This is a genomic window from Corynebacterium sp. HMSC078A10 (genome assembly GCF_001811565.1).
GTDB lineage: Bacteria > Actinomycetota > Actinomycetes > Mycobacteriales > Mycobacteriaceae > Corynebacterium > Corynebacterium hesseae.
The window spans coordinates 52955-168297 of the sequence record NZ_KV805228.1 but is presented as its reverse complement, the minus strand read 5'-3'; the positions used below and the strand labels follow the sequence as shown (position 1 = coordinate 168297).

96 protein-coding genes and 1 tRNA gene (1 of these 97 cut by a window edge) are annotated in these 115343 nt (G+C 61.5%); 35 read left to right on the top strand and 62 right to left on the bottom strand.

Annotated features, from left to right (window positions below):
• Both ligA and HMPREF2808_RS12260 read right to left on the bottom strand, forming a co-directional pair.
• Positions 1–807 carry the start of an NAD-dependent DNA ligase LigA gene (gene ligA, locus HMPREF2808_RS12265; protein ID WP_070624920.1) on the bottom strand. 1218 nt of this gene lie to the left of the window's left edge, so the window shows 807 of its 2025 coding nt (coding positions 1–807); the start codon lies at positions 805–807; its stop codon lies beyond the left edge, outside the window.
• 53 nt (positions 808–860) lie between these two features.
• Complete coding sequence (locus tag HMPREF2808_RS12260) at positions 861–2120, bottom strand: ATP-binding protein (RefSeq protein WP_070525251.1); 1260 nt, start codon at positions 2118–2120, stop codon at positions 861–863.
• 145 nt (positions 2121–2265) lie between these two features.
• Between HMPREF2808_RS12260 and HMPREF2808_RS12255 the strand changes: the two genes are divergently transcribed.
• From HMPREF2808_RS12255 to HMPREF2808_RS12230, 6 genes are all read left to right on the top strand, one after another.
• The gene (locus tag HMPREF2808_RS12255; protein WP_070563067.1) at positions 2266–2937 is read left to right on the top strand and encodes a 3'-5' exonuclease; all 672 of its coding nucleotides are present in this window, start codon (positions 2266–2268) and stop codon (positions 2935–2937) included.
• Between the two features lie 63 nt (positions 2938–3000).
• Positions 3001–3516 (top strand): ArsR/SmtB family transcription factor, encoded by a 516-nt coding sequence (locus HMPREF2808_RS12250; RefSeq protein WP_070563064.1) that lies wholly within the window; start codon positions 3001–3003, stop codon positions 3514–3516.
• A complete protein-coding gene (locus HMPREF2808_RS12245; protein ID WP_070563061.1) occupies positions 3516–4514 on the top strand; it encodes a serine hydrolase domain-containing protein in 999 nt (332 codons plus the stop codon). Before HMPREF2808_RS12250 ends, HMPREF2808_RS12245 begins: the two co-directional genes overlap by 1 nt.
• A gap of 9 nt (positions 4515–4523) precedes the next feature.
• Positions 4524–4808, top strand: coding sequence for a hypothetical protein (locus HMPREF2808_RS12240; protein ID WP_070563058.1), 285 nt, complete (start codon positions 4524–4526; stop codon positions 4806–4808).
• Positions 4809–4812: 4 nt separating this feature from the next.
• The gene (locus HMPREF2808_RS12235) at positions 4813–5076 is read left to right on the top strand and encodes a FitA-like ribbon-helix-helix domain-containing protein (protein WP_070525241.1); all 264 of its coding nucleotides are present in this window, start codon (positions 4813–4815) and stop codon (positions 5074–5076) included.
• Between the two features lie 108 nt (positions 5077–5184).
• On the top strand, positions 5185–6315 hold the full coding sequence (locus tag HMPREF2808_RS12230) for an ATP-binding protein (protein WP_070525238.1): 1131 nt from the start codon (positions 5185–5187) through the stop codon (positions 6313–6315).
• On the opposite strand, the gene HMPREF2808_RS12225 is transcribed toward HMPREF2808_RS12230, so the two are convergent.
• On the bottom strand, positions 6312–7220 hold the full coding sequence (locus HMPREF2808_RS12225) for a uroporphyrinogen decarboxylase/cobalamine-independent methonine synthase family protein (RefSeq protein WP_070525236.1): 909 nt from the start codon (positions 7218–7220) through the stop codon (positions 6312–6314). The two genes, HMPREF2808_RS12230 and HMPREF2808_RS12225, sit on opposite strands and share 4 nt — an antisense overlap.
• 105 nt (positions 7221–7325) lie before the next feature.
• Between HMPREF2808_RS12225 and HMPREF2808_RS12220 the strand changes: the two genes are divergently transcribed.
• A complete protein-coding gene (locus HMPREF2808_RS12220; RefSeq protein ID WP_070525234.1) occupies positions 7326–7694 on the top strand; it encodes a PH domain-containing protein in 369 nt (122 codons plus the stop codon).
• A gap of 1 nt (position 7695) precedes the next feature.
• Here HMPREF2808_RS12220 and mnmA read toward each other — a convergent pair whose 3' ends face one another.
• Positions 7696–8781, bottom strand: coding sequence for a tRNA 2-thiouridine(34) synthase MnmA (gene mnmA, locus HMPREF2808_RS12215; protein ID WP_070563057.1), 1086 nt, complete (start codon positions 8779–8781; stop codon positions 7696–7698).
• A 102-nt stretch (positions 8782–8883) separates the two neighbouring features.
• Here mnmA and HMPREF2808_RS12210 point away from each other — a divergent pair, with 102 nt between their 5' ends.
• Positions 8884–9726 carry a spermidine synthase gene (locus tag HMPREF2808_RS12210; protein ID WP_070624918.1) on the top strand — a complete coding sequence of 281 codons (843 nt, stop codon included), beginning with the start codon at positions 8884–8886 and terminating at the stop codon, positions 9724–9726.
• Here HMPREF2808_RS12210 and HMPREF2808_RS12205 read toward each other — a convergent pair.
• The 12 genes from HMPREF2808_RS12205 to HMPREF2808_RS12150 all read right to left on the bottom strand — a co-directional run bounded on the left by HMPREF2808_RS12205 (position 9723) and on the right by HMPREF2808_RS12150 (position 26862).
• Positions 9723–10877 carry a glycoside hydrolase family 25 protein gene (locus HMPREF2808_RS12205; RefSeq protein WP_070624916.1) on the bottom strand — a complete coding sequence of 385 codons (1155 nt, stop codon included), beginning with the start codon at positions 10875–10877 and terminating at the stop codon, positions 9723–9725. The genes HMPREF2808_RS12210 and HMPREF2808_RS12205 overlap by 4 nt on opposite strands.
• A 220-nt stretch (positions 10878–11097) precedes the next feature.
• Entirely contained in the window at positions 11098–11610 is a 513-nt protein-coding gene (locus HMPREF2808_RS12200) for a hypothetical protein (RefSeq protein ID WP_070624914.1), read from the bottom strand.
• Positions 11611–11612: 2 nt separating this feature from the next.
• Entirely contained in the window at positions 11613–12065 is a 453-nt protein-coding gene (locus tag HMPREF2808_RS12195; protein ID WP_070624913.1) for a Panacea domain-containing protein, read from the bottom strand.
• Positions 12066–12270: 205 nt separating this feature from the next.
• The gene (locus HMPREF2808_RS12190) at positions 12271–17262 is read right to left on the bottom strand and encodes a DEAD/DEAH box helicase (RefSeq protein WP_070624932.1); all 4992 of its coding nucleotides are present in this window, start codon (positions 17260–17262) and stop codon (positions 12271–12273) included.
• A 50-nt stretch (positions 17263–17312) separates the two neighbouring features.
• Entirely contained in the window at positions 17313–19757 is a 2445-nt protein-coding gene (locus HMPREF2808_RS12185) for a bifunctional lysylphosphatidylglycerol flippase/synthetase MprF (protein ID WP_070624912.1), read from the bottom strand.
• Positions 19738–20991: an alpha/beta hydrolase gene (locus tag HMPREF2808_RS12180; protein WP_070624911.1), complete on the bottom strand. Its 1254-nt coding sequence runs from the start codon at positions 20989–20991 to the stop codon at positions 19738–19740. The genes HMPREF2808_RS12185 and HMPREF2808_RS12180 overlap by 20 nt, the downstream gene beginning before the upstream one ends.
• A gap of 90 nt (positions 20992–21081) precedes the next feature.
• Positions 21082–22218, bottom strand: coding sequence for a cysteine desulfurase family protein (locus tag HMPREF2808_RS12175; RefSeq protein WP_070624910.1), 1137 nt, complete (start codon positions 22216–22218; stop codon positions 21082–21084).
• Positions 22218–23177: an electron transfer flavoprotein subunit alpha/FixB family protein gene (locus HMPREF2808_RS12170; RefSeq protein WP_070624909.1), complete on the bottom strand. Its 960-nt coding sequence runs from the start codon at positions 23175–23177 to the stop codon at positions 22218–22220. The genes HMPREF2808_RS12175 and HMPREF2808_RS12170 overlap by 1 nt, the downstream gene beginning before the upstream one ends.
• A gap of 11 nt (positions 23178–23188) precedes the next feature.
• Complete coding sequence (locus HMPREF2808_RS12165; RefSeq protein ID WP_070624908.1) at positions 23189–23989, bottom strand: electron transfer flavoprotein subunit beta/FixA family protein; 801 nt, start codon at positions 23987–23989, stop codon at positions 23189–23191.
• Positions 23990–24023: 34 nt separating this feature from the next.
• Positions 24024–25175 (bottom strand): THUMP-like domain-containing protein, encoded by a 1152-nt coding sequence (locus HMPREF2808_RS12160; RefSeq protein WP_070624907.1) that lies wholly within the window; start codon positions 25173–25175, stop codon positions 24024–24026.
• An 11-nt stretch (positions 25176–25186) separates the two neighbouring features.
• Positions 25187–26014, bottom strand: a complete 828-nt coding sequence (locus tag HMPREF2808_RS12155) for an NUDIX hydrolase (protein ID WP_070531149.1) — start codon at positions 26012–26014, stop codon at positions 25187–25189.
• 50 nt (positions 26015–26064) lie between these two features.
• Positions 26065–26862, bottom strand: coding sequence for an ABC transporter ATP-binding protein (locus HMPREF2808_RS12150; RefSeq protein WP_371325879.1), 798 nt, complete (start codon positions 26860–26862; stop codon positions 26065–26067).
• A 132-nt stretch (positions 26863–26994) separates the two neighbouring features.
• Here HMPREF2808_RS12150 and HMPREF2808_RS12145 point away from each other — a divergent pair, with 132 nt between their 5' ends.
• On the top strand, positions 26995–29001 hold the full coding sequence (locus HMPREF2808_RS12145) for a maltotransferase domain-containing protein (RefSeq protein WP_070624930.1): 2007 nt from the start codon (positions 26995–26997) through the stop codon (positions 28999–29001).
• A gap of 106 nt (positions 29002–29107) precedes the next feature.
• Positions 29108–31228 carry a 1,4-alpha-glucan branching protein GlgB gene (glgB, locus tag HMPREF2808_RS12140; RefSeq protein WP_070624903.1) on the top strand — a complete coding sequence of 707 codons (2121 nt, stop codon included), beginning with the start codon at positions 29108–29110 and terminating at the stop codon, positions 31226–31228.
• Between the two features lie 91 nt (positions 31229–31319).
• Here the strand turns inward: glgB and HMPREF2808_RS12135 are convergent, their stop codons facing one another.
• The 21 genes from HMPREF2808_RS12135 to rho form a co-directional block, all read right to left on the bottom strand.
• Complete coding sequence (locus HMPREF2808_RS12135; RefSeq protein ID WP_070531156.1) at positions 31320–31718, bottom strand: arsenate reductase/protein-tyrosine-phosphatase family protein; 399 nt, start codon at positions 31716–31718, stop codon at positions 31320–31322.
• Positions 31719–31765: 47 nt separating this feature from the next.
• On the bottom strand, positions 31766–33343 hold the full coding sequence (locus HMPREF2808_RS12130; RefSeq protein WP_070624901.1) for a peptide ABC transporter substrate-binding protein: 1578 nt from the start codon (positions 33341–33343) through the stop codon (positions 31766–31768).
• Positions 33344–33548: 205 nt separating this feature from the next.
• A complete protein-coding gene (locus tag HMPREF2808_RS12125; protein ID WP_070624899.1) occupies positions 33549–34472 on the bottom strand; it encodes a tetratricopeptide repeat protein in 924 nt (307 codons plus the stop codon).
• Complete coding sequence (locus HMPREF2808_RS12120; protein ID WP_070525199.1) at positions 34469–34777, bottom strand: thiamine-binding protein; 309 nt, start codon at positions 34775–34777, stop codon at positions 34469–34471. Before HMPREF2808_RS12120 ends, HMPREF2808_RS12125 begins: the two co-directional genes overlap by 4 nt.
• Positions 34778–34787: 10 nt before the next feature.
• Positions 34788–35072, bottom strand: a complete 285-nt coding sequence (locus tag HMPREF2808_RS13855) for a hypothetical protein (RefSeq protein ID WP_083303765.1) — start codon at positions 35070–35072, stop codon at positions 34788–34790.
• A complete protein-coding gene (gene nucS / locus HMPREF2808_RS12115; protein ID WP_010187052.1) occupies positions 35072–35764 on the bottom strand; it encodes an endonuclease NucS in 693 nt (230 codons plus the stop codon). The genes HMPREF2808_RS13855 and nucS overlap by 1 nt, the downstream gene beginning before the upstream one ends.
• Before the next feature lie 23 nt (positions 35765–35787).
• On the bottom strand, positions 35788–36273 hold the full coding sequence (locus tag HMPREF2808_RS12110) for a DUF2550 domain-containing protein (RefSeq protein WP_070624897.1): 486 nt from the start codon (positions 36271–36273) through the stop codon (positions 35788–35790).
• 197 nt (positions 36274–36470) lie between these two features.
• Positions 36471–36839 (bottom strand): F0F1 ATP synthase subunit epsilon, encoded by a 369-nt coding sequence (locus HMPREF2808_RS12105; protein ID WP_046648936.1) that lies wholly within the window; start codon positions 36837–36839, stop codon positions 36471–36473.
• Between the two features lie 10 nt (positions 36840–36849).
• On the bottom strand, positions 36850–38298 hold the full coding sequence (atpD, locus tag HMPREF2808_RS12100) for a F0F1 ATP synthase subunit beta (RefSeq protein WP_070528745.1): 1449 nt from the start codon (positions 38296–38298) through the stop codon (positions 36850–36852).
• Between the two features lie 3 nt (positions 38299–38301).
• A complete protein-coding gene (locus tag HMPREF2808_RS12095; RefSeq protein WP_070531166.1) occupies positions 38302–39285 on the bottom strand; it encodes a F0F1 ATP synthase subunit gamma in 984 nt (327 codons plus the stop codon).
• Positions 39286–39341: 56 nt separating this feature from the next.
• Positions 39342–40982, bottom strand: a complete 1641-nt coding sequence (gene atpA, locus HMPREF2808_RS12090; protein WP_070528750.1) for a F0F1 ATP synthase subunit alpha — start codon at positions 40980–40982, stop codon at positions 39342–39344.
• Positions 40983–41042: 60 nt separating this feature from the next.
• Positions 41043–41858, bottom strand: coding sequence for a F0F1 ATP synthase subunit delta (locus tag HMPREF2808_RS12085; RefSeq protein WP_070563259.1), 816 nt, complete (start codon positions 41856–41858; stop codon positions 41043–41045).
• 6 nt (positions 41859–41864) lie between these two features.
• Positions 41865–42437 carry a F0F1 ATP synthase subunit B gene (locus HMPREF2808_RS12080; RefSeq protein WP_046648931.1) on the bottom strand — a complete coding sequence of 191 codons (573 nt, stop codon included), beginning with the start codon at positions 42435–42437 and terminating at the stop codon, positions 41865–41867.
• A gap of 45 nt (positions 42438–42482) precedes the next feature.
• Positions 42483–42725, bottom strand: coding sequence for an ATP synthase F0 subunit C (locus HMPREF2808_RS12075; RefSeq protein ID WP_010187073.1), 243 nt, complete (start codon positions 42723–42725; stop codon positions 42483–42485).
• A gap of 99 nt (positions 42726–42824) precedes the next feature.
• A complete protein-coding gene (gene atpB / locus HMPREF2808_RS12070) occupies positions 42825–43637 on the bottom strand; it encodes a F0F1 ATP synthase subunit A (RefSeq protein WP_070525178.1) in 813 nt (270 codons plus the stop codon).
• 447 nt (positions 43638–44084) lie between these two features.
• Positions 44085–44519, bottom strand: coding sequence for a Cg1360 family ATP-synthase-associated protein (locus HMPREF2808_RS12065; protein WP_070525176.1), 435 nt, complete (start codon positions 44517–44519; stop codon positions 44085–44087).
• A 16-nt stretch (positions 44520–44535) separates the two neighbouring features.
• Entirely contained in the window at positions 44536–45711 is a 1176-nt protein-coding gene (locus tag HMPREF2808_RS12060; protein WP_070624894.1) for an MraY family glycosyltransferase, read from the bottom strand.
• Between the two features lie 10 nt (positions 45712–45721).
• Positions 45722–46399 carry an L-threonylcarbamoyladenylate synthase gene (locus tag HMPREF2808_RS12055; RefSeq protein ID WP_070624892.1) on the bottom strand — a complete coding sequence of 226 codons (678 nt, stop codon included), beginning with the start codon at positions 46397–46399 and terminating at the stop codon, positions 45722–45724.
• Between the two features lie 54 nt (positions 46400–46453).
• Positions 46454–47350 carry a peptide chain release factor N(5)-glutamine methyltransferase gene (gene prmC / locus HMPREF2808_RS12050; RefSeq protein WP_070624889.1) on the bottom strand — a complete coding sequence of 299 codons (897 nt, stop codon included), beginning with the start codon at positions 47348–47350 and terminating at the stop codon, positions 46454–46456.
• A gap of 24 nt (positions 47351–47374) precedes the next feature.
• Entirely contained in the window at positions 47375–48451 is a 1077-nt protein-coding gene (prfA, locus tag HMPREF2808_RS12045) for a peptide chain release factor 1 (RefSeq protein ID WP_070624887.1), read from the bottom strand.
• Entirely contained in the window at positions 48451–50367 is a 1917-nt protein-coding gene (gene rho, locus HMPREF2808_RS12040) for a transcription termination factor Rho (protein WP_070624886.1), read from the bottom strand. Before rho ends, prfA begins: the two co-directional genes overlap by 1 nt.
• 467 nt (positions 50368–50834) lie before the next feature.
• Between rho and HMPREF2808_RS12035 the strand changes: the two genes are divergently transcribed.
• From HMPREF2808_RS12035 to HMPREF2808_RS12015, 5 genes are all read left to right on the top strand, one after another.
• Positions 50835–52586, top strand: a complete 1752-nt coding sequence (locus HMPREF2808_RS12035) for a long-chain fatty-acid--CoA ligase (RefSeq protein WP_070624928.1) — start codon at positions 50835–50837, stop codon at positions 52584–52586.
• A gap of 50 nt (positions 52587–52636) precedes the next feature.
• Positions 52637–53770, top strand: a complete 1134-nt coding sequence (moaA, locus tag HMPREF2808_RS12030; protein ID WP_070624885.1) for a GTP 3',8-cyclase MoaA — start codon at positions 52637–52639, stop codon at positions 53768–53770.
• Between the two features lie 10 nt (positions 53771–53780).
• Complete coding sequence (locus HMPREF2808_RS12025) at positions 53781–54998, top strand: molybdopterin molybdotransferase MoeA (protein WP_070624884.1); 1218 nt, start codon at positions 53781–53783, stop codon at positions 54996–54998.
• 128 nt (positions 54999–55126) lie between these two features.
• Positions 55127–55612, top strand: coding sequence for a cyclic pyranopterin monophosphate synthase MoaC (moaC, locus tag HMPREF2808_RS12020; protein ID WP_070563029.1), 486 nt, complete (start codon positions 55127–55129; stop codon positions 55610–55612).
• Between the two features lie 5 nt (positions 55613–55617).
• Positions 55618–56184, top strand: a complete 567-nt coding sequence (locus HMPREF2808_RS12015) for a molybdenum cofactor guanylyltransferase (protein ID WP_070624882.1) — start codon at positions 55618–55620, stop codon at positions 56182–56184.
• On the opposite strand, the gene HMPREF2808_RS12010 is transcribed toward HMPREF2808_RS12015, so the two are convergent.
• On the bottom strand, positions 56171–57559 hold the full coding sequence (locus HMPREF2808_RS12010) for a multicopper oxidase domain-containing protein (RefSeq protein WP_070624880.1): 1389 nt from the start codon (positions 57557–57559) through the stop codon (positions 56171–56173). The two genes, HMPREF2808_RS12015 and HMPREF2808_RS12010, sit on opposite strands and share 14 nt — an antisense overlap.
• The gene (locus HMPREF2808_RS12005) at positions 57540–58739 is read right to left on the bottom strand and encodes a beta-carotene 15,15'-monooxygenase (RefSeq protein WP_070624877.1); all 1200 of its coding nucleotides are present in this window, start codon (positions 58737–58739) and stop codon (positions 57540–57542) included. The genes HMPREF2808_RS12010 and HMPREF2808_RS12005 overlap by 20 nt, the downstream gene beginning before the upstream one ends.
• 93 nt (positions 58740–58832) lie before the next feature.
• Here HMPREF2808_RS12005 and HMPREF2808_RS12000 point away from each other — a divergent pair, with 93 nt between their 5' ends.
• From HMPREF2808_RS12000 to HMPREF2808_RS11985, 4 genes are read left to right on the top strand one after another with little or no spacing between them, the layout of a single operon-like run.
• Positions 58833–59093 carry a DUF2249 domain-containing protein gene (locus HMPREF2808_RS12000; RefSeq protein WP_070563016.1) on the top strand — a complete coding sequence of 87 codons (261 nt, stop codon included), beginning with the start codon at positions 58833–58835 and terminating at the stop codon, positions 59091–59093.
• Positions 59094–59114: 21 nt separating this feature from the next.
• The gene (gene modA / locus HMPREF2808_RS11995; protein WP_070624871.1) at positions 59115–59837 is read left to right on the top strand and encodes a molybdate ABC transporter substrate-binding protein; all 723 of its coding nucleotides are present in this window, start codon (positions 59115–59117) and stop codon (positions 59835–59837) included.
• A gap of 9 nt (positions 59838–59846) precedes the next feature.
• On the top strand, positions 59847–61577 hold the full coding sequence (locus HMPREF2808_RS11990; protein ID WP_246818583.1) for an ATP-binding cassette domain-containing protein: 1731 nt from the start codon (positions 59847–59849) through the stop codon (positions 61575–61577).
• A gap of 57 nt (positions 61578–61634) precedes the next feature.
• Entirely contained in the window at positions 61635–62333 is a 699-nt protein-coding gene (locus tag HMPREF2808_RS11985) for a helix-turn-helix transcriptional regulator (protein WP_070624867.1), read from the top strand.
• Between the two features lie 5 nt (positions 62334–62338).
• Here the strand turns inward: HMPREF2808_RS11985 and thrB are convergent, their stop codons facing one another.
• The 4 genes from thrB to argS form a co-directional block, all read right to left on the bottom strand.
• A complete protein-coding gene (gene thrB / locus HMPREF2808_RS11980) occupies positions 62339–63262 on the bottom strand; it encodes a homoserine kinase (RefSeq protein ID WP_070597084.1) in 924 nt (307 codons plus the stop codon).
• Between the two features lie 16 nt (positions 63263–63278).
• Complete coding sequence (locus HMPREF2808_RS11975; protein WP_070624866.1) at positions 63279–64601, bottom strand: homoserine dehydrogenase; 1323 nt, start codon at positions 64599–64601, stop codon at positions 63279–63281.
• A 151-nt stretch (positions 64602–64752) separates the two neighbouring features.
• Entirely contained in the window at positions 64753–66090 is a 1338-nt protein-coding gene (gene lysA / locus HMPREF2808_RS11970; protein ID WP_070624864.1) for a diaminopimelate decarboxylase, read from the bottom strand.
• 12 nt (positions 66091–66102) lie between these two features.
• Positions 66103–67764, bottom strand: a complete 1662-nt coding sequence (gene argS, locus HMPREF2808_RS11965) for an arginine--tRNA ligase (RefSeq protein ID WP_070624862.1) — start codon at positions 67762–67764, stop codon at positions 66103–66105.
• Positions 67765–68000: 236 nt separating this feature from the next.
• Here argS and HMPREF2808_RS11960 point away from each other — a divergent pair, with 236 nt between their 5' ends.
• From HMPREF2808_RS11960 to HMPREF2808_RS11935, 6 genes are all read left to right on the top strand, one after another.
• Positions 68001–69653 (top strand): L-lactate permease, encoded by a 1653-nt coding sequence (locus HMPREF2808_RS11960; protein ID WP_070624860.1) that lies wholly within the window; start codon positions 68001–68003, stop codon positions 69651–69653.
• Between the two features lie 324 nt (positions 69654–69977).
• Positions 69978–70763 (top strand): (Fe-S)-binding protein, encoded by a 786-nt coding sequence (locus HMPREF2808_RS11955; protein ID WP_070525136.1) that lies wholly within the window; start codon positions 69978–69980, stop codon positions 70761–70763.
• Positions 70763–72268 carry a LutB/LldF family L-lactate oxidation iron-sulfur protein gene (locus HMPREF2808_RS11950; RefSeq protein WP_070525134.1) on the top strand — a complete coding sequence of 502 codons (1506 nt, stop codon included), beginning with the start codon at positions 70763–70765 and terminating at the stop codon, positions 72266–72268. Before HMPREF2808_RS11955 ends, HMPREF2808_RS11950 begins: the two co-directional genes overlap by 1 nt.
• Complete coding sequence (locus HMPREF2808_RS11945; RefSeq protein ID WP_070624859.1) at positions 72265–72894, top strand: LutC/YkgG family protein; 630 nt, start codon at positions 72265–72267, stop codon at positions 72892–72894. Before HMPREF2808_RS11950 ends, HMPREF2808_RS11945 begins: the two co-directional genes overlap by 4 nt.
• Positions 72895–72998: 104 nt before the next feature.
• Positions 72999–74597 (top strand): alpha/beta hydrolase, encoded by a 1599-nt coding sequence (locus HMPREF2808_RS11940; protein WP_070624857.1) that lies wholly within the window; start codon positions 72999–73001, stop codon positions 74595–74597.
• Between the two features lie 137 nt (positions 74598–74734).
• Positions 74735–74808, top strand: a tRNA-Arg gene (locus HMPREF2808_RS11935).
• A gap of 202 nt (positions 74809–75010) precedes the next feature.
• Here the strand turns inward: HMPREF2808_RS11935 and HMPREF2808_RS11930 are convergent.
• The 8 genes from HMPREF2808_RS11930 to HMPREF2808_RS11895 form a co-directional block, all read right to left on the bottom strand.
• Positions 75011–75451, bottom strand: coding sequence for a hypothetical protein (locus tag HMPREF2808_RS11930; protein ID WP_070624856.1), 441 nt, complete (start codon positions 75449–75451; stop codon positions 75011–75013).
• A 308-nt stretch (positions 75452–75759) separates the two neighbouring features.
• Entirely contained in the window at positions 75760–75966 is a 207-nt protein-coding gene (locus tag HMPREF2808_RS11925; protein WP_154737117.1) for a hypothetical protein, read from the bottom strand.
• A gap of 182 nt (positions 75967–76148) precedes the next feature.
• A complete protein-coding gene (locus HMPREF2808_RS11920) occupies positions 76149–76442 on the bottom strand; it encodes a molecular chaperone GrpE (RefSeq protein WP_070624854.1) in 294 nt (97 codons plus the stop codon).
• Positions 76443–76508: 66 nt separating this feature from the next.
• Positions 76509–77018: a MarR family winged helix-turn-helix transcriptional regulator gene (locus HMPREF2808_RS11915; RefSeq protein ID WP_070624853.1), complete on the bottom strand. Its 510-nt coding sequence runs from the start codon at positions 77016–77018 to the stop codon at positions 76509–76511.
• A 24-nt stretch (positions 77019–77042) separates the two neighbouring features.
• Positions 77043–79619, bottom strand: a complete 2577-nt coding sequence (locus HMPREF2808_RS11910; RefSeq protein WP_070624851.1) for an AAA family ATPase — start codon at positions 79617–79619, stop codon at positions 77043–77045.
• Between the two features lie 2 nt (positions 79620–79621).
• Positions 79622–80746 carry a metallophosphoesterase family protein gene (locus HMPREF2808_RS11905; protein ID WP_070624850.1) on the bottom strand — a complete coding sequence of 375 codons (1125 nt, stop codon included), beginning with the start codon at positions 80744–80746 and terminating at the stop codon, positions 79622–79624.
• Positions 80747–80808: 62 nt separating this feature from the next.
• Positions 80809–81642: an SWIM zinc finger family protein gene (locus tag HMPREF2808_RS11900; RefSeq protein ID WP_070624848.1), complete on the bottom strand. Its 834-nt coding sequence runs from the start codon at positions 81640–81642 to the stop codon at positions 80809–80811.
• Positions 81643–84729, bottom strand: a complete 3087-nt coding sequence (locus HMPREF2808_RS11895) for a DEAD/DEAH box helicase (protein WP_070624846.1) — start codon at positions 84727–84729, stop codon at positions 81643–81645. It abuts the gene before it with no gap.
• 242 nt (positions 84730–84971) lie between these two features.
• On the opposite strand from HMPREF2808_RS11895, the gene putP reads away from it, so the two are divergent.
• From putP to HMPREF2808_RS11880, 3 genes are all read left to right on the top strand, one after another.
• Positions 84972–86534 carry a sodium/proline symporter PutP gene (putP, locus tag HMPREF2808_RS11890; protein ID WP_070624844.1) on the top strand — a complete coding sequence of 521 codons (1563 nt, stop codon included), beginning with the start codon at positions 84972–84974 and terminating at the stop codon, positions 86532–86534.
• Between the two features lie 325 nt (positions 86535–86859).
• Complete coding sequence (locus tag HMPREF2808_RS11885; RefSeq protein WP_070624842.1) at positions 86860–87402, top strand: HNH endonuclease family protein; 543 nt, start codon at positions 86860–86862, stop codon at positions 87400–87402.
• A gap of 47 nt (positions 87403–87449) precedes the next feature.
• Positions 87450–87893: a DUF2269 domain-containing protein gene (locus tag HMPREF2808_RS11880; RefSeq protein WP_070531213.1), complete on the top strand. Its 444-nt coding sequence runs from the start codon at positions 87450–87452 to the stop codon at positions 87891–87893.
• A gap of 112 nt (positions 87894–88005) precedes the next feature.
• Here HMPREF2808_RS11880 and HMPREF2808_RS11875 read toward each other — a convergent pair whose 3' ends face one another.
• The 6 genes from HMPREF2808_RS11875 to HMPREF2808_RS11850 form a co-directional block, all read right to left on the bottom strand.
• A complete protein-coding gene (locus HMPREF2808_RS11875) occupies positions 88006–90018 on the bottom strand; it encodes a DEAD/DEAH box helicase (protein WP_070624840.1) in 2013 nt (670 codons plus the stop codon).
• Between the two features lie 287 nt (positions 90019–90305).
• Entirely contained in the window at positions 90306–91484 is a 1179-nt protein-coding gene (gene hutI / locus HMPREF2808_RS11870) for an imidazolonepropionase (RefSeq protein WP_070624838.1), read from the bottom strand.
• Between the two features lie 21 nt (positions 91485–91505).
• The gene (locus HMPREF2808_RS11865; protein ID WP_070531219.1) at positions 91506–93182 is read right to left on the bottom strand and encodes a urocanate hydratase; all 1677 of its coding nucleotides are present in this window, start codon (positions 93180–93182) and stop codon (positions 91506–91508) included.
• A gap of 429 nt (positions 93183–93611) precedes the next feature.
• Positions 93612–95165: a histidine ammonia-lyase gene (gene hutH, locus HMPREF2808_RS11860; protein WP_070597104.1), complete on the bottom strand. Its 1554-nt coding sequence runs from the start codon at positions 95163–95165 to the stop codon at positions 93612–93614.
• Positions 95166–95347: 182 nt separating this feature from the next.
• Positions 95348–96076 carry an IclR family transcriptional regulator gene (locus HMPREF2808_RS11855; RefSeq protein WP_070624836.1) on the bottom strand — a complete coding sequence of 243 codons (729 nt, stop codon included), beginning with the start codon at positions 96074–96076 and terminating at the stop codon, positions 95348–95350.
• A gap of 37 nt (positions 96077–96113) precedes the next feature.
• Positions 96114–97460: a YjiH family protein gene (locus HMPREF2808_RS11850; protein ID WP_070624834.1), complete on the bottom strand. Its 1347-nt coding sequence runs from the start codon at positions 97458–97460 to the stop codon at positions 96114–96116.
• Between the two features lie 364 nt (positions 97461–97824).
• Here HMPREF2808_RS11850 and HMPREF2808_RS11845 point away from each other — a divergent pair, with 364 nt between their 5' ends.
• Genes HMPREF2808_RS11845 through HMPREF2808_RS11830 form a run of 4 tightly spaced genes read left to right on the top strand, consistent with a single transcriptional unit; the run spans position 97825 to position 103735 of the window.
• Positions 97825–99225: an amino acid permease gene (locus HMPREF2808_RS11845; protein WP_070624832.1), complete on the top strand. Its 1401-nt coding sequence runs from the start codon at positions 97825–97827 to the stop codon at positions 99223–99225.
• 2 nt (positions 99226–99227) lie between these two features.
• Positions 99228–100196, top strand: coding sequence for a formimidoylglutamase (gene hutG, locus HMPREF2808_RS11840; protein WP_070524967.1), 969 nt, complete (start codon positions 99228–99230; stop codon positions 100194–100196).
• Between the two features lie 33 nt (positions 100197–100229).
• Positions 100230–100622, top strand: a complete 393-nt coding sequence (locus HMPREF2808_RS11835) for a (deoxy)nucleoside triphosphate pyrophosphohydrolase (RefSeq protein WP_070524965.1) — start codon at positions 100230–100232, stop codon at positions 100620–100622.
• Complete coding sequence (locus HMPREF2808_RS11830; RefSeq protein WP_070624830.1) at positions 100619–103735, top strand: DUF3427 domain-containing protein; 3117 nt, start codon at positions 100619–100621, stop codon at positions 103733–103735. The genes HMPREF2808_RS11835 and HMPREF2808_RS11830 overlap by 4 nt, the downstream gene beginning before the upstream one ends.
• Positions 103736–104089: 354 nt before the next feature.
• On the opposite strand, the gene HMPREF2808_RS11825 is transcribed toward HMPREF2808_RS11830, so the two are convergent.
• Positions 104090–105325, bottom strand: a complete 1236-nt coding sequence (locus HMPREF2808_RS11825) for an MFS transporter (protein ID WP_070624926.1) — start codon at positions 105323–105325, stop codon at positions 104090–104092.
• A 106-nt stretch (positions 105326–105431) separates the two neighbouring features.
• Between HMPREF2808_RS11825 and HMPREF2808_RS11820 the strand changes: the two genes are divergently transcribed.
• Positions 105432–105953: a hypothetical protein gene (locus tag HMPREF2808_RS11820; protein ID WP_245168466.1), complete on the top strand. Its 522-nt coding sequence runs from the start codon at positions 105432–105434 to the stop codon at positions 105951–105953.
• Between the two features lie 36 nt (positions 105954–105989).
• Here the strand turns inward: HMPREF2808_RS11820 and HMPREF2808_RS11815 are convergent, their stop codons facing one another.
• From HMPREF2808_RS11815 to HMPREF2808_RS11805, 3 genes are all read right to left on the bottom strand, one after another.
• The gene (locus HMPREF2808_RS11815) at positions 105990–106841 is read right to left on the bottom strand and encodes an ECF transporter S component (RefSeq protein WP_070562927.1); all 852 of its coding nucleotides are present in this window, start codon (positions 106839–106841) and stop codon (positions 105990–105992) included.
• Positions 106842–106904: 63 nt separating this feature from the next.
• Positions 106905–107753 carry a DNA primase gene (locus tag HMPREF2808_RS11810; protein ID WP_070624828.1) on the bottom strand — a complete coding sequence of 283 codons (849 nt, stop codon included), beginning with the start codon at positions 107751–107753 and terminating at the stop codon, positions 106905–106907.
• Positions 107754–107829: 76 nt separating this feature from the next.
• Positions 107830–109551, bottom strand: coding sequence for a carboxylesterase/lipase family protein (locus HMPREF2808_RS11805; protein ID WP_070624826.1), 1722 nt, complete (start codon positions 109549–109551; stop codon positions 107830–107832).
• Positions 109552–109666: 115 nt separating this feature from the next.
• Between HMPREF2808_RS11805 and HMPREF2808_RS11800 the strand changes: the two genes are divergently transcribed.
• A complete protein-coding gene (locus HMPREF2808_RS11800; protein ID WP_070624824.1) occupies positions 109667–110428 on the top strand; it encodes a hypothetical protein in 762 nt (253 codons plus the stop codon).
• Positions 110429–110581: 153 nt separating this feature from the next.
• Positions 110582–114304: a multifunctional oxoglutarate decarboxylase/oxoglutarate dehydrogenase thiamine pyrophosphate-binding subunit/dihydrolipoyllysine-residue succinyltransferase subunit gene (locus tag HMPREF2808_RS11795; RefSeq protein ID WP_070624821.1), complete on the top strand. Its 3723-nt coding sequence runs from the start codon at positions 110582–110584 to the stop codon at positions 114302–114304.
• Between the two features lie 490 nt (positions 114305–114794).
• Here the strand turns inward: HMPREF2808_RS11795 and HMPREF2808_RS13850 are convergent.
• Positions 114795–115343, bottom strand: a 549-nt coding sequence (locus tag HMPREF2808_RS13850; RefSeq protein ID WP_246818582.1) for an LPXTG cell wall anchor domain-containing protein, incomplete at its 5' end; no start/stop codon positions are given.

Below are 115343 nucleotides of genomic sequence, written 5' to 3'. Positions count from 1 at the left end.
CCAGTAGGTCACGCGCTCTTGAACCTCCTTGGTGGTGGTGACCCGCTGGGTATAAGGCGACACCGGGAATCCCCATGCCTCCAAGGCCTGGTAGGCGTCGTGTTGCGAGGCTGGTTGGAATCCTTCGCGCGCGCCGATGCCGTGGCAGACCATGTGGAGCCGGCGCTTCTTGACGTCCTCCGGGTCCTTCATGCGCAGTCCGCCCGCGGCCGCGTTGCGGGGGTTGGCAAAGGTGGGCTTACCATCCTCGCGGCGTGCGGAGTTAATTTCCTCAAATTCATCCGGGCGCATGTACACCTCGCCGCGGACCTCTACCAGGGAGGGAACCGGGTATTCTTCGCTGCCCGTCAGCTCACGTGGGATATCGGGAATAACACGCGCATTAGCAGTGATGTCCTCACCCACGCGACCATCACCACGCGTGGCGGCCGTGGCAAGCTTGCCGTCACGATAGACCAAATCGATGGACAAACCGTCAATCTTGAGCTCGGTGAGATAGGCCTTTGCCGGGGTGCGGTCCAGCCAGTCCTGCAACTCGTCAGCGCTAAAAACGTTGTCCAAACTGTACAGGCGTTCCAGGTGCTCGATGTCAACGGCGCCCTCCGGGGCAGCGCCCACCTGCTGGGTAGGCGAATCCGGAGTTTGAAGCTCCGGGTGTTCCGCTTCCAGCGCCAGCAAGCGCTGGAAAAGGGCGTCAAAGTCCGCATCCGGGATCGCCGGCTCGCCGTTGTAGTACAGCTCGCGGTGCTTGCGCACTTCCTGGGCAAGCTCGGACCATTCGCGTTGGATATCTACTGCATCACTCACGAGTCACTAGTGTAGCGGGGCTGCCGGACACAGCATGTTCCTGGCCAAACGTCCTATCCACGCCACAAATATGACATCGGTAGCGCACAAAGTTTGTCTCCCAAGGGCTGCACATAGGGAATCGGAGCCAAGACAAATCCTCCACGGAAACGGGGCCCTAGTTTCTCGCTCAGTGCACGCAAATGCCGAACCTGTCCTGCCTTGACTGTCGCACCGGATTTAACCTCAAGCGCAGCGATGCTATTGTCCGCGAATTCGATGACAACATCCGCTTCCATCCCGGCACTATCACGCCAGTGGAGCAGCTGATGCTGACTTTCAGCCCAACCCTGCTGGGCAGAAAGTTCCTGAAGGACAAACCCTTCCACTAAATGCCCTAGATGCGACTGCACCAGCGGATTCATGAGCATGTCTCGAGTTTGCCCCGCTAACCAGGAAGCCAGACCGGAATCAGTGACCCAACTTTTGGGCTTGGATATTTCTCGCGACGTCAGATTTGATTTCCACGCTTTCACCTGTGAGGAAAGAAACAGCCTTGACAATGTATCGAGGTAGGAGCGGACAGTGGACGCTGGGATTTCCGCTTCACGTGCGAGCTTCGCCGGAACTAACTCCCCCGCCTGATGTGCTGCGAGTAGTCGCAACAACGATTGCAACCTTCCCGGCTGTGCGCTTTCCCGGGATAGGGTTTCTTCAATCACCGTCACATGTGAAACATAAGACTCGAACCAAGCTCGGCGCATCCGATCTTGCAGCTCTAATGCAACCGGATAGCCGCCCTTCAGCACTTTGTCCACCAAGCCAGCTCGATCTACTTGTTCCGTAGGAACAGAACGCACAGGCAATTCGACGAGCTCATCGAGCCTATCTACAAAGGCGCCGTCACTGACGGTTTCACAAATTTCTTGTTGGCTCAGTGGGTGCAAATGGAGATCAATAATTCTTCCTGCAAGGGAATCCTTCTTACCCACTCCCCGAGCAAAATCTGATGAACCAGTAATGATAAATCGACCTGGCCGGCGGTTCCTATCCACCTCGGCTTTTAACGGCAGTGTGAGCTCGGGAAGCCGCTGAATTTCATCAATAATCAGCGTTGCGTCACCACCTTGCTGCACAAAGGTCATCGGATCCTCTTCCGCTAGTGAGAGAGCAGCGGGATCATCCAGCGTTACATACACAGCACGTTCAAGGCCGAGATGCCTTGTCAACGTCGACTTGCCAACCTGCCGTGCGCCCGTGACGTGGACAACGGGTGAGAAGGTCAATGCTTCTCGGGCAAAACCTTCCATACCGCGTCTAATATACCGTTCCATAAATAGCACTCTACCTGCAGTTGGTCATTCTGCAAGGCTTTGTCCGTCATTCTGCAAGATATTGATCGTCATTCTGCAGTTCTATATCCGTCATTCTGCAGGACTTCCACAGTGCATGTCCGAGCCGGGCGCTAGAGTGTTGTCCATGAACTTCGACGCCACCCGTATGCTCTCCTTCGACCTCGAGACCACCTCCGTAAAGCCCAAAGAAGCCCGCATCGTCACCTCTGCCCTGGTTCGTATCGACGGGCGCGAGGTAGATAAGCGGGAAATGCTCGCTGACCCCGGAGTGGAGATCCCCGAGGAGGCCGCCAAGATCCACGGCATCACTACTGAGAAGGCCCGCGCGGAGGGTCGCCCGCACGACGAAGTCCTCAAGGAGACGGTCGATGCCATCTACCAGGCCTGGGAGGAAGGTCTTACGCTCATTGTCTACAACGCCGCCTACGATCTCTCTGTACTGCGCGCGCTGACCGGGGACTTCACGGTGAACGGCCCAGTATTCGATCCTTTCGTCATCGACCGGGTGAAGGACAAGTGGCGCAAGGGCAAGCGCACCCTGGAGGAGGTCTCTGCCCACTACGGCGTGGAGCTGAGCAACGCGCATGAGGCTACTGCCGACGCCCTCGCGGCCGCCCGCGTCGCTTGGAAGCAGGTGCGCCAGCACTTCCCCGAGCTAGCACAGATGGACACCAACGAGCTCATGGAATACCAGGCCGTCGAGTGGTACAAGGACCGCGAGTCCTTCAAGAAGTACCTGGAAGGACGCGGTCGGGATGCCTCGGATGTCTCCACCGCGTGGCCGATGATTTCTTAACTCCAGTACCCAATCCTCAACTAAGCCTTGCCAGGTTTCTAGATTTCTGGAATTCTAGATTCCATGGACACAACAGTCGAAGCACGCCTCGCCGAGCTTGAAGCGCGCGTCGCCGCGCTCGAGGGGCGCACGAACACTGCCGACGCCAGACCTACACCCACCACCACTGAAGAAGACTCGACCTACTGGCTGGTCGACGCCCTCGCACCCAACGAGCAGCTTCCCGACGGTTCCGTCATCTTTGGCGGCAACATAAACGTCGGCAAGCGCTCGTACGCCTACCAATGGCAGCGCCCCACCACGTTCGTTACCGATGAGAGCTGGGCGGAGAACCTCGAGCGTCTCTCCGCGCTGGCTCATCCCGTCCGCGGCGAAATCCTCCGCCGCCTCCTCGCCGCACCCGCCACCGCCGCCGAGCTTGTCGAAGAAAACATCGTCTCCTCCACCGGCACCGCTTACCACCACTTGAGCGCTCTAACTCATGCGGGCTGGACCACGAAGTCTGGCGGCGAATACTCCATCCGCCCGCCCCGCGTTATTCCCCTGCTCACCATTATCACCGCAAGCGAGGACCATTAATGCGCAAAATTGTCTTAGCCGTCATCACTGCTACTGCCGTTGCCGCCGTCCTGCTTGTCGCAGGCCCACAGAGAATTACGCTGGCACAAGACAAGACTGGCGACGAAAACCTAGCCACCCAGCTGGAACAGCACTCAGAGTCCGGCTTCCACAACCTCACCGCCTTTACCCTCCAGGACGGCAAGGCCACCTTCGCAGGACTGGGCAGCGACGAGCACACGGAGGTCGAAATTGGTTCCGTCACCAAGATGTTTACCGGCGAGCTGGCCCACCAGCTCGTCGAAGAGGGAAAGCTGAGAACTGACACCACTGTGGGCGAGGTCCTTGACGTCGGCGATGCACCCGTCGCTGACGTCACCGTAAGGGAGCTGCTCGACCACACCTCTGGACTACCCGCCGTCGCCAAAGCGAACGTCCTCAGCTTTTTCGCCTCAACGATCACCGGTTCGAATCCCTATGAAGGTGAGACCGTAGAGGACATCGTGGACGCTGCCACGAAGGCCGAGCTAAAGGACCGCGGCGAAGAATCCTATTCCAACCTTGGCTACGGGCTCTTGGGTCATATTTTAGAGACCGCCGCCGGGCAGCCTTATGAGCAGATGCTCAAGGAGCGCATCTTCGAGCCAGCTGGCATGACAGAGACCTACCTCATGACGCCGGGCTCTGTGCCTGCCGACGCTCCACGGGGACTTACCGCCACCGGCCGCCATGCTGAACCCTGGGAGATGGAAGGCTCCGCACCCGCGGGGGCGATCCGCTCCACGGCGAGTGACATGGCCAAATTCGCTGAGTGGTTTATGAAGAACGGCGATATCGACTACGGCTGGCAGCCTCCCAGCAAGGACAATGCTGGGTACTGGCACAACGGCGGCACCTACGGTTACTCGACCATGCTCATCATCGAACCAGAGACCAAGCGCGCCGCCTTCGCCAACAACGATTCCCTTGCCGGCACCGAAGACCTTGCCCAAGCTCTATTCGACGAGCTCGCATCTTAAGGAGTAACCATGTTCCTCACCGTAGCGCTCGCAGTCATCACCGCTTCGGAGCTTTGGGCCGCATGGAAGGCCCTGAGAAAGCCCCATTCCATTGCTCAAAGCATTGGCACCACGACGATTACGATCCTCACCATACTCTTCATCGGCTACGCCATGCCCTGGCATACCTCGGTCAGTTTTGGCTGGTGGTACGCCCTTGTCGCAGCCTGCTCGCTACACATCGGCGCGGTAGCTTGGCAGGCCGTGCAACCATCTAGCGGCACAGACGCTGGTCAAGAAGCTCCCGTACGATAGGACTATGAGCTCCTCCCCTACCTGCACCGTTGAAATCCAGGACGTAGACAGTACAACCATCGCAACCCTTCAGCACCGCGCCGCTACCGCTGGTGTTTCCCTCGAAGACTACGTGCGCAACATCCTCACCAGGGTCGCGTCGTCCCCATTTACCGCAAACAGAAAATCCATCGAAGAAAAGGCGGCCGAACTCTCCCAGCGTGCACCTATCGATGTGAAGGGAGACTTCGACGTCATCGCCGCAATCCGCGCCGGACGAGACACATAGAAGACTAAGGAGATCGTTGGTCTCCCTAGTCGCCGCCCTCAGAAAAGTCTCCCAAATCTCCCGAGTTTAAAAAGTCTCCCAAATCTCCCAATGCTCTAGGATGAGGCTATGTCCCCGCACGAGAATCCCTTCCGCCCCACCTTCGGCGTTCCACCACTATTCTGGGTCGGCCGCACGGCAGTGCTCGACACCTTCCGCGCAGCGCTTGACTCCCAACCAGGCAGCCCGGGCCGCTCGCTCATCATCAGCGGTGCCCGCGGTATCGGCAAGACGGTCTTGCTCAACGAGATAGAAGATATCGCTTCTAGTCGCGGGTGGATCACATTGCGAGCCTCGGGACGCAGCTCCATGGTTGACGAGCTCGTTGACACCACCATCCCGCGCATCATGGACAAGCTGGCCCCGGCGGACAAGCACAAGGTCAACCGTGTCGGCATTGGTGGTGTGGCAACCATCGGCATCCAGCACAACACCGAGGAAGCCTATAAACCCACGCTCAACACCCGCCTGCGCGAGCTTTTAGGCATGCTCAAAGGCACTGGCGTGCTGCTCACCATCGACGAAGTGCAGGACGCAGACGCCGAGAACCTAACTTCCCTGGCCGTGACCTACCAAGACTTGGTGCGCGATGAGCTCGACGTCGCTATTGTCGCCGCGGGCCTTCCACAAGGCGTCAACCGCCTGCTGGACCTGCCGGGTGTAACCTTCCTACGCCGCGCGCAGAAGTTCGTTCTGGGCCCGCTCTCCCCCGCGAACGCCGAGGTGGCCTTCACCGAGACCGCCGCACAGTCCGGGCTCGAGTTCACCGATGATGCGGTTGCAGCGGCGGTGCGCCTGTCGCGCGGCTACCCCTACATGGTGCAGCTGGTGGGCTCACTGGCTTGGGGAAAGGCGCAGCGCGAGGGTGGGAGCAGTATCGAGGAGAGTGACGTCGCAGCGGTGTCAGCCGAGGCTATCTCGGTTTTGGGCGCCCAGGTACACCAGCCCGCTACCCTTTCGCTTCCACCGGCCCAGCGCCTCTTCCTCGAGGCGATGAGCGCGGTCATGGAGGACGGCACGGCAGAAATCAAGAACATCGCCGCGCACCAGGACCGGACGGTGCGCTCCTTGTCGGCCACACGCCAAAGGCTTATCGACGCCGACCTCATCGAACCCACCGCCCATGGCCAACTCCAGTTCGTTATCCCGTATATGGAGGCCTACTTCACCACGACGGATAGCTTGGGGCGAGTTGACTAAAGGTCACCGGCATCGCGAGTGAGGATGCCGGCGGTCTCGGTTGCCGAGCGCAGGGATCTGGCGGAGGCCTTGACGGGATAGACGTCGAAACGGTCGACGAGCAGGTCGCGTGGCATGCCGATGCGGTCGAGGTGCCGGGCCAACGCGATAGCCTCCGCGCGGGCATCGGAACCTTCAATGCCCAGACCAATCCGGTGGCCCGCGTTAAGGTGTTCGCCCAAGCCATCAAGGTGACGCGGGGTCTCCAGACCGCGGAAATCCGTGAGGAAGGTCGTGGCAGCAGGCGCTAGCGACCACAGCGGTGGGGCGTGTAGGTAGTCTGCTTCGAAGGATTGTAGGAGGTCGAGCGCGACCTCATCCGGGACCGCCGGGATGGTATCGAAATCTGTGGTGCCAGGGACGCGGCCGGCGATGATATCGGCAAGCAGGGGCTCGTCGAGCTGGATAGCGACCTCCCCGTGGAAGCGGCGCGCGACATCCGCGGCGTGGACACGGACTCCGTAGAGAAGTGACTCCGCGAGCTCGTTAAAGGCGCCGCGGTCGGTGAGAACGCGGTGGCCGTCGGAAAGCTCAATGCTGGCCGCAAGCGACCACGGGCCGAGTGCTTGCACCTTGACGCGGGGCACGGTTTCGCCCCAGACTTCCTGGACCTCGTCGAGGTCGCGCTCCAAGCGGTCCCACGTGCGGCGGGTCAGCAGCTGCGGGCGCGCCGTCATGCGCCACGAGCGCGGGCCTCGGTCGATGGAGATGGCCTCCAGCATGCCGGCGGTGCGGCCCACCGCATCGGAGCCCAGCCCACGCTCGGGCAGCTGCGGGATGGCAGGAAGTTCGGTCTCCCCCATGATGATGTCCGCGGCCTCCGCGATGGAGGTACCGGGCATGGGGCCAAGGGCGAATCCCGTCATCTCATCTCCTTCCGAATTTTTTCTTTTAATACCGAATCAAAGACTACGGCGACATTTATAATGCAATTCACAAACCACTAAGTCGAAGAGGTAAAGGATACTCCTGTGGCACTTGAACAGTTTTCTGGCTGGACCTTCTATTCTCCTTGCGAGATTCCGAGCGACATTCCGTCAGTTCTCGCAGCCAACGAAAAGCCCATTTGCGCATTTAAAACTGTCCGAGACGCAGCCGTCTTCACTAGCCACCGATTGATTATCCGAGATTCTCAAGGTCTCACTGGAAAGAAAGTCGAAATCTATTCTCTCCCTTACTCCTCCATTAATATGTGGTCGACGGAGAATGCTGGAAAGCTCCTAGACGTAAATGCTGAACTGGAGCTCTGGACACGAGCTGGCCACTTCAAAATCAACATCGGGCCCAAAGTCGATATTCGGGCACTCGATCGACTCATCGCTGACTGTGTGCTTCGCTAAACTACTCGGTCCCGCAGATGGTGCCGGAGCCCAGGACAATATCGCCTAGCTCGTCCGGGCTCGGCAGGTAGAGCACGGCAGCCTGGCCACGAGCCACACCGGAAAGAGGCTCCTTCAGGTCCAGCGTCATGCGGTCGGCTTCACGGTCCACGTGAGCGTAGCAGTGAACGACGGAACCGTGGGCTCGCACCTGCACCTCGCAGTCGAAGTCACCTTCCATCGCTGGGTGCAGGTACTTTAGGCGGTCGGCCTCGATGCGGGTCACGGCCAGGTCTGCGCGCGACCCGACGGTGACGGTGCCGGTGGCCGCGTCGATGTCGGTGACGTAGCGCGGGGAGCCGTCGGCAGTCGGCGTCTTGATGTCCAGGCCCTTGCGCTGGCCGATGGTGTAGTTCCACGCGCCATCGTGTTCCTTGAGTTCGTTGCCCTCGGTGTCCACGATCATGCCTGGGCGCAGGCCGATGGAACGCCCCAGGAAGGCCTGGGTATTGCCGTCCGGGATGAAGCAGATGTCATAGGAGTCCGGCTTGGCCGCCGTGGAGAAACCATGGCGCTTGGCCTCCTCGCGGATTTGCGGCTTCGGGGTATCACCAATCGGGAAGAAGCAGTGGTCCAGCTCCTCCTTGGTAATAACACCCAGCACATAAGACTGGTCCTTGTTCTCATCCAGGGAGCGGCGCATGTAGCCGTCGGCGTCGATAGTGGCATAGTGGCCCGTAGCCACCGCATCGAAGCCCAGCGCCATGCCCTTACGGAGCAGGGCTGCGAACTTGATCTTCTCGTTGCAGCGCAGGCACGGATTCGGGGTCTCGCCGCGGGCATAGGAGTCCACGAAATCACCGATGACGGCTTCCTTGAACTCCTCGGAGAAGTCCCACACGTAGAAAGGAATGCCGAGCTTGTCGCAGATGCGACGGGCATCGGCGGAATCCTCCAAGGAGCAGCAACCGCGCGCCTTCTCACGGGTCTGCTGCGCATCCTTGTGCAGGGCCAAGTGCACGCCAATGACCTCGTGGCCCGCCTCCACCGCGCGTGCAGCGGCGACCGAGGAATCAACGCCGCCGGACATGGCTACCAATACTCGCATGCTTTCCCCTTCTTCCTTCTTTCGTCCACTTAGGCTAGTCGTGGTGTACCCCATACCCCAACACACTGAACTCACACTCTATTCCCTAAGCTAAAGGGCATTATGGGCAGGAAGCGCAACAAGACAGATTCAATCGCGGGCACCTACGAGATTTCCACCGGCGAGCTCGTCATCGAAGCCGACCCATTCCGCGATGGCGCCTTCATCCTCAACATCAACGGCGTGCCCTCCTCACACCTCATCCCCGAAGACCCACGTACCCTCGAATTCGAGTACATGCGTTGGATTGCTGCAGCGGTAGAAAACCTAGCGCCTGGCAAGCGCCTGCTCCACCTGGGCGGCGGTGGATGTTCTCTCCCCCGCTACTTCGCAGACCTGTGGCCGGATTCCCATAACACGGTGGTGGAGCTCGACTCGAAACTGGCCGAGCTCATCCGCGAGCTGGCCGATATCCCTGCCGCTCCCCGCGTGAAAATCCGCGCCGGTGAGGCACGCGCGGTGACGGAAGGCTTCCCTCCGAATCGCTTCGACGTCATCATCCGCGACGTCTTCGCCGGCGCCGTCACGCCGGAGCCTCTCACCACCCAAGAGTTCTTCCAGCACGCCCACGCCACGCTCACTCCGGGCGGGCTTTACGTTGCCAACTGCGGTGACCACTCCGACCTGCAAGGGGCGAAGGCAGAACTCGCCGGAATGGCAGAAGTCTTTGCGCACGTTGCCGTTATTGCCGACCCTCCCATGCTCAAAGGCCGGCGCTACGGCAACATTATCCTCATCGGCTCAGACACCGAGCTGCCTATCGACGGCTCCCCGCAAGCCGCCGCGCTTGCTAAACCGCTGCTCTCCGGTGCGGTGCCCGCGCAGTTTCGCGACGAGTCCTGGACCCGCCGCTTCTTCAAGGAGGCTAATCCGCGCCACGACGCCCCGTCACCGGGTAGCGATTAACGCAGACTATTGAGCAGATCCGCCACTTGCTTGGAGTCGAGATTAGGCACCGCAACGCCTGCGGCGTGACCAGCGCTGCGTGCGGCGCGGTCAGCATTTTCCACGTCCTGCTGGCTGACGTTATCGGCGTCAACGTCCTGGAGGTGCTGCGCGTTATCCAGGAAGATGGCTAGATCGCCGATGCTGGCGTCATTGTTGGCCATGTCCTTGAGGTCATCGGTGCTAATGGCGCCGTCGTTAAGCAGCTTTTCCGCCTGCTCAATGAGTCCGGTCGCATCGACATCGAGCCCCGCGTTCTTGGCGGCATCGGCGACGGCCGGCACGGCCACAGCACCCGCTGCCAGAGCCAGGATTCCAGCGATCAGCACGCCGGCGTCGTCGCCTAGGTCAATACCCGGGATGACCATGTCATCCAAGATGCCGCCGAAGTCGATGTAATTGCCGCCGGAGAAGGACTGCAGCTGTGCCTCAGTACCGTTAAAGAGGTTCATGTCAACATCGGTTTCGATACCGGCAACGCGGCCGCTGCCGGAGCGCTGCCAGAAGGCCAACTTGTCCCAGCCGCCGACTGGGTCCGGCGCGGTGTCCTGGTAGGCGGCCAGCCACAGAGGGTACTCGGAGAAGCGTGTGGAATTGCCCATCTGGCCCATCCAGAAGTATTTGTAGGTGTACAGCATCGGCGTGCGGCCGGTTAAGGTCTTTACCTCAGTCATGAAGGTGTCGATCCACTCCTCCAGCTGAGCAGTGCTCAGGCCCTCATCGACCTCAATGTCGAGCACCGGCGGCAAGGTTTGCGTCGGCACCAGTGCAATCTGGGAGGCAAAGCTGGCCGCCTGCTGCTTGGCGTCACCAGCCGGGCGCGCGTAGTGGTAAGCGCCGACCTTCAGTCCAGCCGCTGCGGCAGCATTGGCATCGCGTACGAAGTGGTTGTTAACAAACCCAACGCCTTCAGTGGCCTTCACAAAGGCATAGGACTGGCCATCAGACTTCACAGCGTCCCAATCGATTCCGCGAAGGGACGCGTGGTTATTTCCGGAGACATCCACACCGGAAGGTGCGGTGGACGGGATGGCAACGGCGGTGGATACGGACAGTGCCACGGCCGCTACGGCAGTAACGGCGGCGGTAACAAGGCGACGTGCATGGCTCATGCGCGCCACACTACCGCTTTAACAACATGAGTAACAGATGCAACACGCGAAACTTTAAACTCGTTTGCCACAGTTTTAACACCGCCACCAACGCCGTCCCGATAAACCGGTGCAGCAAAGGAACGGGCAATGCTTGGCGACGCCCCTCCAAAAGGTCCGGTCATCAGAACTAAGGGCTTCAACAAAGCTGTCAGCAATCGGAAGGCTGGAGCCGCTCCAGTTATGTGTGTCGCTTTTCGACCGGATAAACCTTGTGCTCCGGGTCATACCAGAGCACACGAAACAGGCTTCCTGAGCGGAACCCCCACAACCGGCAGGCACCACTCAGTCTAAAACGGAAGACTCGTTCTTCATTTTGGTCTAGCTGCCGTAGTCGATTCTGCGCAGCTTTACTCAATTCGTTGATTGCGTGATCATGGTTGCGCCGGTGCCCCTTGGCTCCTTCGTTTTCACACTCTGCCCAAGTCTTCTTAGTTAGATCATCAAGGAACTTAAGTAGTTCCACTGTCTCGTTGGCACTCAAATCCCATCGGCGTCCGTCACCATCGCCAGGAACCTCATCTATCTCCCTAGCCGTCCAACGAACTAATTCGTTCTTATATGAGGCATCTTGTGTTGCGCTCACCGGAACCTTTTTATCGTCAGCCGTGGCAACCAGCGGGGGCACGTACTTTCCACCAGCGTTATTCCTTTGGCGCGCAAGCTTCTTTTTCTTACGCTTTCCGCTGCCCATCGTTATGCGCTAGCCGCGGATTGCATGGCACTGTAAAAGTCTTGCATGACCTCTAGGCTGACTTCGTTCGTGGAGGGAGCGCCATCTGCAACGCCCACGCGCGCCTCGCGCCACGGACGTTCATTATGAGACAAATCGCTCAGCTGCTGACCGTTCAAGTGACCATAAGCAGCTAAGACTGCATCAATGGTGTCTTTCTCATCTGCAGTTAACTGAGTAGAGTCACCGGGAAACATGTCAGTGCTCGCGGTGAATTCTCCGCGGTGGCACCTATAAAGGTCACGGCAAACAGGACCGTTAGCCCATGCCTCTATGCGGGAATTGAACAAGGGCTTTTCATCCCACACGAGACTCCATGCTTGGGCGTAGTAAACGAGCTTCTGGAGCTTCATAGTGCTTACACCAGAATCAACGTTTTCCAGAATGTAACGAGCTACATCGTTGACGCGCGCCATATCCAGCTCCTTTCGCCCTTGTCCTGGTGCATGTTTCTACCCTTCACTTTCTATTATCCACCAGACTGCGCGTGCACCAACAGATACACGAGAAGTCTCGTGTGCGTCCCCCCATCAGTGTGGCATAGGCAAAGAGCCTACTCGCTTTACAAACACCACTTGACTCCTTATTACCATACATCTGGCGGACAAATTTGGCTCCCGACTACTTGGAATTCAATCCATCCACAATCCGTACCGTCTCCATGGCCACGCGCACGACTTTCCCGATCAGGTCCACGATGTAGCGCGGATTGCCTACCTCGTCGGCCCAATCGTTCGGGTCATTGACGATGCCCGAAGCCTTGTCTTTCTTGACCTGGTATCGGTCAATCAGCCACGCGACTGCCGAGCGCGAGCCCAGCATGTACTCATCCGCTTCTTCCGGGATACCGGCGATGGTCACGCGCTTGTTGTAGATCAGCTTCGTCACGTCATTGCCGTTCTTTCCCGTCTCCGGATCCTTGCGCTTGGCCCACTTCATCTTGAGCACGCGCCACGTCTCACGGTCGGTCTCATCACCCGTGACCTGAATGTCTAACGGCCACGGATCCACGGTCTCGTAGTTGACGTGAAGGGACATCAGCTCCTGCCCGGCAGCAGCAAACTTGTCGAACTCCGCACGCGAACTCGGTGTCTCGATATGCGGCAGCATCTTCTTCAGGTCAGCCGCGTACTTCGTGCGGTAGTCAGGGTCGTGCAGCTTGCCGTAGACAAAATGGAAGATGTCATCACCCGTAATGTCTGCACCCAGCGCGTCACGATAGAGAGCCTTGATCTCATCAGTGATGTTGTCCACTCGCACGTAGCCGTCGATGACCTCACCAATCGAACCGTAGACGCTGGCTTCGCCTTGCTTAACGACGCCTCCCTCACCGAACAGCCCACCGTCGTCGGCCTCGACGGCGGCCCAGGTGAAGCGGGGGAAGAATTGGCCGGTGTCCAGGGTGTGCAAGTTTGGTAGCAGGTCAGTTGCGATAAGACCGAAATCATAATGCGATGCAGACCCAGTCAATACAAAGCCAATGTTTCGGTGCTCTGGAGTTGGAAACATGACTGGAAGCTTGTAGGTCATGTCATTGAGCGACTGTTCGAAATACGCCCGTTGCTTGGTAAACGGACGATAAAGCGATCCAAAGACACGATCAGGCTGCACGAGAATTTCGGTATCTTTGGCTGCGAGATTTTTAAGCGTTCGATTCCATGACGCTTTCGTTGTATCTGCGTATTGTGGATGCACTCGCAGGAAAGCCGTTACGTCCTGTTCCTTAGGCTTCGTGTTCCCCTGGTCAGCTAACCATTTATGAAGCAAAGCTGTTGCCTCAGTGTATGTACCAGTCAAGACTCCCAACTTCGAGAGCAGTTGGCCGTCGGTGTGCGCATAAGCCCATGCGTCGCGAGCGGTAGAAAGACCACGAGAGTACACTTCAAAAATCCTTGTCGCGGCACCATTCTTCACGCTAATAGCTGGCCAGTTTTCAAATTCCTCTGATCGTTGGTTCAGCCAGTCGCCTTCCTTATTTGGCACGATCTCCTGCCAATCCAAGTACTCAACATTCGAGTTTTCGACAATCTCAAGCTTCTCATCACGGGTAGCGCCATCGGGGGTCTGTACATAGTGCAGGTTGAAGCCAGTCTTGTTCGGGTCCTTTACTCCGACAAATACAGCGATCGTGGTCTGCGATCCCGCCCCAAAAATCTGGCCTCCCTCTGCTCGCCAATTGGAGTTACGCATATTGCCACGAAGATTAAACACATAGAGATCCGTGAAATCCTCCGCCATCGACAAGCGAACTCCATCGCCGGTGTTGCCATCAATCCATCCACCATTAGAAACGAACGCAACGATGCCTTGGGCACCAATGCGGTCGGTGGCCCAGCGGAAGGCACGTAGGTAGGAGTCGTAGAGCGAGTTCTTATTGGTCGCGGTGGACTTTGCAGCGTAGGTCTCCGCAATCCGCTTATCTAGGCTCGGGTACTTCAGGTTTGCGTTGAGGTCGTTCGCGGACTTCTGCCCTGCGGAGTACGGCGGGTTACCAATCACAACGTTGATGGGTGCTTGCTTCTGGCGCTCAATGGTCTCGTTGTTCTCACGGAAGATGTTGAGGTCTGGGATATCGCCTTCCTCGTGGATTTGGAAGGTATCGGCCAACGCAATGTTGGTGAAGGGAACGTACTCGGGTGCAGGTTCGCCGTTGCGCAGGGCTGCCTCTTCGCGCAGGGCGTTGTAGGTGGTCTCAATGTTCACCGCTGAGACGTAATAGGCCAGCAACATGATCTCGGTTGCGAAGAGCTCATTGGCGTACTTGCGGGCGAGGTCTTCCGGTTTGATGAGTCCGGACTGCAGGAGGCGAACAGTGAAAGTAGAGGTGCCCGCGAAGGGGTCGAGGATGCACACTCCCTCATCGGTCAATCCCTTGCCAAAGTGCTTCTTGGATACATCGTCGGCAGCACGCAGGATGAAATCGACAATCTCGACTGGGGTGTAAACGATGCCGAGAGCCTCGGATTGCTTCTTGAAGGCTTTGCGGAAGAAGCGCTCGTAAAGCTCCTTGATGACTTGCTGCTTACCGGAGGCAGAGTTCACCTCAGAAGCACGGACACGGACGGACTCGTAGAACTTTTCCAGGGACTCGGTCTCGGTATCGAGGTTGGTCTTGGACAAGGCCTTGACCATCTTCTCCATAACTTGGGCCACGGGGTTGTGGGTGATGAAGTCATGGTTCTCAAAGAGCGCATTGAATACCGGTGCCGTAATCAGGTGCTGCGAGAGCATCGAGATGGCGTCCTCTTCGCTGATGCCATCGTTGAGGTTGTTGCGCAGGCCTTCAACGAAGCTATCGAATTCAGTGCGGAGGAAGCTATCGGCTCCGTCGAGAAGCGCCTTGATTCGGATGATTTGGTTCTCCGCGATGGTAGCGACATCGTCGGCCCAGTCTTCCCAGTACGTACGCGAGCCAACCTTGTCCACCAGCTTGGTGTAGATGGCTTCTTGCCACTGCTCCAAAGAGAACAAGGCAATCTGTTGGGTCACCGTCGAATTGTCGGCCAGTGGCTCTGGGGACTTGGTTTCATCCGCTTCCTTGAGCTTCTCAGCGTCGCTCTTCTCCTCATCTGCTGGCACGTGGACGACGTCAATGGGCAGGTCTTCTTGTCCCGCCGTGCCGTTAAGCGCGATGGAATTAATCTTCGCGTTGAAGCGGTCATCGTGGGCGCGCAGCGCGTTGAGGATTTGCCAGACCACCTTGAAGCGCTGGTTATCGTCGAGTGCTTTTGCCGGGGAGACGTTGCTGGCCACGGCCACGGGCAGGATGATGTAGCCGTAATCCTTGCCTTCGGACTTGCGCATGACACGGCCGACGGACTGGACCACGTCCACCATGGAGTTGCGGGGGTTGAAGAAGATAACGGCGTCCAGCGCCGGGACGTCTACGCCCTCAGAAAGACAGCGCGCATTGGTGAGCATGCGCGACTGTTGCCCCCCCCCCCCTGAAGGAGCCTCAAGCCAGGAAAGCTTGGTGCCTCGTTCCATGGCGTTCATGCCACCGTCCACGTGCTGGGCGGCAACGTGGAGGTCGACGTTGGTCAGGGAGACGTCGTTAAGCACTGCTTTTTCTTTGAGCAGTTCCTGGTGGGTACCGATGAGTGATGGGTAGGTCTCCGCAATGAGCTTCGAGGTCTTGATGTCCTTGGCAAAGGCCACGGCGCGCTGCATGGGCTGGGCGTCTTCCTCAAAACCGCCCTTCTTGCCCTGCAATTCGCCGGAGCGCTTGGCCAGGCCATTCCAGGCACCAATCATGGCGGAGGCGAGTGAAAGGTTGACCTGGTTGTCGTCACTGTGGGCCATGGCTTGGGCAGCCACGGATTCATCCACGGTCATGACGAGGACCTTGTAGTCTGTGAGCAGGCCCTTGTCCACGGCCTCGCCGAATCCGAGGCGGTAGAACTCCGGGCCGTAGATAGCTTCATCGTCCATGGAGGCCAGCTCCGCGGAGTGCTCTTCGGCCTTACCCTTGACGGCTTCGTCATAAAGGCGCGGGGTGGCCGTCATGTAGAGGCGCTTGGCGGCCCTGATGTAGTCGGCATCGTGGACGCGAACGAAGTTGCTGGCATCCTCCCCGGCCAAGGTGATGCCGGTGGTGCGGTGGGCTTCATCGCAGATGACGAGGTCGAAGTCTTCGAGGCCCACCTGTTGGGCATCGTGCACCGCCTGGATGGACTGGTAGGTGGAGAAGACGATGTTGAGGCCCTTGGCGCGCTTGCCGGATTCAAAGCGCGTCGTGATGTCCTTGCCTTCGGTAGAAACTGGGACTTCAAGGTCATAGACGGCGATGTCCTCGGCCTTCTTGGAGACCTTGCTATCGGAGCACACCGCGAAGGCACGCATGTCGAGGCGGCCCTGGGCGGTCCACTCCTTCAGGGTTTGGGACAGCAATGAAATTGAGGGCACGAGGAAAAGGATGCGGGCCTTGCCGCCGTTGTCTTCAGCAACGCGTTCCGCTAGGCGCAGGGCGGTGAAGGTTTTGCCGGTGCCGCAGGCCATGATGAGCTTGCCGCGGTCATGAGTCTTGAACCCTTCGATGGCTTTGTCGATGGCCGCCTGCTGGTGTGGGCGGGGCTCGAAGGTCTCGCGCTGGGAGAGGTTGATCTGGATGGTTTTATCGCGTACTTCCGAGCCAGGGAAGGCCACGTCCCAGTTGATGGGTGATTCCGCGATGGCGGAGATGCCAATGCGGCTGGTCGGAATAATCTGGTTGGCCAGCGCATCTTCTGCATGGGAGGACCAGTGGTCCGTGGTGGAAATAATCAGGCGGCTGCCGAAGTGCTGGCGGCCTTCTTCCGTTTGGAAGGAATGACCAGAGGCTTCGAAGAAGGAATCCAGGTGGGACTTCTGAATGCGCGCCTTAGAGTCATAGAACTTGCACTGGATGGCGGTCCACGTGCCGTCATCCACGCGGCGGGCCACCAAGTCGATGCCGGTGTCAGCCTTGCCGCCGTTGTAGCGCCAATCCGTCCAGCGGCAGACCTCATCGAACTGGTTCTTTAAGGTCGGGTCGGTCTTGAAATAGTTGACCATCAGCTTCTCAAAGGCAATGCCGTACTTTGCCTTCGGTTGGTTTTCGCGCAGCTGGTCTAGGACCTCAGAGAACTTCGACATGAGAACATTGTGCCCGAAGGTGTGCACGAGGTTCTGTCAACACACTGGTCTTAGCGTGGATCTGCTTTGCTGGGTTCCGTTGCGCTTTGCTCCGCTTTGGCTTGTTTACGCTCAGCCAGCCAGGTCTTCACAGCTCGGGCGGCGTCGGCTGCGCGCATGTCGGGCACATAGGCGTGAACGACGGCGAGTCCAATGGCGGGCAGTGCCAGCTCATCGTTGTAGGCCAGGTACCACTTGTGCTCTTCCGGCTGGAACTTGCGTTTGGAGGCAGCCAAGCTGCGGAAACCGTAGAGGGGTTCCATTTCTTCGCCGAGGCGGGTGAGGAGGGCGTCGAGAAGCCCGGGTTCCTCTGGTGTACCTGACAGGGGCGCGCCGGAGAGCGAAATCCAGGCGCAGCCTTCGCCGGCGGCGATGATCATAGCCTCAGAGATGAGTAGCTCGATTGCCCCCTTGAAGCCGTGGTCGGCGCGGCGCATGACGTCGAGGGTGTAGCCCACCACGCTTCCGTTCTCACGAACAGGGAGCCAAGATGTCACGCCGTGCAGCGTGCCGTCCTCCCCCAGCGCGAGCAGTAGCTTGGTGCCTTCCTCCCGCAGCTCGTTAACACCGCCCAAAGTAAAGCCCATCTCTGGGAGAGCTTTGTCAGAGACCCATTCTTCGGAGAGCTCGGCAATTTTGTTGCGGGTGGCAAGATCGAGGTCCTTCCACTCCGTCCACAGCGTGGTGACGCCCTCTTTGCCGGCCTTGTTGCGGGCGGTGCGAATGTTCTGGAATTTCTTGCCTTTGAACTCCGTGTTAGAGGTGTCCAGGACGGCCTCCTCAGCTACTTCGAGGCGGCGGAAGCCGGGACGGGTAAAGCTTTCCCGTACCGAGTACCAGGCCGGGCGCCAGCCTTGTTCGCGGGCGAATTCTTCGAAGGCCGCTGCGGTGGCCTGCGGGTCATTGCCCGCCGGCTCGCCGAGGCTGAGTGCAATGCCGTTGTGGACGCGGTAGGCCACGTAGTTGCTGTCGTTAAAGAAGTAGCGGTTCCCCTTCCACAGGGTCATAGCGGAGAGGTGGTCACCACTGCCCTGCTCCAGGATGGCGCGAGCGTGGTCACGAACCTCAGCGGCCTCGGGGTTCGCAGGAGTAGCGAACATGCGATAGACCACCCAGGAGGTGTACATCCAGAACAGAGTGCCGACCCACTCGTAGAAAGCCCACGTCAACCAGGTGGTCGGCGCGAGCTTGAGCGGAAGTAGCGTAGCCACGACTGGCGGGACATAGCGCAGAGGGAGTTCGGCCAGGATCGATCCGGCAGTGGCTGTCTCGACGAAGCCGTCCTTGAAAAGTAGTGCGCCAACGCCCCAAAGAGCGGCCGTGATGACAAAGGCAGCTGCGATCTTTCCTGCGGCTCGGCCCAGCGCGCGCACACTTTCGTGGATGTGGAACACGCGGCGGTTCCAGATGAGCACGACGAAGCAGGTGGCCCAGGGCAGGACCACAGCGGCGAGATTCACGCCGTAGAGCACAAGGCCTTCTTGGCTAAAGTCCCACAGCTGAGCTAGAAGCACAGCGATGACGAGTACCTGGGTAAGGACGGATAGCAACCACGCAAGACGGCGTCCGCGGATGAGGCCGAAGCACAGTACGAGTTGGATGATGAGCGGCATGACGCTGGCGATGGCCGGACCCACGCCGTGGACGCGGGCGAAATCAAGGGCAGCTTGGCAGGCCTGGCTTGTGGGGTCAGCCTGGCAGATCTCAGTGGCGTGATAAGCAGCAGAGCTGAAGGACCACATCAGCCGGGTGACTGGGCTGAAGGGCCCTTCCGCCAGTGGGTCGAGCGCCACGAAGGCTGGGCCGATGGCTACCACTCCCACGATGAGCGCGGTGAGAACTCGGCGCTCGGGCACCGAGGCACGATGGAAAGCGGCTGGGCGCTCCGCGCTCGTGCGGGGCACAAAGACACTCCATGCGATACCGGCCGCGATGGACAGCACCGAGGCGCTCACGCCGAGGACATCGCTCAAAGTACCGCCATACAGGGCCATGGTGAGCGTCAGGGCGAGGATGCTGAGGCGTACGCGGCGCTGCCAGAGGCGCGGCATCCACGCAGAAGCGAAGCCGGCTGTGCCCACTATGAAACCGATGGGTGATAAATCAGTGGAGCTCAGAAGATCATCACCCCAGCGGTTGAGGCCGATTTCTTCGATCCCGTGGGCGGCCACATAGGCCACGGGAACGGAGATAAGCTGCGCGGCAATACCAACGGCAAGTGTCCGCACGGAGCCCAACCGGTATTCCGAAGGAAGAACGAAAGCTAGGGCCATGAGGGTGAGTGCCACAACTGCGCCGAAAGTACGGCCGGTCAGGCCGATCGTTTGCGTAATGCCCGCCAGCCCTGGAACCGCGTAGGTCACGATGATCAATACCCACATCAGAAGGATCAACACCCACGTCACCGGAATGCGCCGCGCGAGGTGTCGGAGGTTGTTAGCGCTGAAGATCTGCATCTTGTACTCCATCGAAAGAATCGGTGAGGTCTGCCAGCCCGCCCCGGCGGGCAACCCAGGCAAATACTTCGCGCAGGGCGGGACGCCACACCTCGAAGGAATGGCCGCCCGGGCGGGAAGTGTAGTAGGTGGCCATGCCGGCGCCTCGTGCGGCGTCGTTCAGTTGGCCGAGCGCTTTCACCGCAGCAGTATCCCGGTTACCGGCGATGAAGATGGCCTGGTGATCGGGGTACTTTTTCGTCGCCAGCAGGTGTGCAGGATTAGCGGCTTGGTAGGCGGCTTCATCGCCACCATAGAACTTGGACACGGTGGCGGCGTGGTTTCCAATAGTGGGTTCGGCCTCGCCGGAGATGTCCACTGCCTGGCCATAGGCTTCGGGATGATTGGTGAGGATCTGTAGTGAACACGTCCCTCCGTATGACAAACCAGCGACGGTCCAATGTTGTTGATTCTCGTCGACACGGAAAGCGGTCTTGATTCCTGTCGGCACGTCGGTCGTTAGGTAGGTCATGACCTTGGCCACGGAGGTGTCCGCGCAGATGGGGTTGGCGGTCTCACTGCCGGTGGCATCGACCGCCACGACGATGGGGCTTAGTCCCCCATTGGCGCGTTGGAAGGCATCGGCGGTTTCGGCCGCCTCGCCGGAGCCGAACCACTGCTCCGGACCACCCGGGTTGCCGTGGAGCAGGACTAGAACGGGAAGGTTTATATCCTTTTTGCTCCAATAGGCCGGCGGGATGTAGGCAATGGCCTGGCGCGCGCTGAACCCTGAGATGGCACCCGGAAGATCCACGTGCACAATCGCAGCGGAATCCGAGGATTTCATGGCCTTGAATTGGCTGTAGTCCATCTCTTGGGCCACCGGCGTGGGATCGAGCGAGGCGATGTCCGGATAGGACTGGTACTCTATATTGGCCAGACCGGCTACCGCAAGTGCCGAGAATGCCGCAATCACGGCCATGAGGACTCGTCGGCCCGCATGGTGAATGAGGGAGATGAGCGCTGCAATGGGGACAAGCCCGGCAACAAAGAGGTAGAACGGGACGTCCCAGTGCTTGAGCACGAAGAATGCTACGGTGGCAATGACTGCGGCGAGAAGGAAGGACACGACATCGCGTTTGCGCAGGCGCCACGCAATGAGCAGCGCACTGATGACCAAGATAGCAATGTAGATCCCACCGTTCACGGGGTCCGTCAGCGGTAGGCCTAGCACAGACTGGATGAAGTTATTCACGGATTAAACATAGACCCACGCCGTGGCGAAAGCGCTGTAGTCTCCCTGTGAATATGCCCGAATAGCTGTGATCTTGATTGAATACTTGCGCTAAACCGAACGAGCGCGACGAATGATCTCCGGAAGCTCTGCCAGGACCACGTCAATGTCCTCTTCGGTGGTGAGGCGTCCCAGGCTAAAGCGCAGGGAGCCGCGTCCGTGTTCCTCGTCGATGCCCATGGCCTCGAGCACGTGGGACATGCGGTTAACACCCGCGTGGCAGGCGGAGCCGGCGGAGGCTTCGATACCGGCGGCATCCAGCAGCATGATGAGGCTGTCCCCATCCGTGCCAGGGAAGGACACGTGCAGGTGGGAAGCCAAGGTGGGCTCGACGGAGTTGATGATGACGTTGTCGATACTGTCCTCAATGCCGGCCTTGAGCTTGTCGCGGAGTGCGCTCAGGCGAGCGGTCTCCTGCTCCATGTCCGCGACAGATTCACGCAGGGCCGCGGCGAGTGCGCTCGCGCTGGCCACGTCCACGGTTCCGGGGCGGATGCCGCGCTCCTGGCCGCCACCGAAGGCGATGGGTTGAGGCGCCGGGGTGCGGCGCGCGAGCAGCAGGCCAATCCCGCGCGGCCCGCCGAACTTGTGGGCGCTGGCCGCCAATGTGGTGGCACCCAGCTCATGGAAATTGATGGGCAGCTTACCGGTGACCTGCACGGCGTCGATGTGCACAGGGGTGTTCTGCGCGGCGGCGCGCTGGATAATGTCCCCAACCGGCTGGATGGCGCCGGTCTCGTTGTTGGCCCACATGCAGGTGGCCACCGCGGCCGGGGTATCCAGGGCTGCGAGGTCGCTGACGTGGCCGGTGGAATCAACCGGAAGCAGGTCAACGGTAGCGCCATGCTCAGCGCGCAGCTTGTCCACGGTCTCGAGGACGGCGGGGTGCTCGATGGGGGTCGAGATGATGTGCTTCTCCGCCTCCGGTGCTGCGCTTTGCGCAGCACGGAAGAGACCCTGGATTGCGATGTTGTCGGCCTCCGTGCCGGAGGAGGTAAAGACTACCTCGATGGGTTCGCAGCCCAGCAGCTCGGCGACGGTTTCGCGGGCGTCATCCAGCACGGAACGTGCCTGACGCCCTGAGCCATAGGCCGAGCCCGGGTTCAGGGCCCCGGAGGCGTTGACCCAGGCGTCGATAGCGCACTGGCGCATGGGCTGGGTGGCTGCGTAATCGAGGTAGCGAGGCATTAGTTGCCGGCCCCCTTGCGGGCCTCGAGCTCCTTAGCCAGGGCCGGGGCGATCTCGTGGAGGTCGCCCACCACGCCGAGGTCGGCGATCTGGAAGAACGGCTCGTCCTGATCCTGGTTGACCACAACGATGGTCTCCGAGGTCTGCATGCCGGAGGTGTGCTGGATAGCGCCGGAGATGCCGAGGCCGATGTAGAGCTTCGGGGAGACGGTCACGCCGGTCTGGCCCACCTGGTGGGCCGGGTCGTAGAAACCTTCGTCCACGGCGTCGCGGGTGGCGCCGACGGCGCCACCGAGGACGTCGGCAAGCGGCTCCACCACGTCGGCGAACTTGTCGCCCACGCCGCGGCCGCCGGCGACGACGACCTTCGCGGAGGTCAGCTCCGGGCGGGCGGTCTTCTCTGCCGGGGTGAAGGAGGTGACGGTGACGTCCTTCGCGGTGGCGGTTGGCAGCTCGAAGGGAGCCGGTGCAGCGGTAACCGGCTGGGGTTCAGCAGCCACGGAGCCAGGACGCAGGGTGTAGACCACAGAGCCGGTAGCCGTGGAGGAGGTCTCGTAGGAGCCGCCGAAAATGGTGTGGTGAGCGGAGCCGTCAGCATTGATGCCGTCGACGTTGACCAGGGCGCCCGAGCCCAGGCGGGCGGCGAGGCGGCCGGCGATCTCGTTGTTGGTCGGGGTGGCTGCCAGCACGATGGGCGCCGGGTTATTGGCGGCCAGGGCGTGGAGGGCGTCGACCTCCGGGGTGACGATGCGATGCTCATAGTCCGCGGCGGTGGCCTGAACTACCTGGGCTGCACCGAGGTTGCCCAGCTCGGCGTCGAAGGATGCGGCGGTGGCGGCATCCTTGGCCACGACCACGGCGGAGACGGTACCAAGTGCGCGGGCAGCGGTGATGAGCTCGCCGGTAACGGGGCTGAGCTGTTCTGCTTCGTGCTCAACTAGGACATAAACGTGAGACATGTGTTTTCTCCTTAACCCTCGATGAGATTCTTGGCGGCCAGGAAGTCCGCGACCTTGGCGGCAGCCACGGCTGGATCAGGATCGGTGATGACCTCACCGGCGGTGCGGGCCGGGCGCTGCGCGGAGGCGGTCACCGTGGTGGTGGACGGCACGCCGTCGATGCCTAGGTCCGCCACGGCGAGAGTGGTGACCTCAGCCTTCTTGGCGGCCATCAGACCCTTGAAGTTGGGGAAGCGCGGCTTGTCGGCCTTGTCAGTAAAGGACAGGATGGCCGGAAGATTAGCGCTAAGTTCCCAGTGGCCGTGGGCGTCCTCGCGGGTGCCGGTGGCGGTGGCACCGGCCAGGGAGGCTGCCTTGAGCTCGCTGAGCGCGGGCAGCTGGCGGTACTCGGCCAAGAGCCCTGCGATAAGCCCGGTGGAGGCGTCCGAGGAATTATTGCCCAAGGTGATGACCTGGACCTCACCGAATTTCTCAGCCACCTTGTTGATCGCGGCGTTAAGAACCCAGGCGGTGGCCAGAGCGTCGGCGCCAGCGAGGGCGTCATCCGTCACGTGCACGGCGTGGTCCGCGCCCATGGCCAGGGCCTTGCGCAGGGCCTCGTCGGCTGCCGCCGGGCCCATAGTAAGCGCCACGACCTCGTAGCCGGCATCAGCGTTATCGTCGCGCAGGCGCAGGGCTTGTTCGACGGAGTACTCGTTGACCTCATCGATGACGTTATCCACCGAGGTGCGGTCCAAGGTGTGGTCCGCCTCGAGGGTCTTGGTTGACCACGTATCCGGTACGTGCTTGACCAGAGCCACAATGACTGGCATGTGGGCACTTCCCCTTCCGTAAATTTTGAAACTATTAGGGTGCGTAATTACCTTCGGACGATACTACTCGCGGTCCACACAACACCGCGACTCCCTTCGCCCCGATGCGCGTGACCACGAGGGTCTTGGCCGTTGAACCCTTCAGCTTGAGCTTCTTGCGCAACTGATCCGGGTTGACATCTTGCCCGCGTACCAGGATTTCCAGCGAGCCAACATCGTGGGCAACCATGGCCGCCTTGAGCTTCTTCATGGGGACCATCTCGATGAATTCAAATCCGGACGTGCCGTTAGGCAGGCGGTCACCGGTGAGGTAGGCAATGCGCGGGTCCAGTTGGTGCAGGCCTTCCCGCGCGGCGTAGTGGCGCACCAGCCCGGCGCGCACGATGGCGCCGTCGGGGTCGATGAGAAAGCGGCCGATGGGGCCGGCCTCAGGTAGCTCGTGCTCTGCAACGCCGTCATCAATGACGTCCGTGTATATTCCTTCGGGCGTGGTGTTGAGGACCACCGCCCTCTTCCCCGTTCCCAGCCCCGGGGTATACAGACACGTTTCCTTCACCCCGCCATCGAGGCTAGCCACGCAGGCCAGACCTTCCCATTCGGAGTGGTCGATTCCCGGCGCGCATTTGATGGCCATCTCACCGTGGGTGTCCAGGAGGTCTGCCGGTGGTGGTAGCAGTTGGTCCAGGCGGGTAATGCGGTTACCACCTTGGCGCCGGGCGGGATCGGCGATGCAGACCTGGGCGGTCGTCGTTGTTGTCAGCGCATCTGCGCGAAAGACGGGATGCTTAATGTTGTGCCGCGCCATGGCCACGCGCGAGGCGTCAAGGTCGCTGCCCACATAAGCACCGGGGCGATAAGCCTGCCCCTCGGTGCCGATGGAGCAGGTGAGGTCGTGGACGAGGTCCACGTTGCGCTCATGGAGGAATTGTGCGCGGTAGGCCGCAACTGCGGGTGGAGTGGCCTGTTGTGCAGAGTCGTGGTCCATAAGCCAGTCTTGCGGCAGCTTTCCGGAGCTGCGGGCTTGAATGAGCTCGGCCACGGCGCGCCCATAATCACCGAACTGGGCCTGCAGCTTGGCGACGTCCCTCAGGTGCGCCTTCTTTGATCCCTCCAGGTCCGCCGCGGCGGCGTCGATGGCGGCTGCATTCTCGCGCAGGAAGGCGACTTCGTCCAGGGTGTAGCTCATGGTGTGCTTTTCTAGATGCGGTTAACGGGAAATGTGGTGAAGTACTCGCGGTAGCGTTCATCGTCCCGGGGATCCCCGATGATGGGGCGCAGATCGGAGAAGGAGGCATCGTCCAAGACTTCCTTGACGCTGGAATAGGACGTGAGGCGCTTGAGCTGCGCCCAGGTGGGGATGGCTAGGCGCACCAGCCCGGCGCGCCAGCCGTCGAGTACCAGTTGTGGGTCGAACCAACCGGCGTCATCGGCCTCCCCTGTTTCGCCATCCGGTTCTTGGCCCTCGGGAAGCACACCGATGAAGAAGAAGGTGTCGAACCAGTGGTTATTGTCCTCGCCTGCCCAGCGGGACCAGGGAAGGAACATGTCGGCGTCGACACGCATGCCGTTGTGTTCCAGGAATTCGGTAAAAGAAATCTCGTGGGATTCCAGTAATTCGCGTTCGCGGTGATAGCGCGAGGCATCGGAGACTAGGCCGTCTTCGCGGATGGCCAGCAACGTGCCGGCCTCTTCGAAGAGTTCACGGGCGGCGGCGAAGACGAGGGCGTGGGCCTTGTACTTGGTGACACCCATGCGGCGTGCCATGGAAACCACTGAGCGGCCTGCCCACAGTTCGCCGGAGTCCCAGGTGCGGGGTGGGAAGTCACGCGGGTCTACCCCGCCGCCGGGAAACACGACGTGGCCGGGGTAATTGCGCATGGTGCGCACGCGTTCCTGGATCCACACGCGCAGACCCTCTGCGGTATCGCGCAACAGGAGGACGGTAGCGGCCAAGCGTGCCCCATTGAAGCCGGTGGTTTCGCCAGGGTCGATGGCGTCAAGGCTGTCGTGGATGGACTGACTCATGCAACTTTCCGTGTCCGCGAAGGAGCAGAATTCTTGGGGTGTACTAGAGATTAGCGGGTGCGCCGGGCGAAGTACCGCTCCCCAATGCGGTCCACCTGGATGGGCTGGTGGAAGGCCTTGGAGAGGTTTTCCGACGTCAGGACAGAATTAATGAGTCCTTTGGCCACGACCTTACCCTCATCCAGGAGCATCGCATGCGTAAACCCGTAAGGTATTTCCTCCACGTGGTGGGTGATCATGACAATCGCCGGGGCATCCGCATCGAGTGCTAGGTCCCCGAGGTAGCCCACCAGGTCCTCGCGTCCACCCAAGTCCATGCCGGCGGAGGGCTCATCCAGGATGAGCAGCTCCGGGTTGGCCATGAGCGCGCGGGCGAGGATGACGCGCTTTTTCTCACCTTCGGAGAGGGTGCCCCAGGTGCGCTTGGCCAAGTGGGATGCGCCGACCTGAGCCAGGATGTCATCGGCGCGGGAGAAATCCATGTCTTGGTAATCCTCACGCCAGCGGCCGAGCACGGCATAGCCGGCGGAGACCACGAGGTCATCAACGCGCTCATTGTCCGGGATGCGGTGCTGGACGGCGGCTGAGGAAATGCCGATGGCGGCGCGCAGATCACGCATATCCGTCTTACCCAGGCGCTCCCCCATCAGGTATGCCACGCCGGTGGAGGGAAACTCTTCGGCGGCGGCCATCCGCACCAGGGAGGTCTTGCCCGCACCGTTGGGGCCGATGATGACCCAGCGTTCGTCGAGCTCCACCTGCCAGTCGATGGGCCCCACCAGCGTGCGCCCACCCCGTCGCAGTTCGACGCCGCGGAAGTCAATCAACCAATCTTCGTCGGTGTCCATAAGTTCAGGGTTTTGCTGGCTTTGTTGCTCTGGAGTGTTCACACGCACCATTGTGGCCGAAACCTTCCGCCCCCGGTGAAACTGACACAGCCTTCCCCGGTGAAACTGCCACAGCTGCATTATTCTATGGGCATGACTCAACGCCTTGGTATCGACGATGTCCGCCCCTCCCTCTCCGGTAATGCAGCCTCGAAGGCCGTTGTCGGAGAGGTCGTTCCTGTTACCGCGCTGGTGTGGCGTGAGGGCCACGATGCCGTCGCCGCGACGCTGTCGGTGTGGAACACTGACTCCCCGTCCACTTCTGCCGTGACCATGACGGTGGATCCGGAGAACCCGGATCGGGTCCACGGCGTGTTTAGCCCGGCCACTGCCGGCCGCTGGTTCTTCCGCGTCGACGCCTGGTCCGATCCAATGTCCACCTGGCGCAACGCGGTGGTCAAGAAGATGGAGGCCGGGCAATCCGCACAGGAGCTCAGCAACGATCTCTTGCACGGCGCCGAGCTCTTCGAGGAGGCGGCAATCCAGTGCCCGAGCGACAAGGCGGATCTGCTCTTTAAGGCGGCGAAGGAGCTGAAGGATGAAACGGGGGACGTCGACAAGCGCGTGCGCACCGCGCTGTCCGACGAGGTCGCGGACGTCCTCCACCACCACCCCCTGCGGCACCTGCTGGTGGAGGGTGACATTCACGAGGTCCTCGTGGAACGCCGCGAGGCCCTCTACAGCTCCTGGTACGAGCTCTTCCCACGCTCGACCGGCGGTTGGGATGCCGAGGGCAACCCCGTGCACGGCACGTTTAAGACCACGGCACAGGCGCTCGAGCGCGTTGCAGCCATGGGTTTCGATACCGTCTACTTCCCGCCCATTCACCCCATTGGCAAGGTGCACCGCAAGGGCCGCAATAACTCGGTGGTGGCTGAGCCCGGTGATGTGGGCTCGCCGTGGGCCATCCAAGATCACTCCACCACGCACCCGGACCTGGGCACCATGGAGGATTTCAAGGAGCTGGTTAAGAAGGCCGACGACTTGGGCCTGGAGGTGGCGCTGGACCTGGCGCTGCAGGCCTCCCCGGACCACCCGTGGGCTAAGACCAATCCGGAATTTTTCACCGTCCTGGCCGATGGCACCATTGCCTACGCGGAGAACCCGCCGAAGAAGTACCAGGACATCTACCCGCTGAACTTCGATAACGACCCGGATGCCATCTACGCGGAAATCTATCGCATCGTCATGATCTGGATCGAGGCCGGCGTGCATACGTTCCGCGTGGACAACCCGCACACCAAACCAGCTAACTTCTGGAACTGGCTGATTTCCAAGGTGCATGTGACTCACCCGGAGGTCATCTTCCTCGCCGAGGCCTTCACCCGAGCCCCGCGCCTCTTCGGTCTGGCCAAGGCAGGATTTACGCAGTCTTATACCTACTTCACGTGGCAGACCTCCAAGCACGAGCTCACCGAATTCGCGCAGATGCACGTGGAGCAGGCCGATATCTGCCGACCCAACCTCTTTGTCAATACCCCGGATATCCTCCACGAGTCCCTGCAGACCGGCGGGCGCGCCATGTTCGCCATCCGCGCCACCCTGGCGGCTACCCTGTCCCCGCTGTGGGGCGTGTACTCCGGCTTCGAGCTCTACGAGCACCAGGCCGTCAAGCCGGGCAGCGAGGAGTACCTCGACTCGGAAAAGTACGAGCTGCGCCCGCGCGACTTCCAGGCCGCCGTCAAGTCCGGTGATTCCCTGGAATCCTATATCCGCCTGCTCAACCTCATCCGCCGCGAAAACCCGGCCCTCCAGCAGCTGCGCACGCTACGCTTCCACAACACGGATAACGAGGCCATCATCGCCTACTCCAAGGCCGATCCCGCTACCGGCAACGTAGTGCTCGTGGTGGTCAACCTGGATCCGCGCAATGCTCAGGAGGCCACGGTCTTTGTGGATCTGGCCGCCGTGGGCCGCCACCCGGGTGAACACTTCACGGTGCAGGACACCATCAGTGGTGCCGCCTACGAGTGGTCCGACCGCAACTTCGTGCGCCTGGAGCCGCTGCGTGACGTCGCCCACATCTTCATCCTCCCGCCAGCCCACCATGACCTGCAGGAGCGCATTGCCTGGCGCCGAGTGAACGACTACCGCGCCTAGGTTCTTAGGCCCCTGAAACCCCACGCTGAACCAGTACCCCCTTCATGGGTAGCGCGGGGTTTCTTTTCTGCCCCGCGAGCGGGTGTTGTTCGGTAATTTGGTCTTTATGAACATCCCGGCCCCAGACCTCGAACGCCTTAACAACTGCCGCCACCACGCGCCCCATGATTTCTATGGCTGGCACGACGGAACCGTCCGCACTCGCCGCCCCGGTGCCGAAGCCGTCGAGCTCGTCACCGCTTCCGGCACCACCGCGATGCGCGCGGTTGGGGATGATATCTGGGAGGCCCCGCTTACCGAAGAAGCAGACTACCGCCTGCGCATCACCTACCCGGGCCAGCCCGCCATCGAGGTAGCGGACGGCTATCACTTCCTGCCCACCTTGGGAACATTGGATCAGCACCTCATCGGGGAAGGCCGCCACGAGCGCCTCTGGGAAGTACTGGGCGCAAATCTCAAGAGCTACACCACCGACCTGGGTGAGGTCGAAGGAACCGCATTTGCCGTATGGGCGCCCAACGCAGAGGGCGTGGCCGTGGTCGGTGACTTCTGCGGCTGGAACCCTACCCAGTACCCCATGCGCAGCCTCGGCTCCACGGGCATTTGGGAGGTCTTCATCCCCGGTGTGGGCGAAGGCGAGCGCTATAAGTTTGCGGTCCACGGCAAGAACTCCCCGCGCATTGATAAGGCGGATCCCCTGGCCAAGCGCACCATTGCCCCGCCGGAAACCGCCTCTGTGGTGGCCCGCTCCAGCTTCGAGTGGAGCGACGAGGAGTGGATGAGCAAGCGCACCGGGGACCTCGACGTCCCGATGAGTGTCTATGAGCTCCACGTCGGCTCATGGAAGGTAGGCGCCAACTACAACAGCTTGCGTGAGGAGCTCATCCCTTACCTGGTTGAGCACGGCTTTACCCACGTGGAGCTGCTGCCCGTGGCCGAGCACCCCTTCGGCGGTTCCTGGGGTTACCAGGTCTCCGGCTACTACGCTCCCTCCGCGCGCTGGGGCTCCCCGGATGAGCTGCGCGCGCTTATCGACGAATTGCACAACGCTGGCATCGGTGTTTTCATCGACTGGGTGCCCGCGCACTTCCCCAAGGACGAATGGGCGCTGGGCCGCTTCGATGGGCAGGCACTCTACGAGCACCCCGACCCGCGCCGCGGTGAGCAGGCCGATTGGGGCACCTACGTCTTCGACTTCGGCCGCAACGAGGTTCGCAACTTCCTCGTGGCTAACGCCCTGTACTGGGCCGAGGAGTTCCACGTCGACGGCTTGCGTGTCGACGCCGTTGCTTCCATGCTCTACCTGGACTACTCCCGCGAGGAATGGCTGCCCAATATCTACGGCGGGCGCGAGAACCTGGAGGCAGTCCAATTCCTCCAGGAGACCAACGCCACGCTGAACCGTAACCACCCGGGCGTGCTGACCATCGCCGAGGAATCCACCTCCTGGCCAGGTGTGACCGCCCCGACGCATGAGGGCGGCCTAGGCTTTAGCCTGAAGTGGAACATGGGCTGGATGAACGACACCCTGGAGTACTTCAAGCACGAGCCGATTCACCGCCGCTACCACCACGGCGAGCTCACCTTCTCTATGGTCTACGCCTACTCGGAGCGCTACGTGCTCCCGTTTAGCCACGACGAAGTGGTCCACGGCAAGGGCTCCTTGTGGGAGCGCATGCCGGGCGATGACTGGAATAAGGCCGCGGGCCTGCGCGCGCTGTACGGCTACATGTTCTCCCACCCGGGCAAGCAGCTGATGTTCATGGGACAGGAGTTTGGCCAGACCACCGAATGGGCAGAGGGCCACTCCGTAGACTGGGCCAACTTGGAGGGCTGGGGCAACGAGTGGCACCACGGCATCAAGCGTCTGGTGCGCGACCTCAACGCGGTGTACAAGCAACAGCCGGCCCTGTGGACACAGGACTTTACACAGGATGGCTTCCAGTGGGTGAAGGCTGACGACGCCAACAACAACATGCTCGGCTACGTCCGCTATGGCAAGGACGGCTCCGCCGTGTTGGCAGTGTGCAACTTCTCCGGCAGCTCGGTGCCGAACTACGACCTCTGGGTACCGCGCGATGGCGAGTGGGAGCTAGTCATCAACACAGACGACGCCGTCTACCAAGGTGCTGGCAACGACCTTGCCCACCGCGTGCGCTCCGAAGACAACCACGTACAGCTACACCTGCCGGCCAACTCGGTGCAGTGGTATGCCTTCCGCGGCTAGTTTCTAAGAACACAACTGCCCGACCTGCCAAAGATCACCGCTGAGATCGAATTCCAGCCGCTAGTTTTGGCAACTCGGGCAGTTGCAGTTTTCAGTCTTGTGCGTGAGTATCGAGGAAAGCTCTTACGCGAGCATCAATGTCATCGCGCAACGCATCCATTCGCTCCCCTCCCTCTAGACCACGCACGGACGGGTCCTCAATCTCCCAACGCTCAGCCACTCCGTCATAGTCGGCATCACCAACGATGATGACGTGATCCACCGAAGACGCGAGGCCGGCATCAAGCAACGTTGGCGTTCCTGACATGTCGGCGCCGACCTTTGCAAGAGAGGCCTGCGCCTCGGCGTTCACGCCCTGCGCACGATGCTGTTCAGTGGTCTTTACGCCTGCGGAGTGAACTTCCCAATCGGGCGCATGCTTCTTAGCTAAGGCAGCCGCCATCTGAGACTTACCGCGGTTGGTATTGCAAAGGAAAAGTACGGAGGTCATGCCTCCGCACTTTAGTCATATTTCGGTGTGCCTGTAGGGCCAGATCCCTAGTTCTTCTTCACCGCGTAGTACACCGGCAGGGACTTCCAGTTGAACGTCACGTCCTGGACGTTCTCGGACCAGCCGCCGACCACGTTCGGGTAGAACAGCGGGATTGAGGGAAGGTCACGCAGCAACAGCTCCTGCGCCTGGTTGTAGAGCTTCGCGGCTTCCTCCTCATTCGCGGCGCCGTTGGCCTTCACAATCAGTTCATCGAACTCCGGGTTGGAGTACTTCGAGTCATTGGAAGCTACACCCGTGGTGAAGTTCGGGCCAAGGAAGTTACCCATCGAGGGATAGTCAGCGAACCACGCCGTGCGGTAGGCGCCATCCATACGCTCGGTGCGGTAGGCATCGCGGAAGGACTTGAAGTCCGGGTAAGGGTTCCCCACGGCTTGAATTCCCAGCGTATTGCTGATGTTGTTGGCCACGGCATCGGCCCAGTCTTTGTTGTCGCCATCGGTGTTGTAGTTGATCGGGAACGAGCCTTCAAAAGCACCGTACTTCTTATCGGCCTCCGCCCACAGCTTCTTCGCCTCCTCCGGGTTATAGTCCAGGTTTTCCGAACCCGGAAGGCTGTCGTTGTAGCCATTCAGCACCGGTGACGTGAACTCCCGGGCCGGTGTGCGGGTGCCATGGAAGATGGTCTCCGCGATCTCCTCACGGTTGATAGCCATCGAGATTGCCTTGCGGCGCAGCGTGCCCTCTTCCCCACTAAAGTGCGGGGTCTCCATGTGGATGGACATTTCCAGGTAGGTAGCAGCCGGCTTGGTTTCTTGGCGGCCGGCCAGGTCCTGCTCATAACTACCGAAGGCAGACGAAGGAATGGCTTCGAGGACATCGAGGTTATTCGCTAACAGGTCCATGTAGGCTGCGCTGGAATCGGCGTAGAAGGCGAATTCAATGCCGTCGTTCTGCGCTGCGCGGTCTCCCTTATACTCCGGGTTCGGTTCGATGATCAGGTTCTGGTTGTGGTTCCATTCCTTGATCTTGTAGGGACCGTTCGACACCGGGGATTCGCCAAAGCCCTGCGGGTCCTCCAGCGCGGCCGCGGGGACTGGGAAGTAGGCGTTGTAGCCTAAGCGGCTCGGAAAGTCACTTTCCGGCTGGGTGAGTTCGATGGTGAAGGTGCGCTCATCGATGACCTTGAGGCCTTCCATTTCTTTGACGCCTTCCCCGTAGCCCTTGATGGAGGAGAAGAAGCTCTCATTAAGTTGTTCATTGGCCACCGCGTAGTTCCACGTATCGACGAAGGAATCGGCCGTCACGGCTGAGCCATCAGAGAACTTCAGGTCAGGCTTGAGCGTGACCTTGTAGGTCTTCTCCCCTTCCTTGTCGATGGACTCCGCCATCTCGTTGTGCACATTGCCGTCGGCGTCGTAATACACCAATCCGGAAAACAGCATGTCGACGATGCGTCCGCCGCCGTTCTCATTCGTCATCGCGGGAATGAGCCCCTGCTGCGGTTCGGTACCGAGCACGCGAACATAATTGGAGCTGGCGGCACTATCGGAGCTATCGCTTCCGCAGGCGGTAAGGGTAAGAGCAAGAGAGGCGGCGCCAACGACGCCGAGGAGCTTGCGCATGAGAGTCCTCCTGAAAGAGTCAAACAACCATTGTGCCGTATCGCACAAAAAGGAATTTAACATGCCGTACGTCACATCATTGCTTAAACGCAAAAAGACCCCCAGGAGAGGACTCAACTGAGCCATCCTGAGGGTCCAGCCCGCGACAGTCCGGGAAGGTCGCTCTCGGACCCGGCACAACTTGGGTCCTTTTACTACGCCGTCTTTAGTACAACGCGCTGGCCAGCTTCGTGCGCGCGGCCAGTACGCGCGGGTCACCGGAATCGAAGAGACCAAAGAGCTCCAAGAGGCGGGTCTTGAGCTGTTCCTTCTCATCCCCAGCGGTGCGCTTCATGGCCTCAATGAGGCGCTCGAAGGCGCGGTCGGGGGCACCGGCGACGACCTCTGCGTCGGCGGCGTCGAGTTGCTTTGCCACGTCCTCCGGGGCAGCATCCGCAGCGAAGATGGGATCCTCACTACGGTTAGCCGGGTCCAAGCGCTTGAGCAGCAGAGTGGTGTCGCGCGCCTGCTTAATCTCCGCATTATCCGGCTCAGCGGCCAGAATCTCCTCGTAGGTAGCGATGGCAGCGTCGAAATCGCCACGGTTGAGCGCGTCCTCAGCCAGGCCCAGGCGAGGATCTGCTGCTTCTTCCTCTGAGCTCTCCCCCGCCACATCTTGGTCAGGCAAGCCCTTGAGCTGGGGGCCGAGCTTGTCGACGATCGCCGCTACCCACTGCTCCAGGTTCTCGCGCGGCTGTCCGCCCTCGAAGTTGGTGACGGGCTGGCCGGCTGCGATGGCAACGGTGGTCGGCAGATTCTGCACGCCGAAGACCTGCGCCACCTGGGGCACGACATCAGCGTTGATATAGCCGACGATGAACTTGAGCCCACCGGCAGCCGCCATCTCCTCGAAGTCCTTCTTAAGCTGCTCGGAGGCCGGGGAGCGCGGCGAGCCGATCAGGGCGATGACGGGCACCTCGGCGGAGCGGCGCACCAAGTCATTCTCGAAGTTCTGCTCGGTGACCTCAAAGAAGGGCTGTACACCTGCCGAGGCACCAGTAGTACCCTGTTCCTGTGCTTTCGCCTTGGCCTCTGCCTGCTGCTTGATGGCGCCGAGGTCGAGGGCTCCTCCTACGTACGGTCCGGTCACTTATTCTCCTCCAGGTAACGATTAACGGAATCTACTTTTTGGGTTATCTGCCCGGTCACGCCTTCGCGGATATCGGCTTTAATCACCAGGCTGGTGCGGGGCGAAACCGCGCGCACGGCATCGGTGGCTTCCTTGATAACCGCGAAGACCTCATCCCACTCGCCTTCAACAAGGGTAAACATGGCATTGGTCTCATTGGGCAGGCCGGAAGCCCGGACCACACGCACGGCTTCGGCGACGGCCTCGGACATCTCAGCGCGTTCATCGCCCACGACGGAGGGGGCTACGGAAAAGGCAACAATCATGCCCGCTATCCTACCGCCGCTCCCAGCAGTGCCGGTGCCAATGGCGACGGTCGTCAGCGCGCCCACCGGTATCCCGCGGCCACGCCACGATGTGCGCCACCCCGGGAGGTATGTTCTGGTTGCATCCCGGGCACACGTAGTACTTCTGAGCGGCCGCGCTGCCGACGTGTCTCATAACGAAAGGCTCGCCATGGGTCCAGCTCGGCCCTGGTACCGTCTGCGAGCCGAGGAAGGCACTGCCGTCGCGCGGCAGTGACCGTGCCTCTTCGCGGATCCTACGATTGCGGCGCGGCACTAGAACAACCGCAGCTCGTTGGACTCGATGCCGCGCAGCTCTTGGTAGTCCAGGACGACGCAACGGATACCGCGGTCTTCCGCCAAGGTCCGCGCTTGGGGCTTGATTTCCTGCGCTGCGAACACACCGTGGACCGGTGCTAGCAAGTCGTCGCGGTTGAGCAGCTCAAGGTAGCGCGTGAGCTGCTCGACGCCATCAATTCCGCCGCGGCGCTTGACCTCGACCGCTACGAATTCATTCTTGGAGTTCTTGGCCATGATGTCTACCGGACCAATCGCGGTGGGGTACTCGCGGCGCACCAGTGAGTACTTCTCCCCCAACGTTTCGATATGTTCCGCCAACAGCTCCTGCAAGTGGGCTTCCACGCCATCCTTGACCAAGCCGGGGTCTTCTCCCAGATCCATGTCAATCTCCTGGTGGATCTGAGCGATGGTGATGCGCAGCTGCTCACCTTTCGGATTTTCTACCAGCCACAGTTTCTCTCCTGTGTCCTCGCCGTCGATATCCTCAATCGCCGACTCCTCAAAGGTGCACGGCGGAGTCATCCAGTTCAGCGGCTTATAGGCACGGTCATCCGCATGGATGGACACCGAACCATCGGCTTTGATGAGGATGAGACGGTCCGCCATGGGAAGGTGGGCGTCGAGGCGGCCTACGTAATCTACGGAGCATTGGGCGATGACAACACGCATGCCCTCTACCCTATCGTTGGGCGCTACTTCTTTGGTAAGCGGGTAGCTCGCTGGCGCATCTGGCGATAATCCAACTTCTCTTGGCGCTTCGACGGCGCCGATTCCACCCACGCATTCAACGCCATGATTCCGTGCGCATCAGAGGCAATCTCATAGTCCCGCCCATCGATGCTAATACGGATGATCTGGTGACCAGAGGGCATAAAAGAAGCCTCGTCATCATCCATTGGGCGGGTGCTGCCCAGTTCGATGTCGAGGCGATTAAAGCGTTTGTTGGCGCGCGGCAATACGGAGCGAAGCTTGAAGTACTCCATATACTCGCCGTCATAGCGCACGAGGCCGTGACGCCACGTATGGGAGTCCTTCGAAGGAAGCCGGCGCAGAAGGATGCTCGTTCCGCGGGAACGCACCGTAAAAAACCGAACTGCGGCCAGAATGACGACAACCAGAAGAATCAGTGCGCACAGACCTAAAAGAATAGATAGCCCTTGGAGCACCTGAGAGTTCATGGGTTGATTTCCTTCACCGCGAGTAAGAAACGTTGCGTTGATTCTACCGCTCGCGGAGGAGACAATGCTAGTCCTTGCTTGACCTTTGGCGCAGATCACGAAGGAACCCCACCCCCTCTTAGCGAGGGCGTGGGGTTCCTAGGTGAGAGTGGGAAGGGCGGTCATTGCTGCCCGTCGTTTCCCTCTCCGCTCATCCGTTAGCTGTTGAAGCGGCGGGCGGCGCGCAATGCGGCATCGCCACGGGACCTCGTCAGCTCGCGCTCAGACTTCAGGTCTTCCTGTGCCTGTGCTTCATCGACCTCCGAGGCCCAGATGGCCCAATCGGCGAGGACGGTGATCTTGTTCTCGGACACGGAGAGGAAGCCACCCTGGACAGCGGCGACGCGACGCTCGCCGTCTGCCGGGTGGATGGTCACTACACCATTGTCGATCAACTGACCGACCATGGGCTCATGGCCAGGAAGCACGCCGATCTCACCCTCGGTGGTTTCAGCCGTCACCATGGTGGCCTTTCCGGTCCACAGCAGGCGCTCGACGGAAACCAATTCGGCGGTGATGTCAGCCATGTGCCTCTCCCTACTTCTTCTCGGTCAGCTTCTTGTACGCAGCCTCGACGTCGTCCAAGCCACCCAGGCCGTTGAAGGCCTGCTCCGGGTAGTGGTCGAATTCGCCGTTGCAGATGCGCTCGAAAGCATCGATGGTATCGGCCAGCGGCACGTAGGAGCCCGGCAGGCCGGTGAACTTCTCTGCGACGAAGAAGTTCTGGCCCAGGAAGCGCTCGATGCGGCGAGCACGCTGAACGGTGATCTTGTCTTCCTCAGACAGCTCGTCCATACCAAGGATGGCGATGATGTCCTGGAGCTCCTTGTTCTTCTGCAGGATACCGATGACACGCTGTGCCACCTCGTAGTGGCGCTCGCCCACGATGGACGGCTCCAGAATACGAGAGGTAGAGGTCAGCGGGTTCACTGCCGGGTAAATACCCTTCGAAGCAATACCACGGTCCAACTCGGTGGTGGCATCAAGGTGGGCGAAGGTGGTCGCCGGAGCCGGGTCGGTGTAGTCATCGGCCGGCACGTACACGGCCTGCAGGGAGGTAATGGACTTACCCTTGGTGGACGTAATACGCTCCTGCAGCACACCCATCTCATCAGCCAGAGTCGGCTGGTAACCCACGGCAGAAGGCATACGGCCCAGCAGGGTCGACACCTCAGAACCGGCCTGGGTGAAACGGAAGATGTTGTCGATGAACAGCAGCACGTCCTGGTTCTGAACATCGCGGAAGTACTCCGCCATGGTCAGGCCGGACAGAGCCACGCGCATACGGACTCCTGGCGGCTCATCCATCTGGCCGAAGACAAGTGCGGTGTCTTGAAGAACGCCCATCTCCTCCATCTCGAGGAAGAGGTCGGTGCCCTCACGGGTGCGCTCGCCGACGCCGGCGAAGACGGAGGTACCGGAGAACTCGCGTGCGATACGAGTAATCATCTCCTGGATAAGAACGGTCTTACCCACACCTGCACCACCGAAGAGGCCGATCTTGCCGCCCTTCACGTACGGGGTCAGCAGGTCGATGACCTTAATACCGGTCTCCAGGATCTCGGTCTTACCCTCCAGCTGGTCGAATGCCGGCGGCTCGCGGTGGATGCCCCACTGCTCGCCGTCGCGGCCCAGACCCGGCTGGTCAAGGCAGTCACCGAGGGCGTTAAAGACGTGGCCCTTGACCACATCGCCAACCGGGACGGAAATCGGCTTGCCGGTGTCGGTCACGGCGGCACCGCGGACGAGGCCGTCGGTCGGAGCCATGGACACGGCACGGACGAGGTTGTCACCGAGGTGCTGAGCGACCTCAAGGGTGACGGTCTTTGCAACAGCCTCGAGGGAAACCTCGACGGTCAGTGCGTTGTACAGTGCCGGCAGCCCGCCACGCGGAAACTCCACGTCGACGACCGGACCGATGACACGCACCACACGGCCGGCGGTAGCCGACGACTGTGTGTTCTGCTCTTGCAGAGCTGTAGTCATAATCTAGTCACTTTCTGCGCTTTCGGCGAGCGCCCCAGCGCCACCGACGATCTCTGTGATTTCTTGGGTAATCTGCGCCTGACGGGCCTGGTTGGCCACGCGCGAGAGGTCCTTGACCAGCTCGGTTGCGTTGTCAGTTGCAGACTTCATTGCGGTACGGCGTGCGGCGGACTCGGAGGCCGAGGACTCCAAGAACATCGCAAACAGGAGGCGGGACACGTACTGCGGAAGCAGTGCGTCCATGAGGGTGTCCGCATCCGGCTCGAAGTCGTAATCAGGAGTGATCTGATTGTTCGGCTCGGCGTCGGAAAGCGCGGACTCACCCATGTTGTAGTCCTCTTCCTCGATAACCGGTACCACCGGCAGCAGCTGCTGCACACGCGCGGTCTGGGTCAGCATGGACTCGAACTCGGTGTACACAACGTGGACCTGGTCGAAACCGCGAACGGTCTCGCCCTCCACGTGAATACCCTCGCGGGTCTTGGCCTGGCCATTCGAACCGGCAACGAAGCCGTCGATGATGTGGCGGCGCACGTCGTGCGTCTTCTCCCAGGTTGGATCCTGCGAGAATCCAGTCCAGCTGCCTGCGACCTCGGCCTCACGGAACTTGTAGAAGCCAACGCCCTTGTTGCCGGTCACGTAGCGGACGGTCTCGAAACCCTCACTCTTGAGCAGGGCTTCCAGCTCGGCCGCCTTCTTGAAGATGTTGTTGTTGTAGCCACCGCACATACCGCGGTCCGAAGAGACCACGAGAATGGCGGCCACCTTTGCATCTTCGCGTTCCCGGAGCATCGGGTGATCCAGGGACGTGTGCGCCGCCAGCTTGTTGAGCACGTTAGACAGTTCACGTGCATAAGGCTGGGACGCCTCTACCCTGGCCTGAGCCTTGGTAATGCGCGAGGTAGCAATGAGCTCCTGTGCCTTGGTGATCTTCTTGGTGGAATTGACGGACCGGATACGGTCACGCAGTTCACGAAGATTAGCCATGGTGTTCGCTCCTCCCTTCTTTATCTAGACGGTTAATTCTTAGAGCGTGCGAAACTCTATTTGGCCGTCTTGCGGGAGACGTTGAGCTCGGTCTTATTCACGTCATCCGCGGCGAGCGGGTCAACCGGTGCCTCGGTGCCGAGGTTGTTGCCCTCGGTCGTGCGGAAGGACGGAATGAAGTCCTTAGCAGCTGCAACAAGTGCATCCTTGGACTCGTCGGTCAGAGCGGTACCGCCCTGGATCTGCTCGAACACCTGCGGGGTTGCAGAGTTGAGGTGATCGTGCAGCTCCTTCTCGAAGCGGCGTACGTCCTCGACGGGAACGACGTCGAAGATGCCCTGGTCTGCGAGGAAGATGGACACCATCTGGTACTCGACAGGCTGCGGGGAGGACTCGGACTGCTTGAGCAGCTCGACGAGACGCTCACCGCGCTCCAGCTGAGCCTTGGAGGCCGGATCCAGGTCGGATGCGAAGGCCGCGAAGGCCTGCAGATCGCGGTAGGCAGCCAGCTCAAGACGCAGGTTACCGGCGACCTTCTTCATACCCTTGGTCTGTGCGGCACCACCAACACGGGAGACCGACACACCGACGTTAATTGCCGGACGGACACCCTGGTTGAACAGGTCGGACTCCAGGAAGACCTGGCCGTCGGTAATAGAAATAACGTTGGTCGGAATGAAGGCGGAGACGTCGTTCGCCTTGGTCTCGATGATCGGCAATGCCGTCATGGAACCTGCACCCATGTCGTCGGAGAGCTTCGCAGCGCGCTCCAGCAGACGGGAGTGGAGGTAGAAGACGTCGCCCGGGTAAGCCTCGCGGCCCGGCGGACGGCGCAGAAGAAGGGAAATCGCACGGTAGGCCTCAGCCTGCTTGGTCAGATCATCGTAAATGATCAGGACGTGGTTGCCCTGGTACATCCAGTGCTGACCCAGAGCTGCACCGGAGAACGGTGCCAGCCACTTGAAACCGGCGGCGTCGGATGCCGGAGCCGCCACGATGGTGGTGTACTCCAGTGCGCCGTGCTGCTCCAGGGTGTGGCGCACACCAGCAATGGTGGAGCCCTTCTGGCCGATGGCGACGTAGATGCAGCGGACCTGCTTGTTCTTGTCGCCAGATTCCCAGTTAGCCTTCTGGTTCAGGATGGTGTCGATACAGACAGCGGTCTTACCCGTCTTACGGTCACCAATGATCAACTGACGCTGACCGCGACCAATCGGGGTCATCGCGTCAATAGCCTTGATGCCGGTCTGCATCGGCTCTTCCACCGGCTGACGCTGCAGCACGGACGGTGCCTGCAGCTCGAGGACGCGGTCCTCTTCAGCGGTGATCGGGCCCATGCCGTCGATCGGCTGGCCCAGGGGGTTAATTACGCGGCCGAGGAATTCCTCGCCCACAGGGATGGAGAGAACCTCGCCGGTCCTCTTGACCTCGTCGCCTTCTTTAAGCGACTCGAAGTTGCCCAAGACCACGACACCGATGGAGTTGGTGTCAAGGTTCTGTGCGACGCCAATCACGCCGCCGGGGAACTCGAGCAGCTCATTCGCCATGACGGACGGCAGGCCCGAAACCTGCGCAATACCGTCAGCTGCCGAAATGACCACGCCGACCTCCTCACGGGAGGCCTCCGCGGAGTAGCTCGAGGTGTAGTTCGCAATCGCGCTACGGATCTCGTCGGAGGAGATCGTCAGCTCCGCCATGTTCTTCCTGCTCTCGGTAGTATCTTCCAGCAATTACTTAATCGTTTCTGTCGTTTCGGCTTATGCCATCTGCGCACGAAGGCGAGCAATCTTGCCTGCCGTCGAGCCATCGATGACTTCGTCGCCGACGCGGATGGTCATACCACCGAGGAGGCTGGTGTCAACCTCAGAGTGGATGGACATCGCACGACCATAAATTTTGCCCAGCTTTTCAGCGAGTGCTGCCCGCTGGCTATCGTTCAGCTCACCCGCGGTGGTCACTCGCGCGATGGTACGGCCCTGCAGCTTGGCTGCGGTGTCCGCCAAACCGGCGAGATCATCAATCGGGTTCTGCTCCGGGCGGCCAATGGCCTGCAGCGCAAGCGCCTCAGTAACCATCGTGACCTTGCCGTAGAGCACGCTTGCCAGCAGCCCGACCTTGCGATCGGACGTAGCAGTACGGTCTGAAAGCAGCTGGGTCAGTTCGCCTTCGCGGTCAAGCACGCGCGACAGGGAGAAGAGCTCGTCTTCCACCTGGCCCAGCTTGCCCTCAAACTCAGCGCCACGCAGCAGAGCGCGGCGGCCGAGGATGATGAGGCCACGGGCGATATCACGCGGCGTCGACCACTGTGCGGCGGCGGCCTCCTGCAGCACCTGGAGTGCAACCGGGGTGACCTTTCCACCGAAAAGGGTCTGGGCCAGGGACTTGCGCTCCTCGGAGGTAGCGGCGTCGTCGGTCAGCGCGACACGCAGTTCGCGGTCACCGTCGAGGACGCGGACCACCTCGAAGAGGTCCTGGCCTGCCTGGGTAGCAGTCGCCACCGAGCGGTCGCCGGAGAGGAACTCATCCAGCTTGGACTCAACGGTAGCGAGTGCTTCGCGGCTAGCTGCCTTCATCGTTGCCTACTTTCCGGCCGGTGCCACAGTGTCGAGCTCGGACAGGAAGTTATCAATCGTGGAGGACTGCTTGGTGGCGTCCGAAAGTTCGCCGCCGAGCAGCTTCTCTGCCAGGTTGATGGAGTTCTGTCCGATGTCGGAACGCAGCTCAGACACGACCTGTGCACGGGAAGCTTCAAGCTGCTTCTCGCCGGCGGTCAGGATGCGACGAGACTCTTCCTCTGCAGCTTCCTTAGCCTCTGCCTCGATCAGCTTGCCGCGCTCGCGCGCCTGCTCGCGGATCTCCGCAGCCTCTGCTCGAGCATCAGCGAGCTGAGCATTGTACTTTTCCAGAGCGGCCTTTGCTTCGGCCTGCTGAGCCTCCGCACGCTTAAGGCCACCTTCGATCCGGTCTTCACGCTCCTGCAGCATCTTGTTGTATGCCGGAAGAACAAGCTTCCAGAACACAATCAGGATGATGGCGAACGGAATGATCGACCAGACCAAGTCGTACATCTTGGGCAGAAGGATGGAGTTGCCGCTCTCCAGCGGCAGGTGCTCACTTCCCTCTGCTGCAAGGTAGTAAATGACGTTGTTCATGGGGCTCCGTTCTTAAAGTTCGATTTACTTTGTGTAAAGCGCTCTTTAGAACAGGAAGCCTGCAACGAGGCCGATAAGTGCCAGGGCCTCAACGAAGGCGATACCCAGGAACATGGTGGTACGCAGCTGGCCGGCCATCTCCGGCTGGCGAGCCATGCCCTCGACGGTCTTGCCGACGAGGATACCGATGCCCAGACCCGGGCCGATGGTTGCGATGCCGTAGCCGATAGCGCCGAGGCCCTTGAGGGTGGACTCGTCAGCAGCCTGAGCAAGAATGATTTCGTTCATGATGAAAGTCGTTCCCTTTCAATGTTTTCCCGCGAATTGTTCCGCGGGGGAAGTGGTGATTTCTGGGGTATTTAGTTAACCGCGAGGTTCGCGTTGTTGTTAGTGCGAATCTGCATGCAGCGACAGTTCGATGTATACCGCCGTCAGCAGGGCGAAAATGTATGCCTGCAGGAAGATGACGATAATTTCGTACAGCGTGAACAGAACCGCTGCGACCAGAGTGAGGCCACTCAGTGCGGTCCAACCGTTGAACTGGAAGAAGAAGAAGTTCGTTGCCGAGTACAACAGGACCAAAATGAGGTGGCCAGCCAGGAAGTTCGCCATAAGACGAAGAGCCAGCGTGACTGGACGCATGACAAACGTAGAGAAAGCCTCAATCGGTACAACAAGCACGTGCAGCAACGGCGGAAGGTTAGGAATAACCACCGAGGACTTGACGAACTTGCCGAAGCCAAAGCGCTTTGCGCCGGCGTAAATCATGGCGATGTACGCAACGACTGCCAGCACGATTGGCATACCAATACGAGCATTCGGAGAGATGTTTAGGGCTGGAACAATAGTTGCTACGTTCCAGAACAAAACACCGAAGAAGATCGTGGCCAGGATCGGAAGGAAACGACGTCCTTCCTTACGGCCCAAAATGTCTTCTGCGATGTGAATTCGTACGAAGTCAATCGCATGCTCCGCTACGTTCTGCAATCCTTTAGGAACCAGCTTCGGGTTCCTGAAGGCGACAACAAAAAGGAGCACCAAGATAGCCGCCATAAACAGGCGGACCAGCATGATGCGATCCAAAGCGAACCAACCGTTGGCGAAATCGGCGAAAAGAAGATCGACGACTCCACCATCTTCGGTTACGTGCCCCGGGAAAAATTCTGGATCCAGTTCGGGTGCGTGAAACTCACCCTTCATGGCCAATGTCGTAACGCTCAGCGTTCTCTCCCGTGTTCGGGCCACACAGCTTGTCGAAGGCTATGTGGTGCGATGGACGTCTCAAGCTCTTTGCCCTGCTCACGGACTCCGTCGCACATCAGCGTAAACAGGGCAAGGATAAACCGTACTTTTTCGGGATAGCATGACGCTAACCCGCGGTAACCCGAAGAGAATGCTATCAGTTCGCCCTCAAGTTTTCGCACGTGGGGGCAGCGTTGTGAACCTAAAGGCACAGCCCAGCGCCGTGCGGCCGCATAAAACGCCCACATTCTGCCAAAACCCTACTAAGTGTATTTGGTCACACACCCGCGTTTTCCCACCTTGACGGGGGTAATGAGCGCCCGAAGCGGCGTCATTTCGCTACACAAAAAGCCACCCTCCCGGGGTCACCGGGAGCAGTGGCTCACTGAAAAAGGTCGAGAAAGGCTAAGACACGTAGGTCACGTTGGAGGTGACCACACCCCATACCTCAGTTCCCAACGTCACCGCCAGCGCCAGTAGGACGGTGACGAAGAGGGCCATCGTGTCGTAGAACTCTAGGTCCTTGATCAGCAACAACACCATGATGAGGATGACGACCTTAAGCAACCAGCCACCTAGGACCACAGCCATCGTCGTCGAGGGTGTCGTGCGTGCGGTAATAAGCACCGAGGCCGCGGTAAAGAGCACGAAGCCGCCGCCGATGGCCGCACCGACGAGTACTCCCCAAATTCCGGGCACCCCGCGAACGCCACCCCAGATGGATAAGGACGCGATGGTTACGACGATAAGGCCGATGACCCCGAGGCGCAGGGCGCGCTTCAGGGGGCGACGATGATCGTCGTAGGGCGAAAGCTCTTCGGAGGTCGTTGAATCAGTCACAGCCCCATACCCTACCTCAGGAAGGATCAGTTTCCAGCACCACACTGGTAGCCCGCGGCCGACGCCCAATCTTGCCCTGGCGCAGCGGAATCAGGGTCACACCGAAGGCCACGCCAAGCGCGAGAACCGCCAAAGCCACGGCCGCAGGGGCCGGAACGATAGAAAAGGAGACGGCCCCAAACGCCACCGCGGAGACCCATAAATAAAGCACCAGTACTGTGCGTCGGTGCGTGTGCCCCAAGGAGAGCAGCCGGTGGTGAATGTGTGCCTTATCGGCAGCGAAAGGCGAGCGCCCCTGCGATACGCGGCGAATGACCGCCCAGACAAGGTCCAAGACTGGAATAAAGACCGCGGCGACCACGACGATGACGGGTGACATCAACGCCACAATATCCACGGTGCCGTACAACGACATGTTGATCTTGCCGGAGGCGGACGTCGACGCCGCCGCAAGGAGCAAACCAATCAGCATCGCACCGCTATCCCCCATGAAGATGCGGGAGGGCTCAAAGTTGTGAGGGAGGAATCCGGCACACACTCCAACAAGCGCGGCGGCGATAATCGCCGGCGGATACGCAGACACCGCACCGCCCTGGTCGTGCAAAACCGTCAGCGAGAAGACCAAGATGGCGCCGCCGGCGATCATGCCCAGCCCGGCCGCCAAACCGTCGAGCCCGTCGACGAAGTTGATGGCGTTAATGAGCAGCACGGTGAAGAATGTGGTCAAGAGTGTCCCCTGGACCTGGTCCAGGATGACCGTAGTTCCATCACCAAAAGGCAAGAAGAGAAGCGTCCACGTCAGCCCCAATCCGCTCATGATGGCCGCGGCCACGAGCTGACCGATGAGCTTGACCAGAGCGCTCAGCTCCACCAAGTCATCCACCACGCCCACGAGGACAATGGCTGCGGCTGACCACAGCACGGCGTTCATCTCAGGCGTGACGGGCATAAAGCCGCGAGTCAAGGCTGGAAGCTGGCCTGCGAGATAGACGGCGGCCGCAAAACCCGTGAACATCGCCACCCCGCCGAGCTGCGGTGTTGGCTGGGAGTGACTATCGCGCAGGCGAATCTCCGCCACCTGTCCGATGCGCACTAAGAAGGTACGCACCAGTCCGGTGGTGAGGTAGGTAAACGCCGCCGCGACAAAGATCACCAACGCTAGCTCGCGCAGCGGCACTCCGGTTCCAGCCACTGATGTCTCCTTAAGAGGATTGGGCGCTCGGGCGGGTGCGCAAGGACTCTGCGGATACTCCGATGACCTCTCCGATCTGCTCAGCGCTCAATGCGCCTTCGCGCAAAAGATAAGGGCGGGAGCCAGACAGATCGATAATGGTGGATGGCTTTCCTACCTCTGCTTCTCCCCCGTCGAGGTAGACGGTGACGGCCTTACCCAGCTGCTGCTTGGCGGCAATCGCCGTGGTGGGTGGGGTTTGGCCAGAGATATTCGCGGAGGACACCGCCATGGGGCCGACCTCACGCAAAAGCTCGATGGCGATGGGGTGCAGCGGCATGCGCAGCATCACCGTGCCGCGGGTATCGCCCAAGTTCCAGGGAAGCGACGGCGCCTGCGGGACGACGATGGATAGTCCGCCCGGCCAGAAGGCCTCGATCAGCGTTTGGGCGGTATCATCCAACGACGCGACGAGGCCTTTGACGGTATCCCAGGAGCCCACGAGCACCGGTACCGGCATGTCTGGGCCGCGGTGCTTGGTGGCCAGCAGGCTAGCCACGGCGTCGTTATCAAAGGCATCGCAGCCCAGCCCGTAGAGCGTATCGGTGGGCATGACCACGAGCCGCCCCGACTTGGCTGCCTTGACGGCAAAAGCCATTCCTTCTTCGCGCTCGGCGGCGTCCGCACAGTTATAAATCTGTCCCTGCATTGGTCTCTCCTTTAATCCCGTTCGTGTCGGCTTGTCGACCAATCTTCGACCACTCTACTGTACTCCCCGCTGTGCCGTGACAAAGCGGGCGGTGCCAGTGAGATCCTTGAGCACCTCGATGTGGCTAAATCCTCCATGCGCGCGCAGGGCTTCCTGCACCTGTTGGGAGGTGTCGTCGTCGTGCTCGATGCCCACGCGGCCACCGGGGCGCAGCAGCGCAGCGATGGTCGGGATCATCGCGTTGATGGTTTCCATGCCATCTACTCCCCCGAACACTGCCTCGTGAGGATCCTGGTAGACCTCCGGTTCCAGGTCCGGGGTCTCCGGTACGTATGGCGGATTCGTCAGCACGAGGTCAACGGTGCCGTGCAGCTCCGACAAGAGGTCCGCCTCGGTGACATCCCCTTGGACCACGTGTACGGTTCCCGCCCCGCCGTGCACTGCGGTTGCGGCGTTGCGGCGGGTGTAGGCCAGGGAGGCGTCGGCAAGCTCCACCGCCCACACCTCGGCCTGTGGCACGTAGTGCGCAACGTAGAGCGCGAGCGCTCCGGACCCAGCGCACAAGTCCACGACGCGGGGAGGCTGCGAGTTAAATTCCTTTGTCCCGTACGAGTTAAATCTCTTCAGAGATTTAACTCCCCAGTCGGCGAGCACTTCCGTTTCCGGGCGTGGAATGAACACGCCCGGGCCAACCTCAAGCTCGAGCGGACCAAACCACGCGACGCCCAGGATGTGCTGGAGTGGTTCGCGCGCTTCACGACGCCCCACCAACGCCCCATAGGCCACGTCAAAACCGGGGATCGGTTGCTCGTCGAGGGGGATGTCCATGTGCCCGCAGTGGATGAGGTGGGCGGCCAACAGGCGCGCGTCCCATTCGGGTGAAGGCACCCCGGCAGCGCGAAGGCGCTCCGTGGCATCACGAAGCGCCTCCCTATAGGTGTGAAAAGTCACCGCTAATAACCGTGCCTTGGCCTTCTATCCCTCGGCCTCGAGGCGCTCGGCGCGCTCCTGGGCCTGCAGGGCCTCGATGAGGTCGTGCATGTCGCCGTTGAGAACGGAGTCGAGGTTATTTGCCTTGTAGCCGATGCGGTGATCGGTAATGCGGTTCTCCGGCCAGTTATAGGTGCGGATGCGCTCAGAGCGGTCCATGGTGCGCACCTGGGATGCACGCTGCTCGCCGGCCTCGGCCTCGCGTGCCTCGCGCTCCATTTGATCCAGGCGGGCTTGCAGCACCTGCAGGGCGCGCGCCTTGTTCTGGATCTGGGAGCGCTCCTTCTGACAGGTCACCACCAGGCCCGTGGGCAGGTGGGTAATGCGCACGGCGGAGTCGGTGGTGTTCACGCCCTGGCCGCCCTTACCGGAGGAACGGTAGACGTCAACGCGGATGTCCTTGTCATCGATGTTGACTGCTTCGACTTCTTCCGGCTCCGGGTAGACCAGCACACCGGCTGCGGAGGTCTGGATGCGGCCCTGGGACTCGGTCACCGGAACGCGCTGCACGCGGTGGACGCCGCCCTCAAACTTGAACACGCTCCACGCGCCATCACGAGACGGGGTCTTGGATTTGAAGGAGATGGACATGTCTTTGACGCCACCGAGGTCGGACTCGTTGAGGCCCAGGACCTCCCACTGGAAGCCGGCCTTGTCGGCGAAGCGCTCGTACATGCGGGCTAGGTCGCCAGCGAAAAGTGCTGCCTCTTCGCCGCCGGCACCGGCCTTGATCTCCATGATGATGTCCTCGGAGTCCTGCTCATCGCGCGGAGCAAGCAGATCCGCGAGCTTCTCCTCCAGTTCCACGACGAGCGGTTCGAGGCGCTCAACCTCGGGCTGGAACTCGTGGTCCTCATAGGCCATCTCTTTGGCGTCGGCCAGGTCTTGGCGGGCCTGGACAAGATCATCGTTGACAGCAACGATGGGGCGCAGTTCAGCGTAGCGCTTGGACAGCATGCGGAACTGCTTCTGATCTCCGGCTACGTCCGGGTCAGCCATCTGCATCTCGATGCCCTGGTACTCGGAGACGATGTCATCAACGAGGGAAACCTGGTTCGACATTATTTGTAGTCCTCCTCATCCATATCTGCCGCCATGGGCGCAGACGAGGCCACCTGCATGAGGAATTCGCCGTTGGAGCGGGTCTTCTTGAGCTGCTTGATCAGCAAATCGATGGCAGCAAAGGAATCCAGGCCGGAAAGGATGCGGCGCAGCTTGGTCATGATGCGCGCCTCCTCCGGAACCAGGAGGAGTTCGTCCTTGCGGGTGCCGGACGGGTTGACGTCCACGGCCGGGAAGATGCGGCGCTCGGAGATGGCGCGGTCGAGCTTGAGCTCGGCGTTGCCGGTGCCCTTGAATTCCTCGAAGATGACCGTGTCACCGGTGGAGCCGGTTTCCACCATCGCGGTGGCGATGATGGTCAGCGAACCACCATTTTCGATGTTGCGGGCAGCACCCAAGAAGCGCTTCGGCGGGTACAGGGCGTTGGAGTCCACACCACCGGACAGGATGCGGCCCGACGCCGGGGAGGAGTTGTTGTAGGCGCGGCCCAGGCGGGTGATGGAATCGAGGAGGACGACGACGTCCTTGCCCTGCTCCACCAGGCGCTTGGCGCGCTCGATGGCCAGCTCCGCCACGGAGGTGTGCTCTGACGGCGGGCGGTCAAAGGTGGAGGCGATGACCTCACCGTTGACGCTGCGCTGCATGTCCGTGACCTCTTCGGGGCGCTCGTCCACGAGGACCACCATGAGGTAGCACTCCGGGTTGTTCGTGGCGATGGCGTTGGCGATGTTTTGCAGGATCGTCGTCTTACCGGCCTTCGGCGGGGAGACGATCAGCGCGCGCTGGCCCTTACCAATCGGCATGATGAGGTCGATGACGCGGGTGGTGAGGATCTTCGGGTCCGTCTCCAAGCGCAGGCGCTGGTTCGGGTAAAGCGGGGTGAGCTTGGAGAAGTCCGGGCGGTCCTTCGCAGTCGACGGATCCAGTCCGTTGACGGTGTCGACCTCCACCAGCTGGTTGTACTTGCGGCGGTTGCGGCCGTTGCCGTGGGTGTGGGTCGGGCCAGAAACCTTGACCTTGCCGGTCAGCGCGTCGCCAGAGCGCAGCCCCAGGCGGCGCACAAGGTTGTTGTTAACAAAAACATCGGAGCTGGCCGCGCGGTAGCCGGTGGTGCGCAGGAAGGCCACGTTGTTGTCCACGACCTCCAGGATGCCGCCGACTACCTGTACTTCATCGCCCTCGCGGATCTGCAGATCGTTGCCACCATTGCCGCCACCATCGCGGTCACGCCCGCGGCGGTTACGGCGGTTGCGGCGGTTGCGGCGGCCGCCACCATTGTTGTCATCGTCGTTGCGGTGGTTGTCGCGGCGGTTATTATTGTGGCCGCCACCGTTATTGCCACCATTATTGCCATTGCCGCGATCGCCGTTATCGGAGTTGTTTCCACCGCGGGACTGGTTGTCCTCGGACTTGCCGTTATTGGCCTCGGCCTCGTTGCTATTTCCGTTGCCGTTGCCCTTGGCCTCTTCGCGGGCCTCGCGCTCCTGGCGGCGGGCGCGGTTGCGGCGGGCGCGGCGAGCCTGGGAGCGGGACTCGTAGCGGTACTCGTCGTTACCGTCGTTGTGCTCGGACTTATCAGCCTTGTCAGATTTGGCAGCTTCATCAGTCTGCTGCTTCGGCTGGTCCTGCTTGCGCTTCTTATCCTGCTCCGGCTGCTCGGAGTCCTGGTCTGCGGCGCCGGCAGGGCGAGAAGCCTTGCGGGTAGCGCGGCGCGGCTGTTCGTCCTTCTTGGGCTCCGCTTGGGCAGCGGCCTTCGCGCCGCGCGCCGGCACTTGGCCGGTGGTCAGTGCGGTGATGAGATCCCCCTTGCGCAGTCCGGAGACGCCGCGAAGTCCGCGCTCCGCAGCCAGCTTGCGCAATTCCGGCAGCTTCAGGGACGCGAGATCCTGTGCTGCGGTCTTGTCCGTATCGCTCACGGATATCCTTTCGTCGCTTCACCAACGCGCGCCGTCTATTCAGCCGCACCCGCACTGTGCGTGGTGCCGCTCCACGTGGGCGTTGGAAGCCAGTGTGTAATTGAGATGGTCCGCCGCCACCAGCGAGTTCACGCAACCGCGATCCCCGTGGGCGGTGGTTTTCTTTGGCTCTCCCCCCTCTCCGGCCCTGCGGAGCAGAACGTGAAGAACTCCTTGCTGCACTCCGAAAAGAACTCAAGGAAGCGGCCGCGGGTCAATCGCGGGGAGATATTTTAAGAAGGCGACTGCGAGCGTATCTCTACCCTCTCATTGCCGCGCGCACCGTTGGACTGCCATGAGTTTTTCACCGCAGGTGTGCACGCCGTGGAGGGAGCTCGGAGGTGCGAGGAAGGCTTTCCCCGCCAGTCGCGAACAACTATACCGCATCCATCCACCGCGCTCACACTGACACGGCTAAAGTGGTGCGCATGCTCTCCACAATGCAGGATATCCCGCTGTCCCTCACCCGCATCCTGGAGTACGGCTCCTCCGTCCACGGCCAAACCCAGGTAGTCACGTGGCACAGCGCCAATCCCGGCAACGAACGCGAAGAGACAACCTTCGCCGATATCGGTGCACGCGCCGCCGCTTTCGCCCACGCCCTGCATGACACGCTCGGCATCACTGGTGATGAACGCGTGGGTTCCCTGATGTGGAATTGCGCCGAACACCTCGAGGTGCTTTTCGGAACGGCCTGCAAGGGAGCGGTGTTCACGCCGCTCAACAAGCAGCTCATGAATGATCAGATCCGGCACATCATCAACCACGCCGAGGTTCGCGTCATCGTCGCAGATGCCCGGTTAGCGAATCAGCTCGCGCGCGTATTAGACGGCGTGGAGTGCGTGCGCGCGGTGGTGTTCACGGGCGTCGACAAGCCCAGCATTGCCCTGCCGGGCAACGTTGAGGTTTATAGCTACGAACAACTTCTGGATGGGCGCTCCACCGTGTACAACTGGCCGGTGTTGGATGAGCACACCGCTGCCGCCCTGTGCTACTCCACAGGCACCACCGGCGCTCCGAAAGGTGTGCTCTACTCACACCGCGCCCTGTTTTTGGAGGGGATGCAGTTGCGCTCCTCCGACTCCCTGTGCGTGACCCATGGTGAGACCTTCTTGTGCTGCATTCCCATCTATCACGTGTTGAGCTGGGGCGTTCCCTTTGCGGCGTGGATGACGGGCACGCCGCTGGTGCTTCCCGACGCCGACGTCTCCCCCGCCACCCTGGCCAAGGTCATCGCCGCCACCTCCCCGCGCGTGGCGCATGGCGTGCCCACCATTTGGATTCAGCTCTTCGTGCACTACCTCAAGAACCCGCCGGAGCGCATGACGCTGACAGAGATTTTCGCCGGCGGATCGCCTGTCCCGCCGCAGCTCATCAAGAGCTGGGAGGAGCGCTATGGCGTGGACGTGGTTCACGTGTGGGGCATGGCGGAAACCACCACGGTGGGTACCGTGGCGCGCCCGCCCTCAGGCGCCTCGGGCGAGGCCCGGTGGGCCTACCGCATTTCCCAGGGGCGGTTTCCTTCCTCCCTGGAATACCGGGTGGTCAATGACGGCCACGTGGTCAACACCACGGACCGTAATGCCGGCGAGATCCAGGTGCGCGGCAACCTGGTGACCGGCTCCTACTATCACTCACCCACCTCAGAGGACGGCGGCGCCGCCCACGAATTCCGTGGGAAGGACGTCGAAGATGCGGCCTCCAAGTTCACGGCCGACGGCTGGCTGCGCACTGGTGACGTCGGATACGTCAACGAGGATGGCTTCCTCACCGTGGAGGATCGCGCGCGCGATGTCATCCGCTCCGGCGGCGAGTGGATCTACTCCGTCCAGTTGGAAAACCTCATCATGGCCAACCCGGTGGTGCTCGAATGCGCCGTCATTGGCTACCCCGACAAGCAGTGGGTCGAGCGCCCGCTGGCCGTCACCGTTCTTGCGGCGGATATCAGCCCCACGATTGAAACCGCCGAGCGCCTGCGTGACGGGATGCGCTCCGAGCTGCCCTCCTGGATGTTGCCGGAGTACTGGACCTTCGTAAAGTCCATCGACAAGACCTCGGTGGGCAAGTTCGACAAGAAGGATCTTCGTGCCCATCTTGCCGAAGGCGCCTATAACATCATCCGGCTGAAGGGCCCGGGCGAGGCGCAGCGCCTCGATACCGAAGAGGGCTCACCGCAATAAAGGGGCCGAGCGACTATAGATCTGCTATTACTCCGGCTAAAGTGTGGTTAATGTCTGATCGCGTCTTTCTGCCTACGCCCTCCCCGCGCGGGACCACCCGCCGCGGGGCCGACGCAACGCCTCCGGACCTCCCGCCTGCATTAAGCGATGGTCGCCGAAAGCTGTTGGACCGTTATGGGCGCCAAGCACGCGACCTTCGTGTCTCGCTGACGGATCGCTGCAACCTGCGTTGCACGTATTGCATGCCCGCCGTGGGCCTCGAGTGGATGCCCACTGAACAGACGCTCAGCGATGACGAGACCATCCGCCTCATCAGGATTGCCGTAACCCAATTGGACATCCGCCAGGTGCGCTTTACCGGCGGCGAACCATTGCTGCGCAAGTCACTCGAGAAGATTATTGCCGCCACGACACAGCTACGCACAGACGAAAAGTTGGTCCCCGCCACCGCCCTGACCACTAACGGCCTGGGACTCCCCCGCCGGCTGGACAGTCTTATTGAGGCGGGACTGGACCGCGTTAACATCTCCCTAGACACCATTGATCCTGAGCTTTACGCCCGCCTCACCCGGCGCGACAGGCTCGGCGATGTCTTCGCCGCCATCGAAGCCGCCACAACCGCCCACCGCGAAGGGCGTCTGGGCACGGTCAAAGTTAATGCCGTAGTTATGCCCGGAGTAAATGAAGAGGACATCGTCCCCTTGGCACGCTACTGCCTCGAGCGAGGCGCGCAGCTGCGCTTCATCGAGCAGATGCCGCTGGGCCCACGCGAAGAATGGGATCGCTCCCGGATGGTGACCGCGGAGGATATCTTGGCTCGTTTGGGTGAAGAATTCGAGCTCACACCTGTGCAGGGTCCCCGCGGCTCAGCCCCCGCCGCGCTGTGGAACGCACAATCGCGCGATGGCTTAATACCGGTAGGCCGAATCGGCGTCATCGCATCCGTGACAAGGCCTTTCTGCGGCAATTGCGACCGCACGCGACTCACCGCGGACGGCGCTGTACGTAATTGCTTATTTGGAAACTCAGAGACGTCCTTGCGGGACTTGTTGCGCAGCGGCGCTAGCGACGCGGAACTCGCCGCCGCGTGGGCGGGCGAAATGTGGAAGAAGCTGCCGGGCCATGGTGTGGATGATGAAGGATTTCTCCAGCCCGATCGCCCGATGTCCGCCATCGGCGGCTAGATTGGGTGCAATGACAAGCACTGGGACTGACTTAAGCATCGAGGAGTATTTCGACCGCCTCCACGCATTGGTTCGCGCCCTGCCTGCGGAACGCGCTCCCCTTGTACAAGGCCGCGTTCTGGCCGAGCCACTCTTCGCCCGTCTTCCCCTCCCGCCGCAGGATAATTCGGCGATGGACGGCTTCCTTGTCCCAACTCCGGCGTCACCTGATGACTTAACCACCCCATTCACGCTGCCTGTTATAGGTGATGTCCCAGCAGGCTCACCCGCCCAGGTCCCGCGTCCTGGGACCGCGGTGCGAATCATGACTGGCGGGGAGGTTCCGGAGGGTTTTGATGGCCTGGTCATACCAGTAGAAAACACCGATGTGTCCCCGGGGCCCGGACCTGTGCCTGAAACCGTCACGGTGCACCACCTGCCCGACCGTAACCATATACGGCGGCGCGGCTCCCACATCGACGCCGACCACCAACTCGCCGGTTCTGCCACGCTTGTCGACGCCCCCCTTATCGCCGCCGCCCTCTCCTCCGGTGTTGACAGCGCCGTGGTTCACCGCATCCCACGAGTGACCATCATTGCCACGGGTGAGGAGCTGATCAACGGCCAGCTTTCCGATTCGAATGGGCCCATGCTTGAAGCCCTTATTTCTTCCACCGCTCTCTGCGAGATCACCCGCACGGTCTGTGGAGATTCCCCCATTGAGCTACGCCGTCGCTTCAACGCGGCCGTTGCGGATTCCGATCTCATTGTCACCACCGGCGGCGTCTCGGCCGGCGCCTTTGACGTAGTCCGCGCCGTGATTGAGGATGCCGTGGAACGCGATTCTTACTGGTTCGGCCACGTCAACCAACGGCCCGGCGCGCCTCAGGGCCATGCGCTCTGGGACGGTATCCCCGTGGTGTGTTTGCCGGGCAACCCGGTGGCGGCGTTTGTCTCCGCACACCTCTACCTCACCCGACTGCTGCGATCTCTGCGCGGACTGCCCCGCCCCACGGGTGTCAAGGACCGTCCGTGCCTCACGGCCGTCGCCAGTGCGGACTTCCCCGAACCGCACCACCCGCTCATTCAGCCGTGCTCCATCACCATGGCGGAAACCATTACCGCAAGCCCACCGCCGGGTCCGCGTATGCGCAGCCACCACGTTGCCGCCCTTCCGGGCACACACGGCTTTGCGCTGCTGACGAGTCCGGTCGCCGCCGGCGAGCAACTTACCGTCTACCCCTACTAGCTTCACAATCCACCTCCACATCCCCCACCCCTCCGTTGCTGCCAAAGATCGCGCATCTGAACACCCAGATCGGTCCACTCTTCGTCAGCTAGGCTAGGTCCACGCTAGGAAAGGATCCCTGTTTAGACATGAAGTTCACTCACCTCAACGACGCCGGCTCCGCCTATATGGTGGACGTCACCGAAAAGCAGCCCACGGTACGCACCGCTACCGCCCAAGGCGAGGTCGCGTGCTCACCAGAAGTTCTCACCGCGCTGCGGGAGGGAACCGTGCCTAAGGGGGACGTGCTTGCGGTTGCGCGTGTGGCTGGCATCGCGGCGGCCAAGAAGGTTCCCGATCTCCTTCCGTTGGCCCACACCATTGGGGTGCATGGCTGTGCGGTGGACATTGAGCTGCGTGAAGACCACGTCTTCATCGAAGCCACAGTGCGCACCGCTGACCGCACCGGTGTGGAAATGGAGGCGCTCACCGCGGTGAACATCGCCGCCTTGGCGGTCATTGACATGGTCAAAGGCGTCGACCGCTCCGCCTATATCCGGCGCTGCGGCATCACCGCGAAGTCCGGGGGCCGCTCCGGTGATTGGTCCCGCGAGCTGCCCGGAACGAAAGGTTAAGCAAAGTGCCAGGTGTCATTGTTTTGGCCGGCGGGCGCGGCCAGCGCATGGGAGGCGTGGACAAGGCTAGCGTGAGGCTTGCCGGTGAACGCCTCATCGACCGGCTACTGCGCCAGCTTCCTTATGGCGCGCCGATAGCGGTCGTCTCGCCCTATCGTTTAGGCATGCCCCAGGTGTGCGAAAGCCCCCTCTTCGGCGGGCCAGCTGCAGGTATCGCCGCGGGCCACGCCGCACTGGCTGGTGAAGCGAGGGCTACCACAGCAGTCTTTGCCGTCGATGCCCCGGATTCCCCGCAGGTACTGCCTGCCCTCCACAAGGCTCTGGGTAGCTCGGGCGCGGATGTCGCTGTGGCTGCCCTCGACGGGAGTCTACAACCGCTGTGTGCGCTGTGGCGTACTAAGGCCCTCACCCGCGCGCTGGAGGAGCTCGGAGATCCACGCAACAAGCCGGCCATGCACTTACTGAGGCTCGCGGGCACCATCACTGAGGTCGAGGCAACGCCCGCGGTGCGCGATATCGACACCTTGGAGGAATTACGTCTACGGCGCGAGCGCCTTGCTACTCAACGATAATCTGGCCGTGCTGGCCCTTCTCCGCGTTCGTCATGAGGTGGTTGACAAAGGAGTAGGTCCCCGGCTCGTTGAAGGTCATCTCCACGAATCCGCCCTGGGCCGGTAGAAGGTCCAGCGCCTGGGAACCGGAATCCTTCGCGCCCTTAATCAGGTAGGCGCCTTCCTTGTACACGGTGTCGAACTGCTCGCCCACGACGTGGAAGCTCAACGGCAGATCCGGGCCGAGGTTGACCACCCAGATGCGCACGGTATCGCCCACCTTGGCGCGCAGCGGGGCAACATCATACTGGTTGGGATAGTAATTGAAGGCCGTGAGGTCATAGTCGCCGTCGCTGACGCGCTGCGCATCCGCCCCCTCTGCTTCTTTGCCCGCGGAGGCCAAGAAGACCTCGTTTGACGTCATGACATACTCCGCATCAACGTCTGCCAGGGCATCTTCACCGCGCGGATCAATGATGACCGCGCCCGCCATACCGTTGGCAATGTGCAGGCTCATCGGCATGGTGGAGCAGTGATACATCCAGATACCTGCCCGGTGAGCCACGAATTCATAGGTCAACGATTCGCCCGGCTGGATCGTCTTCATGTTCTCATCCGGGTTGACCTCACCGGCGTGAAAGTCCACCGAGTGCCCCATCGAGCCCTCATTCTTGATGGTGATGCGGAACTTATCCCCTACCTTGCCGCGCAAGGTAGGCCCGGGTGCTTGCCCGTTGAAAAGCCACCGGGTTTGGCGCACGCCTGGGGCAACCTCGACTTCTTCCTCGGTCATCGCCCACGTTTCCTCATGGAGGTCCCCTTCGGCGGGGGCAAGGGAGGCATCAAAAGCCTTAAAGTTCTCGCGGGCTGCCATGCGCTCGGCGGCCGAGGGCACCGTCGCCGGTGCGCCGGCGGAGCCGGTGCTTTCCGACGCCCCCGCATGATCATGCTCACCGGATGCTGACTCGCCGGATGCTGACTCGTCGACGTTGACCATGAACGTCATGCCCTGCATCTTGTGGCCGGCGATCGTGCAATAGCCTTCCACGGACTCCTCGATGATTCCAGCATCGAGCTGCACCGTTTCGCCCGGTTCCACCCGGCCCGTCTCCTCGCGCCCAATCTTCAGGTCATGAACTTGGTCACCAGTGTTGGTGAAATTCACTACGAGGTGACTGCCCGCTGCCACGTCAATGGAGGACGGGACAAAGGCCATGCCGTCCACGGAGACGTCAACGGTCACGGCGTCGGCGGATGCCACCATAGCTGGGTCCTGCTTACCTGTGGTCGAGTTGAACACAGCCAGCCCAATGACTGCGAGGAGCGCGACGATGATGATGAGCCAGGACGCCCACTTCTTGTCGGAATGCTCCTTCTTAACGGGCACGCTTGACATGAACTTCTCCTTGAGATGATGCGACGGCCCATGCCAGGGCCGCACTATTGGCGATGAGTCCAAACCCCATCATGATAAGCCCGGCCACAGACACACCGGCAATGCCGAGGAGGCTGAGCACACCGCCCACGTTAATGAGCCCTACTCGCAGGAACCCGGCAATATGCCCGTGCGCGGGACGGGCCGCCCCGGCCAGGATGGGCAGCATGTGATGGAGCACCCCGGTGACCAGCTGCAGCAGGCCGGCGCCCAGAAACGCCGGCATGAGCAGTAACGTGACCGCGCGTGGGTAGGCCCCTGCGATGGTGGCCGCGGCGTCACCGGCGCAGAGCGCCACCATCCACACCAGCCCCGCCATCGCGGACACACTAGCCGTGGTCTTCTCGCCACCAAGTGCACCGGCCAGCACTGGCTGGATGATGAGCACGGCAGCAAGCACGGTGAGCAGCTGCGCCATACCGGCGGCGCGGGTGAGCCCGGAGGCGTCGGCAAGCATGGCCACCCCCAGCCCCACGCAATGCACGGTCAAAGCCCGGCTGCACCGCGCCCGAGCAACCGCTGAGATGGGGGTCCGGGTCAACGTGGGCAGCAGCGTAATGACCGTGCCCAGGATGGTAAGCAGGCCAAAGCCCCACACCATTCCGCGTGAGTGCGCGGCCACCAACAGCGAGTAATTCCCTACCCCGTGCGCAGCCAGAATGACCAGTAGCACCGAGAACACCATGAAGCAGGCCGCCGCCAGACAAAAAGGCACGGTCACGGCGAAAGAACCAGACAAAGAGCCCCGGAGCGTGGTCCACAGCGCCCACAGGTGCCACGAAACGGCAGCGATGACGAGAGCGGAGCCGATATCCGCAAGCACGCCCCAGTCATAGCCCGCGCGATCAACAAGGAGAAGAACCAGCCCTACCTGAACCAGCCCTACCCGCGCGCCCACCCCGCGGAAACCGGCAGCCGGAGTGCGGGTGAGCGCCTCCGTGAAGTGGGTACTGAATACGAGGATCGCGGTGGTCAGCGCCCCGAGGGTAAATGGGTGGATGAGGTCCCACCACACGACGGGTGCTCCCCAAAAGCTTGCCACGGTGATTCCCACGCCGACCGCGATCCAGAACGCGACGAGGCTAAAGGCAAGGGTGTGCCAGCGCCGGCGCGAAGCCAGGGAGACATCACGCAGAGACATATCTGACATACTTATTTGCACGGATATAATCGTAGTAAATTAGTTGCACGGGTAGCAACGCCCGCCGCCCTAGAACTCGAAAGGAATCCATCAATGAACTTGCCGCTTGTCGACACTTCCAAGGGCCGCGACATTCCCACCCTTAACGCGTCCGAAATCCCTCATGCAGTGCGCCACGGCGCCATCCATGGAGCCCTGGGCACCCTCAACGTGGGCGAATCCATGATTCTCATTGCTCCACACGACCCGCTTCCGTTGCTCACAGAGGTGGACCAGCGCGAAGAATCCTTCGACCGTGAATACCTCAAGAAGGAACCAAAGGAAGTTCACATTAAATTCACGCGAACCGCGTAGAGGAGCCGTAAGGTACTAAGCATGCGCCTTCTCAAAATTGCTGTCCCCGCTCTCGCCGCCGCGCTGACTGTCGCCGGCTGCACCTCCAGCTCCGATGAACCGTTGCAGGTTTTCGCCGCCTCCTCTACGCGTGTGCTTAATGACGACCTCTCCGGCGCAGCCGAAACCCCGCTGGCGTTTAACAACGGCGGCTCGTCCGCCCTAGTTCAGCAAATCAATGAAGGCGCTCCCGCGGATCTGCTCCTCACGGCTTCCCGGGAGACCATGGATGATGCGACTGCTCAGGGCACCGTCGACACCCCCGTGACCTTAGCCAGCAACGTTATGGTCATGGTGGTGCCGAAGGGCAATCCCTTGGGACTGCGCTCCGCAGCCGACCTGGATCCCTCGGCACGCCTCGTGCTCTGCGACCCAAGCGTGCCCTGCGGCGCCATCTCCACGCGCATCATGGAGGCCAACAACTGGGACCTGCACGCTTCCTCCCTGGAGGGACAGGTAGCTGACGTCCTGGGTAAGGTCGCCTCCGGTGAGGCGGACGCCGGATGGGTCTATTCCACCGATGCCGCTGCTAGTGAGGACGTCGAGGCCATCCCGCTGGACCACGCGGAAGACTTCCGCAATGAGATCATGGGCGCGGTGGTAACTGATTCACCCCGGCACGACGAAGCCCAGGATGTCCTCAACCTCCTCGATTCGGATTTTGACAGCACCTGGGAAAAATACGGTTTCACCCCGGTGGACTAAGTGTCACGCGTGATTTTGCGCGAACAGCGCCCGCGGACAACGTGGCCGGTCATCGCCGCCGGCGTGCTCGCTGCGGTCTACATCCTTGCCCCGGTGCTCGCCCTCGGGCTGCGAGTGCCCTGGCCGAACCTCGCCGACACGCTGAGCGCTCCGGCGACCCATGACCTTCTCCGCGTCAGCCTTTCCGCGGCGGCGTTGTCTACCTTGCTATCCACGATCCTGGGCACTTGTCTGGCTCTGTGGCTCCAGCAGCTACGCCGCGTGTCTCACCTTGTGCGTCTGGTGGTTTATCTTCCTTTGGCCATGCCTCCCGTGGTGGGCGGGTTGGCACTCACCGCACTGCTCGGGCGCCGCGGACTGCTTGGTCCGGTTTTGGAGCAAGCTGGGCTGCACGTGTCTTTCGCCTTTCCCGGTGTTGTGGCAGCTCACTTATTCGTCACCCTGCCCTTCGTGGTGGTGGCGGTAGATTCTGCGCTGCGGCAGCTCGACCCCGAAGTCGTGGCCAGCGCGCGGGGCATCGGCCTGAGCACACGAACCATCCTTCGGCGCATCATCCTGCCCGCAATCCTCCCTGCCGTGTTCACCGGCGGTGCTCTGGCGTTCGCCCGTTCGCTGGGTGAATTCGGAACGACGATCACCTTCGCCGGATCCCTGCCCGGTTCTACCCAAACCATGCCCAGCGGCATCTACCTTGAGCGTGAGGTCAGCGCGGACAATGCCTATGCGCTTTCGGCCGTGCTGATTGGGATAGCCATCCTCACGCTCACCGCCGCCGGAATGCCCCTGCTGCTGCGCCGCCGCCGCGAGCAAGCTGTGCGCGCTTTGCAGCCGATGGACACGGCTAAGCTCCGCACGATGACCTCCCCGCAGGACTCTCCCCGCGATCTCTTAGCCACGGTCGGCGACACCACCACGACGTTCCGTGGCGGGCGCGTGACCGCTGTGGTTGGCCCCAACGGGGCTGGCAAGACCACGTTGATGCGTTTCATTAGCGGGCGCTTACAGGGAGCCCAGACAAATGCCGAGCGTGTGGTCATGCTCTCCCAAGACCCCGGGCTGCCTCCCACCGCCACAGTGGAACAAGCTTTGACCATGGTGACCAAGGATGGACAAAGCACCCGGCAGTTGCTCAACGCAGCCGGATTGCAGGAGCTGGGCCATGTTTCCGAGCTTTCCGGCGGGCAGGCCGCGCAGGTTGCCCTCCTGCGCGCGCTTGCGGCGCGCCCGGAGGTCCTGGTCGTGGACGAGCCTTTTGCCGCCATGGACGTCGAATCCGCCGCCCGGTGGCGCCACCTGTTGCGCCTCTCGGCGGCCGACCGCACCACCATCATTGTCACCCACAACCGCGTGGACCTCACCACGCTGGCAGACGACATCGCTGTAATGGAAGCCGGCGAGGTCATCTCCCAAGGACCCGTGTCCCTGCTATTGGAGCAGCCCACCACTCATTTCATGGCAGAGCTATCAGGCGTTAATCTGCTACGAGGTAGCCTCCGCGATGGAGTGTTCACTCCTGCTCGCAGCGGTGACCACTGGGCGGCCTTCCCCCACAGCGCTCTGCGCTTCGACCCTGCCGGGGCACTGAGCGCCACAATTCTTGCTGACTTAGGCAGCTCAACCCTGGTAGAGATCGATGGCCAACGGGTGACTCTAGACCAACCGGCACACAGCAAGGCCCCCGGTGAGGTTGTGCCTGTGTTCCTCGATTCCGCTGCTTTAAGGCTTTATGCACTGAAATAGGGAAGAGCTGCGAGCAGATGTAAGATCCTCGTAGCATTGTCCAAGGAGAGGCCGTTTATGTCTACGTCATCTGCGCATAGCCCGCGCTCGTCTACTGAGCTTTTTCCCGACACGATGAAGCTCTCCCCCAAGCAGAGCGAGGTTCTCTCAACCCTGCAGACATTCCCGCAAGGAGCACGCGCCGCCGAGATCGCACAGGAACTGGGGATGCACGTTAACACCGCGCGCGGCCACCTAGATGAGCTCGTTAACGCCGGCGCGGTGCGGGTAGTTACCGCCCCAGCGCACGGGCGCGGGCGCCCCTCCCTGATCTTCCAAGTACGTGTACCCGATAACCGTTCGGTGGCGGAGGAATACGTCACGCTAATTAGCGTCTTAGTCGCAGCGCTGGCGGATAAAGAGCAGCTCAATGACTTTTCATCCGAGCAAGCGCGAGAGATCGGCCGCGCGTGGGCTAAAGCCACGGCGAACAGCCGCGGTGCTGAGGCGCTGGCACCTCTCTACCAGACGATGCGCGATATGGGCTTTGACCCGGTAACTTCGGTGGAGCAATTCGCCGAAGAAGGCCGCACCACAGTGCAACTCCACGCCTGCCCGTTCGTCACGGCCGGAATTCAGCCCTCCCCCTTCGTCTGCGCCATCCATGATGGCTACCTCGACCAAGCGGCAGCCGATTCCGGCGGGCGGCTTAGCCTGAAGCTCATACCCAAAGCCGGAAACGGCGTGTGCCGAATCGACGTGGAAGAGAGCAGCTAGCTAGGCTAACCGCGCTCGACGGTGACCGGCCCGGCGACCTCCAGCTCCAGCACGCGCAGGTTCTGCCCGCGGGCATCATCGAGGATCTCCTCCTCGATGGGCTCGGTGTGCAGGACCATGACAGTGGGGCCAGCGCCGGACAGATAGGCGGCGTAGCCGCGGTTGCGCAGGCGGTTCACCCACTCCGCGGTGACCGGCAGAACGTCAGCGCGATAGGGCTGGTGCAGGCGGTCGCGGGTACCCTCCCACAGCAGGTCCGGGTAGGTGGTCAGCGCCGCCACGTTTACTGCGGTGCGGGAAACGTTAAAGGCGGCGTCGGCATGCGTGACGTGCGAGGGCAGAACGCGGCGCACGGCCTGCGTCGACGCATGGAAATCCGGGACCAAGGCCGTGGCCTTAATGCTCGGGTGCACGTCCAAGGTCGCGGCACGGTACTCCGGCAGCGAGCGGCCGTCGACAGGCACGGTGGTCCAAGAGACCACGGCGTTGCCCAACACAGAGGCAGCTGCGTTATCCGGATGCCCTTCGAACGCCGAGGACAGCTGCACAACCTGCTGTTCCGAAAGCGGGAATCCCGCCAGGCCATTGCCCGCGGCCACGCCGGCCACCGCGGCGGACGCCGAGGAGCCCAGGCCACGGGACTGCGGGATGTTGTTCGTGCACACCACGCGCAAGCCGGAGACCTCCACGTCGGCAGCCTTCAGCGCTGAGCGGATGGCCTTGACAACGAGGTGGGAGCCATCGCGTGGCAGCTCGTCAGCGCCCTCGCCGAAGATCTCCACCTCCAGGCCGGAGCGGGTGACCTCCACCTCCACGGTGTCGTAGAGACTCAGCGCAATACCCAGGGTGTCGTAGCCCGGGCCCAGGTTGGCCGAGGATGCTGGGACCTGGACGGTGACCTTGGTGCCTACTTCGATATCGATACTCATTGTTCTCTCTGAGTCCCTATACGCCCAGGCGGATGACGGAGTGAACGGCCTTGACCTCATCGAGCTCGCCGAGGGCTGCGACGATCTCCTCGAGCACCGCTTCCTTCGCTGCGTGGGTCACCACGATGAGGCGAGCGGTGGCATCGCCGTCCTCCTGGCGCACGGTGCGCAGTGACACCCCGTGGCGGGCAAAGACACCGGAGATGGCAGAAAGCACGCCGGTGCGGTCTTCAACTTCCATGTCGACGTGATAACGAGTTTCCACTTCTCCGAACTCCGCAATAGGTAGGTTGGCGTAGGTGTTCTCCCCCGGCGCTTGGCCGCCGTGGACAATGTTGCGTGCGGCGCCGATGACGTCACCCAGCACAGCCGAAGCCGTCGGGTTGCCGCCGGCACCGTTGCCGTAGAACATCAGGGAACCGGCGGCCTCCGCCTCGACGAAGATGGCGTTGTAGGACTGGCTAACCGACGCCAACGGGTGATCCTTCGGGACCAGAGTCGGGTGCACGCGGGCATTGACGGATTCCGCGCCGGTTTCCTCATCAACCAAGCGTTCACAAATAGCGAGCAGCTTGATGGAATAACCGGCTTGGTTGGCGGCCGCGATATCGTCCGCGGTGATCTTGGAAATGCCCTCGCAATAGACGTCGTTGAAGGTCAGGCGGGTGTAGAACCCCAGGGAGGCCAGGATGGCAGCCTTAGAGGCGGCGTCGTGGCCCTCCACGTCCGCGGTGGGATCGGCCTCGGCGTAGCCCAGACGGGTGGCCTCAGCCAGCGCGTCCTCGTAGGAGGCGCCGGTGGTCTCCATAGCGTCCAAGATAAAGTTGGTGGTTCCGTTTACGATTCCGGAGATGCGCTGGATCTTGTCACCGGCCAGGGAACGGCGCAGCATGCCGACAACCGGGATGGCGGCGGCCACCGCAGCCTCGAAATAAAGGTCGACGTCAGCGCGCTCAGCAGCCTCCGCCAGCTCATCCGCGTGCGCGGCCACGAGGGCCTTATTGGCGGTGACCACGGATTTACCCGCATTAAGGGCGGCGAGGACGAGCTCGCGCGGGAAGTCAATGCCGCCGATAACCTCGACGACGAGGTCGATATCATCGCGCAGGACGAGCGCCTTGGCGTCGTCCGTCAGCAGCTCCTTCGGCACGCCCGGACGAAGCTTGTTCTTGTTGTACACGGCTACGCCGCGGATCTCCACCGGGCCGCCGATGCGGTGCGCAAAAGCGTCCGCATTCTCCTGCACGAGGCGGAAAACCTCGGCGCCTACGGTGCCAAACCCAAGCAGCGCAATACCTACTGGTTCGCCTTCGGGCTTCTTGCTACGGTTCGTCGTCATGGTGTCCCTTTGTTGATGTTGCGTTTGATTCTTACGTGCTAGCCCATCACTATACAGAACGAGCTGTCTATTTCTATACAAAATGGCCGGCACTGGGCGCGACCGGCCATGTCATAGTGAATAAAATACGGTGAGCTGTGACAACGCCGCGCTAATCGACGTCCAACGCCAGCAAGTCCTCCACCGTCTCCCGGCGCAGCATGAGCTGGGCCTTGCCGTCGCGCACGGACACAACCGCCGGGCGCAAAGCGCCGTTATAGCGCGAAGCCATCATGTACTGATAGGCGCCGGTGGTGGCGAAGGCGAGGAGATCACCGGTGGTGATATCCGAGGGGAAACGGCGCTCGTTGACCAGGATGTCGCCAGATTCGCAGTGGAAGCCCACTATGCGTGAATCCACCGGCTCACCCTGGGTGCGGCGGTTAACCACGCGCACGTCGTACTCAGAGCCATAAAGCGCTGGGCGGATGTTATCGGACATGCCGCCGTCCACGGAGAGGTAGCGGCGCATCGGCAGATCCGCCTTGCCGGTTTCTACGTCCTTGACCGTGCCCACGCGGTACACGGTGACCGCAGAGGCACCCACCAGGGAGCGGCCGGGTTCCACCAGCACGAAGGGCGGCGTGATGTCGAGCTCGGTGGCGGTGCGTTCCACGGCGTCGAGCAGATCCTTGGCCAGCGTGGCGACGTCGAGCGCTTCCTCGTATTCCATGTAGGGAATACCGAAGCCGCCGCCCAAGTCCAGCTCATCGAGGGCAACGCCGAGCTCGGAGTGGATGCGCTTGTACAGGCTGAGCACACGCTCGGCGGCCAGCTTGAAGCCATCGGCATTAAACACCGAAGAACCCACGTGGCAGTGCAGGCCCACGAGCTTAAGGTTGGCGGATTCCAGCACCTTCTGTGCGGCGTTGAAGGCTGCACCGGTGGACAGGGAAATGCCAAACTTTTGGTCCTCATGAGCCGTGGCGATGAACTCGTGGGTATGCGCATCCACGCCAGGCTTAACGCGGATCATCACCGGCTGCACGCGGCCGGCGGACGCCGCGATGCTGTTGAGGCGCGAGAGCTCCTCCTCGTTGTCGAGGACGACGTGCCCGATACCTTTGTCCACGCACAGCTGCAGGTACTCGTCTTCCTTGTTGTTGCCGTGGGCGGTCATGCGCTCCGCAGGGAAACCTGCGGCCAGCGCCAGCTTGGCCTCATTGAGGGAGGCCACGTCGAGGCACAGGCCCTCCTCATCTACCCAGCGCACGATGCGCTTGGTAATGAAGGCCTTGGAGGCATAGTGCACGTGCTCAGGCCCGCCGAAGGCTTGGGCCATATCCCGGCAACGCGAGCGGAAGTCCTGCTCGTCGAAGACGTAGAGCGGGGTGCCGTATTCGGCGGCCAAGTCCGTCAGCGCTACACCGCCAATCGAGACCACACCATTCGAGTCTCGAGCGGCGTTGCGCGGCCACACGTGGGCCGGCAGAGAATTGAAATCAGTCATCGATACCTTTTCTTACATCTTCTCCGGCGCGCTCACACCCACCATGGTCAAGGCATTGGCCATGACCTGGCGGGTGGCTGAAGCCAGGGCGAGGCGCGCGGAGTGGATCGGCTCGGTCTCCTCGCCTGCCTTCGGCAGCACCTGGCACTGGTCATAGAAGCGGTGGAACACGGCGGCGAGCTCCTCGGCGTAGCGTGCGATGCGGTGCGGCTCACGCAACGTGGCGGCGGTGGCCACCACCTCGGGGAACTCGCCCAAGGTGCGGATGAGGTCGCCTTCCTTGTCGTGGGTGAGGAGGTCAAGGGGGGCGTCGCCAAGCGCGGCGGTGTCGAAGCCCAGGTCCGTGGCCTTGCGCAGGATCGAGCAGATGCGGGCGTGGCCATACTGCACGTAGTAGACCGGGTTATCGGACGACTGGGAGGCCCACAGGCCCAAGTCAATGTCCAGGCTGGAGTCCACGGAGGAGCGCACCAGCGAGTAGCGCGCGCCGTCCACACCGATGGCCTCGACGAGGTCATCCAAGGTGATAACGGTGCCCGCGCGCTTAGACATCTTGACCGCCTTACCGTCGCGGACCAGATTCACCATCTGACCGATGAGCACCTCGACGGCCTCCGGGTCATAGCCCAAAGCCTGGGCCGAGGCACGCAAGCGGGCGATATAACCGTGGTGGTCAGCGCCCAGCATGTAGATGGCTAGGTCGTGGCCGCGGTCGAATTTATCGGCCACATAAGCGATATCACCGGCGATATAGGCGGCATTGCCATCGGACTTGATGACCACACGGTCCTTATCGTCGCCGTATTCGGTGGACTTCAGCCACCACGCACCCTCGGCTTCGTAGAGTTTGCCGTTGTCCTTGAGCGTCTGGATAGCCTTCTCCACGGCACCGGATTCGAAGAGGGAATTCTCGTGGAAGTACACGTCGAAGTCCACGCCGAACTCGTGGAGGGACTCCTTGATCTGGGCAAACATCATCTCCACGCCGTCAGCGCGGAAGTTCTCCTGGACCTCGGCATCGCTGCCCTCGAGAGCCTGCGGGTTCTTCTCCACTACCGCCTGCGCGATGTCCTTGATGTAGTCTCCGCCGTAGCCATCCTCCGGGGTCGGCTCGCCCTTGGCTGCGGCCACGAGGGAGCGAGCAAAACGGTCGATCTGTCCGCCGTGATCGTTGAAGTAGTACTCGCGGGTCACGTCCGCGCCGGAGGCCTCGAGCACGCGGCCGAGTGAGTCACCCACGGCGGCCCAACGGGTACCACCCAGGTGGATGGGACCAGTCGGGTTCGCGGAGACGAACTCCAGGTTGATCTTCTTTCCCTGGTAGGTGGTGTTGCTGCCGAACTCTGAGCCGGCGTTAAGAACCTGGGCCACGATGGCACCTTGTGCGGCGGCAGCGAGGCGAATGTTGAGGAATCCCGGGCCCGCCATGGACGCTTCATCGATGGCGTCATTGCCGGCGAGAGCATCCGCCAACCACTGCGCCAACTCGCGCGGCTGGGTGCCAGCCTTCTTAGCAACCTGGAGGGCCAGGTTGGTGGCGTAATCGCCGTGCTCCGGGTTGCGCGGGCGCTCCACGGTCACGGTCTCTGGCAGGACTGAGGCGTCTAGCTCATGCTCGGTGAGCACGGCGGCAGCGGTGTTCTTGATCAGGACGGAAAGATCTTCAGGATTCATAGGGCCAAAGTCTATCGTCCCCGCCGCTGGGAGGCACTATCAGGTCGCGGACGTTAGCAAGGTCCCCCACCCCCGTAGTGTGAATCCGGCGACACAAGCACTCGCATGGTTTTACCCTAAACTTGATATCTGAACCGATTTATTCTTTCGCCTCTCTCGCCCGGCCGAAACTTGTGGTGCCACACCGCGGGGACCACCGCAGGGACGCCGGCGGGACTCAACCTGAAGTGAGCGTTATGTCTACATTCACAATCACCACCGACGCCATCGCTGGCAACGTCGGGCTTACCGCGCTGGTGTCCACGCTGCCGCTCATCGCGTTCTTCATCATGCTCCTGGGGATCAAGGCCCGCGCCCACGCCTCGGGTGCGGTAGCGCTTCTCGTAGCGGTTCTCATCGCCATTTTCGGCATGGGCATGCCAACCGGCATGGCTTTGTCCTCCGCGGTGCGCGGCGGGCTCTTCGGCCTCTTCCCCATCGTCTGGGTGATCATCACCGCCATCTGGTTCTACGAAGTGACCGTGGCTTCCGGACGATTCAATGACCTGCGCAAGACCTTTGACTTGCTGGGCGATGGCGATATCCGCATCCAGGCCATCCTCATCGCCTTCTGCTTCGGCGGCCTGCTGGAGGCCCTCGCCGGCTTCGGCGCCCCCGTGGCGATTACGGCGACCATGATCCTGGCCTTGGGTGTTAAGCCGCTCAAGGCGGCCACCACGGTGCTCATTGCCAACACCGCGCCCGTGGCCTTCGGCGCGGTGGGCATCCCAGTCACCACCGCGGGCTCGGTCGGCGGGCGCACCGCCGAGCAGACCGCTGACATCGCCGCGTTGATTTCCCTCCAGGTCCTGCTCATTGCCGCCGTCGTGCCTTTCTTCATCCTCTTTATCCTTGACGGCATGCGCGGTGTTAAGGAGGCCGGCCCCGCCGCGGCCGTCATCGGCATCTCCTTCGCCATTGCCCAGTGGGCCGCGGCTACCTTCTTCGCCTACCAGCTCACCAACGTCGTGGCCTGCATCGTCTCCCTCGGCGCGGGCTTCATCTTCCTGCGTGTGTGGAAGCCCAAGGGTGTCGACAGCCTGCGCGAGCGCATGGAGCTGCCCGCCCAGGAGGAGGTCACGGATCTCAACAGCAGCCGCATTTGGATGGCCCTGCTGCCCTATGCCGTGGTCACCGCTGTCTTCGCCATCGCCACCGCATGGCCGGCCATCTTCGGCTTCCTCCAGGTCAACGTTGCCTGGCCGCTTCTCGACGGCACCGTCTTCGACGCCGAAGGCCACGCCATGGACACCGCCTTCACGTTCAACGTGCTGGGCAACCCGGGAACCCTACTGCTGATTTCCGGCATCATCGTGGCCCTTATCTACATGACCTTCAACGAGAACGGCCGCTACAAGCTGGACGCCTCCGCGCCGCTGACCAAGTTCGGCGAGGTTGTCTCCCGCATGAAGTTCTCCGCGCTGACCATCATCCTGGTCCTCGCACTGGCCTACACCATGAACTACTCCGGCCAAACCATCTCCATCGGCCAGTTCGTGGCTTCTGTCGGCGGCATCTTCGCGCTCTTCTCCCCCGTCCTGGGCTGGATCGGCACCGCCGTCACCGGCTCGGATACCTCCGCCAACGCACTCTTTGCCAACCTGCAGGTCACCGCCGCCGAGCGCATCGGCGTCAATCCGGACCTCATGCTGGCCGCCAATACCTCCGGTGGCGTTGTGGGCAAGATGATCTCCCCGCAGTCACTGGCCATCGCCGCCACCGCCGTGCAGATGGAGGGCGAGGAATCCCGCATCTTCAAGGCGGTCGTGGGCTACTCCGTGGCCTTCCTCGCCGTCGTGTGCGTCATCGTCTTCCTCATGACCAACGTGCTGGGCTTCTTGGTCCCCTAAAAGGGTTTAGCCATAAAGTTCTACACCACTAACTACCCCCAGATTCGGGCGTCTTCATCGCCCAGTCTGGGGGTTGCCTCATATCGGCCGCGACCGCTGCGACCATCACCGCACGTTAGGAATTTCACAACATTAGTGTTGCGATAAAAAGCCAGGTAGGAGGGGTAATCCTGTGTCGATAATGTGAGTTTTGGGCGGTAGGCTCAAAGGTACACACTCGAAAAATGCCCAGTGCGGCTGTCCTGGTAGCGCGCATCCGAGCACAACTCCGCTGTGCACAGCACGGGACAAGCCACATGGAGGCAGATTAAGGAGCGCTCACAAATGCGAATAGCATTGTTTTCCACCTGCATCGGTGACTCACTTTTCCCCGATGCCCACAAGGCCACGGCCCTGATCCTCTCCCGCCTGGGCTACGACGTCGTCTTCCCCGAGGAACAGACTTGTTGCGGCCAGATGCACATCAACACCGGCTACCAGGAGCAGACCTTGGGCATGATCCGCACCTATGCGGACGCCTTCGCGGATCCCTCCATTGATTACGTGGTTTCTGCCTCCGGCTCCTGCGTGGGCGCCGTGCGCGAGCAGCACGAGATGATCGCAAACCGCTTCGGCACCTCCGCCGATGTGGACGGCGCCAAGAAGGCTGCCGGCAAGACCCTGGACTTGCCGGAGTTTCTTGTCGACGTCGCCGGTGTCACCAACGTCGGTGCCTTCTTCCCCCACCGCGTGACCTACCACCCTTCGTGCCACGGCCTGCGCTTCCTCAAACTGGGTGACCGCCCCTACCAGCTTCTTAAGGAGGTCGAAGGAATCGACCTCGTCCAGCTGCCTAATGCCGAAGAGTGCTGTGGTTTTGGCGGCACCTTCGCCCTCAAGAACGCCGAGGTTTCTGCAGCGATGGTCGGTGACAAGACCCGCCACATCCGTGAAACCGAGGCCGAATATATTACCGGCGGTGACTCCTCCTGCCTGATGAACATTGGAGGCGCTCTGGCTCGCCAGCGCTCCGGTGTTCGCGCTATCCACCTGGCGGAAATCCTCGCCTCCACCAAGGAACACCCGTGGACTCCCACCTCCGCGGCCTACTCCAAGGAGAAGATGCTCTAATGACTTCCTTCCTCGACACCACCCCTCCCCGCGCCCCAGAAGGCTACGGCAACCTGCGTGGTTCGAAGGCGTTCGTGCCGCTGGCACACGTTGGCCTCAATAACGCCACCCAGCGCCGCAACCTGCACCACGCCACCACCACCATTCGCAACAAGCGCCAGCACGCCGTGGACGAAACCCCGGACTGGGAGCAGCTGCGCGACGCCGGCTCCGCACTCAAGGATGACGTTGCTGTCCGCATGGGCGAGCTGCTGCTCCAGTTCGAAGAGCAGGTAACCAAGCGCGGCGGCATTGTCCACTGGGCACGCGATGCCAAGGAAGCCAACAAGATCATTGAGGGCCTTATCCGCGAAACCGGTGAGACCGACGTGGTCAAGATCAAGTCCATGGCCACCCAGGAAATCGCGCTCAACGAGCACCTGGAAGAGGTCGGTATCCACGCCCAGGAGACTGACCTGGCGGAGCTCATCGTCCAGCTGGGTGAGGATAAGCCTTCTCACATTCTGGTCCCGGCCATCCACCGCAACCGCGCGGAGATTCGGGACATCTTTGTCAACAAGATGCCGAACACCGATGACTCCCTCAAGGCCGAGCCGGCGGAGTTGGCTGAGGCTTCCCGTAGCTTCCTGCGCGAGCAGTTCATGAAGGCCAAGGTCGCCATCTCCGGCGCTAACTTTGGTGTGGCTGAGACCGGCACTATCAACATCGTGGAATCCGAGGGCAACGGCCGCATGTGCCTGACCCTGCCGGAGACCCTCATTACCGTGATGGGCATTGAGAAGCTGGTCCCGACCTTCCAGGACCTCGAGGTCTTCCTGCAGCTGCTGCCCCGCTCCTCCACCGCTGAGCGCATGAATCCGTACACCTCGATGTGGTCCGGCGTGACCGAAGGTGACGGCCCGCAAAACTTCCACATCGTGCTTCTGGACAATGGCCGCACCGCAGCCCTGTCCTCCCCCAAGGGCCACGAAGCACTCAAGTGCATTCGCTGCTCTGCCTGCCTGAACGTCTGCCCGGTCTACGAGCGCGCTGGCGGCCACGCCTATGGTTCGGTCTACCCCGGCCCGATCGGTATTTCTCTGACGCCGCAGCTGACTGGTATGAAGGACCACAATGATCCGTCGGCAAGCTTGCCCTACGCCTGCTCCCTGTGCGGCCGCTGCGACGAGGTGTGCCCGGTGCGCATTCCTCTCTCCCAGGTCATTCTGGAGAACCGCTATCAGAAGGTCACTAACGCCACCCCGCCGGTCGAAGAGAAGCTCTTCCAGGTCGTGGAGCTGGTGTGGAAGAACCCGAAGATTTGGAACCAGATCACCCACATGGTGGCGCTCGGCCGTGTCCTCGGTGGTTTCAACGGAGTCATCGACAAGCTACCGCTGTTCATGTCCGGTTGGTCCGAGGTACGCGATACCGCTGTTCCGCCGAAGAAGTCCTTCCGCCAATGGTTCAACTCTGACGAAGCTCAAGAACTCCTCGCCCAAGCCAAGAAGGAGGGCATCAAGTGACCACCGCCAAAGAGGAAATCCTCAACCGCATTGCCGCCGCCCAAAAGCAAGCCGGTTTGCCGGACCACGTAGACATCCCGCGCGAGTACCAGAAGGAAGGCACGCTCAACGAAGATGAGCTGCGCGAGATGCTGGTGGACCGCCTCGAAGACTACAAGGCTGATGTGCACGTCACCGATGAGTCCGGCCTGAACTCCACCCTCGTGGACATCCTCAAGGAGCGCGGCTGCTCGAACGTCGTTTACGCACCCGGCATGGACGCTGGGCTTCTCGACGGCTTCGAAGGCACCATCACCCCAGATGACAACGCCAAGGACCCGCGTGAGCTCGACGCTGTCGACGCCGTGGTGACCGAATCTCACGTCACCTCCGCGCAGACCGGCACCATCGTGCTCGAATCCAATGAGACCTGTGGCCGCCGCGCGCTGACCTTGGTGCCGGACCGTCACGTGTGCATCGTGCGCAAGGACCAGATTGTCTACGGTGTCCCGGAGATGGTCTCCCGCATGAACCCGGAGCGCCCGGCAACGTGGATCTCGGGCCCTTCCGCGACCTCGGATATCGAGCTCTCCCGCGTGGAAGGTGTCCACGGCCCGCGCGATCTCATTGTGGTGATTGTTAAGTAGTGAGGCTTTCGGGGGCACCCGCCCTGTATGAGAGCTCGGCTCACATCACCCCTGACGCATAGGATAAGGCTCGTACCAATTTACGATTTTAGGAGCCTTGTTCTATGCGTCTTTCTCGCGTTTTAGGTTCGGTTCTGGGCCCCGTAGCCATCGCTGCTGGGCTGGTAGCCGCACCCGCCGTTGCTCACGCCGACCAACCCGCCATCAACTGGGGCCCGTGCCCGGAAGGGGTCACCGAAGAGCGTGCCGAATGCGGCCACGTGACCGTGCCGACCTACCATAATGCTCCCGAGAAGGGCACTATCGACGTCGGCCTTATCCGGTTGAAGGCCACGGGCGAGCGCCAAGGCACTCTGTTCACCAACCCGGGCGGTCCAGGCGGTGACGCGTATAGCTGGGTCAACTTCGCTGCCTGGCCTGAGGAAGTCAAACAAGGATACGACATCATCGGCGTTCAACCGCGTGGTTTGCGCGATTCCGCACAGGTCAACTGCTCGTCAACTGAGGCGGGCGGAAACCCTCTGGAACAGCTGACAAAGATCGGCTCCATTACCCGCGACGACTGTGAGAAGAACACCCCGGGCTACACCGATTCCCTGACCACGGAGAACACCGCCAAGGACTGGGATGTTGTCCGCCAGGCACTCGGCGAGGAGAAGATCAACATCTTCGGCCTCTCCTACGGCTCCTTCTTGGGGTCCACGTACTCCACACTCTATCCGGAGCACACCGACAAGGTCGTGCTGGACTCCGGAATGAACCCCAACATGGCGTGGAACCAGATTTTCGCTTCTCAGCAGGCTGGTTATGAGAATGCTCTGCATGACTTCTTTAACTATGTAGCGAAGAACGACGCCACCTACCACGCCGGCACGACCCCGCTGAAGGCCTACGAGCGCTGGTCTCAGATTGTGGCCGCAGAGGCGGGCGTGCGCCCCACCGTGCTTCCTCCGAACGCGCAGATTGGTGACCTCCCACCGGGGCTCGAGTTTGCCGGCCAGCCCGGCGCCAATGTCATGACTGCGACCGGTGAGCTGCGCGTACAGGCAGAGCACCTCGCGGGCAAGGTCCAGAACCCGCAGGCTGTTCAGGCCACTTCGCCGACGCTCACCGCTACCCGTGACCTCCTTCCCCGCCCGGAGTCGTGGGACTCCCTAGCCAAGCACATTGGCGGCGTCGAAGCCATCAACTTTGAGGAGCAGGCCGCACAACAGGGCGAGCAGGACCCGCAGAAGGTCCAGCAAGAGATTCTCAACTCCATGAGCATGCAGAACATCATCATGTGCAATGAGAACACTGCGCCGACGGATCCGACCTTCATCCCGGCCTTCCTCTGGTCTAACTATGTCACGGTTGACCCGTTCTCACTGTTCAACGCGATGTATGCCTCCGGCGCCGGTTGCTCCGGCCGCGCACCGATCACTACCCCGATTGCCGTTTCTGGTGACAAGCTGCAGACCAAGCCACTGCAGCTGCAGGCTACCGGTGACCCGCAGACCCCGTATGCCTTCTACCGCGGCCTGTCTGACCCAATGCAGTCCCGCGTGGTGACCGTCCACGGCCCGGGTCACGGCCACTTCGCGGTGGGCAACAAGGCTGTTGACCAGATTGTGGTTGACTACCTGCGCACTGGTGACGTCCACACCGCGGATGCCCCGGGCTTCTTTGACCAGCCCCAGGCTCAGGAGCAGCCCGCCCAGTAGTAGGAACGGCGGGAACCATGAAGGAGTGGCTGTCCTAGCACTCCTTCTTTCCCGCCTCACCCCCATCGGCGCTAGGCCAATTACTGCGCTCTAGCCTTTATAGGTTAGAATCGCATCGTTGGCATTTCGCCAGCAATGCCCTTGTAGCTCAGCGGATTAGAGCATCGGTTTCCGGTACCGAAGGTCGCAGGTTCGATCCCTGTCAGGGGCACTTTTTCATGCCCGCCTATCGCGAATCGGCCAGTACGCCCCGGCCCATTTTTTACGACGCCACGTTTGCGGGTGGGCGGCTTGTCTCATTTTGCATCTCCCCAGACCTGAAACCCGCAACCTGCAGGTGGGCGTCGCCTAGCGCTTACCAACGCCCCACCACCCACCAGGAGGTTTCGGGATCGAGGTCTGGGGATATGGAACTATCGCAAGCGCGCCTCTACATCCTCGACCACTTGCTTTGGATTCTTCGCCGAGGCAACAAGAGCGTTTGAGCCGTACTCGAAGCGCACCGTCGGCCCAGAGACGATATAGGCTGGTGCGCCATCGACGATGCGCGGGCCCGCACCTTCTTTAAGCCCCGTCTCCGGACCGATACTCACCCCGGTGATCTCGCGCAGGGGAATTCTCTTTGTGAAAACGCCAAAGACGGACACCGCAACCTCGCCATCGTTGACGACGATCTTCACCCGCATCAGAAGGCAGGCCACGGTTGCAATGATGACCAGGGCACCAAATAGGATTGCTGCCCACGTGGAATCAATCATCGTGGGCACCACCGCTGCCACAACGGCAAGGCCAACGACTATTCCCATCCACAGGAGCGGACCGTTGAGATAGCGAATGTAGATGCGAGAGTCCATGGAGTTCAGGCTATCGGATTAACGCTCTCCCGGACGAATACGCCCTTCGCGCTCACCGAAAGGACGGGCGGCGGCTGATCATGGAACGACGGTGAGCGCGAAGGGCGTAGGAGTCATCACGCCTCGAGACATCGCACTCGGAGATTAATTCTCAGGCTTAGCAGTGGCTCAAGCCGCCTGATGGATCCACGGCACGAGTTAGAGAGATGAGCCTGGTGATAAAGAGGAAGCCCCAGCAGACAAATCTGCTGGGGCTTAAAGTCAAGCTTTTCTCCCCCCGCCAGGCGGCAGCGAGGGAGCGAACCAGGTTACTGGGTGATGTACTGGTTGACGATCGGCTGGGTGATGTCCAAGGTGCCGTGCTCGATGTAGTACATGCCGAACATCATGGCGCCCAGCATCACCACGGAGAGAAGCATGGAGGGAATCCACTGAACGAAGACGGATACCCAGCCGTCAGCCTTGTCACGTGCAGCTGCTTCGCGCTGTTCCTGAGCCAAATCGCGCTCGACCATTATGTTTTGTCCTTTCACTTAGCTCCCCTAGCCAGATGGCGCTCTCGCTCAAGCTGCCTCTGAAAAGCGCGGGGATGCTCGCCCTTTAACACAGAGTATCTTAGCAGTTTAAACAGAGCCGCCCGTAGTTAAACCCAGTAAATCTAGCCGCCATCCACCTTTAGGATGACACCGACTGTGGGCTAGACCCCAGGGTCTTCGTTGTTGTTGAGCGCTTCGACGAATCCCTCGCGGTCTTGGAACATACGCTCAATATCCTCATCCGCGCCGATAATCCACAGCTGCGAGGCGTCATCGAAGGTCAGCGCGCCCTCTGGGTGCTGCTCGAGGGCCGCCTCAAGCGCGGTGGCTTGTTCCTCGGAGAGCTCATCCAGATCATCGACCGGGCCGACTTGGGTGCTGAGCTCTTTCAGCGGAGTAATGCCGTACGTAGCGTACTGGCGCTCGGGATGCTCAAACAGTTCTTGTCCCATCATGGTGCGGACAGATCACCTCCAGGTGAGTAAACGGTCGAAAACTAACACTACCCGTACGAAGCACAACTAGTCGGTGTGAATACCCAAGCGCTCATCCGGCACGAAGCCGTCATATCCCGGAAGGTTGTCTTCTGAAAGGACGCCCTCGCAGAAACGCAGGACCGCCGGAGCGTCGGCAGGATCGAGGTGATCAAAAACCATGCGGCGCACGGACTCGACGTGCTCAGGTACCGCCGCCTCAAGGCGCTCCCGGCCGGACTTCGTCATGACGACCTCCACGCCACGCGCATCGCCCGCACATTTTTCCTTGCGCACCAAACCCCGTTTTTCCATACGGGTGATTTGGTGGGAGGCGCGGGAGCGGTCCCACTCCAACTCCGTGCATAAGTCGCGCAGGCGCCGCGTGTGCTCGGGTGCTTCCGAAAGAGAAACAAGCACCGAAAACTCCGCGGCTGAGATATCGCCGCAGGCCAACAGGGTTTCCTCCATACCGCGATTGATCTTGCGAATGCTAGCTAGAATGTGGCGCCACAGGTCCTGTTCGCTTTCGGTGAGCCATCGAGTGTCCGCTGTCATGGCTCATACCCTACACTCCGGGACTTAGGCCCTTGTAAGTTTCTCCATATCTAGCTCCATGCGCCCAGGCACCCAGGAATAGCGCTGCGGCATACAGGTCAGCACGATGACCTGAGTGCTTTTCCCTGCCTTACTAAACAGCGCCGCCATGAGCTGAAGGCGCTGGGAGTCCGTGGAACCCAACGCATCATCGATCAGTACAGGCACCGGTTCATCGGACACCAGCTGAGCTATGGCGAAGCGCGTCAGGATGCTCAACTGCTCTTTGGCACCGCCAGAGAGCGCGTCAAAAGACACGGTCTCACCGTCGCGGCTGCGAGCTTCGACCTTGAGCTCTTCCGACAGCTCGAAGTCCACATCCCCACCGAAGACTGTTCGCGCCAAGCTATTGAGCGCTGTGACAAACGGCGCGGCATAGCGCTGGCGCGCGGCGTCACGGTGGCGCAGCATGAGTGTGCGCAGATAACGCGCAGCCTCCGCGCGACGCTCGATAGCGGCGTGGCGCTCACGAGCAACCTCGAGCTCGGCGGCGGCTTTCTCCGCATCCTCAGCCGCACCGGAATGCATATCGATGAGTCCCCGGAACTCGCGCATGTCACCGACCGCTGCATTCACCGCTGCCTTCAGGGAATCCACGTGTGTACGCGCTCCCTTGGCAAGATGCTCGGCGGTGTCCACGTCTACCGCGTACATCTCCGCCAGCACTGCTCTTTCTTCCTGCAGCTTGGCCTGTGCTGCCTCGATAGCCGTGGTCACGTCGGCATCACTGAGTTGAGCACGGGCGGCCTCCACGGCTGCGGCCTTGGCATCACGCTGCGTGATTGCCTCCTCCGCGCGCACGGTGGCTACCTCTAATGCCGCGCCAGCCTTGTTTTCACGGTAGGGAGCCACAGCGCGGTCGAGCTCATCGAGCTTCCTGCGTAGTTCCTCTTCCTCTCGCTCCACCACGTCCAGCTCTCGCGGCGCCGCGTCGTCCTCGGAAAGACCAGGTGTGTCCTCAGCCTCTTCTGCGCCGGCCTCAAAACGCGCACGCAGTTCACCGAGGTCCTCCCCTCCCAACGCGGCAGCCAGTTCGCGCGCCGCGGAACCCGCGGCGGATGCGAGTTCGGTGTGTTTCTCGTGAGCGGCACGGGCCGACTCGAGGTCTTCGCACCCGGCATCCTCCAGCAGGCGCGCGAGCTCAGCGCGAGCCTTCTCCACGCCTTCCTCACCGCTTTCGCCGGCACCTGCGGCATAGCGGGCGGTGACCTCGCCTACCTGAAGGGTCGTGCCCTCACGCAACTCGACTGCAAGTTCTTCACCGCTCTCCAGAGAGCGTTCCTCGCCATCGACGGCGACGGAGCCCTTCCCGGAAAAGTACAGCTTGGCAGCAGCCGCCGCTCGCAGGCGCTCCTGGACAGTGACCTCACGAGCCGCCTCTTCCAGTGCTTTCAAGTTTGGCACGTCTGGAGCGGCAGCCAGCTCACGACGGCGCGACGCCAAGGTCTCTTCCAGCTTGGTCAAGGCTTCGAGGCGGGTGCCCAAGGCCTCGCGTTCTGCGCGCCGTTGCGCGCGGCGGGCGCGCTGGCGCTCCTCGCGCACGGCCTCGTAGCGCTCATGAACCTCGGCGCGTTCTTCTTCCAGCTTCGTGCGGGCGGCGGACTCTTCCTCGGCGCGCTCGCAGGCTTCGCTAACCGCAGTTGCGGCACGCTCGGCCGCCTCAACCGCTGCGGAGTGCTCAGCAATCACAGCCTTGCGCCGCGCCGATTCCTCCTCCGCGCGCGTCACAGCTTCCGCTGCCCGGGTCACTGCTGCCTCCTGCGCGGTGACCTTCTCCTGGGCGGCCCGGGCGGCGACTAGTTCGCCGTCACGGCGCTCGCACTCTTCTACGGCCTCCGGCAAAGCCGCTTCGGCCTCGGACTTCTTCAGCTCGGCGGCTTCATAGCGCTCCACCACACCGTCGAGCTCTCGTAGCGCGGACTCAGCCTTCGCGTGCTCCTCCTCCGCCTCTGACAGCGTGGCGATCGCGGCCTTATAGTCTCCCGCCGGCTTATCCGTCTTCGCGGTGAAATACTCCTTGTACTCCGCCTCGATGCGCGTGAGCAGCTCGGAGTCTTCCGCCACGGCATTCGCCCCGGTCTGCTCCTCTAGCGCCGCAGTAAGGGAAGGAATGCCCACGGCGGCGATGCCCTCGTGGCTATCGTCTTGGCGGACGAAGAGGGCGTCGACTAGCGCGCGGTCCATATGCTCACTGAGAATGCGCTCGAGCTCCCCATCCGCTTCCGCACCAGTCCACTGGCCCGGGCGCGGGGAGAACACATGCAGCTCCGAGGTGCGCTTCTTCACCCACCGCTTGTGGATGCGGAAATGATAGGGCCCCACGGTGGCCTCCAGCGTGACCTCGGGACCCACATCGCGGCCGGCGGGCTGCAGCGCCCTCACTGCCTTAGAGTTGGCGGTGTGTTTTTGCGTCAGCACAAAATCAATAGACTCCACCAATGTGGATTTGCCAGCCTCGTTCGGCCCGCCGATGACCACCACACCGGTTTCTGGAAGGTCCTTGACCTCCAGGTGATCCACGCCCCGGACATTATTGAGTTCAACAGAATGTAGCTGCATCATTATTAAGCTCCCTTCGCGCTGAGGCGGAACAGCAGGTTGGCGGCGTCGCGGGCGGTGGGATCATCTAGGTCCTCGAGCAGCTCCGCCAGGGCATCAGCGGCATAACCGCTCAAACTCAACTCGCTGAGCTCTTCTTCGGAGGGCGCCAGATGCAGATCCATCGTCCTCTCGCGCGGCTTGAGGGAGGCGAAGACCTCCTCCAGCTCAGCCAGCCCCTGCTCCAGACGAGCCTGCGCGCTCAGGCCCACGGTGCCACGCAGGCTGTATTTCACCGCGGTGCGGATCTTCTCCGGCACGGCGTCTAGCTCCGCAAGAAAAGCCTCGACCTCCTCCAGTGAGTTAACGTCCGCATCAATCGCCCGGAAGTCCCAGCGACCGACGCAGTGCTTGGCGACGTCCACCCGATCCCCCTCAACGGTCACCACCAAGGCATTGCCCGAATCGCGCTCCCTATCGTCGAAGGCCGTAGTCTCCGGGCTGCCGGAGAACCACACCTTGCCGGTACGGCCCAGCGATTCCGTGGAGTGCGTATCCCCCAAGGCCAGATAATCAATAACGCCTTTATCCAGGCACTCCTCCACGAAGGAGAGGTCGATAGTATCAGCGTCCGAGTCCTCGCCCTCGCCCGCGCGGGACTCCACCTGGCCATGCCCCACCGCGATGCGAACCGTGCCCTCATCGGCAGGCTGCAGCGGCTCCAGCGCGCGGCGCACCAGGTCATAATTAGCCCGCTTGGACAGGTAGGGAGCGCCGACGATTTCCACGCCTGGGCGCACCTCGATGGGCTCTGAATCCGCGATGACGTGCACGTTATCCGCGAAGGAGTTGAAGAAGATGGAATCCGCCACGAGCGGATCGTGGTTGCCGGGCAGCAGGTAGACCGGCACTGGCAGGCGCTTGAACATGTCCTTGGCGCGCAGCAGCGTGGATTTGTTCAAGGAGTTGTGCTCAAACACATCACCGGCCACGACGATGAACTCCGCCCCCGTCTCGGTGGCCAACTCCCCGAGCCGCAGGACCGCTGCTTCGCGGTCATCATCAAAGCGCGACTGCGCGGCGGGACTTAAAAACCAGCGTGTCATTCCCAGCTGGAAATCTGAGGTGTGGATGAACGTAACCGCGGCCATGCAAACTCCCTACAACGTGGTCCAGGGCTGGCGCTTGAGCCTCTCCCCTGGGGTGGCAATGTCTAGTGCGTCAGATGATAGTAAAGGTCCTCGACATCGGAGACGGCCCGAAGCAAATCTATGTTCGTATGGCTGACAGACCTCATGGCCTTGCGCAGCAACTCCGGGTCGGAATCATCGACGGCGGGAGCGGTTTTCGGCTCCGGCAGGGGCGGCAATTCTCGCCCCTCCCAGAACAATGCATTGCGCTCCTCGGCCGAGATTTCAGAGGCCGCGGAAGCGGAATAAGAATCCTCCGAGGCCGACTTGGCCTGCTCCATGACCGCTTGCTCTAGGCGCGCAAAATCGAGGCCGCGCAGAGCGAAGATGACGGACGGGTCAGCATCCATGCGCGCGGCCAGGCGGTCCGCCACTGCCACGACGTGCTTGCACACGTACTCCGGGTCGGGGCAGGTGCACGAGAAACGGAGGTCGTCGGGGTATTCGGCGATGAGGATGTCGAGGGAGGCGTCGGCAAGCATGCCCTCCCTAGCCTTCGCCACGGAGTTGGGGGTGCGCGCGAACATCTCCGACAGCCGCCCGATGTCCTCGTTGTTGCGGTAAGGCACCTGGATGAGCACCGCGAAAGGTTCATTCTGAGAGCCCGCAACCTTGCCGTGCACAGCACCATTGCGCACATCGAGGCCCACGACATGGCCCTCCGTGGCGTACTGGCGCCCGCGGCGAATGCGGCCGGAATCCGTTTGCTGGTTGACAAAGTTGAGCAGGCGCGTGGCCGCCGGTTGCATGGTGTGCACGCGGTCGACGCGGTTGACCTCTTCCGGCGTGCTCACGCGCTTGCGGGTGCCGAAGTTGGCGTAGATGACGTTATTGTCTTCAGGATTCTTCGGTGCCACTTACTTCTCCTGCTCCCTATAGCTCATGAGATCCGCCAGCTGCTCGGGGCTCAGTTCGGTGAGCCAGCCCTCGCCCTCTCCCACGACGGCACCGGCCAGCTGTGTCTTGCCGTCGAGGATGTCCTGGATGGATTCCTCCAAGGTACCGGCGGTAATCATCTTGTACACCTGCACATTGCGCTGCTGGCCGATGCGGAAGGCGCGGTCCGTGGCCTGGTTCTCCACAGCCGGATTCCACCAGCGGTCCATGTGCACGACAATCGACGCCGCCGTGAGGTTCAGCCCCGTACCACCCGCCTTGAGCGAGAGCAGCATGACGGGCGCCCCGTTATCGGCCTGGAATTCCTCCACCATCTGATCGCGCCGGTTTTTGCTGACCCCGCCATGGAGGAAGGGAATCTCGCAGCCCAGTTGTTCAGAGAGGTAGGGCTGGAGAACGTCGCCGAAGGCCTTGTACTGGGTGAAGATCAGAACGCGCTCCTGAGATTCGATGGCCTGGTCGATGATCCGCATGAGCTCCTCCACCTTGCCGGAGCGGTGCTTGCCCTTGATGGTGACGGGGCTACCATCGGCCAAGAAGTGCGCCGGGTGGTTGCAGATCTGCTTAATGCGTGTCAGCGATGCCAAAATGAGGCCGCGGCGCGAGATGCCCTCTTTCTTCTTCGCCAGGGCCTGCTCCACGTCATTGACCAGGGCCTTGTAGAGTGCTGCCTGCTCATCGGTCATGCGCACTGTGATGATCTGCTCGGACTTCTCTGGCAGGTCATCGATGATATTCGGGTCCGTCTTGAGGCGGCGCAGGATGAACGGGCCTGTGAGCAGGCGCAGGCGCTCCGCCATGACATCGCTGCCCTCGCGCTCGATGGCCTTGGCAAAGTGGTTGCGGAAAAAGGAGGCGGAGCCCAAGATTCCCGGGTTGCAATAGTCCAGGATGGAGCGCATCTCTGACAGGCGGTTCTCAATCGGCGTGCCGGTCAGCGCCACGCGGTGACGTGACGGGATGGCGCGCACCGCCTTGGAGGAGCGCGTGGAGGCGTTCTTGATCGCCTGAGCCTCATCGAGGACCACGCGGTCCCACTCCACATTGCTCAAGGTCAAAAAGTCACGGCTGACCGTGCCATAGGAGGTAATGACGATATCGGCCTCCTGAGCTGCGCTGACCAATTCCTCGCCCTTCAGGCGCCCAGTGCCGTGTTGCACCATGACCTTAAAGTCCGGTACGAAGCGCGTAGCTTCCCTAGCCCAGTTGCCCACCACGGAAGTCGGCGCGACGACGAGGGTGGGCTTCCAGGCTTCAGCCTCCCCATCTTCCTTGTCCGGCGCGTCCTCGTGGGCAGCCTTTTCCACCGCCAGCAAAGACAGCAGCTGCAGGGTCTTGCCCAAACCCATGTCATCTGCCAGCACCGCGCCGATGTTGTTGCGGGACATCCAGTACAGCCAGTCGACGCCTCGGCGCTGGTACTCGCGCAGCTCGGCATGGACCGTATCGGGGATCTCCACGCGGTCAGGTGCCGTACTATCCAGCCCGCCGAGCAGCGAGGTATGCCACTCGGATCCGGTGAAGGCCACGGGGTCCTCCGCCATGGACTTCAAGGCCATCTCGCGCAGGTCTGCAAGCGTTACCGCTTCTTCTTGCTCACCCTCATTGAATTCCTTGCGGCGGCGCTCCACCTCGGCCACCAATTCTTCCCAGCCGGGCTGTTCCAGCTGGCGCGCCATCTCTGCGGTAGCGGCGAGTTGCTCCAACTCCTTCAGGGCGCGCTTTCGTGCGGTATCGGCCAACTCGCGCATGTACTGCGAGATCTTGTTCAAGGCCTGGGTATCCGCCATGACCCACTCGCCGCGCAAACGAATCAGCCCGGACTTAGAAGTGATGAGCTCTTGCATTTCGGCGTCGGTAAGCTGCGTGTCACCCACCGAGAGCTTCCAGTCATAGCTGAACAGCTTCTCCATACCAATGTGCGCCTTGGTGGCAGCATCGGCCGGATCACGGACCTCCGTGGTTTCCAGCTTGGCCTTGGTCTCCATATGGGACCAAGACTTGGGCAGCAGCACGGTGAAACCGGCCTTGCGCAGGGCAGCGGCGTCGTGGGTAACAAAATCGACGAGCTGCTCGGTGGTCAGGTAGACGTCCCAGTCCCCCGCATTCCGGCTCGCCGGGGCGGAGTTGTACTTCAGCCGCGGAGCCACGTCGAAGGCATGGCGGCGGGCCTCACGCAGCTTCTCGACGCTCCCCCGATCCAACTGGTCCTGCCGCACCGGCAGCGGCGAATCCGTACCGGAGCGCACCAGCAGGCGAATGGGCCACGCTGCATCCTCGACGGAGTCAGTACTATTTGGCGGCTCCTCCACGAGGAAGACGAGCTGCAGGTCAACGGAGGTAATGGAATCTTTCCACTCATTGAGCCCACGCAGCAGCTGGGCGCGCCCCTTCTTGACCGGCGCGGTTTTCAGCAAGGCCTGCGCGAATTCATGCCAGGGCGCGGCGCGTGGGGCATCGATCTGCGGGCGCAATTGGGTATAGGCAATCCAGTGCGTAAGCTCATCGGCCAAATCATCCGAAAGCGCCCGGTTATTAATGGAGAGGATGCCGGGCGCAGAAGCCAGCATTTCCGCCAGCCAGCTGCGCTCGCCCAGACCGGATGCCAGCTGCCACATCGGGTACCACTCGCCTGCTTGATAGGACAGGCGGATGGTCACGCGGCCGGCGCGGACGAAACGGTACAGGCCGCGATAGGCGCGGATGAGCCACAGGAGGTCCGGCGCAATAGCTGCACGCTGTTCCGCCGAAACCGCCTGGCTGTCTGTATCGAGGTATTCCAGTTTGGCCAGCGTCTCCACTGCCTCATCCGGGGCGAACATCGCCATGGGCACCATGAGGGAGACATCTTTGCCCTTCGGTGTGCGGAGGGAGACGCGCGCTCGGTTGCGGAAGGTCTTCTTGCTCAGGATGGTATCAACCACATCCGGAAAGGTTCCCTCCGGGACTGCTGAGGGCATGACGATCTTGTGCCCTTCGACCTGTTCGATCCATAGACTCAGGCCGGAGACGGGCAGCCAGAGGCCATGCAGCAGGTAAGAAGCCATAGGGGCCAGTTTAGCAGCACACCTTTGTGGGGAAAGGGTTGCAGAAAGTTCCCGATTCCTGCCCAAATACGCAATTGTTACAGTCTCGTTACATAACGGCGTAACACCAGTAAGACCGTGCATTAAGCTGTGACCAAGGTAACCAAATACTGGTCAATCAGCCAATTTTCAGTTGGGTAGGACCTTTTGCCTCGTTAGCGTGGATGAGTCCTATTCTTAATCTCAATCTCAAGGAGAGATCAGTGCAAGACTCCACTTGGTATGTCGTTGCGATGATCATCTACCTGCTTGCCATGGCCGCCATTGGCTTCTGGAGCTACAAGCAGACGGATGAGTACGACGACTACGTTCTCGCCGGCCGCGGCCTTCACCCGTTCGTAGCCGCCCTATCCGCCGGCGCCTCCGATATGTCCGGCTGGCTGCTTATGGGCCTGCCCGGCGCTTTGTTCCTGACCGGTATGTCTGAGCTATGGATGGCCATCGGCCTTCTCATCGGTGCTTGGGCCAACTGGAAGTGGGTCGCGCCGCGTCTGCGCTCCTACTCCGAGATCGCCGGCAATTCAATTACCGTTCCCTCCTTCTTTGAGAACCGCCTGCACGATAAGTCGCGCCTGCTGCGCATTATCGCTGCGGCAATCATTATCTTCTTCTTTACCTTCTACGTCTCCTCCGGCATGGTGGCCGGCGGCCGCTACTTCGAGTCCAGCTTCGGCGGTGACTACATGGTCGGCATGCTCGTCGTGGCTGCCGTGACGGTCTTCTATACCTTCGTCGGCGGCTTCCTCGCGGTGTCCTACACCGATACCGTCCAGGGCCTGCTCATGTTCGCCTCTCTCATCATCGTGCCGATCATGGTGCTCTTCTCCTTGGACAACCCGGGCGAGATTTTCAGCTTCGCCGCTGAGAACCCGTACGCCACCGGCGGTGTAATTGAGAACCCCGATTACTTCTCCTTGTTCTCCGGCGTTTCCGCCGCGGTCATCATCGGCAACCTGGCCTGGGGCTTGGGCTACTTTGGCCAGCCGCACATCATCGTGCGCTTCATGGCGCTGCGCAAGCCTTCCGACGCCCGCGCGGGCCGCTTCTACGGTGTCAGCTGGATGGGTATCTCCCTCATCGGCGCTATTTTCGTCGCGCTCTCCGGCACGGTCTTCTTCACTGAGACCAGCCACTCCATCACTGACCAAGAGAACTACGAGACCATCTTCCTGGACATGGCACAGGTCATGTTCCACCCGCTCTTCGCAGGTCTGGTCCTGACCGCCGTTCTGGCGGCCATCATGTCCACGATGTCCTCCCAGATGCTCGTGGTCTCCACCTCCCTCATTGAGGATCTCTACCTCATCTTCGCTAAGAAGAAGCCGCGCCAAGAGGTTCTCATCAACCTGTCCCGCACCGCCGTCGTGGCCATCGCCGTCATCGCTGCTGTGCTGGCCATTAACCCGTCGGATTCGATTCTGGGTCTGGTCGGCTTCGCCTGGGCCGGCTTCGGCTCCGCCTTTGGCCCGCTGGTGCTGCTGTCGCTGTACTGGAAGCGCCTCAACTCCACCGGCGCCATCGCCGGCATGATCACCGGTGCTGTCGTTGCGATTGGCTGGGGCATGAGCCCGCTGGGCGATACCCTCTACGAGCTGGTACCGGGCTTCATCTCCGCTCTGCTCGTGACTGTCGGCGTTTCGCTGGCCACCAAGGCTCCGGATGAGAAGGTCACCCAGGAGTTCGAGGAGGCAACCCGCCTGGCCAAGCTCGTTGAGAAGAACGATGACTTGGACTTCGAGGAGGCAGCGGAGCAGGTTCAGAAGTAGGCCTCTCCCCTTCTCCCCCTCACGCGCGAACCCCGCTCCAGCAGTCCAGTTGCTGCTGTGGCGGGGTTTCGCTTGTGATTGGATCGGATGGCTCTACATGGTCGCTACTCAAAAGGCATTTCTCAAAAGGCATTTCCCAAAAGGTGCCTTTGCTTCGAGAACGCCGTGTCCGAGCCTCTAAAAGGTGTCTTTGCCCCAAAGAAACCTTCTTACTGATGCCTTCTGGGAAATGCCTTTTGACTGCATCCATGTAGCCCTCCCTGTGCGCTCACAGGCTTCCTGCTCATACGGGAACCGCGAACACCCCCGCGCAGTCTAAAAGTCCATGAACCTGCGCACGGCCTATATAGGCTTCCTTTCCGTCGCAACCGTTGCCTACGCCGGCTATCATCTCGTCCCCGGACCTGATCTGGGCGTGGCAACCGTGCCCGCGCGCGTGCAGGTCCCCGGCTATGAACGGGAAGACTTCGGCGGATGGGCACCTGGAACACGGGACAACGTCAAGGCCGCGCAGACTATCGACGGGGTCCTCTACGATCCCTATGCCCGCGCGCCCGCGCCGGACCGCGTGGAAGTTGACCACGTCTTCCCGCTCGCGGCGGCCTGGGACCTTGGGGCATCAGTGTGGCCGCCGGATAAGAAGATGGCCTTTGCTAACGATCCGCTCAACCTCGTCGCCACCGCCCGCAACCTCAACCAGGCCAAGTCCGATTCTCTGCCGGCCGATTGGCTCCCGCCCGCCGACCGTTGCGACTACTCGCAGCGGCTTGCCGCAGTGGCCCGCAAATACCAACTACCGCTGCCCTCCCGCGACTACGTAGTCATGCGCCACCAGTGTCGATTCGATTTCATCTCACCGCGCCGTTAGACTCTCGCAGGGAAAAGCCCCGTACAGAAAGGTATAAGCACCCTCCCATGACTAGCTTGCTCATCTTCCTCCACGCCTTCACCGCTATTTTGTTGGTCGGTACTGTGTGTATCTCCACCTCCGCCTTCCCCGGCCAGCTGGCAAAGGCGGCCTCCGGTGATGCTTCTGCGGCTGGTGCCGCCGGTGTCCTCAACAAGATCACCTCGACGTATGGCTATATCTCCGCTATTGTTCCGGTCATTGGTCTAGCTGTCTTCCTTACTGACCTCAATACCTACAAGTCCCAGGTCCAGTTCCACATCGCCCTTCTTCTGGCTGTCATCGCCTGGGTTATCCTGCTCGTCGTGGTCATCCCGAAGCAGAACCAGGCCATGTCCGCGATTGCTGCCCCGGGCAGCGCCGATGTGGCCAAGCTAAAGAAGCAGCTGGCTATGTTCTCCGGCATCTTCAACCTGCTGTGGGTTGTGTGCGCCATCCTGATGTACGTCTAATCCTTCGGGTCTAGGCCCCAATAGCGAAAACCTCCCAAGCTCGCACGATGCGTGAACGAGTTTGGGAGGTTTTCTTGTGTTGCTCTAACGCCGCTGCGGCGCCGAGCGGAGGCTAGTCGCGCCAGCCGCCGCGGCGTCCACCACGATCACGGCCGCGTCCACCGCGGTCACGGTCACGGTATCCGCCACGATCACCGCGTCCACCACGTCCTCGCCCGCCGTAACCGCCGCGGCCGCGGTCATCGTCGAAGTTCCGGCGCGGCGGGCGTCCGGTATCCTTCTGAATCTTGATGAGCTGGCCGGAAATGCGGGTGTCCTTGAGACGGTCCAGCACCGCCGGGTCCAGGTGCTTCGGCAGGTCCACCAGGGTGTGGCCCACGGCGATGGTGATGCGGCCGAAGTCCTTGGAGGTCAGGCCACCTTCGTTGGCCAACGCACCCACAATGGCGCCGGGGCGCACGCCTTGGCGCTTGCCGACGTCCAGCCGGTACGTCTCAAAGTCCCCGTCCGGGCGGCGCGGGCCGCGGTCACGGCCCCTATCGCGGTCACGGCCACCACGATCACGGTCGCGGTCGCGCCCGCGGCCGTCGCGCTCAAAGCGATCGCGCTCGCGGCGGTCCTTCTTGGACACCGGGCGCTCCTTGAGCAGGAAGTCCGTTCCGCCCTGCAGCTGCACAGCCAGGGAGGCCGCGATGTCATCCATCGCCACGTTCTCTGCCGCAGAGTATTCGCGCACCATGTCGCGGAAGAAGTCGAACTGCTTGTCCTGCTGGGAGGCGCCGATGGCCGCGAAGAACTTCTCCTTGCGCTTGGCATTGACCTCATCCGCGGTCGGGAGATCCATCTCCTCCAAGCGGGCGTTGGTCACGCGCTCGATGGAGCGCAGCATGCGGCGCTCACGCGGGGTGACGAACAGGATGGCCTCGCCAGTGCGGCCAGCACGGCCGGTACGGCCAATGCGGTGCACGTAGGACTCGGTGTCATTCGGGATGTCGTAGTTGACCACGTGAGTAATGCGGTCGACGTCGAGGCCGCGGGCAGCAACGTCGGTAGCCACCAAGATGTCCAGGCGGCCATCCTTGAGCTGATCGACGGTACGCTCACGCTGCTGCTGCGCGATATCGCCGTTAATGGCAGCGGCGTTGTAGCCGGCCTCCTTGAGGCTGTCGGCCACGTCTTCGGTCGCATGCTTCGTGCGGCAGAAGACGATGATGGCGTCGTAGTCAATGACCTCGAGGATGCGCGTGAAGGCATCCATCTTGTGGCGGTGCGGTGTTAGGAGGAAGCGCTGCGTGATGTTGTCGTTGGTGCGGCGCTCCGACTTCACCGTGATTTCGGCAGGGTTGTTGAGGTACTGCTTGGACAGGCGGCGGATGGAGTTCGGCATCGTGGCCGAGAAGAGTGCGACCTGCTTGTCCTCTGGGGTGTCCTCAAGAATGCGCTCAACGTCTTCCTGGAAGCCCATGTTGAGCATCTCGTCTGCCTCATCGAGGACGAGGAAGCGCAACTGGGAGATATCCAGGGAGCCCTTCTCCAGGTGGTCGATGACACGGCCCGGGGTGCCGACGATGATCTGGGCACCACGGCGCAGCCCGGAGAGCTGGATGCCATAGGCCTGGCCGCCGTAGATGGGCAGGACTTCGATGCGGCCAAGGTGGTCCGCGAAGGATTGGAAGGAGTCCGCAACCTGGAGGGCCAGCTCGCGCGTAGGCGCAAGGACAAGGGCCTGCGGATAGCGGGCTTCTGTATCGATCTGGGAGAGCACCGGCAGCGCGAAGGCTGCGGTTTTACCCGTACCCGTCTGGGCGAGGCCGACGACGTCGCGGCCCTCCATGAGGATCGGGATGGTTTCTTCCTGAATCGGGGATGGCTTGGTAAAGCCCACCTTGGACACGGCTTCCTGAACGTCATCGGGAAGGCCGAGGTGTGCAAAACCCTGGGAGTTGTCGTTGGCTGAAACTTCTTCAGCGCCGGTGTCCTCAGGGTTATTCGCAGCCCCGGTGTCCTGGTTCGACACCTGCGAAGCGTCCAATGCTTCGCCACCTTGCGAGTTTTCCTGAGATTCCGACTTATTGAATTCTTCCGGCTCGTTGACGCCGCCGGTGGCGTTATCGGTAATGCTCATTGCTCAAACCAGAGTACGGCACTGCGGTGAGATTAGCTATTTCTCCCCACGACCTGTCTCTTCCCGACGCGGCACCCCGGCACCTCGAACTTCAGCCAAGGCCCTTTAACTCAGCCCCCTTTGACCCAGCCCTTTGAATCACACTTAGTCCCCGTCCGCGAAGGCCCGAAAAGACCGAAGGTACCAAACCCAAAGGCACCATTTGCGGCTTCCGAAATCTAAAACCCCACGTCAATACATGTCGGTTTCTTTATAAGGTGCCCCTCAAATGGTGCCTTTGCCCCGGCCTAGACTTCGCGGCCACCCACGAAGGTCTTCCAGGCCATCGGCATGCCCGGGCGGTAGGCCAAGTGGATAGCGCTCGGGGCATCGAGGACATGGAGGTCCGCGGCAGCACCGACCACCAGCGAGCCCTTGGCCGGACGGCCCTGCGCATCCTTGCCCTCGCCAACATTCTGGCGGCGCAGCGCGGTGGCACCGCCCAGCGTGCCGGCAGCGATGGCCTCATCAAGCGTGAGGTACTGCTGAAGCACGGCCGTGGTCACGCAGAAGTTCATCGAGGAGGTGTAGGACGTGCCCGGGTTGAGGTTGGAGGCGATGGCGACGGTCGCGCCGGCGTCGATAAGCTTGCGTCCCGGTGCCAGCGGCTCACGCGTGGACAGGTCGCAGGCAGGCAGCAAGGTGGCCACCGTATCCGAAGACGCCAGTGCCTCAACATCGGCATCGCTGAGGTAGTTGACGTGGTCCACGGAGGCAGCACCCAGCTCCACCGCGAGTGCTACGCCTGGCCCCTCGCCCAGCTGGTTGCCGTGCACGCGCACGCCCAATCCGCGGGCCTTACCGGCCTCGAGCACGCGGCGCGACTGATCCTCGTCGAATGCACCGCGCTCGCAGAAGACGTCAATCCACTGCACGTGCTCGGCCACCCCATCGAGCATGGGGCCGACCACCTCGTCGAGGTAGGTCTCGGCCTCTGCTCCCGGCGGCACGAGGTGCGCGCCAAGGAAGGTCACGTCATCGACGTGGCGGGCCGCCACGCGAGCGGCCTCAACCTCGGAGGCGGTGTTGAGGCCGTAGCCTGTCTTCGTCTCCAGCGTCGTCGTTCCCCCGCGGCGGGCGGCGGCGATGCGCTCCACCAGAAGCTTTTCCAGGCGCTCCTCCCCCGCCGAACGGGTCGCGTCCATGGTCACGGCGATGCCACCGGCCTGGTAGGACTCGCCCGCCATGCGAGCTTCGAACTCGGCGGAGCGGTCGCCGTCGAAGATCATGTGGGTATGGGAATCCACCCAGCCCGGCAGAACTGCGCGCCCGCCAAGGTCGACCTTCTCGTCCGCGGCTGGCGCCTCGGAGGCCGGTCCGATCCAGGCGATGGTGCCGTCGGTGTTGGCGATGAGGGAGGCGTCGGCAAGCGTGCCTGCCTCCGACACCGTGCGCAGCTCTGAAATTCCAGTAAACAGGGTGGACATGATCTTCTTTTCCTCTCGTGTCTAGTCGCGGGCCTTGAATTCCATCGGGATACGCACGCCGCGCTCGTCGGCGACTTCCTTGGCGCGAGTGTAACCGGAATCCACGTGGCGGATAACGCCCATGCCCGGGTCGTTGGTGAGCACCGCGCGCAGCTTGGCGGCGGCCAGCTCGGTGCCATCGGCGACGGTGACCTGGCCCGCGTGAATGGAGCGGCCCATGCCTACGCCACCGCCGTGGTGGATGGACACCCAGGTGGCACCGGAGGAGACAGCCGTCATGGCGTTGAGCAGCGGCCAGTCAGCCACGGCATCGGTGCCATCGAGCATTGCCTCGGTCTCGCGGTACGGGGAGGCCACGGAGCCGGAGTCCAGGTGATCGCGGCCAATGACGATCGGGGCCTTGATCTTGCCTTCCTTGACCAAGTCATTGAAGAGCAGGCCAGCCTTGTGGCGCTCGTTGTAGCCCAGCCAGCAAATACGTGCCGGCAGGCCCTCGAATTCCACGTACTCCTCAGCGGCATCAAGCCAGTTGTGCAGATGCTCGTTGTCCGGGAAGAGCTCCTTGAGCGCCTGGTCGGTGACCTTGATGTCCTCCGGGTCGCCGGAGAGCGCTGCCCAGCGGAAGGGGCCGAGACCCTCGCAGAAGAGCGGGCGGATGTAGGCCGGGACGAAGCCCGGGAACTCGAAGGCGCGCTGGTAGCCGGCCTTGCGGGCCTCGTCGCGGATGGAGTTGCCGTAGTCGAAGACCTCGGCGCCCTCGTCCTGGAATTCCACCATGGCCTGAACCTGGGCGGCCATGGCCTCGCGGGCCTTCTTCGTGAAGGTGGTCGGATCCGCCTTGGCCTCGTTGTGCCAATCCTCGACGGTGATTTCGGTGGGCAGGTAGCTCAGCGGGTCGTGCGCGGAGGTCTGGTCCGTAACGATGTCCACGGTGAACTCGCCCGCACGCTGGCGGCGCAGCACCTCTGGGAAGACCTCGGCGGCATTGCCCACCAGACCCACGGACAGCGGCTTCTTGTTCTCCTTGGCGTCGAGCACCAGCTTCAGCGCCTCATCCAGGTCGGTGACGACCTCATCGAGGTAGCGCTTGGACTGGCGGCGCTTCAGGCGGGTCTCGTCAACATCAACGATGAGGCAGGCGCCGCCGTTCAAAGTAACGGACAGCGGCTGCGCGCCGCCCATGCCACCGCAGCCACCGGTCAGGGTGAAGGTGCCGGCGAGCGTGCCGTTGAAGCGCTTCTTGGCCACGGCCGCGAAGGTCTCAAAAGTCCCCTGCAGGATGCCCTGGGTAGCGATGTAGATCCAGGAGCCGGCCGTCATCTGGCCGTACATCATCAGGCCCTCGTCCTCGAGCTTGCGGAAGTGCTCCCAGTTGGCCCAGTCACCGACCAGATTAGAGTTGGCAATGAGCACGCGCGGCGCCCACTCGTTGGTCTTCCAAATACCCACCGGCTTGCCGGACTGCACCAGCAGGGTCTCATCGGATTCGAGGTCCTTGAGGGACTCCACGATGGCATCGAAGGCTTCCCAGCTGCGGGCGGCACGGCCGGTGCCACCGTAGACCACGAGGTCCTCGGGGCGCTCGGCAACCTCGGGGTCGAGGTTGTTCATGAGCATGCGCAGCGGGGCTTCGGTCTGCCAAGACTTGGCGTTCAGTTCGGTTCCGCGCGGGGCGCGTACTTCGCGGGGTTCAGACATGACTTCCTTTCGCTCGTGCTTTTCGACGCCTTCCCAAGCCCCAGGCCGGTTTCCCGGGGCTGTCCCTAGAGGCTTGGTCGGCGTCACACAGGACAAGTTACTGTGACGCAGCACCATGAGCCAGGACACTTTTGGCCTAGCTGTCTCAGATACAAGACTGTCGCACGACCAGTACTGCAGCGGCGCGCTGCCCGCCTCCGCCACATTCAGCTGCCCTGCAGCGGCCCCGCATCAACCAACCCAATGGCTCCATACCTCCACCCAACCCAAAAGTGCAGACCTGGAAGTGCATTCACGCAGGTGGGCGTCGTGAAGCGCCAAGGCAGTGCTTTGCGACGACCAGGTCTGTACTTCCAGGTCTGCACTTTTGAAATCAAGGGCGGACGAGAAAGCCCCATGGACCGCGTGGACCATGGGGCTGGGGTGGAGTTAGCGCAGCGTGCCGACGGCCCCCTCTACCGCAGCCACCAGCGCACCTTCCTTGACCAGGCGCACGGTCTCCTCAATCTCTGGGGAGAGGTAGCGGTCGGTGCCCGGACCCTGCACGGTCTGGCGCAGAGTGTCAATGACCGCGCCAGTACCCTTGGCCGGCTTGCCCTCACGCATATCAATAGCGCGGGCGGCGGTGAGAATTTCGATGGCGAGGACGCGCTGCAGTCCGTCGACTGCCTTGCGCAGCTTGCGCGCGCCCGACCAGCCCATAGAAACGTGGTCTTCCTGCATCGCCGAAGACGGGATGGAATCCGCCGAGGACGGGTTGGCCAGGCGCTTGAGCTCAGAGACGATGCCCGCCTGCGCATACTGCGCAATCATGTGGCCGGAGTCCACGCCCGGGTCATCGGCCAGGAAGGCGTTAAGGCCGCGGTTGCGGGCAACATCGAGGAAGCGATCGGTGCGACGTTCAGAAATAGAGGCCAGGTCAGCCACCACGATGGCCAGGAAGTCCAGCGCGTAGGCCACCGGCGCGCCGTGGAAGTTGCCGTTGGAAACCACGCGCCCATCCTTGGCCACAACCGGGTTGTCGACGGCCGCGGCAAGCTCCCGCTCCGCAACCAAGGCGGTGTGCGCTAAAGTATCGCGGAAACCGCCGGCTACCTGCGGGGCGCAGCGTACGGAGTAGGCGTCCTGGACCTGCTTCTTCTTGAAGTCCTCGAGGGCAGCCGCGAGAATCTCCGACCCCTCTGCAACCTGCAGGATATTGGCTGCGGCATCCGCCTGGCCCGGGTGTGGGCGCAGCTGCTGCAGGTCATCGGCGAATACCACAAGCGTGCCCAGCAGGCCTTCCACTGTCATTGCGGTAGCGATATCCGCGGTCTTGGCCAGTTCTCGCAGATCTGTAATAGCCAGGCACAGCTGGCCCAGCATGCCATCGGTGCCGTTAATTAGCGCCAAGCCTTCCTTCTCCCGCAGCTTGAGCGGCTCAATGCCCGCAGCAGACAGGGCCTCGGCGGCCGGGGTGATATCACCGCCGTCGACGCGCACCTCGCCCTCACCCAACAGCGCCAGCGCGCAGTGCGCGAGCGGAGCCAAGTCGCCGGAGCAGCCCAAGGAGCCGTACTCGCGGACCACCGGGTGGATGTTGGCGTTGAGCACCGCGGCATAGGTCTGTGCCACCACCGGGCGCACACCGGTCCGGCCAGTACACAGGGTGGACAGGCGCAGCAACATGAGCGCGCGGACAACCTCTTGCTCAACCTCCGGGCCCGTGCCCGCCGCATGCGAGCGCACCAGCGAAAGCTGCAGCTGCGCGCGCATCTCCTCCGGAATGTGACGGCGGGCCAGGGCGCCGAAGCCGGTGGAAATGCCATAGACCGGAGTCGGGTCCTGCGCCAGCTCCTCGACGCGCTCGCGTGTGGAGGCGATTTCCTCAAGCGCATCCTGGGAAATCTCTACCGGCGCGCCATAGCGCGCAACGGCCACGACCTCCTCGATGCTCAGCGCCCCGATTCCCACGGTCACGGTGGAGGGATAAGAATTAGACATGTAAGGCTCCTTTAACGTCGCCGCGTTGCCCGCACCTCACCCACCAGCGGGGAGAAAAGGCACGCGAAAATACGTACTTGCTTTCACAAGAATAGAAAAATGGTGATACGCGCGACAGCCTTACGCGTTGCGCTCATAGTACAACAGGCTCCCCGGCGCGCCAATACCCCGCGCACTACGTTTTAACGGCGCCCGTACATCCTCTTTGCCACCTGCTGTGCTGCCGCGTGCAGTTGTTGTGCGACGTCGGTGGCGTCGGCAGTGCCCACCGGGAAAGTCACCGCCAGCGCCGCTGCCGGCCTGCCCACGTGGTCAACCACCGCCACGCCTACCGACGCCTGCCCGCGCGCCACCACCTCAACCTCTTCGGCCCAACCGCGCTCGCGTACGTGGCGCAGGATTTCCTTGTATTCCCCAAAGCCTAAGGAACCGGGGAAGAATGCCGCCTTCCATTCTGCTTCCGGAAGCAGCGCTAACATCGCCCGCCCCGAGGCCGTACGCTGTGCCTGCAGCCGCACTCCCCTCTCCGTGACCAGTGACAGCGCCCCCGGCGCGCGCACCTCGTTGAGGTAGAGAATCTCCGAACCCGCCAAACGCGATAGGTGCCCCGATCCCCCAACGCTGCTGGCAATCCGCTCGAGGTGCCCCCGGGTTGCCCGCACGAGCGGCTGCTGCGTGGCATAAGCCGCGGCCATCGAGTAGGCGGCGAGCCCCAACCCATAGGTCTGGTTTTCCGGCAGGTGCACCACGAATCCCGCGTCCACCATCTCCTTGAGCAGGTGATAGGTGGTGGAGCGCGGCAGGTCCAGCTCACTGCGGATGCGCGCGGCGGAAATCGGCACGTCGATGGTGGACAACAGCCGCAGGATCTCCAGCGCGTTGCGCGCCGCCGGGACTCGGGAGGTACTCATGGGCCCACATTCTAGTGAGCCCTCGACTGAGCCTTCCTTAGGTCACCAGGAAGGCAATCGGCGTCGCAATAATGATGGTCAGCACCACGCGCTCGAACCAGATGACCACAATCTGCCACAGCTTGATCGGAATCTTGGTGGCCAGGATGCAGGGCACCAGCGCGGAGAAGAAGATGATGGCGGAAATCGCCACCACGCCGATGACAAACTTGAGCACCATGCTCTCAGAGCCCGCCACTGCCGTCGCCGGCAGGAACATCTCCGCAATGCCCATTGCCGCGGCCTTGCCCGCCAGCTCCGGTTCCGGTAATTGAACAATCCAGGCAAACGGGTAGAACAGGTAGCCCAGCCAATCGAAGAGCGGCGTGAAGTTAGCCAGCAGCAGACCGATCAGGCCCACGGACATAATGGAAGGCACAATCGCCGCCGCCATGCGCACGCCATCGCGCAGGTTCTCCCAAATGGCAGCACCCAAGGACGGCGCGCGGTCCAGCGCCAGCAGCGCCTCACGCCATGCTGCCTTAAAGAAATTGCCCTTCACTGGCTTTTCCGGGTCCGGTTGCACACCGTCTACGTAGTCATCGGGAATCCTGCTCAGCGGCGGAATCCACACGGTAATCGCCGTGACCAGGAAGGTCACCACAAGGGATACTGCGAAGTACATGCCCCACATATCCATCAAGTCCAGCTGCTTGGCCACGATGACCATGAAGGCGGCTGAGACCGTCGAAAAGCCCGTCGCGATGATGGAGGCCTCACGCGCGGTGTAGCCGCCGCGCTGGTACACACGGTCAGTAATGAGGATTCCTAACGAGTAGGAGCCCACGAAAGAAGCCACCGCGTCGATGGCGGAGCGTCCCGGTGTGCGCCAGAGAGGGCGCATGATGGGCTGCATGAATACGCCCACGAATTCCAGAAAGCCGAAGCTAATGAGCAGGGCTAGGAATGCGCCGCCAATAGGCACGATGAGCCCGACGGGTGTGGCAATCGAATTCCACAGGAAGGGCACGATGTCTTCGTTGGCCAGCACACCCGGAAGGCTTCCGATCACCATGAGGAAGGAGACCACCAGGCCCACCACGTTGAGTGCAGTAAAGACCGCCTGGAGCGGACCTTCCTTCCAGTTTCTATTCACGATGCTGCGCACGGTGCCATAGAGTGCTAGCGCCAGGATGAACCACGGCACGAAGGCATCGGCATAGGTGCGGATGATGGTGACCATGTGGTCAAGCGGGATGGACTTCTTTCCGTCATAACTAATGGGAAAGAAGAATACGAAAGCGCCAATAGCGCTGTAGACAAAGAGGCGCCAGATGCCCTTCTTGGAGGGCACGTCATCCTCGGTCTCGTAGAAGGCGTCAACGATTGCGTCTTCAGAGTTCATGTTCTACCTCACGGTGGTGGAAACGACACGTCATTAGCACGGCCACGCACGCGCCCTTTAAAGGAACGCGCCAAGCAAACACACGCCGCTACACAGCGTTTGCTTCTAGCCATGCCCACGCGACAGCCACACGCAGGTCTCCCACATACTAGCGGCACCGCACATAAATGTCACGCACATCACCCCCGCGCGCGAAATGAGGCACCCACCATAGAGTCGGACCGAGCTGACCACCCACAAAATTGACCCCACGTCTGAACTAGAGGAAAGTAGCTGCCAGACCCACTCGCACCAACCACTCCCCTTATTCGCGGTGCTAGACCCTCCTAGCGCCACAACAGGGGCATAGAGGAGGACGCATCCCGTGGCAGAGACCACCACCAAGCGCGCCGGCTTGAAACACCGGCACCTGCACTTCATCGCCTTAGGCTCAGCTATCGGCACTGGCCTGTTCTACGGTTCTGCCGGCGCCATCCAGGCCGCCGGCCCCTCGGTCCTCTTGGTCTACCTCCTCGGCGGGGCCGTGGTTTATTTCCTCCTGCGCGCACTCGGTGAGATGTCCGTGCACCACCCCGTCACCGGCTCCTTCGCCGAATACGCCCGCACCTTCTTAGGCCCCTGGGCCGGCTACATCACCGGCTGGATGTTCGCCTTCGAGATGGTCATCGTGGCTCTCGCCGACCTCACCGCCATCGGCGTCTACATGCAATTCTGGTTCCCCGGCTCACCCAAGTGGGTGTGGGTCGCCGCCACACTGCTTCTCGTCGGCGGCGCCAACCTCGCCACCGTCAAGGCTTTCGGCGAGCTGGAATTCGCCTTCACCATCGTCAAGGTCGGCGCGGTCATCGCGATGATCCTAGGTGGCGTAGCTGTCTTAGTCTTCGGCCTCTCCACCGCAGAGACCACCGGCCCGACCAACCTGGTCAACGATGGCGGCTTCTTCCCCAACGGCGTCTCCGGTATGGTCGCCTCCTTCATCCTCGTTCTCTTCGCCTTCGGCGGCACGGAGATCGTCGGCGTCGCCAGTGCGGAGGCAGAAGATCCCGCCAAGTCCGTACCGAAGGCCGTCAACACCATCCCGGTGCGCATCCTGCTCTTCTATGTCCTGGCCATCCTGGTCATCCTGATGATCAACCCCTGGCGCAGCATCACCGGTGAGGAAAGCCCCTTCGTCCAAATCTTCTCCACCCTTGGTGTTACCTGGGCCGCGGCCGCCCTCAACGTCGTCGTCATCACCGCGGCGGTCTCCGCTATTAATGCTGATCTCTTCGGCGCCGGCAACGTCCTTACCGGCCTGGCACGCCAGAACCTCGCGCCGCAGATCATGGCGAAGAAGACTCGGGGTGTGCCCGTCATGACCATGATTATCCTGCTCATCGTCATGATCATCGGCACCGCGCTCAACGCGCTCATCCCGGAGAATGTCTTCGAAATCATCGCCTCCCTGGCTACCTTCGCCACCATCTACGTGTGGTTGATGATCCTCCTGGCCCACGTGGCCTCCCGCCGCCAGATGCCCACCGAAGAACGCGCCAGTCTGGAATACACCGTCCCCTTTTGGCCCTGGGGCCAATACTTCTCCATCGCCTTCATCATCTTCACTTTTGGCATCATGGTGTGGCAGGAGCAGTACCGCCCGGCACTCGCCACGGGCTTTATCTTCATCCTCCTGATGACGGCCATCTTCTACCTCACCGGCCGCCGCACCGCCGCCACGAGTGCCCCACAAGAGACTGCCCCGCAAGGAACAGACGCGAAAGGATAACCATGAACACCGTTGATGCCCCCGCCTACTCCCCCGCCCCCGAGTGGTCCGGCCGCTCCGATGGCCCGGGCCCCGAGCATGCGCGGTGGCACAGCGTGGTTCGCCCGCTGGACGTCGCCAAGCCCCAGGCAGATCCCGGCGTCGCACTCCTGGGTTTTGCCTCCGACGAGGGCGTTGAGCGCAACCATGGCCGCCCCGGCGCGGCTGCGGGCCCGGCCGCCCTGCGCAGCGCCCTGGGTTCCCTGGCGCTGCACCATACGCACCCGCTTTACGACGCCGGCACGATCACCACCCAAGGCACCGACCTGGAGGGCTCCCACGAGCGCCTCTCCGAAGCAGTGGAGACACTCTCGCGCGCCGGGCACCTGCCCATCATCCTCGGCGGCGGCCACGAGACGGCCTTCGGCTCCCACCGCGGCGCCTTCCGCGCCCAGGGCCCACTGCAGGTCATCAACCTGGACGCGCATTTCGATCTCCGCACCGCAGACGTGCCCACCTCCGGCACCCCGTTCAAGCAGATTTCTGAGCTGGTCGGCCGCGAGGACTTCGACTATTCCGTCCTGGGAATCTCCCGCCCTAACAACACGCCGGTGCTTTTCGACGAAGCCTCCGCCCTCGGCGTCACCGTCGTCCTCGACGAGGAATTGCTCAGCATGGACCGCGCCCAGGTGCGTGACACCGCCGCGCGCATCTGCGCCGGCACCACACCCATCCACCTCTCCATCGACTTGGACGTTTTGCCCGCCGACCAAGCACCGGGCGTCTCCGCCCCCGCAGGCCTCGGCGTCCCGGTAAACATCATCCGGGAACTCGCACTCACCATCGCCGCCACGGGACGCCTCGCGCTTGTCGACGTCGTCGAGCTCAACCCCACCTTCGACATCGACGCCCACACCGCCAAGCTGGCCGCGCGGTTGATTGATGACATTGTGACTGCGCATATTTCTGCTGCCACGGGCGCGAATTCCTAGATAAGACCGGGGCTAGCCGGCATACTGGTCCCCATGAGTTCACCGATTCGTGTTGTCGGCGCCGTCTTCACAGACGGCAATCGTTTCCTGGCCTGTCGAAAGGCTCCTGGAAAGTCCCTCGCCGGCATGTGGGAGTTTCCGGGCGGCAAGGTTGAGTCGGGCGAAACCCCGGAGCAGGCGCTGGCGCGTGAGATCAAGGAAGAGCTTTCCGTAACCGCAACCGTTGGCGACAAGGTCACCTCGACCTTGTACGAGTATGACTTCGCCACCATTGAGCTAACTACATTCCTGTGCCGCATCGAGTCCGGTGAACTAACCCTTAGTGATCACGACGAGACGCGTTGGGTGACCTCACCTGAGGCACGGGAACTCGACTGGGCTCCCGCAGACATTCCCACCGTCAAACTCATTTCTTCGCGCCTATGAGCTCCGAATCCATCCTGCCCTTCGGCATCTACGAAACCCCGGTCACCGCTCGTATTCAGGAGCGGATCGAGGAGACCAAACGGGCTCGCCCCACGGCTGCTACTGGCATCGCTCACGAGTCCACGAAGGACGTCAATCCGCGCTTCGCCGCGGCAGTGTCTCAGCATTTCGCCAAAGCACTTGAACAAAAACTCACCGAGATGACGAAGGCGGAAGACCGCGTTGCCCTCATCAATGCGCTAGCACAACATCTTGGTGCGGATGAGTCTATCGCCGCAGAACAGCTGCTCTACGCCATCTATCGATCAGAGCTCGAGGAGGCCCCGGAGCTTCCGGAAGTCTCGCTCAACACCAGTGCCTTGTTCACCAACAGCGTGGACGACACCAATATGTCGGTTGAGATCGCCCGTGAGATTAGAACGGCGGACTCCGTCGATCTGCTGTGCGCTTTCATCAAGAGCTCGGGCATTGCGATCATCAGCGATGAACTGGAATACCTCAGGGATCACCAGATTCCGTTGCGAGTCATTACGTCCACTTACTGCGGGGCGACCGAAGCAGCCGCAGTGCGCCGACTCGTGGAAGATTACGGTGCTGAAGTCCGCATTTGCTACGAACACAAGAGCACACGCTTGCATGCCAAGGCCTGGCTCTTTCGGCGAAAGTCCGGGTTCGACACCGCCTTCATCGGCAGCTCAAACCTTTCGCGCTCAGCGCTGGTTGATGGTTGGGAATGGAACGTCCGAGGTTCTCGTTCCTCCACGCCGGAGATCATTGAGAAGTTCATCAAGACCTTCGACAGCTATTGGTACGACAATCACTTCAAGGCATTTGATCCCGAAAAGGATTACGAGCGACTCAAGGAGGCTCTCGGCAGCGCCAAATTCCTCGAATCAAAGCCCAGCGAGAAGCTCGAGCTATCTGGCCTTCGCGTCGAGCCCTACCCCTACCAAGAAGAGATGCTCGAAGCTTTAGACTCCGAGCGCGAAGTTCACGATCGTCACCGCAACCTCCTCATTGCCGCCACCGGTACAGGCAAGACGGTCGTGGCTGCACTTGACTACCGCCGCCTGTGCGAGAAGCTGGGGCGAAGGCCACGGCTGCTTTTCATTGCCCACCGGCGTGAGATTCTCACCCAGGCCCAGCGGACGTACCGCGAGGTTCTTCGTACTGCCAGCTTTGGCGAACTCCTCCTAAGCGGTGAGCAACCCAGCCAGTGGGACCATGTTTTCGCGAGCATCCAGTCTCTGCATGGCGAGCGCCTAGCACAGATTGCGCCGGACCATTTTGAGGTCGTCGTCATTGATGAGTTCCACCACGCCGAGGCCGCGACGTACCGCGCTGTTTTGGACTACCTGCAACCACGTGAGCTCCTTGGCCTCACGGCCACACCGGAGCGCGGTGACGGCGAGAACGTCCAGAAGTATTTCGACTATCGCGTAGCCCATGAGCTTCGCCTCTGGGATGCGTTGCGCCTCCAGCTCCTCGCGCCGTTGCACTACTACGGAGTCGACGATGATACCGACCTGACGAGCCTGACCTGGAACCGTGGAAAGAAGGACTACCAAGCTTCGGAGCTGAGCGAGATTTATATCAAGGCCGGAGAAAAGCGCACCAAGTTCATCATCAACGAGCTCAATCATCGCATCTTCGATCTCTCCGAAATGAAGGCCCTTGGCTTCTGCGTGACCATCGCCCACGCCGAATACATGGCGGAGCAATTCAACCTTTTCGGCATCCCTGCCTTAGCGGTCAGCAGCAAGCTCAACGTTGATGAGCGTCGTCGCGCCATTGAGCAGCTTCGCGAAGGCACTATCAAGATCATCTTCGCGGTCGATATTTTCAACGAAGGCGTCGATATCCCAGCGGTCAACACGCTGCTGCTTCTGCGCCCGACGCAAAGCCCGGTGCTCTTCGTCCAACAGCTCGGCCGCGGCCTGCGCCTCAACGAAGGAAAGAACGCCTGCACCGTCTTTGATTTCCTAGGCCTCCAGCACGAGGAATTCGATTTCGAAGAGCGCTTCAAGGTGCTTACCGCCGCTCGCGGAAAGAACCTCGCCAAGGAGGTAGAGCAAGGATTCCCCACTGCCCCGCCTGGCTCCAACATCACCTTGGACCGCGTAACGACCGAGCGCGTTCTAAAGAACATCAAACGCTTGGCCCGGAACACAGTTAAGAAGATACGAGCACTGATTACTGACTACGGCACGACCGATCTCGCAAGCTTCATAAATAGCTCTGGCGTCCCCGTGGAAGACATCTACCGTCGCAAGGGCATTACGTGGACCACGCTGCTTCGCGACGAGAACCTGCTGCCCTCCGGCCCTGCGAGCGAGCACGAAGAGTTTCTACTCAGCCGAATCCGGGTGCTGTTACACATCAACGATCCCAACCGCGTAGCGGCCTACAGTCTCCTGGTTTCTCCGGATGGGCCATATGAAAAGGACATGACTCCCGAGCAAGTCCGGTACGCCACCATGCTTGTGCTGGCTCTGTGGGCGAACTCAAATACGGCAATCCCAGAGACCATTGACCAGGCCCTGAGCATCATCCGCGCCTGCCCTGCCTTCGTCGCCGAAGTAACTCAGGTTATGCGGCTCACACTCGACCGCTCCCGAGTCATCCCAGAGAAATCGACGAATAGTGTCTTGGAAACACACGCGGATTACAGCCTCGCCGAACTCGTCGGCGCTTTGGACGACGGCTCTCTGCGCAAGCTCGCCAACCTCCCACGCGAAGGGGTACGCCGCTTCGATGCCTCTAACACTGATCTTTTCCTGGTTGCTTTCCAAAAGGATGAGAACGTTAGTGCTTCGACAAACTACCGCGATTACCCGCTAGCACCGGATCGTTTGCACTGGGAATCCCAATCCACCACATCACTTAAGTCCGCGATGGCCCGCCGCTACATCCACCACCATGAGCTCAACGGCAACATCATCATCGCAACCCGTTTTAATAAGAAGAACAAGGTGGATACGGCTTCGGCATATACCTTCCTAGGAAACGTCGATTACGTCACGCACAGCGGTGAGAAGCCGATCCAGTTCGAATGGAGCCTCCGCCGTGACATGCCCAAGCAGCTTTATGCAGCCGGGCGCACTGTGGCTTAAACCTCACAGTGAGTTAAGCCAGGAAGTTGACGCCGTAACCACCATAAATTAATCTTTTCTTAGCAGATTAAGAAGTAATTAATCTCTGTTGCCTTGGTGCAGAAAAATGGAGGTCGGTTATGGGAGCCGCGAGCGAGCGTAGCCAAAAGCGCTGGAACCGCCCAGATACCGGTTCCGAAACTTCCGTGTATGGGTTTACGCGTTTTAGGGAACGCAGCTTCAAGACTGGCACCACCCCACGATGGGCTGCATGCAGCAAGAAAGCGCGCCACACGCGCTAAGTAGCGTTAAAGCCGCCCCAAAACTCCGTCAGCACAACTCCGCTAGCAATTCGTAGTCGGACTATTCCGCTTTCTATCGCCGCGGGTGGTAGCGGCGGCGCAACCCACGCAGAATGATCTTCCGCTCCCCCAAAGTGTCGCGGCCGAAAGTCCACGCCACAATGCCAGCCGCGGCCACTACTGCGCAGAACCCGAAAGCGGTCTCAAATCCGTACCTATCCGCCAGCAGCCCGATGAAAATCGGGCCTAAAATCTGCCCGAAGTCACCTGCCATCTGGAACGTCGACAGCACCTGTCCGCCCGAGCGCTGCGAGCCGACGATGTCCGCCACGGCTGCTTGCTGCGACGGAGCGATGAGGCCCGATGCCGCGCCGGACAGGGCGGAGAGGATGAGGAGGGATACGATGTTCGTCGCCAAGCCCAGCGTGCCAACGAACAATGCGGAACCCACCAGTCCTGCAATGATGAGCGGGCGACGTCCGACCCGGTCAGACCATGATCCGGAGAACTGCAGGACAATGGCATTGCCGGCGGCGAAGGCCGCCAGAGCGACGCCCGACGTGGAGGCACCGTTGGCAAAAATGGCGGCTGCGAACAGAGGGAGGACAGCCACGCGCACACCCATGTTGATCCAGCCTTGGGCAAAGTTCGACGTCAGTACCGCCCGGTAGGCGGTATCCTCCCAGGCTTCCGCCAAGTGCATCGGACGGAGTTGGCGCCGGCGCTCATCGGCGCGATTGACCGACGGCATGAGGATCCACACAACCAACGCGGCGATGGCCACACCGGTGCCGTAAATAAAGAAGGGCCACCGGAAGCCCAGGAAGGAAAGGCTCGCACCCACGAGCGGACCAATCACGTTGCCGAGAAGGAAGGATGTGGCGTAGGTGGCCGAACAGCGCCCGCGGATGCTGGGCGGTGCCAGGCGCACGATGAGCCCCATCGCCGCGACAGTAAACATCGTCGAGCCAATGCCGGCGATAGCCCGCAAGGCGACGATCTGCCAGTATTCCTGCGCCATTCCCACCAAACCGGTGGTGAGCGCCACGGTGAACAAACCTGTCACGTACACGCGGCGCGTGCCCACGCGGTCGATGAGGAAGCCAGCGGCCGGGGCGAAGACTAGGCGGCTAGCGGAAAAGACGGAGACAACGAGGCCGGCTGCGGCCATCGAGACGTCGAAGCTAACGATGAACTGTGGAAGCAGCGGCGCAATGAGCCCGTACCCCAAGGCGATGATGAACCCGGCGGTGACCATGACCCAAATTTCCCGCGGGATCTTAACCTGCGGAGCTGCAGTACTTTTCATATCGCCATTCACTGTATCCCACCCCGTCAAATCGTCGAACGCTACATCGAACATATGTTCCCTTAAAGGTTCGGTGATGTCCGCGTGGATTTCTAGTGTGTGGGCCATGAAGAACTACAGCAGCATTCACACTTCCGTTCAGTCCCCGTCCGCTCTCAGCACCGGTGAACTCACCGCGGATATCCTCTACCACCACCACGAAACGCTTCGCTCCATAGAGAGCATCATCCGCCATCCGCGCTCGCTTGCGCGGCCGACGCCACAGTGGCGCCCACCATCAAAAGTGCTGCCACCGGTAAAGACATATGGCGGTGAAGCACTCCCGCTGACGCTTACCATTTCGCGCCACCGCGTGGGTGAGCGGGCTAAGGCCCGCGTTCTGGGGTATGGCGAAAAGCGCGTGCCCTCCTACCTCGTTACGGTGCGCATTACTGATCCCACTGGCCGCCCCGTCGCCCCCTCACTAGCGGAAGCGTGGGTGCGGGCCCTAGTTCCTGAAGAACTCGTCTCCGCAGTGCATGAGATTTCCAGCAGCAGCGCAGCTACGTTTGTGTGGCTGGTGGATAGCACCTACACACCGGTGCATTCCCCGCTTTCCCTTTTCGAAGGGCTTAGTCAGGCCGCCTAGTACCGGTGGGCCTCATCAGGTCGAGATGCTCAGCCGCTAGAAGTAGCGCTGGATCCGGTCCAGGAAACCTTTGGGCGGTTCCTCATCAAGAGAAAGTGAGAACCTATCCTCCGTCAGCACGCGATCCAATGCTGGGCGCGTCTCCGGGTAGTCATAAAGGCGGAGGATGGGTTTCGGCGCCAAGCGGATTGCAATGCACACCACAAGCGCCGTAAACGTCTTGTCAATGACGTCAGAGCACAGGTTCTGAAGCAGTATGGCGAGGTGTTCATCGTGCAGTATGAGCTCCCACAGCGCTATAAGTTCAGCGGGGCCGCGCTGGCCGTAATCGCTGGGAAGTAACCACGTAGAAACTGCGGACAACAATCCTGCGACAATGCCCAGCCCGGTACCAGCAAGCATCATGGCCAGCGTTCGTTTAAACGCACCACGGCGCGCAAGCCAGCCAAACAAATAGGCCACCACCACGGCTGTTGGCAAATACGCCAAGAGCGACGGGTTATTGATACTAGCCAGGCAAGCGCTCAAAACTGCGGTGCCCATTCCCAAGACAGGGCCGTAAACGATTGCTATGAAAGCCGTGCCCATCATGTCGAGGTACAAGGGGATGTTGATGTTGAAGATCAACGACGACAAGAGGAGGTTTGCCGCCACTGCAAGCAAAGGGTTGAACAGTGCGTGGTTACCCAAGGACCGCCACTGTGCAGCAATGAAGAAAATTGCGCCGAGCAGACTCAGGCACCACACGCCGGTCGAAAGCACGGAGGAAAAGACAAAATCCCGATGGCCATAGTCCGGATTCAACGACAGCACCCAAGACAAAGCCACACACACTAGCGCTGAGCCAACACACAGACGCTGGTACAGCGATGCCTTGTCATTCGGCATTTGTCTTGGTTGCTCCTCTTCAACGCCAGGGAAAAGTACGCTCCTACCCTACCCCGGACGCTTTTAGTCGTCGGCGTCGCCTTCCTCGATGTCGGAGTCATCGTCATCATCGTCGTCGAAAAGAACGTCATCCTCGTCCTCATCATCGGCGCCGAAAATGTCATAGACCTCAGGCTCGTCAATATCGGAATCATCGATGCTGACCAGCTGGGCTTCCCAATCCAAGGCCTGATCGGAGACAAGGCTCAGCACGTCAAAGAGACGGTCAAAGTCGGTGTAGGTGCCCAGTTCGAGGGCCTCGGCAGGAACCTCGATGATGGGGGCTAGCGCGCCGTCCACGTCGTCCACGTCGCCGAAGATGACAACGCGCTCTTCTTCGCTCAAGTCCTCTGGAGTCTCGATGTCCCAGAGCTTGCTGATTGCCTCATCCTCCAGCTCATCGAGCTCTTCCTCATCAAAGTCGAAGGAGAGGAAACGCACGACCGCGCTCGGAACACCGTCGATGGTCTCCACCAGCACGCGCAGTTCCGAGTCATTGGCTACCTCTGCCACGACGAGGTTCGGGTTAAATTCGTCCTGGACAAACTCCAACTCAGCGATGCGCTCATCGGTACCTTCTAGCAGGTCACGCAGCACCGTCACCACCTGGTCCGTGGCGATGTGGCGGGATACGGCCTCAACCGCATCCTCCACAGAGAACGCCACGGACACCAAAACGGCCTCGAAGTCTTCGTCATCCTCGTCCACGTCTGCGGCGGCGATATATACGTTGGCGGCTGGCAGAAGTGGGTCAATTTCCACAAACTGGATTTCCAAATCGGAGGTGATGGGCACGAACATCACATCGTCATTGACGCGGGACTCAATGCCCTCCCCGTCCAGCGCAGAGGCGATATCTTCAAAAAAGCTCATGTGATAAACATCCATCCATGTGGGAGTCTCACCCAGGCTGCTGCCAAGGCCCCACACATCCTACCTGCGTTTGCCCTCAATAGCTGCCGCCCTCAAGCAGGAATCCCAGTTCCTTCAGAATCTCCGGACGCCCGGTGCCCCACTCCAACATGTCGTAGGCCTCCCACGCTTGACGACGCCCCTCCATCGGCGCCTCCTCGACGCGCGGCTCCACATCGAAAACCATCGTTGAGCGCTGCGGGGCGCGATATTGCGGCCAGTTGTCTTGAGGAGCCCCTCCCCTGATGAACTCGCCCCATTGCGCCTGCATGGTCTCGGTCACGTCATCCATTTCGGAGGATTTAGCAATGCTGGTGAGGAAGGAGACGCGTGATGCTCCCGGATCACCAAAGATATTGGAGAGCTCCATCGAGTGCATCGCCCCCAAGCCCAGCCAACGCAGTGCTGCCGGGGCGAAGTCGAAGCGGTACATCCACGTCGGATAGCGCCGCGCATGCTCCGAAGCCACGCGGACGGTGGGGGCCCAGAAGAGGGCGTCGGTAAGCAAGTCCCCGAAATCGCGGCGCGAAACCGCACCGCCGTATGCCGCGACGACATCCGGTGCACTCTCCGGATCGAAGGAAGCTAGCAGGCGCAGCGCTGCGCGCTCACGCGCACTCTGACGCTGGTAGAGGAACTTGCCAAAACTAGCTTCACCGGAATTAGTTCCTACAAGTAACGGCACGGGGTGCTGGTTGCCGGCCTCAAAGGCCTCGATGGGGTGCTGTGGGATGAGGTCGCCGTCGACAGTCGGCGCATAACAGGAATTCAGATACAGTAACTCCCCCGCGCGCCACATCATGGACTGGCCGGAGCGCACCACGTCCGCGAAATCCTCGCGGCGTAAATCATCCGCAGTGGTATCACGCGGCAAGGCCATCTTGTGGACCAGCTCGCGGGCCCAAAAGACTGACTGCGCTCGCGAATGGATCATGCCGATCGGTGGTGATTGAGCAATCGCACGGTGGAACAGGCCCTCGGCGCGCGGAACAGCCATCAACGTCAGGACCGCCGCACCGCCGGCGGATTCCCCCATGAGCGTGACATTGTCTGGGTCCCCGCCGAAGGCCGCGATATTGTCTCGCACCCACTCCAGCGCCAAGACCTGATCCGCCACGGCCGGGTTGGCACAGGCCTCCCCGCCAAGGCTTCGGACGTCGAGGTAGCCCAAAGCCCCTAGGCGAAAATTCACCGACACATAGACCACGCCCATCTGCGCCGCGAACTCGAAACCGCGCAGCATCAACATGTGGGAGGAGCCCACGATGAAGCTGCCGCCGTGCAGATACACCACGACGGGCAGCTTCTCCCCTGCCTGAGAACCCGACGGCGCATCGGGCCCACCCGCATGGTGCGGGCGGACGACATCGAGGGTCAGGCAGTCCTCCGCGCCTTCAATGCGGTCGGTCCAGGAATAGACCGGCTGCGGGGCAACGTGGCCAAACTCGCGGCAATCCCGGATCCCTTCCCAAGCCGGGGCCGGGCGCGGCTCCATGAAACGGCTCGCGCCTGACGTATCCGCGCCGAAGGGAATCCCGCGCCACGATCGCACGGGCGCGCTCAGTGGACGGTCCGTGCGCAATTCCTCTTCGATGCAGCCGCGTACCCAGCCGCCGCTGGTGAGGACCGTGAGATCGTCGGCAAGCGCGGTGCGTGCTGCCTCGTGGGCGGCGCGGGCACGGGCGTGGAGGGAATCTGCAAGCAAGCGCGCCGCGGCCGCGCTGACCTCACGCGGAGGGAAAGGCTCAAACTCGCTCATGTCTCATACCCTAGTGTGCTAGCTTGCCGACGCGCTCAATAAAGCTTTTTCGATACGGTGGTAAACATACAGTTCAGATTCACAATCAGCATTAGCAAAGAATTAAGGTGAGACAATGCTCGACAAGGTCTTTGACAAAAAGAACAAATCTGTTAGCCGCCAGGATTCATCTAAAGAGGGGGCCAGCACTTCCGAGACCGTAGGCACCTTGGAGGTTGATGAGTCCAACCGCATTACCCAAGGTTTCTTAGGAGCCATCGACAAGATCGTCTCGGTACAGTCTTCCGTCATCATCAGCTACGTCGAAGGTCTAAAGAAGCGCAACTCCGACGCCAGCCCGGCTCAGCTCCAAGCACTCATTGACAAGCACTTCATGAACATCATCACCGGCACGGGTGCCGCCGCCGGTGCCTCCGCTGCTATCCCCGGTATCGGTCTCGTCACCGGCGCAGCCACCGTTGGCGCTGAATCCCTGGTCTTCCTCGAAGCAGCCGCGTGGTACATCCTCGCCTCGGCGCACCTGCGCGGTGACGACATCCGGGATAAGGAGCGCCGCCGTGCACTCGTGTTGGTGGTGCTCACCGGCTCCCAGGGCAGTGCCTTGGTCGATACCTTTGTGGGCGATGTAACCTCGCTGTCCGGTGTAACCTCCGCGGCCACTCTCTCGCGCTTCTCCGGCCCTACCCTCAGCGGCCTCAACGGCCGTCTGACCAAGCTGTTTATGAAGCAGGCCACCAAGAAGCTGAAGTGGGCATGGGTGTCCAAGCTGCTGCCGATGGGTATAGGCGCGGTGTTGGGAACAACCGCCAACCGCAAATTGGGCCGCCAAGTTATTGACCATGCCAACACCCAACTCTCCCCCCTGCAGGGGGAGTAAAGGCCGCGAAACGCGCCCAGGATAGTGGCCAAACTTACAGGGCCCGTATCATAAAGGAAGACACTTTTCGGGGTGCCTTTCGCACCCGTGGATTGGCCTACTAGAGTCGAATAAAGACAAACTTAGAAGCACAGAAAGAGGCGAGCATCTGCCGTGAGCAACTCGAGCATCTATGGCCCGAATGCGTGGCTGATTGACGAACAGTTTCAGCAGTACTCAAAGGACCCGAACTCCGTAGACAAAGAGTGGCGCGAGTACTTTGAGGCCAACGGGGCACCGAAGTCGGCCGCACAGTCCAAGGCTGCGGACGCTCCGGCCACCACCCCCGCACAGAAGAAGAGCGCGGCACCAGCTGCAGAGAAGTCCCCTGCAGCTCCGGGCACCAAGGCACCGAGCGACTCTAAGGCTTCCGCCGCGGCCGCTAAGTCCGCAAAGAAGGCTGAAAAGAAGTCCGAGTCCCCGCTGGATCGCATCAAGGATGCACCGGAGCCGGGTTCCCGCGTGCTCAAGGGCATGTTCAAGGCAATCGCCAAGAACATGGACGAGTCCCTGGAGATCCCCACCGCCACCACCGTGCGCGACATCCCGGTCAAGCTCATGTGGGAAAACCGCGCGATGATCAACGATCACCTCAAGCGCACCCGCGGCGGCAAGATCTCCTTCACCCACATCCTGGGCTACGCCATGGTCAAGGCAGTTCAGATCCACCCGGACATGAACGTGCGCTACGAAATCCAGGACGGCAAGCCCACCGTGGTTCAGCCGGAGCACGTCAACCTGGGCCTGGCCATCGACCTCCCGCAGAAGGATGGTTCCCGCGCCCTCGTCGTGGCTGCCATCAAGGAGGCAGAGAACAAGACCTTCTCCGAGTTCATCGATGCCTACCAGGACATCGTTGACCGCTCCCGCAAGAACAAGCTGACGATGGATGACTTCTCCGGCGTCACCATCAACCTGACCAACCCGGGCGGCATTGGCACCCGTCACTCCATCGCCCGCCTGACCAAGGGTTCCGGCGCCATCATCGGTGTCGGCTCCATGGACTACCCGGCTGAATTCGCCGGCACCTCCGCAGACCGCCTGGCTGATTTGGGCGTTGGCCGCATGGTTACCCTCACCTCCACCTATGATCACCGCGTTATCCAGGGCGCTGAGTCTGGTGAGTTCCTGCGCACCATCGGCCAGCTCATTCTGGACGACGCCTTCTGGGACGAGCTCTTCGAGTCCATGGGCGTTCCCTACCAGCCCTTCCGCTGGGCTGCCGACGTCCCCAACACGGGCGTCGACAAGAACACGCGCGTCATGCAGTACATCGAGGCCTACCGCTCCCGCGGCCACCTGCTGGCTGACATCAACCCGCTGGGCTGGAAGCAGCCGGGCCTGCCTTGGCCGGATCACCGCGACCTGGACCTGGCTACCCATGGACTGACCATCTGGGATCTGGACCGCACCTTCAACGTCGGTGGTTTCGGCGGCAAGGAGACCATGACTCTGCGTGAGGTGGTTACCCGCCTGCGCTCCGCTTACACCCTCAAGGTTGGCTCCGAGTACGCCCACATCCTCGACCGCGATGAGCGCGGCTGGCTGCAGGAGCAGATTGAGGCCGGCATGCCGAAGCCGACCAACTCTGAGCAGAAGTACATCCTGCAGAAGGTCAACGCGGCTGAAGCCTTCGAGAACTTCCTGCAGACCAAGTACGTAGGCCAGAAGCGCTTCTCCTTGGAGGGCGCTGAGTCCCTCATCGCCCTGCTGGACTCCATCGTGGACACCGCCGCTGGCCAGGACCTCGACGAGGTCGTCATCGGTATGCCGCACCGCGGCCGCCTCAACGTTCTCTTCAACATCGTGGGCAAGCCGCTGGCAGATATCTTCGGTGAGTTCGACGGCAACTACAAGGGCGGCCAGCTCGGCGGCTCGGGTGACGTGAAGTACCACTTGGGTGCTGAGGGCGAGCACCTGCAGATGTTTGGTGACGGCGAAATCAAGGTCACCCTGGCCGCTAACCCGTCTCACCTCGAGGCCGTTGACCCGGTCATGGAAGGTATCGCACGCGCTAAGCAAGACATCCTGGACAAGGGCGCGGAGGGCCACACCGTCGTGCCGATCATGCTCCACGGCGATGCTTCCTTCACCGGCCTGGGCGTGGTCCAGGAAACCATCAACCTGTCCAAGCTGCGCGGCTACACCACCGGCGGTACCGTCCACGTGGTCGTCAACAACCAGGTTGGCTTCACCACTACCCCGGATTCCGGACGCTCCACGCACTACGCCACCGACCTGGCCAAGGGCTTCGACTGCCCGGTCTTCCACGTCAACGGCGACAACCCCGAGGCAGTTGTCTGGGTGGGCAAGCTGGCCACCGAGTACCGCCGCCGCTTCGGCAAGGACGTCTTCATTGACCTCGTCTGCTACCGCCTGCGCGGCCACAACGAGGCCGATGACCCGTCGATGACCCAGCCGCTGCTCTACGACATCATCGATGACCACAAGTCCGTCCGTGAGCGCTACACCGAGGAGCTCATCGGCCGCGGCGACCTCTCCGATGAAGAGGCAGAGGCAGCTGCACGCGACTTCCACGATCAGATGGAGTCCGTCTTCACCGAGCACAAGAAGGCGCAAGAGGCTGGACCGAAGGAGCAGACCGGTATTACCTCCTCCCAGGAGCTGACCCGCGGTCTGGATACCTCCATCACTGCCGAGGAACTCGCCGAGATCGGCGATGCCTACGGCACCCCGCCGGAGGACTTCGAGTACCACAAGCGTGTTCGCAAGGTTGCCAAGGACCGCCAGAAGACCTCCCGCGAAGGCGGCATCGACTGGGGTTGGGGCGAGCTCATCGCCTTTGGCTCCCTGGCCAACTCCGGCAAGGTCGTGCGCCTGGCCGGTGAGGATTCCCGCCGCGGTACCTTCACCCAACGCCACGCGGTGGCCTTCGACCCGCACACGGGTAAGGAATACAACCCCGTTGCGCACCTGGCTGAGTCCAAGGGCAATGGCGGCAAGTTCATGGTCTACAACTCCGCGCTGACCGAGTACGCCGGCATGGGCTTCGAGTACGGCTACACCGTGGGTAACCCGGATGCTGTCGTGGCCTGGGAGGCACAGTTCGGTGACTTCGCCAACGGCGCTCAGACCATCATCGATGAGTACATCTCCTCCGGTGAGGCCAAGTGGGGCCAGCTGTCCAGCCTGATCCTGCTGCTGCCCCACGGCTATGAGGGCCAGGGCCCGGACCACTCCTCCGCCCGCATCGAGCGCTACCTCCAGCTGTGTGCTGAGGGCTCCATGACCGTGGCTCAGCCGTCGACCCCGGCTAACCACTTCCACCTGCTGCGCCGCCAGGCACTTGGTGAGATGAAGCGTCCGCTCGTGGTCTTCACCCCGAAGTCCATGCTGCGCAACAAGGCTGCAACTTCCGCCGTGGAGGACTTCACTGAGATCAAGAAGTTCCAGTCCGTCATCAATGACCCGAACTTCGTTGACATCAACGGCAAGAAGGTCGGCGATACCGACAAGGTCAAGACCATCATGCTCGTCTCCGGCAAGCTCTACTGGGAGCTGGCCAAGAAGAAGGAGGCCGACGGCCGCGACGATATCGCTATCGTCCGCGTGGAGATGCTCCACCCGATTCCGTTCAACCGTCTGCGCGAGGCTTTCGAGGCTTACCCGAATGCAACGCAGATTCGCTTCGTGCAGGACGAGCCGGCGAACCAGGGCCCGTGGCCGTTCTACAACGAGCACCTGCGTGAGCTCATCCCGGATATGCCGGAGATGGTCCGCGTTTCCCGCCGCTCGCAGTCCTCGACTGCTACCGGTAACGCGAAGGTTCACCAGATTGAGCAGAAGAACCTGCTGGAGGAAGCCTTCGACATCTAAAGGTGCTCAAAGCCTAGGGCGCTGACACACAGCACAGCGCCACTCCAGGCCCCGGCCGCCACGAACTCACTACGAGCGTGGTGGCCGGAGCTTTTTCTTGCCCGCAGGGAACCCAACAGCTGCGCCGCACACGCCTACGTCTCCCCCGCCCACCCTTCGCGCTCACAGGGGGACATCAATCAGCGACCACTAGCGCTCCCGGTGAGCGCGAAGGGTGACGCACACAAGAGTCCTAAGGCCTCGGCGGTTCTCAGCGTTTCGGCCGACAGAACAGCGGGCCCTCATTCTTGCTCAGTTCCGGTCGAGGGGCGCAACACCACGAAAGCTGACAAACCTTGCTCAATGCCAGCATCGAACTTCGAAGGCGCATCTGGACCTCGCAGTGCGATTGCGCAAGAAGAAACGCCCGAGCTTTTGCTCGGGCTTTTGCTCGTGGTTCACTCAACCACTGCCTTGGGGGCTGGCCAAGCCCCCTAAGGAAACCTAGGTCTTAGGAATCCTTGCGGCGGCTAGGACGCAGAATCAACGCTGCACCAGCGATGAGCGCCAAAGCCACACCAACAAGGCCTAGGACGTTGGCACCGGTGTTGGCGAGCTTGCCAGACGAGGTGCTCTTAGCAGAGGCCGGAGTGCTCGAGGTCGTACCAGGCTGGCTGGCCTGGTTCGGCTGAGCATTCTGGTTCTGCGTTGGCGTCGGCTGTGCTTCCGTGTTCGGCGCCTTCGGCGCTTCCGAAGCTTCCGGCACCTTCGGCTGCTGCGGCTTCACCGGCTCAACCGGCTTGACCGGCTTCGTCGGCAACTCCGGAATGTGCGGAAGCTTGAAGAAGTGGGCCAGTACCGGCGGAATAATCACCAGCGGGATGAGCGGCCACAGGCTGCTGAGGTCCGGGATGCTCGAAGTAGAGGAACCAGGCTTTTCAGGTTCTTCAGTCGGGGTTTCCGTCGGGTCCTCGGTTGGGTCTTCCGTTGGGTCTTCCGTTGGGTCCTCGGTGGGATCAACTGTCGGATCCTCGGTTGGCTCTACCGTCGGGTCCTCGGT

What these genes read in the sequence shown, in the direction of transcription:
- HMPREF2808_RS12260 (WP_070525251.1), bottom strand. Translation starts at nt 2,120, where the DNA reads ATGGAACGGTATATTAGACGCGGTATGGAAGGTTTTGCCCGAGAAGCA.
- HMPREF2808_RS12255 (WP_070563067.1), top strand. Translation starts at nt 2,266, where the DNA reads ATGAACTTCGACGCCACCCGTATGCTCTCCTTCGACCTCGAGACCACC.
- HMPREF2808_RS12250 (WP_070563064.1), top strand. Translation starts at nt 3,001, where the DNA reads ATGGACACAACAGTCGAAGCACGCCTCGCCGAGCTTGAAGCGCGCGTC.
- HMPREF2808_RS12245 (WP_070563061.1), top strand. Translation starts at nt 3,516, where the DNA reads ATGCGCAAAATTGTCTTAGCCGTCATCACTGCTACTGCCGTTGCCGCC.
- HMPREF2808_RS12240 (WP_070563058.1), top strand. Translation starts at nt 4,524, where the DNA reads ATGTTCCTCACCGTAGCGCTCGCAGTCATCACCGCTTCGGAGCTTTGG.
- HMPREF2808_RS12235 (WP_070525241.1), top strand. Translation starts at nt 4,813, where the DNA reads ATGAGCTCCTCCCCTACCTGCACCGTTGAAATCCAGGACGTAGACAGT.
- HMPREF2808_RS12230 (WP_070525238.1), top strand. Translation starts at nt 5,185, where the DNA reads ATGTCCCCGCACGAGAATCCCTTCCGCCCCACCTTCGGCGTTCCACCA.
- HMPREF2808_RS12225 (WP_070525236.1), bottom strand. Translation starts at nt 7,220, where the DNA reads ATGACGGGATTCGCCCTTGGCCCCATGCCCGGTACCTCCATCGCGGAG.
- mnmA (WP_070563057.1), bottom strand. Translation starts at nt 8,781, where the DNA reads ATGCGAGTATTGGTAGCCATGTCCGGCGGCGTTGATTCCTCGGTCGCC.
- HMPREF2808_RS12210 (WP_070624918.1), top strand. Translation starts at nt 8,884, where the DNA reads ATGGGCAGGAAGCGCAACAAGACAGATTCAATCGCGGGCACCTACGAG.
- HMPREF2808_RS12205 (WP_070624916.1), bottom strand. Translation starts at nt 10,877, where the DNA reads ATGAGCCATGCACGTCGCCTTGTTACCGCCGCCGTTACTGCCGTAGCG.
- HMPREF2808_RS12200 (WP_070624914.1), bottom strand. Translation starts at nt 11,610, where the DNA reads ATGGGCAGCGGAAAGCGTAAGAAAAAGAAGCTTGCGCGCCAAAGGAAT.
- HMPREF2808_RS12195 (WP_070624913.1), bottom strand. Translation starts at nt 12,065, where the DNA reads ATGGCGCGCGTCAACGATGTAGCTCGTTACATTCTGGAAAACGTTGAT.
- HMPREF2808_RS12190 (WP_070624932.1), bottom strand. Translation starts at nt 17,262, where the DNA reads ATGTCGAAGTTCTCTGAGGTCCTAGACCAGCTGCGCGAAAACCAACCG.
- HMPREF2808_RS12185 (WP_070624912.1), bottom strand. Translation starts at nt 19,757, where the DNA reads ATGCAGATCTTCAGCGCTAACAACCTCCGACACCTCGCGCGGCGCATT.
- HMPREF2808_RS12175 (WP_070624910.1), bottom strand. Translation starts at nt 22,218, where the DNA reads ATGCCTCGCTACCTCGATTACGCAGCCACCCAGCCCATGCGCCAGTGC.
- HMPREF2808_RS12170 (WP_070624909.1), bottom strand. Translation starts at nt 23,177, where the DNA reads ATGTCTCACGTTTATGTCCTAGTTGAGCACGAAGCAGAACAGCTCAGC.
- HMPREF2808_RS12165 (WP_070624908.1), bottom strand. Translation starts at nt 23,989, where the DNA reads ATGCCAGTCATTGTGGCTCTGGTCAAGCACGTACCGGATACGTGGTCA.
- HMPREF2808_RS12160 (WP_070624907.1), bottom strand. Translation starts at nt 25,175, where the DNA reads ATGAGCTACACCCTGGACGAAGTCGCCTTCCTGCGCGAGAATGCAGCC.
- HMPREF2808_RS12155 (WP_070531149.1), bottom strand. Translation starts at nt 26,014, where the DNA reads ATGAGTCAGTCCATCCACGACAGCCTTGACGCCATCGACCCTGGCGAA.
- HMPREF2808_RS12150 (WP_371325879.1), bottom strand. Translation starts at nt 26,862, where the DNA reads ATGGACACCGACGAAGATTGGTTGATTGACTTCCGCGGCGTCGAACTG.
- HMPREF2808_RS12145 (WP_070624930.1), top strand. Translation starts at nt 26,995, where the DNA reads ATGACTCAACGCCTTGGTATCGACGATGTCCGCCCCTCCCTCTCCGGT.
- glgB (WP_070624903.1), top strand. Translation starts at nt 29,108, where the DNA reads ATGAACATCCCGGCCCCAGACCTCGAACGCCTTAACAACTGCCGCCAC.
- HMPREF2808_RS12135 (WP_070531156.1), bottom strand. Translation starts at nt 31,718, where the DNA reads ATGACCTCCGTACTTTTCCTTTGCAATACCAACCGCGGTAAGTCTCAG.
- HMPREF2808_RS12130 (WP_070624901.1), bottom strand. Translation starts at nt 33,343, where the DNA reads ATGCGCAAGCTCCTCGGCGTCGTTGGCGCCGCCTCTCTTGCTCTTACC.
- HMPREF2808_RS12120 (WP_070525199.1), bottom strand. Translation starts at nt 34,777, where the DNA reads ATGATTGTTGCCTTTTCCGTAGCCCCCTCCGTCGTGGGCGATGAACGC.
- nucS (WP_010187052.1), bottom strand. Translation starts at nt 35,764, where the DNA reads ATGCGTGTTGTCATCGCCCAATGCTCCGTAGATTACGTAGGCCGCCTC.
- HMPREF2808_RS12110 (WP_070624897.1), bottom strand. Translation starts at nt 36,273, where the DNA reads ATGAACTCTCAGGTGCTCCAAGGGCTATCTATTCTTTTAGGTCTGTGC.
- HMPREF2808_RS12105 (WP_046648936.1), bottom strand. Translation starts at nt 36,839, where the DNA reads ATGGCTGACATCACCGCCGAATTGGTTTCCGTCGAGCGCCTGCTGTGG.
- atpD (WP_070528745.1), bottom strand. Translation starts at nt 38,298, where the DNA reads ATGACTACAGCTCTGCAAGAGCAGAACACACAGTCGTCGGCTACCGCC.
- HMPREF2808_RS12095 (WP_070531166.1), bottom strand. Translation starts at nt 39,285, where the DNA reads ATGGCTAATCTTCGTGAACTGCGTGACCGTATCCGGTCCGTCAATTCC.
- atpA (WP_070528750.1), bottom strand. Translation starts at nt 40,982, where the DNA reads ATGGCGGAGCTGACGATCTCCTCCGACGAGATCCGTAGCGCGATTGCG.
- HMPREF2808_RS12085 (WP_070563259.1), bottom strand. Translation starts at nt 41,858, where the DNA reads ATGAAGGCAGCTAGCCGCGAAGCACTCGCTACCGTTGAGTCCAAGCTG.
- HMPREF2808_RS12080 (WP_046648931.1), bottom strand. Translation starts at nt 42,437, where the DNA reads ATGAACAACGTCATTTACTACCTTGCAGCAGAGGGAAGTGAGCACCTG.
- HMPREF2808_RS12075 (WP_010187073.1), bottom strand. Translation starts at nt 42,725, where the DNA reads ATGAACGAAATCATTCTTGCTCAGGCTGCTGACGAGTCCACCCTCAAG.
- atpB (WP_070525178.1), bottom strand. Translation starts at nt 43,637, where the DNA reads ATGAAGGGTGAGTTTCACGCACCCGAACTGGATCCAGAATTTTTCCCG.
- HMPREF2808_RS12055 (WP_070624892.1), bottom strand. Translation starts at nt 46,399, where the DNA reads ATGCAGGGACAGATTTATAACTGTGCGGACGCCGCCGAGCGCGAAGAA.
- prfA (WP_070624887.1), bottom strand. Translation starts at nt 48,451, where the DNA reads ATGTCGAACCAGGTTTCCCTCGTTGATGACATCGTCTCCGAGTACCAG.
- HMPREF2808_RS12035 (WP_070624928.1), top strand. Translation starts at nt 50,835, where the DNA reads ATGCTCTCCACAATGCAGGATATCCCGCTGTCCCTCACCCGCATCCTG.
- moaA (WP_070624885.1), top strand. Translation starts at nt 52,637, where the DNA reads ATGTCTGATCGCGTCTTTCTGCCTACGCCCTCCCCGCGCGGGACCACC.
- HMPREF2808_RS12025 (WP_070624884.1), top strand. Translation starts at nt 53,781, where the DNA reads ATGACAAGCACTGGGACTGACTTAAGCATCGAGGAGTATTTCGACCGC.
- moaC (WP_070563029.1), top strand. Translation starts at nt 55,127, where the DNA reads ATGAAGTTCACTCACCTCAACGACGCCGGCTCCGCCTATATGGTGGAC.
- HMPREF2808_RS12010 (WP_070624880.1), bottom strand. Translation starts at nt 57,559, where the DNA reads ATGTCAAGCGTGCCCGTTAAGAAGGAGCATTCCGACAAGAAGTGGGCG.
- HMPREF2808_RS12005 (WP_070624877.1), bottom strand. Translation starts at nt 58,739, where the DNA reads ATGTCTCTGCGTGATGTCTCCCTGGCTTCGCGCCGGCGCTGGCACACC.
- HMPREF2808_RS12000 (WP_070563016.1), top strand. Translation starts at nt 58,833, where the DNA reads ATGAACTTGCCGCTTGTCGACACTTCCAAGGGCCGCGACATTCCCACC.
- modA (WP_070624871.1), top strand. Translation starts at nt 59,115, where the DNA reads ATGCGCCTTCTCAAAATTGCTGTCCCCGCTCTCGCCGCCGCGCTGACT.
- HMPREF2808_RS11985 (WP_070624867.1), top strand. Translation starts at nt 61,635, where the DNA reads ATGTCTACGTCATCTGCGCATAGCCCGCGCTCGTCTACTGAGCTTTTT.
- thrB (WP_070597084.1), bottom strand. Translation starts at nt 63,262, where the DNA reads ATGAGTATCGATATCGAAGTAGGCACCAAGGTCACCGTCCAGGTCCCA.
- HMPREF2808_RS11975 (WP_070624866.1), bottom strand. Translation starts at nt 64,601, where the DNA reads ATGACGACGAACCGTAGCAAGAAGCCCGAAGGCGAACCAGTAGGTATT.
- lysA (WP_070624864.1), bottom strand. Translation starts at nt 66,090, where the DNA reads ATGACTGATTTCAATTCTCTGCCGGCCCACGTGTGGCCGCGCAACGCC.
- argS (WP_070624862.1), bottom strand. Translation starts at nt 67,764, where the DNA reads ATGAATCCTGAAGATCTTTCCGTCCTGATCAAGAACACCGCTGCCGCC.
- HMPREF2808_RS11960 (WP_070624860.1), top strand. Translation starts at nt 68,001, where the DNA reads ATGTCTACATTCACAATCACCACCGACGCCATCGCTGGCAACGTCGGG.
- HMPREF2808_RS11955 (WP_070525136.1), top strand. Translation starts at nt 69,978, where the DNA reads ATGCGAATAGCATTGTTTTCCACCTGCATCGGTGACTCACTTTTCCCC.
- HMPREF2808_RS11950 (WP_070525134.1), top strand. Translation starts at nt 70,763, where the DNA reads ATGACTTCCTTCCTCGACACCACCCCTCCCCGCGCCCCAGAAGGCTAC.
- HMPREF2808_RS11940 (WP_070624857.1), top strand. Translation starts at nt 72,999, where the DNA reads ATGCGTCTTTCTCGCGTTTTAGGTTCGGTTCTGGGCCCCGTAGCCATC.
- HMPREF2808_RS11930 (WP_070624856.1), bottom strand. Translation starts at nt 75,451, where the DNA reads ATGGACTCTCGCATCTACATTCGCTATCTCAACGGTCCGCTCCTGTGG.
- HMPREF2808_RS11925 (WP_154737117.1), bottom strand. Translation starts at nt 75,966, where the DNA reads ATGGTCGAGCGCGATTTGGCTCAGGAACAGCGCGAAGCAGCTGCACGT.
- HMPREF2808_RS11920 (WP_070624854.1), bottom strand. Translation starts at nt 76,442, where the DNA reads ATGATGGGACAAGAACTGTTTGAGCATCCCGAGCGCCAGTACGCTACG.
- HMPREF2808_RS11915 (WP_070624853.1), bottom strand. Translation starts at nt 77,018, where the DNA reads ATGACAGCGGACACTCGATGGCTCACCGAAAGCGAACAGGACCTGTGG.
- HMPREF2808_RS11910 (WP_070624851.1), bottom strand. Translation starts at nt 79,619, where the DNA reads ATGATGCAGCTACATTCTGTTGAACTCAATAATGTCCGGGGCGTGGAT.
- HMPREF2808_RS11905 (WP_070624850.1), bottom strand. Translation starts at nt 80,746, where the DNA reads ATGGCCGCGGTTACGTTCATCCACACCTCAGATTTCCAGCTGGGAATG.
- HMPREF2808_RS11895 (WP_070624846.1), bottom strand. Translation starts at nt 84,729, where the DNA reads ATGGCTTCTTACCTGCTGCATGGCCTCTGGCTGCCCGTCTCCGGCCTG.
- HMPREF2808_RS11885 (WP_070624842.1), top strand. Translation starts at nt 86,860, where the DNA reads ATGAACCTGCGCACGGCCTATATAGGCTTCCTTTCCGTCGCAACCGTT.
- HMPREF2808_RS11880 (WP_070531213.1), top strand. Translation starts at nt 87,450, where the DNA reads ATGACTAGCTTGCTCATCTTCCTCCACGCCTTCACCGCTATTTTGTTG.
- HMPREF2808_RS11875 (WP_070624840.1), bottom strand. Translation starts at nt 90,018, where the DNA reads ATGAGCATTACCGATAACGCCACCGGCGGCGTCAACGAGCCGGAAGAA.
- hutI (WP_070624838.1), bottom strand. Translation starts at nt 91,484, where the DNA reads ATGTCCACCCTGTTTACTGGAATTTCAGAGCTGCGCACGGTGTCGGAG.
- HMPREF2808_RS11865 (WP_070531219.1), bottom strand. Translation starts at nt 93,182, where the DNA reads ATGTCTGAACCCCGCGAAGTACGCGCCCCGCGCGGAACCGAACTGAAC.
- hutH (WP_070597104.1), bottom strand. Translation starts at nt 95,165, where the DNA reads ATGTCTAATTCTTATCCCTCCACCGTGACCGTGGGAATCGGGGCGCTG.
- HMPREF2808_RS11855 (WP_070624836.1), bottom strand. Translation starts at nt 96,076, where the DNA reads ATGAGTACCTCCCGAGTCCCGGCGGCGCGCAACGCGCTGGAGATCCTG.
- HMPREF2808_RS11850 (WP_070624834.1), bottom strand. Translation starts at nt 97,460, where the DNA reads ATGAACTCTGAAGACGCAATCGTTGACGCCTTCTACGAGACCGAGGAT.
- hutG (WP_070524967.1), top strand. Translation starts at nt 99,228, where the DNA reads ATGAACACCGTTGATGCCCCCGCCTACTCCCCCGCCCCCGAGTGGTCC.
- HMPREF2808_RS11835 (WP_070524965.1), top strand. Translation starts at nt 100,230, where the DNA reads ATGAGTTCACCGATTCGTGTTGTCGGCGCCGTCTTCACAGACGGCAAT.
- HMPREF2808_RS11830 (WP_070624830.1), top strand. Translation starts at nt 100,619, where the DNA reads ATGAGCTCCGAATCCATCCTGCCCTTCGGCATCTACGAAACCCCGGTC.
- HMPREF2808_RS11825 (WP_070624926.1), bottom strand. Translation starts at nt 105,325, where the DNA reads ATGAAAAGTACTGCAGCTCCGCAGGTTAAGATCCCGCGGGAAATTTGG.
- HMPREF2808_RS11820 (WP_245168466.1), top strand. Translation starts at nt 105,432, where the DNA reads ATGAAGAACTACAGCAGCATTCACACTTCCGTTCAGTCCCCGTCCGCT.
- HMPREF2808_RS11815 (WP_070562927.1), bottom strand. Translation starts at nt 106,841, where the DNA reads ATGCCGAATGACAAGGCATCGCTGTACCAGCGTCTGTGTGTTGGCTCA.
- HMPREF2808_RS11810 (WP_070624828.1), bottom strand. Translation starts at nt 107,753, where the DNA reads ATGAGCTTTTTTGAAGATATCGCCTCTGCGCTGGACGGGGAGGGCATT.
- HMPREF2808_RS11805 (WP_070624826.1), bottom strand. Translation starts at nt 109,551, where the DNA reads ATGAGCGAGTTTGAGCCTTTCCCTCCGCGTGAGGTCAGCGCGGCCGCG.
- HMPREF2808_RS11800 (WP_070624824.1), top strand. Translation starts at nt 109,667, where the DNA reads ATGCTCGACAAGGTCTTTGACAAAAAGAACAAATCTGTTAGCCGCCAG.